The sequence below is a fragment of the Blautia sp. OF03-13 genome (genome assembly GCF_003460685.1).
Taxonomy (GTDB): domain Bacteria; phylum Bacillota; class Clostridia; order Lachnospirales; family Lachnospiraceae; genus Fusicatenibacter; species Fusicatenibacter saccharivorans.
Genome location: NZ_QTVR01000004.1, coordinates 115,344 through 220,703, shown reverse-complemented (window position 1 = coordinate 220,703; position 105,360 = coordinate 115,344). Strand labels below are relative to the sequence as shown.

Genomic DNA, 105,360 nt, shown 5'->3' with positions numbered 1-105,360 from the left:
CGGGAAGGGATAAACGCTGAAGGCATCTAAGCGTGAAGCCCCCCTCAAGATGAGATATCCCATTCGAAAGAAGTAAGACCCCTTGAAGACGACGAGGTAGATAGGGCAGGGGTGGAAGTGCCGTAAGGCATGGAGCTGACTGTTACTAATCGGTCGAGGGCTTGACCTGAAATGCAAAACAAAAGTTTTGCAGAAAATGGTTGTGTTCGGAAAGAAAGTATGGTATGATGTATAGGTGTTAAGTGTATGCGGTTTTGAAGGTATATCAAATATCTTCAAAATAGTTATTGTGGCCCGGTGGCTCAGCTGGTTAGAGCGCCGCCCTGTCACGGCGGAGGTCGTCGGTTCGATCCCGATCCGGGTCGCTTTTCATAACTAAATATCTGAAAAATGGGATCTTAGCTCAGCTGGGAGAGCATCTGCCTTACAAGCAGAGGGTCACAGGTTCGAGCCCTGTAGGTCCCATTCTTTTATGGGTGGTTTCCCGAGTGCCAAAGGGGACAGACTGTAAATCTGCTGCAAATTGCTTCGGTGGTTCGAATCCACCACCACCCACTTGCCAATCAGGCAATCGGCCGATGTGGCTCAATTGGCAGAGCAGCTGATTTGTAATCAGCAGGTTATCGGTTCGAGTCCGATCATCGGCTTTACTTGAGAAATCAAGTACAAAAATAGGATATCGCGGGATGGAGCAGTCTGGAAGCTCGTCGGGCTCATAACCGAAGGTCGTAGGTTCAAATCCTACTCCCGCAATTTTATGCCTAGTTAGCTCAGTTGGTAGAGCAGAGGACTGAAAATCCTCGTGTCTCTGGTTCGATTCCGGAACTAGGCATATTTTACGGAGCATTAGCTCAGTCGGTAGAGCACTTGACTTTTAATCAAGTTGTCCGGGGTTCGAATCCCCGATGCTTCACTATGTGGAACCCTTTCGAGGGTTCTTTTTTTGTTCTGCATATCCCAAATTGGTCCGGTGGACCAATTTTGATTATGTTTATCTTAAGGTTACGGCGAAAATCTTGCAAAAGAGCAGGAAATGTACTATGCTTTGAAAGAATAAAAAAGAACGGAGGAATCTGTTTATGGCACAAAAAAAGAAAAACAAAAGACGAAGACGCCAGTTTCAGCAGAAAGTGATTTTAAGTGTTCTGCTTGTTATCATTATCGGATTGATTGGCGTGCTTGGATATCAGATGCAGAAGAACGAGAAAAAACAGATGGATGGAAACGCAAGCGCATCCTCTTCGGTTTCGTCATCCTCTCTTGCTGGGGACAGTTCAGCGCCGATATCGGATTCCAGCCCGGAGGAGGAGATTACACCGACGCCTGAGCCGGTACAGCAGATTTCGTCAGATGGTCTGAACAGTCAGCATGCCCTGCTGGTGCGGGAAAGCGATCTGGCTGAGATGATGAATCTGGGCGGAGATGAGAGAATTTATCCGGCGTCGATGACAAAGATTATGACAGCGCTGCTTACCATTGAAAATCTTCCGGATCTGAACGAGACGATTACGGTTCCGGAGGACATCTTCGAGGAACTGACGGCACAGGATGCGTCGGTAGCGGGATTTAATCCGTACGAACAGCCGACAGTTCGTGATCTTCTCTATGGTGTGCTGCTTCCATCCGGCGCAGATGCCTGTGAGACATTGGCGAGAGCAGTCGGCGGATCGGAAGAAGGTTTTGTGGCCATGATGAACCAGAAAGCAGAAGAACTGGGACTTACCAATACGCATTTTGAGAACTGCACGGGACTGCATAACGACAACCATTATTCTACCTGCCGTGATATTGCGGTGCTGATGAGCGAGTGTCTGAAGAGTGATACGTTTCGCGAGATCGTGACGAGGGAGGTTTACACAACGGAAGCTACCGCATCACACCCGGAGGGAATTACGCTGTATGACACGATGCTCCACCGGTTTACCAGCTATGAGATGAGTACGACACTGGAGAACGGGGCAGTCATTGAAGGCGGAAAGACCGGATTTACCGATGAGGCGGGTCAGTGCCTGGTCAGCTTTGCAGAATATGGAGGAGAAGAGTACATACTTGTTACGGCAGAGGCCATGACGGATTCGGGATCTGCGGTGGACAGCATCGCGGATGCGAGTACGGTGTATGGAAGATTACAGTAAATACAGGTGAAAGCGAGAGCTGGAAACGGGAGAAAATTCCCGGTTCCGGCTCTTTTTTTTACGTGAAGCAAGTCGAGAAAATAAGGTGTGGATAACATTGGGGATGTTTTGCACGGAATGCGCAGAAAAGAATTATGTTTTCCACAAAAGAAAGAAGCGCAGGGGAAAAATTGTGGATAACGGAAAGGAAAAATCCAGTTTTTGTGTATAGATCGCGCCGGATGGGAAATACTGCTTACTGTAGAAAAGCAGGAGGAGAGCGAGAAATCGAAAAACGCCTCTGAAATGCTTAAAAAGATATCAGCAGAGGTGGTAAGAACATGAAAAGAGACAAGTTGAGAATCGGCGTGATCACAGCGGCACTGGCAATGATGATTGCAGGCGGAGTGCTGACCTGGCAGCAGGATGCGAGAAACGGTAAGGCAGATCAGGCGAAACAGGGAGAGACGGCACAGCTTACAGAGGACGAAAGCACCGGAACTACAGAACAGCAGACGGAGGAGACGGCGGGAGATGCAGACGGAACGCGTGCCGTACAGGATCAGGCAGATGATGTGGAAAACAGTCTGGAACAGGTGCCGGAAATGGAAGCGGCGTGTGAAGAAGAGGCGGCGGGAAATCCAGAAGCAGATGCAGAGACGGCTCAGAATGCACCGGAAGAATCAGATGGGAATACAGAAAGACAGGACGCGCAGGCGGTAAACGGAACAGCGGCGGATCAGAACGGAGAAACAGGATCAGGAGAAACAGCGGCGAATGAAGAAACGAGTGCAGCATCCGGAACTGTGGATTCTGCAGAAAATCAGGAAACGGCAGTTGAGACAGCAGGGGCTGCACAGGATCTGATGTTCAGCGAAGCGACAATCATGGAACTGCCGGTTACTGGAACAGTTCTGATTCCGTATAACATGGAAAATACCGTTTATTTCCCGACACTGGATCTTTACCAGTGCAATCCAGGCGTTGTTTTCTCGGCGGCAGAAGGAACTCCGGTTCTGGCGGCAGCGGACGGAGAAGTTGTGAGTGTGGAAAATGATGCAAGAACCGGCCTCACCGTCACCATGAATCTTGGAAATGGATACGAAGCCATCTACGGACAGCTCACAGACGTTTCCCTCGAAGCAGGCCAGAAAGTTCAGAAAGCAGCACGGATCGGAGCAGTTGCAGCACCGACGAAATATTATGTAAAAGAGGGAAGCAATCTTTTCTTTGAGATGAAAAAAGATGGAAAAGCCATTGATCCTATGGTATATCTCCCGGCAATTTCGGAATAAAAAAGAGGACCTGCACGAAATGGGATGCGGGAAAGTATTATAAAGTGTAGGATTCGCAATCGAATCTTTTTTACAGGTTTTGAATACAAAAAAGGCGGCGCAGACCGCGGATGGTAAAATACCGTTTTTCGATTGCTTTTTATAAAAAAGGCTGGCTGAAAACAGTCAGCTTTACATATAACAAACAGGATTGTTTTGATATAGAAAAAAGGCGGAATAAAAGGAAAGTAACCGGTTACAGAAAATGTGAAAGTTTGTCATTTTAGGGGTTTCGTTTTTGAATGTTATCGGTTAAAATAGATGTAGTGGACAGATCCTGAAAACAAGGAGGATTAGAAAAATATGGAGCTTTTATTTATGGACCGGTGTTCAAAGAAGCAATCTGGGGTGGAACAAAGTTAAGAGACGTATTTGATTACGAAATTCCGAGCGATACAACCGGCGAGTGCTGGGCGATCAGCGGACATGCCAACGGAATGAGCCGTGTGGCAGGCGGAAGATTTGATGGAAAAACATTAGGTGAGCTCTGGAACGAGGAGCCGGAAATTTTCGGAAATTACCCGGGAAGCCAGGTTCCGCTGCTGATCAAGATCATTGATGCAAAAAATGATCTGAGCATCCAGGTTCATCCAGATGATGCTTATGCAGGAGAGCATGAGAATGGATCTCTTGGAAAGACCGAGTGCTGGTACGTGCTGGACTGCGAACCGGGTACAGAAATTGTTATCGGACACAATGCAAAAGACAAGGCAGAAGTGGAGAAAATGATCCGCAATCATGAGTGGAGCGATTTCATCCGCAAAGTGCCGGTACATAAGGGAGATTTCTTCCAGATCAATCCGGGATGCGTACATGCCATCAAAGGCGGCACACTGATTCTGGAGACACAGCAGAGCAGCGATATCACCTATCGTGTATACGATTATGACAGACTGCAGAACGGCAAACCGAGACAGCTTCATGTAGAGCAGAGTATCGATGTTATCGAGGCTCCGTTTAAACCGGCAGATATCGATACCTTTACAGAGGAAATCCCGGGCGCGGTACATACCCATTTTGTAACATGCAAGTTCTACTCTGTAGATAAATACGACATCGACGGTGTATTCACCTTAGATGCGAAAAAATATTATACTAATGTAAGTGTAATCGCCGGAGAGGGTACTGTAAACGGTATTCCGGTTAAGAAAGGTACTCACTTTATTATACCGGCTAATTTTAATGGATGCAGATTTGAAGGAAAACTTTCTGTAATCTGCTCAAATCCAGAAGCATAAGAGAGGAGAAAAACACAATGAGACTTGGAGCATTAGAAGCAGGCGGAACAAAGATGGTCTGCGCAATTGGAAACGCAAATGGAGAAATTTATGAGAGAATTTCTATCCCGACCGAGACACCGGAAATTACCGTTCCGAAAATGATTGAGTATTTCAAAGAGAAGGACATTCAGGCACTGGGAATCGGTTGCTTTGGACCGATCGACCTGAACAGAAAATCCGAAACATATGGTTACATTACCACAACTCCCAAATTAGCATGGAAGAACTACAACATCGTAGGCGCTTTCGCAGATGCACTGGACATCCCGGTTGGATTTGATACCGATGTAAACGGTTCTGCACTGGGTGAGGCTACCTGGGGAATCACAAAAGGTCTGGACAACAGCATTTACATCACCATCGGAACGGGCGTTGGAATGGGAATTATTTCCAATGGCAAGCTGTTGCACGGCATGCTTCATCCGGAAGGCGGACACGTTCTGCTGACCAGACATCCGAAAGATACTTACGGCGGAAAATGCCCGTATCACAGCAACTGCCTGGAAGGCCTTGCTGCAGGTCCTGCCATTGAAGCACGCTGGGGCAAAAAAGGTATTGAGCTGGCAGACAAAAAAGAGGTATGGGAGCTTGAGGCTTACTATATCGGACAGGCACTTGTAGACTGCATCATGCTGCTCTCCCCGCAGAGAATCGTTTTGGGCGGAGGCGTTATGCATCAGGAGCATATGATGCCGCTCGTAAGAGAAGAAGTAAAGAAACAGCTGAACGGATATCTTGTAACAAAAGAACTTGAGGATCTCGACAGCTACATTGTACTTCCAAGCCTGAACGACAACCAGGGTATCATGGGCGCATTGAAACTGGCGGTAGATGAGCTGGCAATGCAGTAAAAATAAAAATGAGAAAACCGTTCGGAGAAATCCGGACGGTTTTTTGCTTACAGGAAACTTCGTTGAATTTTCCTGCGAAGCAGGACTCTTTCTTATTTTTTTGATTGCGCCTAAAAGAACCGAGTGTTAAAGTTACATAGAATACAGATGAACAGAAGGAACGGAATTTGAAATGGAACAGGGGAATTTTACATATATTCTGGAATGCAGCGATGGATCTTTTTATACAGGCTGGACCAATAATTTGGAACGCAGAGTAAAGGCACACAATGCTGGAAAAGGAGCGAAATATACAAAGAGCCGCAAACCGGTAAAACTGGTGTATTTTGAAACCTTTTTAACAAAACAGGAGGCTATGCGGAGAGAATGGGAAATTAAGCAGCTTTCGCGGGTAGAAAAATGGAAGCTGATTCAAGCGAAGAAGCAATAAAAATACAAAAACAGACGGCTCAAACAGGCACAATGGTATGCGTAAGCGAGCAGTCTGTTTTTTTGTGTCAAAGCAGGTCGAACATTTTCAAAAGAAAATAGATATTTTGACTTGAAAAATAATTTTATCCTGCTATAATAAAAGAAACAATGATAAGTAGTAATGAAAACTACATAAAGTAGTAATTAAAATACACAGCGTTTCTGACAGGAAAGGAGTGAGTAGAATGAAGTATATCAGAAAAAATGGAATCAAGGATCCTGGCAGTGCGATTACACATGGGATTGCGCTGATCCTGGCGGTGGTGGGAACGCTGCCATTGCTTTTGAAGGCGGCGCGGGAGCCGGATCATCTGCATGTGGTTGCGATGGCGGTGTTTATGCTGAGTATGATTTTGCTGTATCTGGCGAGCACCGTGTATCACACGTTTGATGTAAATGGGAAGGTAAACCGTCGACTGAAGAAGTTTGATCATATGATGATTTCCGTGCTGATTGCGGGAAGTTATACGCCGATCTGTCTGATTGCGCTGCATGGACGGACGGGAATTGTACTTTGTGCATTGGTGTGGGCAGCTGCAATTGGCGGAATTCTTGTCAAGGCATTCTGGATCAATTGTCCGAAGTGGTTTTCCTCAGTGTTGTATATCGCAATGGGATGGCTGTGTGTACTGGCATTTCATCCGCTGTTTCTGGCTCTTTCACGGCCGGCATTTGGATGGTTGCTGGCGGGTGGCATCATTTACACGGTCGGCGGGGTGATTTACTCCTTAAAAATGCCGATGTTTAACGCGAAGCATAAAAAGTTCGGAACACATGAAATTTTCCATCTGTTTGTGATGGGTGGCAGCTTCTGTCATTTTGTTGTGATGTATTATTTTGTGGCGGCGATGCCGGTATAAAAACTTGTTTGAAGATAAAACAGTAATGCAAAAATAAAATACTGCGGAACGTATTTTCGTTATACCCGGGTATTAACATTTATTTGGGAAAACTTTACGCTCCGCAGTACTATTTTTGCATTATTTTTTCTTTTGACGGTATTCACTCGGAGAAATTCCGTAGACTTTTTTGAATACCTGTGTAAAATAAGAAAAATTCGTGTAGCCGATATTCGTTGCAATTACACTGACCGGGAGATTGGTTCCCTCAAGCAGGGAAATCGCAATTTTCAGTTTTTCCTGCACGATATAGTCAGAAAGTGAAATTCCTTTTACCTTTTTGAAAAGCCGGGAGAGGTATTCCGGGTTCATGTATACCTGATGTGCGATTTCGGTGCGGGTAACATTCTGGTGAATATTTTTCTGAATAAAATTTACCACCTGGTCGATCTGTGAAACACCTGGTTCTGCGCTAATTTGAAGGCTTTTTAGATAATCAACGGAAAAATCAAGCAGTTTATGCATCTCTTCTATAGAATGACAGGAGTTGTTCAGAGCGTGAATATCGTATTCTTTTTCAAAAACACCGTGTGCACCGATGTGGTGATGGTTCAGAATCTGATAGAAGAGCTGAAGAAAATCCTGTAAAAAGAGACTGAGCATTTTCTGGTTTACATGACCGGATTCTTTTTGGCGGAGCAGATAATCATGCATGTCTGCACGGACGGCATCGTAATAACCAGAGGAGAGCATGACATTCCAGTGGACAAAATCCGGAGGGGTGTAGGGAACCTGGGAAATACTGGATTTCTGATAAAAAATACCGCTATAGTTTGCCACATTTTCACTGCGCTGTTCCAAAAGCTGCTGTATTTTATCTGGTAGCAGAAGAAAATTTGCAGAATGAGCACAGTAGCATGCTATTTTAAAGTGGAGATACTGTGAAGCGGCTTCCACAAAAGTATGCAAATAAATTTGCACCTGATCTTTTGTAAAATTATCGGTTTCGTATAAAATAAGGGCAAAAACCTGTTCGTGGACATGGCAGAAAAGCAGTTTTTTAGTGAACGGCTTAAACAGCTCGGAAATGACATTCTGCAGGATAGAGCGGAGGAGAGAAAGGTCACGAACTGGATGTGGCGTGTCATGTTCGAGAATATCAATCAAAGTCAGAACACAGGAACGGCCGGGATCGAGTTTTATGGAGATCGTGTCCAGAAAACTCAGGATATTCTGCGGTTCTGCAGGCTGTTTCTGCAAAAATTCATTTAAAAGCACATCAAGAAGATCCATTTCGCGTTTGCTGAAATAGTTTCCATATTCACTGTAAAATTTTTCCTTTTTTTCCTTTTGAATTTGCAGGACTGCTTTCTGAATGGAAACCTCAATTGCACTGTAGGGAGCGGGCTGAATCAGATAATCGAATCCGCCGAGTTGCAGTGCTTTTTGTGCATAGGAAAAATCTTCATGTGAGGTGAGAAAAATACATTTGATTTCTGGAAAATGCTCCGCAACCCATTCATAAAGTTCAAGACCGCTGCCGAGCGGCATTTCGATATCGCAGAGCATGATATCCACGGAATTGTTTGAAAGAATTTCACGCGCACGGATAATGTCGTTAGCATAGAAAACCTGTCGGATGGAAAGCGCATCCCAGTTGATGCCGGAATGAATACCGGCGACAACATCGGGTTGGTCATCAATAATCAATACATTCATTCGGGATTCCTCCTCTTTCTAGGATAATGAAAACAAATTTTCGTTTGAGAGTAAGCTACTTTTAGTTTCTGAACTGGTATTTGGTTCTTCCTGGATGGGCAGGATAATTTCTGTCAGGGCGCCGGAGGAATTGTTCATACAGATCAGTCCGGCCTGATCACCGTAAAGTAAGGTAAGTCGTTGACGGAGATTGTGTATACCGATGTGCTGTCCGGTTACTGCATCTTCTGTATGTTGCAGAAAGGACTGCAGAAATTCGTCCGGAAATCCGGTTCCGTTATCCTGAATACTGATATTTAAATAATTTCCTTCTTCAGTCTCTGTCAGCTGTACGGAAATGTGTACATTGAGCGGCTGGCTGGAGATTCGCCCATGCTTAAAAGAATTTTCGACGAATGTTTGAATGCAGAGCATGGGAACCGGAAACTTTGAAACAGCGGGATCGGCAGAAATGGTCAGCTCAGAAGAATCTCTTGTGTTTAGCTTCTGAAGTTTATAATAATTCTGTACCTGATTCAGTTCCGTCTGCAGTGGCACAAGACTGCTGTTGTCGCGGAAGGTATAGCGGATATACTGGGAAACATATAAAATCATTTGCTGTGCATCGTTTCCTTTATTCTGTTGAATCATACCGTAAAGAGTTTTCAGGCAGTTCAGATAAAAATGAGGCTTCAACTGAATTTGAAAATATTGCAGCTGAGATTTTTGAATGATCAGCTTATTTTCATAAGTGCGGATTTTCAGATTGTGAATTTCATCCATCATTCGGTTAAAAGTGGAATTAAAGACGGAAAATTCACGGATAAACTGTGTTTCCTGCAGTTTTGAGTTCAATTTACCGTTTCGAATATTCTCCATGGTAGCGATTGCATCTCTTAATGGAGAAAAGTAAATTTTGATGGCCAAAAAACACATGAACGGAATCAAAAGCAGTGCCAGCACAGAGGCAATGATGGCAAACATCTGTGTCGCATTTAAATAAAACTGGCTTCCCTGGTAAGGGGAAAGGTAAAGCATGGTAATATCAGCATATTTTAAGCGATCCTGTACAACAAAAAAGTTTTCTTTTTGTCCTTTTTTGATGTGGTTATTGTCTTCAGGCGAAAAGGTCAGTTTATTTTCTGTAATGGTTTTAGAAGGATTTAATACGGTTCCGTCGTTGGAAAGATAGACGAGTGAACTAGTTTTATGCGTCTGTGTGGCGAGGCGAGATGGAGCCATGACCAGATCAAAATCTACGAGAGAAACACTGTAGGCATTGGAAAAACCGATAAGGCGAACCAAAAAGTATTTATCACCGACTTTATCGTAAAACCAGGATTTGGGAGTTGATTCAAAATCAAGGGATTTTACGTAATTCTGCATTGTTATTAATTCTTTATAGGAATAGCAGTCCTGATAGGCACAGCGGCAGACATCATTGGGAGCAGAATAAATATAGACAGCACCGAGACATTCTGTCAGAGCAAGCTGTTCCCGTGCTTTATTCACAATGGAGAGTGTATTTAAATGAACATCGAGCGGATCAAGTTTATATTTTAGTTTCTGATAATTCCAGTTCGTAGCCCAGTTCTGTGCCATTGAGGTTTCTATCTGGGAAAGATCTGCTTCTAACTGTTCCTGATAGAGAAACAGAGCATTTCGATTTGCAGAAGCGATTTCGCGGTTCAGCAGGCGAAGTGAGTAGAAATCAAAAAATATCGTCAGAAATGTAAGCGGAATAAGCATGATAAGGCTTATAAAGGTGAAAAAAATTTTTGATGAGATGTAAAAATTTTTACGAGATAACATAAGAACCTCCCAAAATATAACAATATAAGAAAAATCGTGTGAGCGTTTCAACTGTTGGAACATGCCATTTATTCTAATATAGATGTCGTGTGTTTTCAAGAAATAAGTATACAGATTCGTTAAAATAACGAAAGTTACAGTGGTATGTCACAATATATAAAGAGAAAGTCACAGATTTTATAGAGAAAGAGATATTTCTTTGATAGGATATAGCTATTCGTAAAACAAAGAAAAGAACAAAGGAGAGAAATGTAATGAATAAGAAAAAAGCAATGGCATTTTTACTTGTTTCTGTTATGGCGGGAAGTATGCTGGCAGGTTGCGGAAGCGATAACGCGTCCAGCTCAAATGACGGATCTTCCAAGAGCGCAGACAGCAGCAATCAGGACAGCTATACGGTAAAAATTCTGGCACCTGGCGATGCCAGCACAGATGACTGCGCAAAAATTTCTGAGGCAGCAAGCAAAATCACCGAGGAAAAATTCAATACTAAAGTTGAGCTGACTCGTGTTGGATTTGGAAGTTATGATCAGCAGGTCAACCTGACACTGGCATCTTCTGAAAAATTGGATCTGATGTATGAGTACTGTGGAAATGTAACATCTGCAATCAGCAGCGGACAGATCCTTCCGATTACGGATTATCTGGACAGCTATGGCAGCGATATGAAATCTGAAATCAGTGAATCCGACTGGAAATGTGTAACCTTTAACGGCAATATTTATGGTGTTCCGTCCAATAAAGAGAAAGCAACGGGATGGGGATTTGCTATGAATAAAGAGATGGCAGATGCAACCGGAATTGACTATAGTTCTATTAAAACAGAAGAGGAGTTGGAGCCGCTCCTTGAAAAAGTAAAAGAAATGTATCCAGATGTATATCCCATTGTTTCTCATGTGGGTTCCATGAGCCTTATGACAAACCCAGATGACCTTGGTGGAGATATCGGATCTTTAGAGAGTGTATCTTCTGACAGCACAGAAGTTATTAATTACTACGCAACAGATAAATATATGAACGAAATGAAACTTCGCTATGACTGGGCGCAGAAAGGTCTGATCATGCCGGATGCTTCCACTTCTACTGAAATGGCAAATAGTCTGATTGGTTCTGGTAAAGGTTTTGGACGTTTTACAAATACAAAACCAGGTATCGAGCAGGAGATCGAAAAAGAGTCCGGAAAAGAAATCGTTGTTTTGAATCTGGTAGAACCATATACTACCACAACACGTGTTGACATTGTATGGTATGTTCCGCATAACAGTGATAAACCGGAAAGAGCTGTACAGGTATTAAACGAGATCTACACAAACCCGGATCTGGCAAATATTCTTATCAATGGTCTGGAAGGAACTCATTATGAGTTTACAGACAAAGACAACGGTGTCATCAACTACCCAGACGGTGTAACAGCAAGTAACACAGGTTATACCAGTCTTCCATGGGCTTGGCCGAATGAGGCAATTTCCTATGTATGGGAAGGAAATGATCCGGATATCTGGGATCAGACCCAGGAGTTCAACAACAATGCGGTTGTTTCTCCGGCCAAAGGTTTTGCATGGGACAACACAAATGTACAGAACGAAGTAACTGCATGCGCAAACGTAACTGCCAAATATGGTCCTGCACTGCAGTGCGGTTCCTTGGATCCAGAAACTACCATTCCGAAATTCCTGGATGAGTTGAAAGCAGCAGGAGCAGATACCATCATCGCTGAGAAACAGAGACAGTTAGATGATTGGCTGGAAGCCAACAAATAATGGAGGCTGGGAAGATGAAAAGAAATTGGGGTAAAATCCGCAGATTTATTCCCATGTATCTGATGCTGCTTCCGGGGCTTGTATACTTATTTATCAATAACTATATGCCTATGGCTGGAATTATCATTGCATTCAAGAAATATAATTACAGTCTGGGAATCCTGAAAAGCCCGTTTACAGGTCTTAAAAACTTTGAGTTTTTGTTTAAGACAAAAGATGCCTGGACAATTACAAGAAACACACTGGGATACAACGTAATCTTTATCGTAGTCGGAACCGTACTTGCAATTGCAGTGGCAATTCTGCTGAATGAAATCCGTTCCACGATGGGAAAGAAAATATACCAGACGTTAATTCTGGTACCGTTCCTGATTTCTATCGTCGTTGTCAGCTACCTGGTATATGGATTCCTCAGCACAGATGCCGGATTCATTAATAACAGTATTCTGAAACCAATGGGAAAACAGGGCATCGGATGGTATTCTGATCCGAAGTACTGGCCATTCATTTTGATCTTTGTCAATGTATGGAAAAACCTGGGATATAACTGCATTATCTATTATGCAACGGTAGTAGGATTGGATGCCAGTCTTTACGAGTCTGCATCTATCGACGGTGCAAACCGCTGGCAGAGAATTGTACATATCACACTACCGGGATTGAAAACAACCATTATCACCTTGACGCTGATGAGTGTAGGACGTATTTTCTATTCCGATTTCGGACTGTTCTATCAGGTACCAATGAACAGCGGACCGCTGATCGACGTGACAAACACCATCGATACTTACGTATATCGTGGATTGATGGAGCTGAACAACATCGGTATGGCATCTGCAGCAGGTCTTTATCAGTCACTGGTAGGATTTGCACTGGTACTGATTGCAAACCTGATTGTTCGAAGACTGGACGAAAACAGTGCATTATTCTAAGCGAAGGGAGAGTATGAAAAATGGTTGAAAGAAATAAAAGCTTTCAGATTGCAGCTAATGTGATTATGATCTTACTGTCCGCTATGTGTATCGTCCCGTTTATTCTGCTGATTATGTCATCAATCACCAAAGAGAACATTCTATTAAAATATGGATATTCTTTCTGGCCGCGTGAAATCAGTTTTGATGCATACAAAACACTGCTGGTAGATTCAGGCAGTATTGTAAGAGGTTATATCATTTCCGCACTGGTAACGGTAGTCGGAACCGTGGCAAACCTGACTCTGACAACATTGTTTGCCTATCCACTGTCAAGAAAAGAGCTTCCGGGAAAAGCATTTTTCTCCTTTGTGATTTTCTTTACGATGTTGTTCAACGGTGGCTTGGTACCGTCCTATATGATGTGGACTGGAATCTTTCATATTAAAAATACCATCTGGGCACTGATTGTTCCAAATCTTCTGATGGGAGCTTTCTATGTCATCATGATGAGAACGTATTTCACCACCAACATTCCTGATGCGGTCATCGAGGCTGCAAGAATTGACGGAGCAGGTGAGTGGAGAATTCTGGCAAAAATTGTTCTTCCGATGTCTACGCCGATTATTGCTACACTGGCACTTCTGGTCGGCCTCGGATATTGGAATGACTGGTTGAATGGTCTGTACTATATCAATAACGATAAACTGTACAGTATTCAGGTTCTGCTGAATAAGATGCTTCTGGATGTGCAGTATCTGATGAGCGGTGCTTCAGGAGGAGCATTGACACAAAGCATTACACTTCCAGCGACTGGTATCAAAATGGCCGTTGCAGTTATGGGAGCACTTCCAATTCTGGTTGTGTATCCGTTCTTCCAGAAATATTTTGTGAAAGGTATTGTGATTGGAGCTGTAAAGGGCTAATAGAATTCTTATAATAGAAAGCAGACTTTCCAGATACACGCAGGAATGCGTGAGAATGGAAAGTCTGTTTTTTTGATGCAACTTTAGTTCAGCTTAATATTTTTAAACAGCGATCCCAGTGTCGTTGTCACTTCCTCTGTCTCCGGGAGTTCGATGGTTTCTTCCTGAATTTCTTCGGCGGCAACGTCGTCGAGTGCCTTCATGGAGAGACTGAGTTTGCCGTCTTTGATGGCAATGACTTTTACTTTGACTTTATCGCCGACTGCCAGAACTGCGGATGGATGTTTGATTCGTTTGGCGCAGATCTGGGAGATGTGGACGAGGCCGGAGAGGCCGTTTCCGAGGCTGATGAAGGCGCCGTATGGCTGCAGGCTCTCAACGGTTCCTTCGGTGACGAGGCCGACTTCTACGTTGGAGATTTTCTCTTTGCGCTCTTCGTCTGCTTTCTCGCGGAGAATTTCGCGGGCGGAGAGGATCAGGCGGTCTTTTTCTTTGTCGAGGTCAAAAACCTGTACCTGAATGTCTTTGTTTAAGTATTCATTCAGATCTTCCACGTAGTTCAGGGAGAGTTTGGAAGCCGGGATGAAGCCGCGGATTCCTTCGACGTAAGCGATAACACCGGCGTTTACGATTCCTTTGACTTTTACATCCAGTACGGTTTTCTCTTCTTTGTACTGTGCGAGTTTTTCCCATGCGAGGATATCGTTTGCCTCTGCGCGGGAGAGAAGAATGTTGCCGTGGCCGTCGTCTTTGCGGATCACGGTTGCGGTGATTTCGTCACCGACCTGAACAGCGTCTTTTAAGGAGAAGCCAGGCTCGTTGCTGAAGTCCTCGGCGCGGATGACGCCCTCTGCGTAGTATTTCAGATCGAGAATCACCTCTTTTTCATCTACGGAGATGACGGTTCCGGTGAGCATGTCGCCTTCCTCAATTTTTTTGAAGGAAGCTTCCAGCTCTGCGGAGAAGTCATCCATGGTTAATTTTTCTTCTGACATAATGAAACACCCCTTTTTCGTAAGAATAACAGGAAAACGAGAGGAAAATTGTGGATTTATGAAAAAATCGGGTTCAATTTTGCACGTTTTTCTATCTGCGTTTATCTTAACATAAAAGATTTTCTTTGACCAGATGAAAAAAGGATGGTAATATGTGTGTAGCCGTTACCAAAATTACTGAGACGCGCACTTGCTGCGCGGCTGCAGGAGAAAGTGATTCAGGTGGCCGCCCGGAACTTCGCGGAGCGAATTTGCATGTGCAGGGCGGCGGTTACTGGTCACGAAGTGAGCAGTAACTGTAGTCGTTACAAAAAAAGAAGTAAAACTACCGGGACGAACTTACTGTATACCACAAACATACAGAAGGGAGGAGTACTATTATGAAATCAAATTCAAGAGTTTATGTAATTGGACATAAAAATCCGGATACGGATTCCATTTGTTCGGCGATTGCCTATGCGGATATCAAGAACAGGACAGATAAAACCAAAACCTACATGGCGCGGCGTGCCGGTCAGATCAATGAGGAGACCGAGTATGTACTGAAGCGCTTTGGCGTGCGCGCACCGGGGTATCTGCCGAATGCGGGAACGCAGGTAAAGGAAATTGAAATCCATGAGGTGCCGAGCGTACCGGGCACGATTTCCGTGAAGAAAGCGTATTCCATGATGAAAAACAACAACGTGGTCACACTGCCGATTACTTCGCCGGACAATGATCTGCAGGGCGTGATTACGGTCAGTGATATCGCAGAATCCTATATGGATTCTTATGACAGCCATGTCATGTCACTGGCAAGGACGCAATACCGCAGTATCGCGGATACGTTGGATGGTTCGGTTATTGTCGGAAATGAACATGGTTATTTTATCCGCGGAAAAGTCGTTGTCGGCGCATTCCATCCGGATACGATGGAGAACTACATCGAAAAAGATGACCTTGTCATTCTCGGAAACCGTGCGGAGGACCAGCTCTGTGCAATCGAGATGGATGCAAGCTGCATTATCGTCGGACTTGGCGCAAAGGTGACGAAAACGATTCAGAAATTTGCAGAGGAAAAATGCTGTGTGATCATCAGCAGTCCGCATGACACGTATACGATTGCGCGTCTGATTAACCAGAGTATTCCGGTCAAATATCTGATGCGCAGAAGCAATCTGATCACGTTCAACACCGAAGATTTCCTCGATGATATCAAAGAAGTTATGAAAAATCAGAGACACCGCGATTTCCCGATTTTGAACAAGAAAGGAAAATATGTGGGAACGATTTCCCGTCGGAACCTGATCGGAAATGCAGGAAAGAAACTGATTCTCGTCGATCACAATGAGGAATCACAGGCGGTCGATAACGTCAAAGAGGCGGAGATTCTCGAGATCATCGACCATCATCGTCTGGGATCACTTGAGACGATGGCGCCGGTTATGTTCCGCAATGAGCCGGTGGGCTGCACGGGAACGATTATGTATGAAATTTATAAGGAAAAAGAGCTGGAGATCGCGCCGAACATCGCAGGACTGCTCTGCGCAGCCATCATTTCCGATACGCTGATGTTCCGGTCGCCGACGTGTACGTTTCTTGACAAAGCGGCAGCAGAGGCACTGGCGGACATTGCAGGCATCAGCATTCCGGAGTTTGCATCCGAAATGTTCCGTGCAGGAAGCAACCTGAAAGATAAATCACCGGAAGAAATTTTCTACCAGGATTTCAAAAAATTCATCATGGGCGATGTTACGTTTGGTGTCGGCCAGATTACATCCCTCGATGCGGGCGAGCTGGAATCCATCAAGGAACAGCTTCTGCCGCAGATGGAAAGCGAGTGCGGAAAACACGGCATCGAGATGGTATTCTTTATGCTGACCAATATTATAGAAGAATCTACAGAGCTTCTGTATTATGGAAGCGGGGCAAAGGAAGTCATCGAAAAAGCTTTTGAAGATCTTCCGGTCAACGAGGTCAGCTGCGAGCTGAAGGGTGTTGTGTCGAGAAAGAAACAGCTGATTCCGGCATTTATGATGGCGCTGCAGAATCAGTAAAAACAGAAAAAATAAAAAAGCGTGGTTCCGGGCCTGAAAATAGATCCGGGGCACGCTTTTTTCGGTCATAAAAGGGTGAAAAAGAGGAAAGGAAAGAAATAAGAATGGGAAAACAGACATGGAAAGCGGGAAATATGCTGTATCCGCTGCCGGCGGTCATGGTGTCGGTGCGCGGAAAGAACGGGGAGGACAACATCATCACCGTTGCCTGGGCCGGCACGGTGTGTACGAATCCTCCGATGGTATCGATCTCGGTGCGGCCGGAACGCTACAGCTATCAGATGATCAAAGAGAGCGGTGCGTTCGTCATCAACCTGACGACGGAGGACCTCTGCTATGCGACCGACTACTGCGGCGTGCGCTCGGGAAGAGATGTGGATAAGTTCAAAGAGATGAAACTGACGAAAGTCGAGGCGGAGGAGATTTCCGCACCGATGATCGGGGAGTCGCCGGTTAATATCGAGTGTAAAGTGGAGCAGGTGCTCGAACTGGGCTCGCATCACATGTTTCTTGCAAAAGTTGTGGCTGTCCATGCGGATGAGGCATACATGGATGAGCGCGGCCGCTTCGATCTGAACCGCGCGAAACCGATTGTGTATTCCCACGGAGAGTACTTCGGAATCGGGAAAAAGCAGGGAACCTTTGGCTGGAGCGTGAAGAAAAAATCGAAAACACCTAATATAAAAACAAAAAACCGCAGCTAATCTTTATTTTCTAAAGAATCAGCACGCGAAATTTTATAGTACTTTCGGTAAAAATATACAAAATCGACAAAAATACTGGGTAAATATTAGAAAACGCTACAAAATCATGATTTATTAGGAATTTTTTGCGTGAAATATTGCAAAAACCGGATATTTTATGCTATAATATCAACCAATCGTTGACCTTATAAAATTAAGTGATCCGGAGGACGGGAGAATCCACCGGAGACGCGAGAGAGTGCGGAAATGATTTTCTCCACGCTTTAAGGCTGATGAGAACCGCAGATGGATCTTTTAAAGAAATCTTTCTGCACTACATTAAGGGAGAAATTTCAAGGAGGAAACTAACATGTCATACGTAGATGAGGTTATTGAGTCCGTAGTTGCAAAAAACCCAGCTGAGCCGGAATTCCATCAGGCAGTCAAAGAGGTTCTGGAATCTCTTCGCCCTGTTATTGAAGCAAACGAGGAAAAATACAGAAAAGTCGCTCTTCTGGAGAGAATGGTAGAGCCAGAGCGTCAGATCAAATTCCGTGTGCCGTGGGTAGACGATAAAGGACAGGCTCATGTAAACACCGGATATCGTGTACAGTTTAACAGTGCAATCGGACCTTACAAAGGAGGAATCCGTCTGCATCCTTCTGTAAATATTGGTATTATCAAATTCCTGGGATTCGAGCAGGTATTCAAAAACTCACTGACCAGCCTTCCGATCGGCGGAGGTAAAGGTGGTTCTGACTTCGATCCGAAAGGAAAATCTGACAGAGAGATCATGGCATTCTGCCAGAGCTTTATGACAGAGCTTTGCAAATATATCGGCGCAGACACCGACGTACCGGCTGGTGACATCGGAACAGGCGCAAGAGAGATCGGCTTCATGTTCGGACAGTACAAGAGAATCCGCGGCGTATACGAAGGCGTTCTGACTGGTAAAGGTTTAAGCTACGGCGGATCTTTAGCAAGAACAGAGGCTACCGGATACGGACTGCTGTACCTGACCCAGGAGCTGCTGAAACTGAACGGCATCGACATCGCAGGCAAGACCGCTTGTGTATCCGGTTCCGGAAACGTTGCAATCTATGCAATCGAGAAAGCTACTCAGCTTGGTGTGAAAGTTCTCACCTGCTCTGACTCCAACGGATGGGTTTACGATCCAGACGGAATCGATGTAGCTGCATTAAAAGAGATCAAAGAAGTAAATCGTGCCCGTCTGACCGAGTACAAGAAATATCGTCCAAACTCTGAGTACCACGAAGGACGCGGCGTATGGGTTGTAAAAGCAGACCTTGCTCTTCCTTGCGCAACTCAGAACGAGCTGCTGCTTGAGGATGCAAAAGCACTTGTTGAGAACGGATGCACTGCAGTATGCGAGGGCGCTAACATGCCTACTACTCTGGAAGCAACCAAATATCTGCAGGAGCACGGCGTAATCTTCGCACCTGGAAAAGCTGCAAATGCAGGTGGTGTTGCAACATCCGCACTCGAGATGTCCCAGAACTCCGAGCGTCTGTCCTGGACCTTCGATGAAGTTGATGCAAAACTGAAAAATATCATGATCAACATCACACACAACATGGTTGATGCTGCAAAACGTTACGGCCATGAGGGCGACTATGTTATGGGCGCTAACATCGCAGGCTTTGAGAAAGTAGCTGACGCTATGATGGCTCAGGGAATCTGCTAATCTGATTTTGAGAAATCCAAAGGGATCTCCGGTTAAGACCGGGGGTCCCTTTTTGCATAAAAGATAGAAGAAACACAGAAAAATAACGAAAATTACAGTGTACAAAAAACATTACATTTTGCAACGAGACTAGACAGAAGAAATAGACTTTCACGCGGTACCGTGTGAATAAAACGACAGAATATGCGAGTAAGTTGTATTATTATGCATGAATGCAATATACAGGTAAGATAAAAACGTAAGAAAAACGTAAGAAAAAAGATGTTTTATGTTCAGAAATAGAGCGTATAGTAAACAAAAATAATGCAAAAATAATGAAAAGCAGAAGTTGACAAGAGCTTGCGTGAGAAATATAATTATTTATGTATTGATAAAGAACTTGTTTGCATTAATATGTAATGAATTTGCATACAGGGAAGAGGAAGAGAAGATGACATTAAAAGATTGCTACATGCAGATGGGAGCAGATTACGAGGAAACCGTTCAGCGGCTTCGCAGTGAATCTCTAATTCAGCGGATCATTTTAAAATTTCCGCAGGATCCGAGCTATCAGGAGCTTTGCCAGGCACTGGCGGACGGAAATATTGAGGTTGCATTCCGTGCAGCTCATACATTAAAAGGCGTGTGCCAGAATCTTGGTTTTAAAAATCTGTACGAGCCAAGCGCCGAGCTGACCGAGCGGTTAAGACCGCTGCAGGAGACCGAGACGGATGATCTGATGCAGAAGGTGACGGAAGAATATAACCGCACCGTAAAAGCGATTGAGGATTTCCAGAACGCTTAAATTGAAGGAAGAAAACAAGGAGGCATTGATCTGTGAGATGAGGAACACAGACCGGTGTCTCCTTTTTATGGAATTCTGTACAAGATGCGGGTTGACGGGAAAAAAGAAACATGATAATCTTTTTACATAAAAGCACAGCTTATGAAGAAGACTTGTTTAAAAAGAAAAACTTATAAGTATCTATAAGAAAAAACAAGGACGCTTTGCCGGAAAAATTCCGGCTGTGCAGGGCATATTCCATACCGAAAGGCAAGGCAGCCCAAATCTACAAAAGCAGGAGAAAAGCAATGAAAAAAGAAAAAAGTTCAGCTATGGGAACCCCGTACACCTTTGAAGGACGGATTCCGCTGAAGCAGGCGATTCCGCTTGGATTGCAGCATGTAATGGCGATGTTCGTAGGAAACCTCACCCCGCTTCTGATCATCATGGGAGCGTGCGGTCTGACGGCGGATGCGGGCTACGGTGCACTTCGTACGGCTCTTTTGCAGAATGCAATGACAGTAGCCGGTATTGTAACACTGGTACAGATGTTTTCGATTGGACCGATCGGCGGTAAAGTGCCGATTGTTATGGGTACATCTTCTGGATTCCTCGGCGTATTCAAGAGCGTGACAGCCGTGCTGGGACAGGGCGCGCTGACGTACGGCGCTATCCTTGGTGCGACAATTGTCGGCGGTCTGTTTGAGGGCGTGCTTGGCGTCTGTTTAAAGCCGCTTCGTAAATTTTTCCCGTCGGTTGTTACCGGCTGCGTCGTTATGGCGATCGGTCTTTCGTTGATTCCGGTTGGAATCAATTATCTCTGCGGCGGTTCCGGAACGAACGATTACGGTTCCATACAGAACCTGTTCCTTGGCATGGTCGTTCTGATTGTAACGCTGGCACTGAAGCACTTTACAAATCCGAAGGGAATCTTAAGCACGGCTTCAATTCTGATCGGTATTTTAGTCGGCTACGTGGTAGCTATTATTATGACCATGGTTCTGCCGCATACCGGAACGGCGGTTCTTGAGGATGGAAGCACTGTTTCCTATACATATTCCTGGGTTGTCAATTTCCAGCAGGTAAAAGATGCGTCCTGGTTCGCACTCCCTGGTATTGCAGGCTTTGGAAAACTGGCTGAGGTAAAACCAGTCTTCCGTGTGGAGGCAATTCTCCCGGTAGCGATCATGTTCATCGTAACAACCGTTGAGACGGTCGGCGATATCTGCGCCTGCGTAGAGAGCGGTATGGACCGCGAGGCAACCGATTCCGAGCTTTCCGGCGGTATCATCTGCGACGGTCTCGGATCCAGCTTTGCAGCAGCACTCGGCGTTCTCCCGAATACTTCTTTTGCACAGAACGTCGGCATTATTTCGATGACAAAAATCGTAAACCGTATGGCACTTTCCTGCGGAGCCATTTTCCTGATCCTCTGCGGACTCTGTCCGAAGATTGCAGCATTTGTATCCATTATGCCGCAGTCCGTACTCGGCGGTGCAGCCGTTATGATGTTTGCGTCAATTCTGGTTTCCGGTATCCAGCTCATCACAAAAGAGCCGATTACGAGCCGTGAGATCACGATCGTTTCTGTTGCACTGGGTCTTGGCTACGGCCTTGGTTCCACAGCGGGAGCAACTTCTGAGCTTCCTTATTATATCCAGCTGATTTTCGGCGGCTCCGGTATTGTTCCGGCAGCTGTTGCGGCGATTGTACTGAATATCATTATTCCAAAAGAGAAGAAAAAAGCAGAATAAAGAACAAAAAAAGAAAAAGAACCTCTTATGTTTCCGGAAAGAAGTATTCCCGGGGAGAGATAAGAGGTTCTTTTTTATTGTGCTGCCCGGCATTCGGAGGGAACTGCCGGTAGAAGGCTCTGCAGGTAAAATGTCTGAAAATACGAGGAATATACAAAGTGACGGAAAAAGCACAAAAAATCCGTCAATAGATAAAAGAATAACGAAAAAGAAAAAGTCAAGATTGACTATAAATTTTAAAATAGTGTACAAAATCGACAATATGAATTAAAAAAACGAAATAAATTGTGAAAAATACATAAAAAATGCTTGTCAAAACGGGTGGAAGAGAGGTGTAATCATTGCATAAAAAGTGTGACGAAAATGTGAAAGTTTTAGGCAAAACGTATGATTAAAAACAATGGATTCTTCGTAAGCCTGGACAAAAGCAACAACGGAGCACGCAAAAAGAACGTAAATCACAAGGAGGACACCAAATGAAAAAGAAAGTAATTTCTGCATTACTGGCAAGCACCATGATCGTAAGCCTGGTAGCATGTGGCAGCACTGGAGGAGACAGTTCTGACGCAAACAGCAAGAGCAGCGGCACAACAGCATCAAGTACGGCAGGCGGCGATGAAGCAAAGGATACCTCATCGGACAGCGGCTCCGGCGATGCAGCAGGTTCTGGTGACTGGGTTGCAGCAGCTGATGAAGCAGACGATGCAGTACCGGGTGAAAATGACGATCGTGCGTTTGCAAAATTTGATCATGTCGTAGAAGTACATTATGGATATCAGATCGACCCGAAGGATACCACACTTCCGGACGGCGATTCCGTAGATAACAACCAGTACACCAGATACCTTCTGGATAACTACAACATCAAAGTTGTCTGCGACTGGACTGCAGGTAATGCATCTGACTTCCAGCAGAAAGTCTCTCTGGCAATCGCATCTGCTTCCCTTCCGGATGCAGTCATCGCACCGACCCGTAACTACCTGGTACAGGCCGCAAGAGCAGATCTTCTTGCAGACCTCTGGCCGGAGTTCAACCAGTACGCATCCAAACAGGTAAAAGAGATCATCGAGACCACCGAAGGACGTGCAATCAACAACGCAACGGTTGATGGAACCTTCTGTGCACTGCCGAACGTATCCGTAGATACCGACGGTGTTTACCTGTATTTCATCCGTCAGGACTGGCTGGACAAGTTAGGACTGGAAGTTCCGAAGACAGTTGACGAACTTGGCGAAGTAGCTCAGAAATTTAAAGATGCAGGTCTCAGCCCGGATTACTCTATTGCAGGTATCGACAACGGCGGAAGAACCTACTCCAACTTCCTGAACTCCTCCAACAATGGATACGGTTTCGATGCTGTATATCAGGCATTCAACGCAACACCGGGATACTTCCTGAAAGACGATTCCGGCGAGCTGTATTGGGGAACTACAACAGATGAGATGAAAGAAGCCCTTACCACTCTGCATGACTGGTATGAAAAAGGCCTCATCAACCCGGAGGTTGGTACCACAACCAACGGTGACAATGCAAACAACGTTAAGAACGGAACCTGCGGTATCTTCATGGGACCATGGTGGAGCCTTGGATACGGCAACCCGGATTCCTTCCGTAACGACAACAACGCAAACTGGCAGGCATATCCGCTGTACACCAACGATGGTGAGTGGAATGTCCATATGAAAGACGTTGGAACCACTTACACAATGGTAAACAAAAACGCATCTGATGATGTGAAGAAAGCCATTGTTATCATGAACAACGTACTCGTTCGTGATGAGTCTACCTTCGATACTTCTGTAGCAATCGGCTGGTATCCGCTGCGTAACACCATGGCAGCTACCGACGAGTGCGAGTATGAGTATGATGCACTGATGGGCATCCTCAAAGGCGAATCGTCTGCAGATGATTATCAGCAGGGCGGAAGCAAATTCAACGGTCTGTACAAGAACCTTGCAAACGATGCTGCAACCTTAAGCGAAGTTATTTCTTCTGATTATGATGGATCCAGAGACCTGGCTGTAACCGATATGGATGTTAATACCAACAACGGACAGTTCAACAGATTCTATGCACTGCTGATCGGTGACCGTCCATATGCAACACTTGAGCCGGATCACAAGATCTACTCTGAGCTGTACTACACCATCGATGGAATGGATACCTACTGGACCCAGATTTCTGACCTGGAAGACAAGAGCGTCCTTCAGTTCATCACAGGTGCTAAGAGCCTTGACGAGTGGGATCAGTTCTGCACTGACTGGCATGTACAGGGCGGTGATCAGATCCTTGAACTGGTAAAAGATTACCTGGCTGAGTAACTTATGTAAATATATGATGTGGAGGGTGGGGTACAGGAAAACCTGTACCCCATCACTTTAAAAAAATGACATCAAAGGAGGATCTTGCCGTGAAGAAGAAAAAAGGCCATCTTGGGCTGTCAAATTCCTTTCACTATACGTTAATGGTTCTGCCGGGTTATATCTGGCTGTTCATGTTTTCCATCGTCCCGATGGTCGGTATTGTAATGGCATTCCAGGATTACAATCCGAGTAAAGGATGGTTCGGCTCTCCGTGGGTAGGCATGAAATGGTTTAAATACCTGACGGTTATCCCGGATGCAAAACGGGCACTTGTCAACACACTGATCATTGCAATTGCAAAGGTTATCCTGAATATCATCATTCCGCTGGTGTTCGCACTGCTGCTGAATGAGGTAAAGAATATGAAGTTCAAAAAGACGGTTCAGACGATCGTATATCTGCCGCACTTCGTATCCTGGGTTATCCTGGCAAACATCATTACCAATATCCTTGGTGCAAACGGAATTTTCAATACCGTCCGCAGTGCATTCGGTGCAACGGATACGGTTCTTCCAATGACGATTCCTGGCATCTTCCGTCAGTTACTGATCGGAACCGATGTATGGAAAGAGTTCGGTTACAACGCAGTTATTTATCTGGCAGCCCTGACCGGCATCAGCCCGAGTCTTTATGAGGCAGCTGCTATCGACGGTGCAAGCCGCTGGAAACGAGTATGGCACATCACCATCCCGGGTCTGGTTCCGACCATCGTCCTTCTGACCACACTGGCAATGGGCAACGTTCTGAATGCTGGTTTCGACCAGGTATTCAACATGTACAACCAGCTGGTTATTGAAACTGGTGATATCATTGATACATATGTATACCGTGTTGGTATTACAAACATGCAGTTCTCGCTGGCTACTGCAGCAGGTCTCTTCAAATCTGTTGTCAGCTTCGTGCTGGTTGTTACTTCTTATGTTTGTGCTTACAAGTTTGCTGATTACAAGATTTTCTAAGGAGGGCAGAAATTATGATAGAAAGCAAGAGTTTTGGCAGTAAAGCGTTTAAAGTCATAAATGCCATCATCCTGATTCTCCTGGCATTCAGCTGTTTTTATCCGTTATGGTATACGTTCTGCGTATCCATTTCTTCGAAGGCAGCCGCTGAGGGCGGTCTTGTAACTGTTTACCCGATCGGACCGAACGTAAAATCCTACAGCCTGATCATGGGTGATTCCGCATTCTGGAATTCCTTCTGGATTTCCATCAAACGAGTTGTCATCGGAACCGTATGGACCATGGTTGTCCTGATCATGATGTCCTATCCGCTGGCAAAGAGCAAAACAGAGTACAAACCGAGAAACGTCCTGATGTGGATCCTGGTATTCTGTATGCTGTTCAATGGTGGTACCATTCCGTGGTTCATCACCGTTAAAAACTATGGTATGATCGATACCATGGCAGCGCTGGTTCTGGCTGGTTCTGTTCCGGTATTCAACGTACTCCTTATGATGAACTTCTTCCGCGGTATCCCAGGAGACCTTGAGGAGGCAGCCCGTGTAGACGGTGCCGGCCCGTGGCGTATCCTGTGGCAGATCGTAGTTCCGTGTTCCAAACCGGTTATTGCAACCATCGTCCTCTTCACATCTGTTGGTTACTGGAACGAGTATTTCCAGGGCCTGGTATTAATGAACAAGGAGACGAACTATCCGTTACAGACCTACATCCGTCAGATCTCCGTTCAGATCCCGGTAGGCGTAACCCTGACCGCAGAGCAGTATCAGCAGTTAGCACAGAACTCCAACAAATCTCTGGAGGCAGCAAAGGTATTCATCGCCCTTGTTCCTATGCTGATTGTATATCCGTTCCTGCAGAAATACTTTGTAACCGGTATTACACTGGGAGCAGTAAAAGAATAATGAAATACACGAAAAGAGGCTTTCTGAAGAGAAACAGAAAGCCTCTTTTTTGTGCTTTTCTGCGATGGAAAACGGGGGTGGTTTCCGCAGGTTTTTCTTGCGTCCGTGGGGAAAACAGCGTAAGATAAAGAAGTATTGAGACAAAAAAGCAAATTGCTTTTGGAGGGGATTTTAGTATGAAGGTACTTACTTTTGGAGAAGTGATGCTGCGTCTGAAAACACCGGAGCATCTGAAAATTTTACAGGCAGATACATTTGAAGCCAATTACGGCGGCGCGGAGGCGAATGTTGCGGTTTCCCTGGCGACACTCGGGGACGATGTTTCGTACGTGACAAAAGTGCCGGAGCACCAGGTGGGACAGGCAGCCGTCAATGAGATCCGCCGGTTCGGCGTCGATACATCCCGTGTGCTGCGGGGCGGCGGACGCGTTGGTATTTACTATTTTGAAAAGGGAACGAATATCCGCCCGACGAGCGTGGTTTATGACCGCGCTTACAGCGCAATTGCAATGGCAAAGGCAGAGGAATTTGACTGGGAAAAACTGCTTGATGGCGTAGATCTCTTTTATTTTTCCGGTATCACGCCTGCCATCAGCACAGAGATTGAAAAAGCGCTGGAGAACGCTCTGGCGCTCTGCAGAGAGAAAAAAATCCAGGTGGTATGTGATCTGAACTACCGCGGAAAAATGTGGTCCACGAAGGACGCACAGCGCGTTATGCGCCGTCTGATGGCGTATGTGGATGTCTGCATTGCAAACGATGAGGATTTTGAATCATCACTTGGCATTCCGGCGTACGACGGAGATATGTCGCGCGGCATTGAGCAGATCGAGTCTTACAAAGAGGGCATGCTGGAAATCCAGAAGCAGTTCCCGAACTGCAAAGCGGTTGCGAGTGTGCTGCGCAATCTCTACACCGTGGAGGACGGCGACTGGATGGGAATTTACCTGAAAGACGGAAAATTCTACGAGAGCCCGGTTCGTAAAGTACACAGCTTTGAGGCAGTCGGAGCCGGTGATGCATTTGGCGCGGGACTGATCCATGCGATGCTTCATGATTTTGAGCCGCAGAAAGCCATCGACTTTGCGATTTCCGCAAGTGTTTTAAAGCTGATGATCCAGCACGATGCCAATGTGGCGAGCGAAACAGAGATCGAGCAGATCATGAAGCAGGGCGGAACGAATCTGCAGAGATAGGATAGAGAAAAATTTACGAGACAGCAGGAGGAATAAATCTTGAATAAACGGAATATTATCTTAATAGGAATGCCGGGAGCCGGCAAAAGCAGCGTTGGTGTTATTCTTGCAAAGGTGTTGGGATATGAGTTTATTGATACGGATCTTGTGATCCAGCATCGGGAGAAGCGTCTTCTGCGCGAGATCATTGCGGATGAAGGAAATGAAGGCTTTCTTGCGATTGAGAATGAAGTCAATGCGACATTGGAAGCCGACAAAAGCGTCATCGCGCCGGGCGGCAGTGCCATTTACGGAAAAGAGGCGATGGAGCATTTTAAAGAAATTGGAACCATCGTTTACCTGAAGCTGTCGTATGAGGATCTGGCGAAACGTCTCGGAAACCTGAAGGGACGCGGCGTCGTGCTGAAAGAGGGCCAGACGCTGAAGGATCTCTACGATGAGAGAAGTAAATTATATGAGCAGTATGCCGAGATTACGGTTGACGAGAGCGGAAGGGATATCCAGGGCACGATCCTGGCGCTCCGCGAGCAGATCGGCATGTAAAGCAGAATTGGTGGAATATTCAGGGAAATTTTGAAAACATACGATTATATCATAATAAGGGAAATGTTCTGACAGTTAGAAATTACATATAACGTTTCTCTGAATATTCCTGACCGGAAACGATGGAAAAAGACGGAAATAGCACAGAATGTATTAAAATTGATTTACAAAGTATTAGATTTGAGTTAAGATAAGGGGAGACTGAAAAATAACTGCGGGGAGCAGTGCGTTTCAGCGTATCTGGAGTGTGTAAAAAACAGGAAAAAGACTTTGATTCGTTAGATATTGGATAAAACACACTCGTTAAGTATGAGAAAGAAAATTTGAGGTGAATATATGGAACAGTATGTCATCAGAGGTGGAAATCCTCTTGTGGGCGAAGTGGAAATCGGGGGAGCAAAAAACGCGGCGCTTGCAATTCTTACGGCAGCAACGATGACCGATGAGACGGTCCTGATCGAAAACCTGCCGGATGTCAGTGATATTAATGTACTTCTGGAAGCAATCGCAGAGATCGGAGCCACCGTGGACCGCATCGACCGCCATACCGTGCGGATCAATGCAGCAACCATCGGAGATCTGAGCGTTGATTATGAATATATCAAAAAAATCCGTGCGTCTTATTATCTTTTAGGCGCGCTGCTTGGAAAATACAAAAGAGCGGAAGTTCCGCTTCCGGGCGGATGTAACATTGGAAGCCGTCCGATCGACCAGCATTTAAAGGGATTCCGCGCACTCGGTGCTGAGGTAAGCATCCGTCATGGCGCAATCGTGGCAAGTGCGGCAGATCTGCATGGAAGCCACATTTTCCTGGATATGGTTTCTGTTGGAGCCACCATCAACATCATGATGGCAGCTTCGATGGCAAGAGGAAATACAACGATTGAGAACGCAGCAAAAGAGCCGCACGTTGTCGATGTGGCGAACTTCCTGAACAGCATGGGAGCAAACATCAAAGGAGCAGGAACCGACGTGATCCGGATCAAGGGTGTCGATACCCTGCACGGAACCAGCTATGCGGTCGTACCGGATATGATCGAGGCAGGTACGTATATGTTTGCAGCAGCAGCCACAAAGGGCGATGTGCTGATTAAAAACGTGATTCCAAAGCATCTGGAAGCAACAACCGCAAAGCTCGAGGAGATTGGCTGCGACGTAGAAGAGTTTGACGATTCCATCCGTGTGAGCGCAAGCAAACGTCTGGGCAGAACACACGTAAAGACACAGCCGTATCCGGGCTATCCAACCGATATGCAGCCGCAGATCGCGGTTACACTGGCGCTGGCAAACGGTACGAGTATTGTAACAGAGAGTATTTTTGAAAATCGCTTTAAGTATGCGGATGAGCTGGCACGTATGGGCGCCTGTATTAAAGTAGAAGGCAACACGGCGATCATCGACGGCGTAGAGAAATTTACCGGAGCAGAGGTTTCCGCACCGGATCTTCGCGCAGGTGCAGCACTTGTGATCGCAGGACTTGCAGCAGAGGGAATTACTGTGGTAGATGATATCGTATATATTCTGCGCGGATACGAGGATTTCGATGGAAAGCTCCGAGGACTCGGCGCTGAAATTGAGCGCGTGAATAATGCAAAGGATATCCAGAAATTCCGATTAAGAGCGTAAAAACAGCATAAAACAGATGTTGACAAAAAGGACGGTCCAATAAAAGGTACCGTTCTTTTATTTTACATTATTGCGAAAAAAATTGGCTTAAATTTTACTACTATTATTGTGAATTATTTTTTAACTTTCAAAGCTGAGGCGGTCAGTGTTGGTAAAAAAAGATATTTAAAAAGGTACAAATTTATGATATATTGAAATAATAAGAACTGACTTGACAAAAGAGATTTATCTGTGCTATATTCAACTACAGTTGTAGTGTGTAACTCGATTTTTGGAGGCATTAACTATACATAACAGGAATTGTTTATGTGGGTTAGTGTCTCTTTTTGTGCTCTGTTTCAGAAAAAAGAGTACAGACCGGCTAAAAAGATGCAAAACCGCAGAAACTCTTCTTGTAAAAAGTATAAACTACACAAGGAGTAAAAAAATGAAGGACAAAATTTTTAGTGTTCTGCAGCGAGTGGGAAGAAGCTTTATGCTCCCGATCGCAATCCTTCCGGTAGCCGGACTTTTACTGGGAATCGGAAGCTCATTTACCAATGCAACCACGATTGAAACGTACGGTCTGACAAGCTTGCTCGGCAACGGCACAATTCTTCATGCACTGCTGGTGATCATGAACAAAGTAGGAAGTGCAGTGTTTGATAACCTGCCTCTGATTTTTGCGGTAGGTGTTGCAATTGGTATGGCAAAGAAGGAAAAAGAGGTTTCTGCCCTGTCAGCCGTTATTGCGTATTTTGTTATGAATACAGCGATTAACGCAATGCTGACCATTACGGGTCAGATTCTGGAAAACGGAGAAATTGCAGAATCCGTTCTGGAAGGAACCATCACTTCTGTCTGCGGTATTCAGTCGCTGCAGATGGGTGTGTTTGGCGGTATTATTGTCGGTCTTGGAGTTGCTGCACTTCATAATCGTTTTTACCGGATCCAGCTTCCGAATGCACTTTCTTTCTTTGGAGGTACTCGTTTTGTACCGATTATTTCTACGATCGTCTATATGTTTGTGGGAATTTTAATGTATTTTGTATGGCCGGTTGTACAGAACGGCATTTATGCGCTGGGTGGCCTGGTAACCGGCTCCGGTTATGTCGGAACGCTGATTTTCGGTCTGATTAAACGGGCACTGATTCCATTTGGTCTGCATCACGTATTTTATATGCCGTTCTGGCAGACGGCAGTCGGAGGTACCATGGAAGTGGCAGGACAGATGGTGCAGGGCGGACAGAATATTTTCTTCGCACAGCTTGCGGATTCTGCGAATATCGCACATTTCAGTGCAGATGCAACGAGATATTTCTCCGGAGAATTTATTTTTATGATTTTCGGACTTCCGGGAGCGGCACTTGCAATGTACCATTGTGCGAAACCGGAGAAGAAAAAAGCAGCAGGCGGTCTGCTTCTTTCCGCAGCACTTGCGTGTATGGCAACCGGTATCACAGAACCGCTGGAATTCTCGTTCCTGTTTGTTGCACCGGCGTTGTTTGTCGTGCAGGTTATTCTTGCGGGAACAGCTTATATGATCGCACACATCCTGAATATCGCAGTAGGTCTTACCTTTTCCGGCGGACTTCTGGACTTCTTCCTGTTCGGTATTCTGCAGGGAAATGAAAAGACAAGCTGGATGAGGGTGATTCCGGTCGGCATTCTTTATTTCTTCCTGTATTATTTTATCTTCAAATTCATGATTAAAAAGTTTGATTTTAAGACACCGGGTCGCGAGGATGATGATGTGGAAACCAAGCTTTATACGAAAGCAGATGTAAATGCAAGAAAAGAGGCGCAGAGCGATGGGGTGGCATCGGAAGATGCCATGAGTGAAGCGATCACAAAAGGTCTTGGCGGAAAGAAAAATATTTCGGATGTGGACTGCTGTGCGACAAGACTGCGCTGTACTGTTCATGATGCAGCGAGAGTCAGCGATGGTATTTTAAAGGCGACAGGGGCATCTGGCGTTGTGCATAAAGGAAATGGTGTACAGGTTATTTACGGACCCAATGTAACTGTGATAAAATCAAATTTAGAGGATTATCTGGAAAAAGCTCCGAATACGTATGCGGAAGCAGAAAATGCAGAAGCAGAAAATGCACCAGCCCAAAAAGAGGCGGAGCCAGCGCAGGAAACAAAAGAACAGAAGGTTGTGGATACCATTACTGTCTGCAGTCCAATGAGCGGACTGGCAGCTGATCTTTCTACTGCGCCGGACGAAGCGTTTGCGGAAAAGATGATGGGAGACGGCGCTGTTGTAACACCGGAAGATCCTTATGTGCGTGCTCCGGAGGACGGAGAAGTTGCGTTTGTTTTTGACACAAAACATGCGATTGGATTTGTAACCGATTCCGGGGTCAGCCTTCTGATTCATGTCGGAATTGATACAGTAAAACTGAACGGAGAGGGATTTGAGGCACTGGTAGAAAGCGGTCAGACCGTGAAAAAAGGTGATCCGATGCTGAAGCTGGATCTGGAATATCTGAAAACACATGCGCCGTCGGTTACATCACCGGTTCTTTGCACAGAGCTGGAGGAGAACCAGAGAATCCGTCTTTTGACAGACGGACCGGTAAAAGCAGGAGATCCTTTATTTGCGATTGAGATTCTCGCGTAAGCTGAGCCTTAAAAACGGGTGAGAAGAATGTACAGGATAGCAAAAACACTGAACCACAATTCATTTATTGGAGTGGAAGAAGAAAATAACCGGGAATATCTGGTCATGGGGAAAGGAATTGCATTTGGGAAAAAAACGGGGCAGCGTGTACAGCCGGGAGACGATGCCCGCATTTATTCCCTGACAGAGATGACGGAGCGAGGAAATGCCAGAACCATTGTACAGGGCGTTTCTCCGCTCAGCCTGGAGCTGGCGAGTGCCGTGCTTGACGAGGCAGAAAAGGAATTTGGAAAAATTGACCGTTCCATCGTCTTTCCAATGGCAGATCATCTGGATTTTGCTGTCCGGCGGATTCAGAACGGTGAGCAGATCAGCAATCCGCTCACCGACGATATCCGTGTGATGTTTTACAAAGAGTATAAAGTTGCTTCCTGTATCAGGGAGCTTTTAAAAGAACGGCTTCAGATCGAAATTGATGAACATGAAATCGGCTATCTTGCACTTCATGTTCATTCGGCAATTGTGGAGGAAAATGTTTCACAGGCCATGGAAGTAGCAAGAGCAGTCCGGGAGAGCATTTCTTTGGTGGAGCATATCACCGGGCATACCATCGATGTGATGTCGTTGTCGTATAACCGTATGATGAACCATATCCGCTATATGGTTGCAAGAGCGGTCAGTGGGGAAAAACTGAAAGTAAATATGAATGACTACATGTCCGTAAAGTTTCCGAAAGCCTTTCAGGCGGCGAAACGAATCTGTGAGGAGATGGAAAAGAGGCTGAAACTTCCGATGGAGGAGATCGAAATTGGATATCTCGCTATGCACATAGAACGGATTATGGATAGAGAAGAAGGAGAATAAAAGCATGAAATCATTTGAATATACCATTAAAGATGAACTGGGAATCCACGCAAGACCGGCAGGAATGCTGGTAAAGGAGGCAAAAAATTTTGCATCGGAATGCACCATCACAAAAGATGGAAAAACGAAAAAACTGACTCAGCTGATGATGCTGATGTCACTTGGTGTAAAGCAGGGAGATACCGTAACCGTTGCAGCAAACGGAGAGGACGAAGATGCAGCGATTGAGACGCTGAAAGCGTTTTTCGAAGCAAATCTGTAAAAAGTACGCTCGGAGGATAAAAAATGCAGTATTTTCAGGGGAAATCCGTATATAAAGGAATTGTTATGGGACCGGTTGCGGTTCTGAAGAAAAATGATTACCAGGTTAAAAGAACCCGGATTGAAGATCCGGAAGCAGAAGTAAAACGTGTGAAAGAAGCCGTGGAGGTTTCGAAAAAACAGCTTGGCAGACTGTATGACAAGGCAGTCCGGGAAGTTGGAGAGGCAAGTGCGGCGATCTTTGAAGTCCATCAGATGATGCTGGAGGATGAGGACTATCTGGAATCAATGGAGAACATGATCCGGACAGAACTGGTAAATGCAGAATATGCAGCGGCAGCAACCGGCGATAATTTTGCAGAGATGTTTGCAGCTATGGATGATGAATATATGAAGGCTCGTTCCGCAGATGTAAAAGATATTTCCGAACGTCTGGTCCGCAATTTAAGCGGTGAGGGAGATAACGACCTGAGTTCTATGGAACCATCTGTTATAGTGGCAGACGATTTAAGTCCGAGTGAAACTGTACAGATGGACAAAGAAAAAATACTTGCGTTTGTGACTGTGCATGGATCTACCAATTCTCATACTGCGATTCTTGCGCGAATGATGAATATTCCGGCATTAATCGGCGTCCCGATGGATTTAAACGGTCTGAAAACAGGCATGACGGCCGTTGTAGACGGTTTTTCAGGTCAGGTTATCTTTGAGCCGGAGGAGGATGTGCGGAAGGAAACCGAAAAAAGAATGCAGGAAGAAGCAGAAAAACAGAAGCTTCTTGAGGAGTTGAAAGGAAAAGAAAATATTACGCCGGATGGCCGTAAGATCAACATCTATGCAAATATCGGCAGTGTTGGTGACCTTGGCTATGTGATGGAAAATGATGCCGGTGGAATTGGACTTTTCCGAAGCGAATTCCTCTATCTTGGAAGAAATGATTTCCCAACGGAGGAAGAACAGTTTCAGGCATATAAACAGGCCGTGCAGACCATGGCAGGCAAAAAAGTGATTATCCGTACGCTGGATATCGGGGCAGATAAGCAGGTAGAATACTTTAATCTTGGAAAAGAAGAAAATCCGGCGCTTGGGTACCGTGCAATCCGGATTTGTCTGAAACAGCCGGAAATTTTTAAAGCGCAGCTTCGCGCATTGTTCCGCGCAGCCGTTTACGGAAACCTTTCTGTCATGTATCCGATGATCACATCAACAGAAGAGGTAGAAAAAATCTACGCAATTGTTGCAGAGGTAGAGGAAGAGCTGAAAGCACAGGAAGTGCAGTATAAAATTCCGGAGCAGGGCATTATGATCGAGACACCGGCAGCCGTGATGATCAGCGACCGTCTGGCGGAAATGGTGGATTTCTTCAGCATCGGAACGAATGACCTGACGCAGTATACCCTGGCGATTGATCGTCAGAATGAGCAGCTGGATGATTTCTACAATCCACACCATGAAGCCGTTCTTCGGATGATTCGCATGGTGGTGGAAAATGCACACAAATGCGGAAAATGGGCAGGAATCTGCGGGGAGCTCGGTGCAGATCTGACATTGACGGAGCAGTTTGTACGAATGGGAGTGGATGAGCTTTCTGTTGCTCCGTCCATGATTCTGAAGCTGCGGAAGATTGTCCGCGAGATGAAAGCAGAAGAGTAGAAAAAACGATACAGCAGATAAGAAAACTCTCTGTTTTGGAGAGTTTTCTTATCTGTTCACAAATAACAGAAGATACAGCCGAAAAATCAGAAAAAAAGAAAGGATGTTTGGGACAACAGTAAGAAAATGTCTCAAATCCTTTTATTTCCTCTTGACGAATGGCGTATTTTGCGATAGTGTATCAGAGTAACAAAAAACAAAATCAAAAATTGAGTTGCTTTTCTCTTATTCAGAGTGGTGGAGATACATAGGATCTGTGAAACCACGGCAACCCCCGGCAGATTGGTCTGCATGGGAAGGTGCCAGCCTGAGCGAAATTTTCGAACAATAAGGGGATTTGAACATTACTATTCAGGTCCGCTAAAAATTGCGGATCTTTTTTTACGAAAAAATGTTCAGGGAAAGCCAAAGCCCACGAACGAAAAGCAAAAGAGAAGAGAAGAAAAAAAAGGAGAAAAAGAATGGAAAAAAGACTGTTTACTTCTGAGTCTGTAACCGAAGGACATCCGGACAAAATCTGTGATGCCATTTCTGACGCGATTCTGGATGCGCTGCTTGAGCAGGATCCGATGAGCCGTGTAGCTTGCGAAACCTGTACTACAACAGGATACGTGATGGTAATGGGTGAGATTACATCCAACGCACACATTGATTTCCAGCAGGTCGTACGTGATACCGTTCGCGAAATCGGCTATGACCGTGCAAAATACGGATTTGACGCAGATACCTGCGCTGTTGTAACTGCAATTGACAAACAGTCCACCGATATCGCTATGGGTGTAGACAAAGCGCTCGAAGCAAAAGAGAACAATATGAGCGATGAGGAGATCGATGCCATTGGAGCAGGAGATCAGGGAATGATGTTCGGATTCGCAACCAACGAGACCGAAGAGTACATGCCATACCCGATCTACATGGCACACAAACTGGCTCGCCAGCTGACCAAAGTCCGCAAAGACGGTACTTTAACATACCTGCGTCCGGACGGAAAAACACAGGTAACCGTAGAGTACGATGAGAACGGCAAACCGTTCCGTCTTGATGCGGTTGTTCTTTCCACTCAGCATGATCCGGAAGTATCCCAGGAGCAGATTCATGAGGATATCAAAAAATACGTATTCGACGAAATCATTCCGGCAGACATGGTAGATGAGCACACCAAGTTCTTCATCAACCCGACCGGCCGTTTTGTAATCGGCGGACCTCACGGAGATTCCGGCCTCACCGGACGTAAGATCATCGTAGACACCTACGGCGGATACGCTCGTCATGGCGGCGGAGCTTTCTCTGGAAAAGACTGCACAAAAGTAGACCGTTCTGCAGCTTATGCAGCACGTTACGTAGCAAAGAATATCGTAGCAGCAGGTCTTGCCGACAAATGCGAGGTCCAGCTTTCCTACGCAATCGGTGTTGCTCATCCGACTTCCATCATGATCGACAGCTACGGCACAGGAAAACTCTCCGACAACAAACTGACCGACATCGTTCGTGAGAACTTCGACCTTCGTCCGGCTGGAATCATCAAAATGCTGGATCTGCGCCGCCCGATCTACAAACAGACTTCCGCTTACGGCCACTTCGGAAGAAACGATCTGGATCTGCCGTGGGAGAAACTGGACAAAGTAGAAGACCTGAAGAAATACCTCTAATTTCAGGCTTTTCTGTTTATAGAAAGTTTAGAAAGATTCATCTAAGTTAATGAAAAATCCTCAGGCGTTGTGCTATAATAAATTTAGACTGCGTACTGGGGATTTTTTGTGCGCAAAAGTACGAAATATGTGTTGGAAAACAGGTGGATCTTATATGGAAAAAAAGAAGAAAAGCATGAAATTAAGGACGAGAGTAATCATTTCTTTTTTCATCATCATACTGGTTCCGATCGTGATGTGTGCCTTGACGTTTTACTTTTTTGTAGGGTATAAAGCAAAGATTATCGGTGAAAAATACGGTCTTGCGAACGCAACATACCGGACGATTTCGAACAACACCCTGCTGCTGAATGCGATGACATCAGAAGAGTACGACGAAGTAGAGGATACCGCGAAATCGGATACGGCAAAGCTGGAAGAAACGAATTATCTCTCTGTTCTGAATGCAAGACTGCAGAAAAAACAGTCGTTTATCGCGGTGCGCGAGGATGGTGTTATCATTTACAATGGCTCGGAGGAGCTGTCGTCGGAGGAGCTGGAAAATGAGCTGCCGAAATACGGTGACCCGGGGGCCAATTTGAAGGGCGGCGTTTATTTCCGCAATGAAAAACAGTGGATGGTCAAACAGGCGGACTATGAGAACTCGGACGGAAAAGAATGCAGTGCGTTTATCGTCACCAAGACAGACCAGATTGCGCCGCAGATTACGGGCATGGTAAAAGAGCTAGGCATCGTGATTGTGCTGATTTTGGTGCTCACCAGTCTGGGTCTGAGCTTCTGGATTTACCGCGGTGTGATCGGACCGCTCGAGCAGCTGAAAAAGGCGACACAGAATATCAAAGACGGAAATCTGGATTTCACTGTTGAACCGTGCGGCGTGGCGGAGATTAATGACCTCTGCGAGGACTTTGAGGAGATGCGTATCCGGCTGAAAGAGACGGCGGAGGAAAAAGTCGAGTTTGACAAAGAGAATAAAGAGCTGATCAGCAACATTTCGCATGATCTGAAAACACCGATTACCGCGGTCAAGGGTTATGTCGAGGGAATCATGGACGGTGTGGCAAATACGCCGGAGAAGATGGACCGCTACATCCGCACCATTTACAACAAAGCGAATGAGATGGACCGTCTGATCAATGAGCTGACGTTTTATTCCAAGATTGACACGAACCGCATTCCGTATACGTTTTCCAAGATTCACATTGCGGATTATTTTGATGACTGCGTGGAGGAACTGAATCTGGAGCTTGACGCGCAGCATGTGGATCTGACATACTTTAATTATCTCGAGGACGACCCGATCGTCATCGCGGATGCGGAGCAGATCAAGCGTGTCATCAATAACATTGTAAGCAATTCCATCAAATATATGGACAAGAGCCATAAGGTCATCAACATCCGTCTGCGTGATGTCGGAGATTTTGTGCAGGTGGAGATTGAGGATAACGGAAAGGGAATTGCGACGAAGGATCTGACGAAGATTTTCGATCGCTTTTATCGTACCGACGCGTCCCGCAACAGCACGAGAGGCGGCAGCGGAATTGGTCTTTCCATCGTGAAGAAGATTCTTGAAGACCACGGCGGAAAAGTGTGGGCCACCAGCAAAGAAGGGGTGGGAACCACGATGTACTTTGTATTAAGAAAATATCAGGAGGTACCTGTTTCATGAGTAAAATACTGATTGTTGAGGATGAGGAATCCATTGCAGATCTGGAGAAAGATTATCTCGAGCTTTCGGGCTTTGAGGTGGAGATTGAAAACCAGGGAGACACCGGTCTTGTACGGGCGGTCAAGGAGGATTTCGATCTGCTGATCCTGGATCTGATGCTGCCGGAGGTGGATGGCTTTGAGATCTGCCGTGAGGTGCGTGAGAAGAAAGATATTCCGATTATCATGGTTTCGGCAAAGAAGGATGATATCGACAAAATCCGCGGACTCGGTCTTGGTGCGGATGATTATATGACGAAGCCATTTTCTCCGAGTGAGCTGGTTGCGCGCGTGAAAGCGCATCTGGCACGGTACGACCGTCTGGTCGGAAACGGCAAGAAAGAGAATGATGTTGTGGAGATCCGCGGCATCAAGATTGACAAGACGGCACGCCGCGTGTGGGTGAACGGAGAGGAGAAGCAGTTTACAACGAAAGAGTTCGATCTGCTGACCTTCCTTGCGGAGAATCCGAACCGCGTTTTCACGAAAGAAGAGCTGTTCCGTGAGATCTGGGATATGGAGTCCATCGGAGATATTGCGACGGTTACGGTGCATATCAAGAAGATTCGTGAAAAAATAGAGTTTAATACGGCAAAGCCGCAGTATATCGAGACGATCTGGGGCGTTGGATATCGGTTTAAGGCATAAAGAATCTGTGTTTCGGGGAGAGATAAAATGGGAAAAATTTACTATCTGATGGGAAAAAGTGCGTCAGGGAAAGATCATATTTATGAGAATCTGATCCAGGAGACGGCGCTGGATTTAAAACCGTTTGTCCTGTATACAACACGGCCGATCCGGAGCGGGGAGCAGGACGGAAGAGAGTATTTTTTTGTGGATGAAAAACGGCTTTCGGAACTGCGGGAGGCCGGAAAGATTATCGAGGAGCGCATGTATTCGACGGTGCAGGGGCCGTGGTATTATTTTACGGCGGATGACGGGCAGATTGATCTTGCGAAGCATGATTATCTCGGAATCGGGACACTGGAATCGTATCTGAAATTAAAGGCATACTTCGGGGAGCAGGCGATGGTTCCGCTGTATGTCGAGGTGGACGACGGGCTGCGGCTTTCGCGGGCACTGGAACGGGAAAGAAAACAGACAGAGCCGAAATACGCGGAGATGTGCCGGAGATTCCTGGCGGACTGTGAGGATTTTACGGAGGAGAAAATTGCGGAAGCCGGAATTGTCCGCAGATTTTCCAATAATTCTACGCCGGAAGACTGTTTTTCCGAAATTCAGAATTTTGTGGAACAACAGAAAAAGTTGTGATATACTTAATGCAGTATTAGTAAGAAATACAAAAGAACTCCAGGGGGTGATTTTATGCAGGGTTTTCAGAAGGTTGTAGGACATCAGGAAATCATAACGCATTTACAGAATGCCATTTCGATGAATAAAGTATCTCATGCTTATCTTTTTGGCGGAGAGAGTGGATCGGGAAAGAAAATGATGGCTTCACTGTTTGCGATGACGCTTCAGTGCGAGAAGCACGGGGTCGAGCCCTGTATGGAATGCCCGTCCTGTAAAAAGGCACAGAGCCAGAATCATCCGGATATCATTTATGTGAAGCATGAAAAGCCGAACACCATCAGCATCGATGAAATCCGCGAGCAGCTCATTAACGATGTGATGATCAAGCCGTACAGCAGTCCGTACAAGATTTATATCATCGACGAGGCGCAGAAGCTGACACTTCAGGCGCAGAACGCGCTGCTGAAGACGATCGAGGAGCCGCCGGCCTACGCAGTTGTCATGCTTCTGGCAGACAACCCGGATGCGCTGCTTCCGACGATTTCGTCACGCTGCGTGCAGTTAAATTTAAAACCAGTGGGAGACCAGCTTGTGAAAGATTATCTGATGAACGAAATGCATGTGCCGGATTACCAGGCAGAGGTTGATGCATCCCTGGCGCAGGGAAATATCGGAAAAGCAGAGCGGATTGCCCGTTCTCCGGAGTACGAGGAGACGCTGGAAAGTGCACTCCGCATGGCAAAGTACGCCGACAGTATGCCGCTGTATGAAATCGTGGAGACGATCAAAAAACTGACGGCCGAAAAAGACAATATTGATGATTACTTCGATATCTTTTCTTTATGGTTCCGCGATGTTCTGCTCTTTAAGGCGACAAAAGAGGTCGATTCCCTTGTGTTCAAGCAGGAGCTGAATGGAATCCGTGAGAGAGCAAATAAGAGCTCATACGAAGGCCTGGAGAAGATTATAGAGGCGATTCAGAAGGCGAGAGCCCGCCTGAACGCGAATGTTAATTTTGATTTAACCATGGAGCTTATGTTCCTGACAATGAAGGAAAACTGATAGCATGATAACAATTATAGGAGTACGTTTTCGAAACGTAGGAAAAGTATATTATTTCTCGCCGAGAGAGCTGGACATCTGCGTGGGCGACCACGTTATCGTTGAGACGGCGCGCGGCGTAGAGTATGGTTTCGTTGTGCTGGGGCCAAAAGAAGTTGACGATTCCAAGGTGATCCAGCCGTTGAAAGAAGTCATCCGTATTGCAACGCCGAAGGATGATGCGCGGGAGGAGAGCAACCGCAAGAAAGAAAAAGAAGCGTTTGAAATCTGCCAGAAGAAGATCCGGGCGCACAACCTGGAGATGAAGCTGATCGATGCAGAGTATACGTTTGACAATAACAAGATGCTGTTTTACTTTACCGCCGACGGAAGAATTGATTTCCGTGAGCTGGTAAAGGATCTGGCGGCTGTCTTTAAGACGAGAATCGAGCTTCGCCAGATCGGTGTCCGCGATGAGACAAAGATCCTCGGCGGAATCGGCATCTGCGGCAGACCGCTTTGCTGCCATACGTATCTGTCCGAGTTTGCACCGGTTTCGATCAAGATGGCAAAAGAGCAGAACCTGTCCCTGAACCCGACGAAGATTTCGGGTGTCTGCGGACGACTGATGTGTTGCCTGAAAAACGAGCAGGAAACCTATGAATACCTGAACCGCAAGCTGCCGGGTGTCGGCGATATCGTAACGCTGCCGGACGGCATGAAAGGTGAGGTTTCCGGTGTGAATGTGCTTCGTCAGCTCGTAAAAGTGCTGGTGGATGTGAACGATGAGAAGGAAATGCGGGAGTGCCCGGTGGAAGAGCTCAAGTTCAAGCCGAAGCATAAGAAGGAAAAAGGCAAAGAGAAGAAAAAAGACAGAAACAGCTCCGGGGAGCAGGCTTCTTCGGAAGAGGCAAAACAGCCGGAATAAGATTGATTTGGAATGCATTTTGAAAAAAGTAAGCGCCGGGTAAAACTGACGCTTCTTTTTGTGTGATGCGGCGCTGGGCGGTCAGCAGGAGGAGGGATTTTCATTGGATAGAAAAGAAGAATTTTTGAAGCCGGGTGAGCGGCTCGATGATCTGCAGAACGGTTACTGGATGATACAGAATCCATCCCTTTTCTGCTATGGCATTGACGCGGTGCTGCTGGCATCCTACGCGAAGGTGAAGCGCGGGGAGCGGGCGATGGATTTCTGCACGGGATCGGGAATTGTGCCGATTCTGCTGAAGGCGAAGACAAACGGAGAGCATTTTTCCGGGCTGGAAATTCAGGAGTACAGTGCCGAGATGGCACAGCGGAGTGTGCGGTACAATCATCTGGAAAATGATGTTGAGATTTTCCAGGGAGATGTGAAGACGGCATCGCAGCAGTTTGGAAAAGAAGTGTTTGATGTGGTAACGTGCAATCCGCCGTACATGACGGGGCAGCACGGGCTGACGAATGCGCTTGAGGCGAAGACGATTGCGCGGCATGAGGTGCTGTGCTCGTTTGATGATATTGCGAAAGAGGCATCAGCGGTTTTAAAGACGAAAGGACGGTTCTATCTGGTGCACCGGCCGTTCCGGCTGGCGGAGATTTTTTCGACGCTGAAAAAATATCATCTGGAACCAAAAAGGATGCAGCTCGTTTATCCGTTTGTGGACAAGGAGCCGAACATGGTGCTGATCGAGGCGATGAAAGGCGGGAATCCGAGAATTACCGTGGAGAAACCGCTGATTGTGTATGAGACGCCGGGCGTGTATACAAAGGACATCCGGGAATTATATGGAGACGGGAGATAAGAACATGGCAGGAAAATTATATTTGTGTGCAACACCAATTGGAAATCTGGAGGACATGACCTTCCGTGCAATCCGCATTCTGCAGGAGGTCGATCTGATCGCGGCGGAGGATACGAGAAACAGCATTAAGCTGCTGAACCATTTTGAGATTCATACGCCGATGACGAGTTATCACGAATACAACAAATACGACAAGGGCCGCGAGCTGGTGCAGAAGCTGCTGGCGGGAACAAATATCGCGCTGATCACGGATGCCGGAACACCGGGAATTTCTGATCCGGGTGAGGAGCTGGTGAAGATGGCGTACGAGGCAGGCATCGAAGTGACAAGCCTGCCGGGCGCATGCGCGTGTGTGACGGCACTGACACTGTCGGGACTTTCGACGAGAAGATTTGTCTTCGAAGCATTTCTTCCGCCGGATAAAAAGGAGCATAAACTGGCGCTGGAGCGTTTGAAAAACGAAACCAGAACCATGATCGTATACGAGGCGCCCCATCATCTTTTAAAGACACTGCGGGAACTTCTGGAAACGATGGGAAACCGTCGTCTGACGCTCTGCCGGGAACTGACGAAAAAGCATGAAACCGCATGGCAGACGACACTGGAAGATGCCATTGCCCGTTATGAGCAGGAAGACCCAAAAGGAGAATGTGTGCTGGTCATCGAAGGCAGAAGCCAGAAGGAAATCGAGGACGAGGCAAAGGCTGCATTTGAAGAAATTTCGATTGAAGAGCATATGAAACGATATGAAGACCAGGGAATTGCGCGGAAAGAAGCCATGAAACTCGTCGCAAAGGACCGCGGGGTGACGAAGAGAGATATTTATCAGTATTTACTGGGACAAGAATAACGGAAAAGGAAAATCGCTGCTGTATTTTTATATTTTTTTGTACAGAAATTCCTTTCATCTGATATAATGGATGTAATGCATTATTTTAGAGGGAGGAATTTTCTTTATGTCACAGACACAAACCAGGCGGAGTTCTCAGGTGGATCTGCTTCATGGCCCGATCCTGAAATCTCTGCTGCTTTTTGCCCTGCCGATTATGGCGTCCCGCGTGTTTCAGCAGATTTACAACACGATGGATACGCTGATCGTCGGCTATACACTTGGCGACTCATCGATTGCGGCGATGGGTGCCTGCTCATCCATCTATGAGATGATGACCGGATTTACGTTCGGCGTCGGAAACGGTCTTGCGATCGTCACGGCGCGCTGCTTTGGACGGCAGGAGACGGACCGGATGAAAAAATCGGTCGCATCCTGTATCGTCATCGGCGTTGCCGTGACACTGGTAGTTACCATTCTGGCGACGATCTTCATGCATCCGCTGCTGCGCCTGCTGAAAACACCGGCGGAGATTCTTGAGGAATCCTACAGCTATATTTCGATTCTCTCGATTTTCCTGTTCGTCATGTTCGCCTACAACCTGTGCTCCGGCCTGCTGCGGGCGATCGGCAACAGCTTCATGCCGCTTGTGTTCCTGATCTTTTCATCGCTGGTGAACATCGTGCTCGATCTGCTGTTTATCCGCACCTTCGGCATGGGTGTCCGGGGTGCCGCGATTGCAACCGTCATTGCACAGGGCATTTCCGTTGTGCTCTGCCTGATTTATATTGTTACGAAAGCGAAAATCCTGCTTCCGGAAAAACGCCACTTCGCGCTGGACCGCGGACTGTACGCAGATCTGCTGGCGCAGGGATTTTCGATGGGATTTATGAGCAGTATCATTTATGTCGGTTCGATCGTTCTGCAGCCGGGCATCAACAGCCTCGGATATGAAACTATCGCCGGACATACCGCTGCGAGAAAGCTGTTTTCGTTCTCCATGATGCCGCTTTCCTCCATGGCGCAGGCCGTCAACACCTACGTTGCACAGAACCGCGGCGCAGACAACTGGGAGCGCGTGCGGAAAGGCATCCGTTACGCTTACATTTTCTGCTTCGGCGTAACCGCGTGCCTGATTGTAATCGTCACCCCGCTTGCACCAACCATGGTACACCTGATCTCTGGTTCATCTGACCCGACCGTCCTCGGAAACGGAGCCCGCTACCTCCGCGTAGCCATCCCGTTTTTCTTCGCCCTTGGTCTTGTCAACTGCAGCCGTCTGGCACTGCAGGCACTCGGAGAGAAAATTCTGCCGTTGCTGTCGAGCTTTATTGAGCTGTTTGGAAAGATTATCTTTGCCATGGTATTCATTCCACGCTACCACTACAGCGCCGTAATCTGGTGCGAACCGATCATTTGGTGCTTCATGGCTGTGGAGCTTGTGATTTCGCTGTATCGAAATCCTTATATGAGAAAAGGGAAGTCTGGAAACTGATTTTTTTCAAAAACAGAACCCGGGGCAGTCTACAAAAAACGGTAGATTGCCCCGGGTCTGTTTTTTTGACTAAATAAAGGAAGTCCCCTGCTTCTATTGCGAAAAACAGCAGATTTACTCTGCCCAGGTACCATTTACAAAAATATCGGTTTCGCTTCCATCTTCGCGGATACCTACGATGTGCAGGTCATCCGATCCAACCATAAAGTCAACGTGGATCAGAGAATCATTCACACCTTTTTCCAGAATTTCCTCGTTGCTCATCTCCAGAAATCCATCGAGCACCTCAGGGAAACCGGCGCCAGCTGCAACGTGACAGCATGCGTTTTCATCGAAAAGGGTATTAAAGAACATCAGCCCGGACTGGTTAATCGGAGATTCTTTCGGAACGAGTGCAACCTCGCCGAGCATTGCAGCACCGGCGTCCATGGCGAACATTTTTTTCAAAACCTCTTCGCCCTGCTCTGCGTGGCAGTCAACGACTTTTCCATCCTTGAAATCGACGGTAAAGTTGTTGATGATCTGTCCCGACCAGCTTAAAGGTTTTGTGGAAACGAGACGGCCTTCACATTTTCCTCTCATCGGGCTGGTGAAGACTTCTTCGGTCGGCATGTTTGGAACATAGAAGGTGTTGTTCGTATGGTTGATATCACCGGCACCGCTCCATTTTGCGCCCGGAATCAGCTCAACGGTGAAATCCGTACCGTTTTTGCTGGTGTAATGCAGCTTGTGGAATGCCTGCTCATTCAGCCAGCTGGCTTTCTGGGTCATGAGGTCGCAGTGTGCCTGCCAGATCTTTTCTGCATCTTCGCCGTCTTTTAAGTAAACACAGTCGAAAATAGCATCCCACAGTTTTTCAACAGCAATATCCTCCGGCTCGCCCGGGAATACTTTTTCTGCCCATTTTGGAGAAGCGGCGGCAACGATCAGCCACTGATGCTTTCCATCAAGTTGGTCACGGTATTTTTTAATGACCTTTCCACGCATCTGACGAACGGTGGAGAGCAGGTCCGCAGGAATGCCAGCGAGCTCGTCCGGATCGGAGGAGTCGATGAAAATGCGAACCGGCAGATCAACCGTCATCTGTTTGAAACGCTCTTCTTCCCAGTGCGGAACCGCGCCAAGTGTTTCTGCGGTGGCATACTGATAATGCATTTTGTTGATCTCACCGCATTCCCAGATCACTTCCACATAGCTTGCGCCCGCCTGATAGCACTCCTCTGTCACCATCTGGGTAAGCAGAACCTGATCGACGCCGGCCTGGAGGCGGACACGCTGTCCTTTCTGTACATTTGCGCCGATTTTTACGATCAGCTTTGCATATTCTCTTAATTTTGCCTGAAATTTTGCTTCATTCATGATAAAAGACTCCTTTTTGTGATTTTTAAAACTGAAATGGATCATTAAAGGCTCCATAGTACGAAACCGGTTCGCCCGCGGAAAGCAGATGATGGACATCGCCGACGGTCTGGCAGCGGAAGTATACTTCGCCCAGCTTGCGTTCCTCGCTTCCGACGATTGTGACGGAAGTCGGTGCCAGGAACATGCCCTGCCAGAGCTGTACCGGCGTCATATTCAGCAGATGCGACAGTGCCACACAGGTGACGCCGAGATGGCAGAAGCAGACGATGACGGCTTCGCGGTTTGTTTCATCCGAAGCGTGATAGCGGTAACCGTCGCGTACATAGCCGTAGCGCGCAAGCAGTGCATCGAGTCCGTCGGTCACAAAATGGTAATTCTCGTCCATGTTTCCGGTCTGCATAATCGGATTTTTCGTCCAGAGATCCTGGTCATAGAGATCCCGGTTTGCATCGAGCACATCCGGCAGAAAATCCCATGGAATCCGGCGTTTTCCCGTTTCCGGGTCAATGACAGGTGCATCAAATTCCCGCAGCCATGGAAGAATTTCGGCTTCGCGGCCTGCATTTTTCAGTGTAAAAGAAGCCGTATCTTTCGCACGGCCAAGCGGAGAACAGTAAAAATCGGTGACATTCCATTTTGCTGTGCGTTTCGAAAGCAGCTCGGCCTCGCGCCAGCCTTTTTCGGTCAGAGAATCAATTTCATAATTTGGTTCGCCGTGGCGGATAAAAATAATTTTCATAACGTTCCTTTCTTCGTATGTCGAAAAAATGGTGGATTTCGACATAGAAAGTAAAATTTCGTCCCGAAAGATCTGTGCCGGAGCATAAAAGAATTCAGAACTAAGAGCATTTCATTCAGTATATCATAAATAGTCAGATTTGTGTGAATTTCTTATCGGCCTCTCCCCCAGTTCAGCTCCCCGTTGGTAAACTCAGCCCAGTTGTACTGCGCCATGTATTCACCATGGTACTGGTTGATCGCGGAAAGTTTTCCCTCGCACCAGTCAAAATAGTCACAGGAGACTTCTTCCGGGCAGATCCACAGGCTTCCTCTGGCGGACGCAACGAGCGTTTCACAATGATACACTTTTAACGAATAAAAATTTGTGAAGCGGAAGCTCCCTTTTTGATACGCTGCATCTTGAGAGAGTAGCTAGTAGCAGTCCTGTAGGTAGGTGCAAACAGGAGAAAAATATGCTATAGTAAAAACAGCGTAAGGGGAAACAAAAAGTAATGCAGCAAGAGGAAAGAGGATGATAAACTGTCGGTCATCATGGTCTGTCTGAACGCTCAAAAAGAAACCCATGATGTATTTCTTCAGATGATGAAGACACTACTTGGTGTTGAAATGCCGGAGAATGAATTTTTGAAATTGATGCATACGTAAAAAAACAGGCACGATTCCCGAAAAAGGTGATTCGTGCCTGCTTTTTTTACTTTTCTACTTCTTCATACTGGTTGCCTTCCGGGTCACGCAGGTTATCATCTACATAAATTTTTCTTCCTTTGGTATCCAGTCTTTCTTTGTAGTCCATAGAGAAGGCACCCAGTGAAGCGGCCAGAAAGCTAAAAACAATCGTCGCTTTAGAAAGGTTCTGTAAAAATTTGAGGGCGCCATAAATAATCAGGTTTTTGTAATACTCCAGCCGCAGTCCTTTTTCAACACCCCGTGCAGTGAGGCGGCAGATAAGCAGAACAACGGCCAGCATAAATGCACCGATAACCAGAAGAAAAATTCCGGCTTCATGATATTTTCCAGGTAAATAGCAGGCACCGATTACGATCATGATCGGGGCAATTAAGGACATAGTAAAAACCATTTCGGCACGAAAGGTAAAAAATCGATACATCAAAAAGATTAAGATTAGGATAGCGATGAAAAGCATATTAGTTTTCTCCTTCGTAATGTTATAAATGATATAAAGCTTTTTTGCAGAAAAAGCAGATGAATTTGTGTGAAAAAATTTTTGCGTATTTTGGCTTTTTCCTGTATAATTAGATCAATGTCGACAGGAAAACAGCATTCTGCCCAAGCCATCGGATATTTGCTGTTGTCCGGAAAGGAACTTTGATACTACATGAGCGATTTTTCACAAAGGCTTGAAAAGGAAATAAAAAATACAGGAAAAACTTTATATTATCTGTCTGAGGCCAGTGGTATGCAGCTGGATTACATTTCTAAAATGAGTAAAGGAAAACGTATTCCAAAAGAAGAAGAGCGCCTGACCTGTCTTCTTGATGCGATGGAATGCACCAGAAATACAAGAGCAGATCTCCTGTTCCTTTATCGCCAGGAAAAAATGGGAAAGAGCCAGTGGCAATGTATGGAAGAACTGATCCGTATTATCCAGCAGGATGTGGTTGAATTTCCTCAAGTCTCTGTTTCTCCAAGTGTTTCAGGAATTCCGGATACGGATATGACGCTGGACAATATCTTTGCAATTTATGCGTGTATTCGAAAAGCAATGATAAATGCTTCCGATTCCACGATTTGCTTATGTACTCCGGAAATTTCACTGGAACATTTACGATATCTTGTTCAGATTATTCATGAAGTGCCCTATCGCAGATTAGAGCATCTTTTTCCTTTGCTGCAGAATCAGACAACGGAAAATACACTGGATAACCTTCGGAAAATATGCAGTCTGAAACCGGCAATGAACTATGAAAACTACAAACCATTTTATTATTACGTTTCTTCTGCTGAGTCCGAGGCGAAAAAAGCAGGCTTACTTCCCAACTGGCTGATCACAGACCATATTGCAATTGGAATCAATTTTCATACGGCGAAAGGAATCATTCTCAGAGATGCGCAACAAATACAATTACTGAAGAATTCCTTTATTCAGGAAAGAAAAATAGCAAAGGAAATGTTGTTTTGCTCTGATTTAAATGCTTATGTAAAAGATGTCAATGTTATGATGAATGAAGGTTATGTAACGCATAACTATTATATTGAATATTCACCATGTCTTCTGCATCTGATTCCGTTAAATGTACTGAAACAGCAGATCATCCTGGATGGAGTGGAAAAAGAACAGCTCTTATCTTCTCTCTTTCAGCGGATCCGGCACATGGAAACGGAAAGTATGGTACATATTTTCTGCATATCTGGCTTACGACAATTAATGGAGCAGGGACGTATTGCGGGCTATCCGGATATGCTTTATAAGCCTCTTGATCCTGCGATGCGCCTGTGGCTGTTGAAAAGTTATTATCAATATATGCTGCACACACCTCATTCCTGCATTTGTGTAAAAGAAAATTTCGTCCAGCTGCCGAAACACATCTCCATTGTATGTAGCTCTAATGTTCATAATGGAATTGCATTTTGGAACAATACAAGTCATGGATTGCAATATTACATTTTAAAAGAATCCGGCTTCTCACAAAAACTATATGAATTTTGCCAGTTTCTGGAGAATGGAAACATGGCATGGTCACAGGAGGAGACGCTGGATATTATTCGAAACATGATTGTGGAATATGGAGGCACCTTATAAACCGCGCTTCCAGGAAAATAAAGGATTCTTTCGGGACAGCTTTTCTCCTGCTATCTCTGGAAGAGCCGGGAGAAAAGCCCCTTCTTTTTTGCCGGGCGGGATGCAGCAGGTACATTTTGATTGATATATTGCTGAAACATGTTTTTTGAATCCTGAATGAGACCATTTAATTGCGCATTCTGACCAGCAGAAAACAGATCACACAATACAACTCCTTTTTGGGCATAGTACAATGCATTTTCCTTTCGCTCCAGTCTCATATTTGCAATTTGGAGCGTTTGATAGATAGGGATTTGATAGACCGGCATTTCTTCCGGAAGCAAAAGATCGCTGTAATGATACAGAAGTAATGAGATTTCTTCCGCTGCTTCCTGGATCTGCTCGGGATTTATATGTTCTTCCTGTACATTCTGAAGATACATAGATCCACATCCGATACAAATGCGGATGAATGCTTTGGACACAGTTTCTCTGATTTGTGGATTTAGAATTTCTGCATTCCATATATATTCGATACTTTCTGCCAGACGCCAGCTCTTCTCGGCCAATTCGGTGCATTTGTGTCCCTGTATTTTTTCTGCTGTTACGACGGAAATGCATGCCAGCATACATTTCAGTTCATTCATCAATAAAATTTCAGCAGTTTTTTCTTTTGGGATTTTTAACTGCATTTCCTGTTCCAGCTTTTCTTGCTGGTGTTCTGTAAAATCCTGTAATTCTTTGATGCTCTCCGGATCGCTGAACTGAGATTCCTCCAAAGTTATTTTGCAGATCATTACCCGGAGCAGATTCTGATAGGTTTCTTTCCAGATTCCCGGTTCTTCTGATTGATTACTGATGGCCATGCATCTTCTGAAAAGATCTGTTTTATCAAAGGCCGACAGATATGGATTGTTGGAAAATTGCAGAATCTGAAAGGCTGTACAATGAAAATTTTCTTTTGCAGCTGCCTGCATCAGGAGCTCGGGATATTTTCGGGCATTCATAGACGCAACAGAAAATTCCTCTGCCTGTTTTTGAGCAGAAAGCAGCATTTTCTTTGGGGCTTTCTGTAGCAAAAATCCATTTTCCGGAAAGAGATTTCCAAAGATATTTTTAAAAATAGCTTGTTGTACTGCTGCTTTCAGTGTCATTGCATGAGAATGCATCTGCGGGCAATCCAGATTTCCGGCGACTGCTGTAATTTCATATTTTTCTTTGAGTGAAAGCAGCGCCGGAACAAGCAGATATTCTGTATCTGTCAGAATTTCCAGACGATGATAGACATCATGGTACGGCGCACCCGCGAGATCTCCCTTGGAAAACAGGAGCTTCGGGAAAAAATTCCAGCAGATACCTTCTAAGGTATGGTCTGTTACCTTTGCCTGCGCCAGCTCATAGATAGAATCATATCCTTCCTGATTGCTTTTTACTGTAACATGGGTATCGGATTGCACAGAATATAATTGACGTTCATAATAATTGGACAGAAAAATTCTGTCGCCCAAGTGATCCCAGGAATACATATAGTCCATATAGGATTCATACACATGGTTTCCAAACATACTTGTCGTTGGTCCGACAAACAGAGAGTTCCACGCTTCGTAAGTATCAAGTTTTTGATTAAAAGCATTTACCATTTTTGCCTGTTCTTCTTTTGTATATTTGGAAGTTTCCGTTCGTTCATTTGTCTTTTGCACAGAAGTTCCGCCTTTGCGGCGTCCGTGCTCAACCAGGAGAAGAAAGATGATTTCTTCTTTTTCCAGAAATTCTATTTCAAAAGAAATATCCCATGATTTTTCATCACAATAGGTTCTGTAATTACTACCTGAATTTATCGCTTTTTGTAATATTTCGGGATCAAGAGTTTCCCATGGAATCGAAACAGGAAAGTCCATATTTTATTTCCTCCAGGTGTCTGCTGATAAAATGATGTTGGAGGCAAAAAATATTTTGCCTCCCTTGTCATCCGATTGCTTTGCATGATATGCTTTGGCAATTCTTATTTTAATACTTTGATAGATACTTTTCCGCCAATTCCAGCCTGACACTGAACTTTTAAGATATCTCCGTCTTTTAAATCCAGATCCAGGTAACCATCACCAGTTTTAAACATGGCACCGGCTAAGGATTTTCCTATTTCGCCGACGGATATTTGTTCTGCGAGGCCGCTGCCTGCAGAAAATCCAATGATGGACCCCATCAGATTGACATTCCCTTTTTTGCTGTCTTTTGCCGGATCTATCATAGAAATACGATGAACGCCAGGAGTTAAGCTGATTTCATATGGAGTCTTAGATGCCTCATATAAAGTTCCTTCTTTTTCGTCATCAATAAAGATGCCTATTTTTGCTTTGGAATTCATCATTTTATTGTACTTGAGTGGATGAAACATTTTGTCCATGACGCTCATGGAAAGATCTTTTGCCATTCGATTGGAATCTTTTACTGTTAATACTAATTTTGCACTCATATTTTCCCTCCTGAAGTCAAGCGTTTCAAGTAATGCGCTCTTGTATTTTGGGCATCGGATTGTTGTTTTGGTATGGAATAGAATGATCCGATTCCAGCTAAAATTTGTGTTTATTATACTATTATTTGAAAAACTATATGAAATAGGCATAAAAATTAGACAAAAAATCAGATGAAAACATAAATTAAACTTTTAATGATTCCTATGATACGATTTTTTAAAAAGAAAATTGATTTTATGGGAAAACAAAACTTATTTTAGAATGGAGAGAAGCGCAGGAGGCTGTGAACGACAGAACAAAAGAAAGAAATGACAGAAAACAGATACCGCGGTGGCAAAGCTGTTCACAAAGCTGGCGGGCGTGACAACGGCGTCTTATCTGTGGGTTGAAACAAAATATCATGAAAAACAGAAAAGAAGCATATCGTATAAAGATAACGGATGAACGCAGGTGAATCCATGAACAGACTCTGGAGCGGTATGCTTCTTCTTGGCATTGCCTACGGTGCTTTTTGCGGAAAACTGCCGGAGGTGACAGACGGTGCGCTGCGCGCTTCAAAAGAGGCAGTTGTGCTGGCAATTTCTCTTCTGGGTGTGACGGGCCTTTGGAGCGGGCTGATGGAGATTGCAAGGAAAGCGGGAATGATCGACAGCCTGGTAAAAAAGATGGGACCGGTCATGCGCTTTTTGTTTCCAAAGGTACCATCGGATCACCCGGCCATCCAATCGGCTGCCACAAATATGATCTGTAATGTATTCGGTCTTGGCGCAGCGGCAACGCCGCCGGGCCTTCTTGCCATGGAACAGTTCGAAGAGCTGGAAGAGGAACGGCGGAAAAACAAAAATCCGGCCGCTGTTCCGAAAGGAACTGCAAACCGGGAAATGTGCACCTTTCTGATTTTAAATATTTCTTCCCTGCAGCTGATACCGGTCAACGTGATTGCATACCGCAGCCAGTATGGCAGCGTGCATCCAACGGCCATTGTCGGACCGGCACTGGCGGCAACGGCAGCAAGCACGGTAGCGGCTGTTTTATTCTGCAAATGTATGGAAAAATGCAAAAGCTGAGAATGCGGTCTGCCCAGGAATATTTATAAAAAAACAGTAAATTCGCCTTCTTAGGACTAGCCGCCGCGGCAACGGCTTGGTACAATAAAGGAAATGAGGGATATTGAATTTTACATAGGAGGAACACAAGAGCATGGCAGGATATGTGAGTCTTCAGGATGTAACCAAGACATACAAAATGGGTGAAGTCACCATCAAGGCCGCGGATGGAATCAGTTTTGATGTGGAAAAGGGTGAGTTTGTGATTGTTGTTGGACCGAGCGGTGCGGGTAAGACGACGGTGCTGAATATTTTAGGCGGAATGGACACAGCGACTTCCGGAAAGGTGCTGGTGGACGGCGCGGAAATCAGCAAATACCGCGGCAAGAAGCTGATCCAGTACCGGCGGGAGGATATTGGATTTGTTTTTCAGTTTTATAATCTGATGCAGAACCTGACGGCGCTCGAGAATGTGGAGCTGGCGATGCAGATTTGTAAGCATCCGCTGGATGCGTCGGAGGTGCTTGAGGAGGTTGGGCTGGAAGAGAGAATGAATAACTTCCCGGCGCAGCTTTCGGGCGGAGAGCAGCAGCGTGTGGCGATTGCGCGTGCGCTGGCGAAGAATCCGAAACTGCTGCTCTGCGATGAGCCGACCGGCGCGCTCGATTATGTGACGGGAAAAGCGATCTTAAAGCTGCTGCAGGATACCTGCCGGGAGAAGGGGATGACGGTCATTGTCATCACTCACAACTCGGCGCTGACACCGATGGCGGACCGCGTGATTAAAATCCGAAACGGAAAAGTGGCGGGAATGAAAACAAATGAGAACCCGACGCCGGTGGAAGAGATAGAATGGTAGGTGGACGATGAGAGCATTTCGAAAAGACTTTATCCGGGAAATCACAAAGAACAAGGGGCGGTTTCTGTCAGTCTTTTTCATCGTGCTTCTTGGCGCGGCGTTTTTCTCGGGCATCCGGTCGGCGGAAGGAGATATGAAGGTTTCGGCGGACCGGTATTATGATGAAGTAAATTATATGGATTTGAAAGTTCTTGGAACGCTGGGGCTGACAGACGATGATCTGGCGGATATCGCGAAGACGGATGGCGTGAAAGCGGTCTACGGCGGAAAAACGGTGGAAGTGCTGCATGACATCGGCGAGAGCGAGCAGGTTGTGAAGCTGATTGCGCTGACGGATGGTGTGAATGAGCCGCGCGTGGTCGAGGGACGGATGCCGGAGAAAGAGGATGAAATTCTTGTTGATACGCAGTTTCTGAAAAGTTCCGGCTGTGAGATCGGAGATCAGGTAACGTTCACTTCCGGAACGGAGGATCCGCTCTCAGATTCGCTGACCGGGGACACGTTTACGATTGTTGGTTCGGCGACACTCCCTTATTATATGGATCTGAACCGGGGAACGGGCTCGATTGGAAACGGAAGCATCAACAGTTTTGCACTGCTGCTTCCGGAGACATTTACCTCGGATCTCTATACAGAGATTTACGTCCAGGCGGACGGCGCACAGGAAGAGGCGAGCTACAGCGATGCGTATGATGAGACGGTGAAGGCTGTACAGACGAAGATTGAAGCGCTCGAGGATGCGGCGTGCGACCGGCGGTATACGGCAGTCAAAACCGAAGGACAGGAAAAGATTGATGATGCAAAACAGCAGGTCGCTGATGCAGAGCAGAAATTAGCGGACGCAAAAACAGAGCTGGATGACGGTGCACAGCAGCTTGCCGACGCGAAAGTGACGATTGCGGACAAAGAGCAGGAACTTCTCGACGGCGAACAGACGTTAAAGGACAAAGAACAGGAGCTTCTTGACGGAAAGCAGACGATTGCTGAGAAAGAACAGGAACTCCTTGACGGAAAACAGACCATTGCAGACAAAGAGCAGGAACTTCTCAGTGCGAAAGCAACCATCGCCGATAAAGAGCAGGAACTGGCATCCGGCAAGGCAACGCTGAAAGATAAAGAGGCGGAACTTGCGAGCGGAAAAGCGACGCTGGAAGCAAAGGCGGCAGAGCTGGAAAGCGGAAAAGCGGAGCTGAATCAGAAAGCCGATGAACTTGCAAGTGGAAAAACCACACTTGAGGCAAAAGCGAAAGAACTTTCCGACGGAAAAGCACAGCTTGCAGAGAAAGAAACAGAACTGGCATCCGGCAAAAAAGAGTTAGAGGAAAAAATGACGCAGCTTTCGGCGGCAAAAACCGAACTGACTCGGAAGCAGACGGAGCTGAATACTGCAAAAGAGCAGCTTTCCGAAAAAGAAACGGAATTGAATATTGCAAAGGAGCAGCTTTCCGCTGCACGCGAGGAACTGGACAACAAGAAAGCAGAAACCGCTGCAGGACGCACACAGTATGAAGCGCAGAAGGCAGCGTATGAAGAACAGAAGAGTCAGTATGAGACAGCCAAGGATCAGTTAGCCCAGATTTCCAGGCAGCTTCCGATGGTGGAGGCTGCGCAGACAGAAGTGACTGGTCAGATCGAGGTGATTGAGGCTCAGCTTGACGGACTGACGGAGGAAGATGAAGCATATGTATCCCTGTTGGAACAGAAAACTGCGCTGGAAGCAAAGCAGACAGAGTTAGCACAGCAGCTTTTCACGATGCAGGAGCAGAAAACATTTCTGGAACAAAACATCGCAGCGTTTGAAGCAGCAAGCGCTGATGCGGAAGCCCGGCTTGCGGCTGCAGAAGCTCAGATTACCGACGCAGAAAGTCAGCTTGCCGCTGCAGATGCACAATTAACAGAAAAAGAGCAGGAATGCGCCGCAGGCGAGGCACAGATTGCTTCTGCAAAAGAAGAACTGGAAAGCGGCGAAGCTCAGATTACAGAGGCTCTTGCCCAGCTTCAGGATGGAGAAGCACAAGCAGAAGCTTATCAGAAACAGATTGAGGATGGCGAAGCCCAGCTTGCATCCGCCAAAGCAGCGATTGCCGACGGAGAAGCTCAGATTGAGACGAATCGCAGTAAATTAAAAGACGGAGAAACTCAGCTTGCGGCTGCCAGAGCCCAGCTTGCTGATGGGGAACAGCAGATTGCATCGTACCGACAGACGATTCAGTCGGGTGAGGCCCAGCTTGCCGCTGCAAAGCAGACAATTTCCAGTGGAGAAAGTCAGCTCGCCGACGCGAAACAGACGATCGCCGATGGCGAAACCCAGTTAGCAGAAGCAAAGCAGACGATCGCCGATGGAGAAAGTCAGCTCGCCGAAGCCAAGCAGACGATTGCCGACGGAGAAACCCAGCTTGCCGACGCGAAACAGGAAATCGCCGACGGAAAAATCTCCCTTGCGGATGTGAAACAGGAAATTGCCGATAAAGAAAAGGAACTTGAGGACAGCAAAGCCGAATATGAAAAAGCAAAAGCCGACGCCGAACCAGAAATCGCGGATGCGAAGCAGGAAATTGCGGACGGTGAGAAAACACTCGCAGACCTGAAAAAACCAACGTGGTACGTCTGGGGACGGAATAAGGTAACGTCAACTGAGAGCTTCGGTCAGGATGCCGGCCGTATCTCGAATATCGGAAAATTCTTCCCGGTTATCTTCTTCCTCGTGGCTGCTCTCGTCAGCCTGACGACGATGACACGAATGATCGAGGAACAGCGTCAGCAGATCGGAACGTTAAAAGCCCTCGGCTATTCCGACGGCGTGATCGCCTTTAAATATTTCGCATACGCGATGCTCTCCACCGTATCCGGCGCTCTCGCGGGCGTGGTGGTTGGAGAAAAAATCCTGCCCTGGGTTATTATGAATGCCTACGGCATGCTGTATACCGGACTTCCGTATTACATGACCCCGCTGAACTGGGAGCAGGGAGGCCTTGCGATTCTGGCGAGTGCAGCCTGCACCGGCGTGGCGACGATCGCGGCATGCTACAAAGAACTCGCCGCAGGTCCGGCAGAGCTGATGCGGCCGGAAGCACCGAAAAACGGCAAACGGATTTTCCTAGAACGCATCGGCGTACTCTGGAAACATCTGAACTTTACGCAGAAATCAACCGTGCGGAATCTGGTGCGGTATAAAAAACGATTCTTCATGACCGTTATCGGAATCGGCGGATGCATGGGTCTGATCCTCGTCGGTTTCGGCCTTCAGGATTCCATCACCGCGATTGCGAAAAACCAGTTCGTCAGCCTCTTCACCTATCAGGCGAATGCTGTGCTGAATTCAGATGTGGATGAATCCGAAAAAGAAGCATTGCAGACCGATCTGGAAAACTACAGCGGCATCGATGAGCTGCTGGAAATGTACTGCCAGAACATCGAACTGCAGACCGACAAAAAGACCGTGGATGCAGTGCTTGAAGTGCCGAAAGAACTGACGAATTTCAATGACTTCTATGCCTTCCGAGACCGGAAAAGCGGAGAAGTTTACGAATTCCCGACCGACGGCGGCGCAGCCATCAGCGAAAAGACAGCAACGATGCTCGGCGTAAAAGCAGGCGACACGGTTCAGCTGAAAAAAGGCGACGATATTGTGGACGTAAAGATTTCGATCATCGTCGAAAACTACGTGCGCCATTACCTGTATCTGGCCCCGGATCTCTACGAGGAGCTGTTCGGCGGAGCGCCGGACTACAACCAGCTTCTGATGAAATACCAGGACACGTCGAGCAATTATGAGACAGCACTCGGAGAAAAAATCATGACGTACGACGGTGTAGCGGCAATCTCGTTCACATCCGACCTGATTGATCAGATTGACAACATGCTTCGTTCCCTCGACATCGTCATCGTGGTGCTGATCGTATCGGCGGGCCTGCTGGCGTTTGTGGTGCTGTACAACCTGAACAACATCAACATCACCGAACGACAGAGAGAGCTGGCAACGCTGAAAGTGCTCGGCTTCTTCGACGGCGAGGTGGCATCGTACGTGTACCGGGAAAACATGGTGCTGACACTGTTCGGCGTTATCGCGGGCATGGGAATTGGAACGTTTTTACATCATTGCGTAATTCAGACCGTCGAGGTCGATCTGATGATGTTCGGACGAAACGTGTTCCCGCGGAGCTACGGCTGGAGCGCCTGATTACCCTGGCGTTTGCCCTGTTCGTCAACTTTATGATGTTCTACCGGTTAAGAAAAATTGATATGATTGAATCGCTGAAAAGCGTGGAGTAAACAACAGAAAAAGGCCGTCCGCGGTGATGCAGAGAATCTGCAGAAACCGTGGGCGGTTTTTTCATTTTGAAAGTGAAATATGAGCCGGAATGCTTGTTTTTTCAGACATTTCGTTGTATAAAAAAGATAAGGGTTTTTATCAGAACAGAATCAAAAAACAAAGAGTAAAGGGGATTTTTACAAATGGGAACAACAGAAACGAAAAAAATGAGAGTCGGCGTTGTCGGCTGCGGAGCGATCAGTGATATTTATCTGACGAACATGATTCATAACTTTGAGAATCTTGAGGTAGCAGCATGCTGCGCAGGCCATCTTGAACATGCGAAAAAGAAAGCAGAGCAGTATGGCATCAAGGGCTGTACCTACGAGGAAATTCTGGCAGACCCGTCGATTGAAATGGTAGTCATTCTGACACCGGCACCGACCCACGAGGGGCTGATCCGTCAGGCACTGGAAGCCGGAAAACACGTTTACACTGAAAAAACAATGACCCTCGCACCGGAAACGGCAGCGAAACTGATCGAGCTGGCAGAGGAGAAACATCTCTATCTCGGTTCCGCACCGGACACCTTCCTTGGATCGGCACTGCAGACCGCAAGAAAAGCGATCGACGACGGGCTGATCGGCGAGGTGACATCTTTCGAAGCATGCGCAAACCGCGATCTTGATTTACTGGCGAGCATCTTCCGTTTTCTGCGGATGCCGGGCGGCGGTATCTGCTACGATTTCGGTGTTTATTATCTGACCGCAATTGTGAGTCTTTTTGGTCCGGTGGATCGCGTTGTATCGTCCGTGCGAAACCTTGCGGCGAAGCGTGTGAACATCATTCCGGGCAGCCCGGAATACGGACAGGAATTTGACTATACAAACGAAAGTCAGGTCTTTACCATTCTGGAAATGAAAAACGGTGTGACCGGTACATTCTGCGTCAATGGTGACAGCGTCATCAATGATCAGGCGGTATTCACCATTTACGGTAAAAAAGGTATCTTAAAGCTTGTTGATCCGAACAATTTCGGCGGCGATGTTGTCTATATTCCGGGTGTAAAAGACTGGACACAGCAGGCTGTTCCGGAAGTTTTACATTATGGCTTTGATTACAGCGAAAACAGCCGTGGTCTTGGCCCGTCTGAGATGGCAGAAGCAATTGCCGAGGGCAGACCAAACCGTGCGAGTGCCAAAATGGCATATCACGTACTCGATACGATCGATCAGATTATGAAGAGTGCGGAAACGGGTGCATTTGAGAAGGTTCCATCCACCTGCGAAAGACCGGAGGCCATGCCGAATTCATAGTCTATTTCTGATAGGATTGCAGGTACATCTGACGGAAGTCGGTAGGGCTTACATTTTTTGATTTCAAAAAGACTCTGTTAAACGTAGAAATACTGTTAAAACCGGATTCGAGCGACACTTCGGTGATCGTGAGATCCGGTTTTTTTAACAGGTTTTCGGCGATATGGAGCCGTTCCCTGGTGACGAAATCCGTGAAGGAGAGGCCGGTGTATGCGCGGAACAGCTTGGAAAAATGGCAGCGGGAGAATCCGGCGACTTTTGATGCTTCTTCCAGGGAAACCGGTTCGGTGCAGTGACTTGAGATCCAGGTACATGCAGCAACCATCTGGCGGTGTACCTGTGCGGAATGGCCTGTTTTTTGCGGTGCGGCAGTTTCGGTCGGCACGGAGAGATTTTCGCCGAGCAGAATAAAAAACTGATATAGCAGAACGCATCCGCGCAGTTCGGAAAAACTGATACCGGAGAGGGAGAGCCTGCGAAGCTCTGTCAGAAATCCGCGAAGCTTTTCGATTTCCGGGAAGTTGTTCGCATTCAGAAGACGGATCTGATAAAAAAGATAAGCAACAGACTGGAAATCCACGCGTTTTTCCAGAAAATCTGCATCGAGCTGAAGCATGATCAGACGATGTTCTCTGTTGGTTGTGGAAACAGCGTGCAGCTCGCCAGGCCAGATAAAGAGAAGATCACCGGGCTTCAGCGGAAAGGCTTCTCCGTTTACTTCATAGATAATGCCGTCATCCTGTGCAAGCACAATTTCAATATAGTGATGCCAGTGCAGACCGAAATAGGCGGGGACATGCGAAATAGAGATATCGTAAACATAGCTGTTAGCAAAATGATTGTTTTCGAAAAAAGAAGTCGAATCGTTTTTCATGGCAAAAGAATCCTCCGTATCTGATAAATGGTATTATACAACAGAAGAGAGAAAAAATATAGAAAAAATCGAAACATCTGGGCAATGATCGGCAATATATAAGTAGTGTTTTACGAGGATCTGTATTATGGTTAAGATATGAAAATTGTGAAGAACGGCAGAAATCGGAAAAAGAGTAATGTGATTTTGGCGAAAATTCACAATAAAAGTTTATGAAAAGTGAAGAAGTGAGAGGTAAGCGAAAAATGCAGATTTATGTAGATGGAAATGCTGTACGAAGCGGAAATGGGCAGAAGGAATATCCATTTCAGACGATTTCCGAGGCGGCAAAAATTGCAAGGCCCGGCGACGAGGTGCTTGTAGCGCCTGGCGTATATCGGGAATATGTAGATCCGGCGAATGCGGGATGTGAGGATGCAAGAATTGTGTACCGTTCTGTGGAACCGGGAAAAGCTGTGATTACCGGTGCGGAAATTGTGGATAACTGGGAGCATTTGGAAGGTGATGTGTGGACAGCGCGCGTTTCGAACGGATTGTTTGGGGATTACAATCCATATACGACACTGGTCAGCGGTGACTGGTTTATCGCATCCTACACGGCGCACACCGGAGAAGTGTATCTGAATGGAAAATCCATGTATGAGGTGACGAGCCTAGACAAGGTGAAAAAGCCGGAGATCTATAAAAAATCCTGGGATCAGGCATTCACGGTTTACACCTGGTATGTGGAGCAGGACGAAGAAAAAAATGAGACCGTTTTCTATGTGAATTTTCAGGGAAAAAATCCGAACGAAGAAACCGTAGAAATCAATGTGCGTGAGAATTGCTTTTATCCATCGAAGGAGGGCATCGGCTACATCACACTGTCCGGCTTTGTTGTAAAACAGGCGGCAACCCAGTGGGCTCCGCCGACGGCATATCAGGAAGGTATGGTTGGCCCGCACTGGTCAAAGGGATGGATCATTGAGGATTGTGAAATTTCAGATTCGAAGTGCTCGGGTATTTCCCTTGGAAAATACAGACAGCCGAACAATGATAATAAATGGCTCAAATGGAAATTCAAAGACGGCACACAGACGGAGCGTGACTGTATCTGCCAGGCGCAGCGGGAGGGATGGACGAAGGAAAATATCGGAAGTCATATCATCCGCCGGTGCAACATCCATGACTGTGGACAGACGGGTATTGTAGGCCACTTAGGTGGTGTGTTCTCGATTATTGAGGATAACCACATTCACCATATCAATAATAAACAGAACCTTGCGGGTGCGGAGATCGGCGGCATCAAGATGCATGCAGCAATCGATGTGATCATTCGAAGAAACCATTTCCATCACTGTACGAGAGGCCTCTGGCTCGACTGGCAGGCACAGGGCACACGTGTTACGCAGAACCTGTTCCATGACAATACGCTGCCGAACGAGGAAAATGCAAATCCAGAGGGGATGGACGGTATCGGCGAGGATATCTTTATTGAAATTTCCCACGGACCGACACTGGTGGACAATAACGTACTGCTTTCGGACCGCGCGATGAAGCTGGCAACACAGGGTGTTGCGGTAGTACATAACCTGATCGCGGGATCGTTTACTGCTGTCGGCCGCGGTGTCAACAATGGCTCCGACAAGCTGCCGTCGCCACGCTACACACCGTACCATGTGCCGCATCGCACAGAGATCAACGGATTTATGACGGTTCTTCACGGTGACTGCCGGTTCTACAATAATATCTTCATCCAGAAGCCGGTTCGTGCGGGAATGGAAGAAATCCGTAAACTGACCGGAGATAATGAGTGGGATGACGGAAATCTGACAGCAGGAACCGTGCCGTACAGCGGATATCCGACGCTGGAGGAGTACGTGGCAAGATTTGAGGGCTACTGCGGAATGGGCTCCGGAAAGTCGCCGGATCTGTATTACGAGAAGCTGCCGGTATGGCTTGGCGGCAACGTTTACTTCAATGGGGCGAAGCCGGCAGAGCAGGAACAGGACGCTGTAGTGGATACCGAGCATGAAATCACCATCGGTGTAAAAGAAGAGAACGGAAAATGGAAACTGGAGACCAATGTTTACGATTATCTGCCGCAGAATGCCTGTGCAGTGATCTCAACGGAGACGCTTGGCATGGCATTTGAGCCGGAACAGAAATATGAGAATCCGGATGGAACGCCGATCGTGTTCCGATATGACTACTTCGGAAACCGTCAGGGCATTCATCCGCTGCCGGGCCCGTTTGCATCAAAAGAGGCTGCGGAAGAAGCATTAGCATAAAGAAATTCTATAGACCCGCAAAAAAATAGCGTAAAAAATTCAGCGCCGCAGAGAGTGAATGATTGCGTCACAGCCTTTTTTGCAGTGTTTTCGGGTTTTACTATAACAAAAAGGAGTATAGAGAAATGATTTACTATGTCAATAATTCCGCTCCGAAGAATGGAAACGGAACAAAAGAGATGCCGTTCAAGTTCATCAACGATGCGGCAAAAATTGCAAAGGCAGGAGATGAAGTTCTGGTTGCACCTGGTATTTACCACGAATATGTTGATCCGGTCAACGGCGGAACCGAGAATGCAAGAATCGTCTATAAGAGTGAGAAGCCGCTCGGCGCAAAGATCACCGGTGCGGAAACGATGAATGACTGGGAGCATTACAAAGATAATGTGTGGGTATGCCGTGTAGACAACGGAGTTTTTGGCAATTATAACCCATACACGACAATGGTCGGCGGTGACTGGTATTTTGCACCGGTGGTACGCCATACCGGCGCGGTTTATCTGAATGACCGCCAGTTATACGAGGCAGAGACGCTCGAGGAGTGTATCAAGGGCGAGGTTTATGCGCCGTCCTGGGAGCCGGAGTGGTCGGTTTACAAATGGTATACCGAGCAGGACAAAGAGAAAAATCAGACGGTCATCTACGCAAACTTCCAGGGTAAAAACCCGACGGAGGAAAAAGTAGAAATCAACGTGCGCCGGAACTGCTTTATGCCGTCGAAAACAGGCGTAAATTACATTACGTTCAGTGGATTTGATGTCAGCAAGGCAGCAACGACATGGGCGCCGCCGGCTGCTTATCAGGACGGTATGATCGGTCCGCACTGGTCGAAGGGATGGATTATTGAGGACTGTGAGGTCAGCAACAGCAAGTGCTGCGGTATTTCGCTCGGAAAATATTACGATCCGGAGAACGACCATTACTTTACCAGAAAACACGTAAAAAGCCCGACCCAGATGGAGCGTGATGCTGTGTGCCGCGGCCAGTATCACGGCTGGACGAAGGAGAACATCGGAAGCCATATCATCCGCCGCTGCCACATCCATCACTGTGAGCAGACCGGTATTGTCGGACGGATGGGCGGTGTGTTCAGTATCATTGAGGACAACCACATTCACAACATCAACAATATGCAGCAGCTTGGCGGAGCCGAGATTTCCGGTATCAAGATGCATGCAGCGATCGATGTTGTGATGAGAAGAAATCACATTCATCATTGTACGATGGGCATCTGGTGCGACTGGGAGGCACAGGGAACACGCCTGACCCAGAACCTGCTGCACGACAACTGCCCGCCGGAGGGAACACCAAAAGCAGAGGGCGCAATGATGAGTCAGGATATTTTCATCGAGGTTGGCCATGGTCCGACACTGATCGATAACAACATTATGCTCTCACCGGTCAGCGTTCGTATGGCGACCGATGGTATTGCCTGCGTACACAATCTGATGCTTGGCTCATTAACTGCAGTTGGCGGCGGAACAGGAGACCGTTACACGCCGTATCACATCCGTCACCGTACCGAGGTTGCCGGATTCATGACATTCCTGCATGGCGATGACCGGTTCTACAACAACATCTTTATCCAGAATTACCCGGTTGAGGAAACAGAAACGGTTGAGGACATGGGCTTCAAGATGGAGGATAACCAGGAGGTCGGAACGCATGTGTTCGACGAGTATCCGACCTATGACGAGTGGATCAGCCACTTTGAGCTGGATAAACCGGCCGACATGAGCAAGCTGGAGCCGTATCACAATAAATGCCATCTGCCGGTTTGGGTAAACGGAAACGCTTACTTTAACGGAGCAAAGGCGTGTGTGAATGAAAAAGAGAATCTTATGGATAACGAGAACCAGGTTAAGGTGGAACTTGTGGAAAAAGACGGCCACTATTCCATCAAGACGAACGTGTATGAGTTCCTGAAGGATTTCCGGACGGGAATTATCAACAGTGATATTTTAGGATACGCCTTCGAGCCGGAGCAGAGATTCGAAGATCCGGACGGAAGCACGATTATCTTCGATCAGGATTATCTCGGCGAGCACCGCGGCGTGGCAGCAATGCCGGGACCGTTTGCGGATGGAGCTGAGGCAGAGAAGATTCTGTGGTAGAAGAAATCAGAACTTACCGGTTGATACGAAAAAAACAGGGCGCTGTGCAGGAAATGGCACAGCGCCCTGTTTTGGTAAAAGGAAAGTCAGGATGCCTTTGCAGAATCTTTTGCCGTCGGCATTTTCGCGTATAAGATTTTCAGTATAATCGGTGTTGCAACACTCGAGAAGAGAATCAGCAGAATCACGGCACTGAAGAAATCGCCGGATAAAAAGCCTGCATTCAGACCCTTTTGCGCGACGATCAGACAGACTTCACCGCGGGTCATCATACCGACACCGATTTTCAGGCTGTCGCCCCAGGTAAAGCCGCATCCCTTTGACATCAGGCCACAGCCGATGATTTTTGCGACAAGGCCGACGATGACGAAACAGATGGCAAAGAGTACGAATTTCTCGTTCATGCCGCTGAGCGTTGTTTTGAGTCCGATACTTGCAAAGAAAATCGGTCCGAAAATCATATAGGAGCTGATATCCATTTTTTCTTCGATGTAATCGGAAGAATCGAGGGAACACAGGATAACGCCCGCAACGTATGCACCGGTAATATCGGCGATGCCGAAATATTTTTCGGAAATGTAGGACAGTCCGAAGCAGAGTGCAAGACCCAGAATCGGGAGACGGCGGGTGTGCGGAAATACGGAGTTCATGCGGTTGAACAGCTTAAAGCAGAGAAAACCGAGCACAATCGCAAGGGCAAAAAACAGAATGGTGGAGGCTGCTACTTTCAGCGGATTGGATGTCGGATCTTTAAAACCGATGACAACAGTCAGCACAATGATACCAATGACATCGTCGATGATGGCTGCATTTAAGATGGTTGTTCCAACCTCTGTTTTCAGCTTGCCGAGTTCTTTCAAGGCCTGTACGGTGATGCTGACCGATGTTGCAGTCAGAATAACACCGATAAAAACAGCGTGGTAAAATTCTTCCGTTCCGACAGCAGAGAAGCCATAAAAGCTCATGTATAAGATGGCTCCAAGAACGAGAGGAACAAAAACACCGGCACAGGCGATCAGCAGGGATTTCACTCCGGTGCGGAGCAGATCCTTCAGGCTGGTGCCAAGACCTGCGGAGAACATCAGCAAAATGACACCGATCTCCGCCATCTGTGCGAGAAAGTCAGACTGCTGAACGAGTCCCAGCACACTGGGTCCAAGGACAATACCGGCAATCAGCTCGCCCACAACCTGCGGAGCCTTGCATTTTCTGGCAAGAATACCAAACAATTTTGCGAATACGATAATGATTGCCAGGTCTTTTAAAATGACATACGTATCCATGAAAAAGATACCCCCTTTTATGAAGTTTATGTATGTGTCGGCAGCTTGAAAGAGCAATGCCGGAGTTTGATACGCATACATTTTCAGTATAGCAAAAATTGAGAAAAAATACTATCGGCAAGAAAGAAAAAATAAAGTAAAACGGAAAAAGAGATATAGAAAAGAGCATGTAGATATAGTATGATCAAAGCAGCAAATAAATTTTACATGGAGTTCAAAAAGCGGGATCAAAGAAAAAACGAAAGGGGAAATAAAAAATGAGAGTTGGGAACGTGAAAGAAATTGTATTTTCCAAAGATCCAAAACAGATGAACTGGCTGCGGGAGGATTTCCCATACGCCGAGGTAAAATGCCCGCCGGAGTTTTCGGCTGAGGTGCAGAATGAGAAAAACGGAGATGTGCTGACAACGAAGATTGTGGTTTCTTACAACGGTGCGCATCCGTATTTTACAAATGCCGGAAGTATTGGGGTTTCATTTCCGTTGCAGGACCGCTACACGGACAGTGTGACCTGCCGTGACTATCGGTGCCATGCACATGTTTTCTGTGGGGAGAATACCAGTTATATTATGGCGCTCCGCATGGGCGGTGCGGCTCCGCATATGGGAATGGTGCTCACAAAAGGCAGTCTTTCCGCTTACAGCGTGGAGCGCGATCTGAAACTGCAGAGCAATGACAGAGGCTGCTTCTGGCTGCACCCGTCCGCACAGGAATTTGCGCCGGGAGATACAATGAAGCTGGAGTGGAAAGTATTTCCGCATCAGGGACGCGAAGATTTCCGGGAGAAATTAAGAGCATTTTCCCAGGTGATTCTGGTGGATGCGGAGCAGTATGTGATTTATCCGGGAGAGACGAGTAAGGTAACCATTGAACCGGTATTTCAGGCAGAAAATGTAACGGTAAACGGAACATCGCTGGAAAAGACGGAAAATGGTGTTTATGAATATCTGTTTGAAAATGAAAAAACAGGGGAGTATGTACTTTCGATCTGTGCCGACGAGGTGAAAACCACCTGCCGTCTTCTCGTGCAGGAGCGGCCGGAAACACTGGCTGCAAAACGGTGTGCGTTTATTGTTGATCACCAGCAGTATCATGGAAAGATCAAAGAACTGCAGGGCGCATATCTGCCGTATGATAACGAAGAAAAAATTCTCGTCTGCACGCCGGAAAACGATTTCAATGCCGGACGGGAGCGTACCGGTATGGGTGTGCTGATTGCACGGGCACTGCAGCAGAATCTTTTAAAAGACCGGGAAAAAGCGGAGCAGAGTCTTCGTGAGTACCATGCATTCTATCTTCGCGAGCTGGTAAATGCAGCAACAGGTCTTGTTTGCAACTGTTCCGGAAAGGACAACAGCTATTTCCGGCTTTACAACTACCCATGGGCAGTGACATTCTTTCTTGAATGCTGGAAGCTGTGGGGAGAAAAAGAAAATCTGAAGACAGCAGTTCGTATCACAGAAAAATTTTATGAACAGGATGGATTCCGTTTTTATCCGATTGAAATGCCGATTGTGATGCTCTGTCAAGAGCTGGAAAAAGCAGGAGAACAGGAGGATCTGAAAACAGTAAGAGATCTGTTCCGACGTCATGCTGATCAACTGATTGAGATTGGAACGGCTTATCCGGCTTCGGAAGTAAATTACGAGCAATCGATCGTACAGCCGGCGGCCGAAGTTATTCTTCAGGTTTACGAAGTGACCGGGGAAGAAAAATACCTGCGCGGAGCCGAGCAGCAGATCGCCGTTCTCGAACTTTTCGACGGACAGCAGCCGGACTACCATCTGCATGAAACCGCAATCCGCCACTGGGACGGCTACTGGTTCGGAAAACGCAGAGTCTTCGGCGACACCTTCCCACACTATTGGAGCGCAGAAAACGGTCGAACCTTCAAGCGCTACGCCCGCCTGACCGGAAACGAAGAATATAATATTCGCGGTGAGCATTCCCTGCGCGGCGTGCTGTCCATGTTCTTTGAGGATGGAACAGCGACCTGTGCGTACCTGTATCCGTATTCCGTCAACGGTCAGAAAGCCGATTTTGCCGATCCGTATGCCAATGACCAGGACTGGGGATTGTGCATGAACCTGGAATAAAGAATGACCAGAACCTTCAAACTGAAATCATACAGAGTGATTCAGTTTGGAGGTTTTTTGGATTTGCAGAAGATGGATTCCGGCATGGTGTAAGAATAATGATATGATTTTCCTCAATGATGATGTAATAAAACCAGAATCAGACAAAGGATTTGTGAAAATCAAAAGGGTATGGAAACAATCCATACTCTATTTTTTCTTTTAAAAAGAGAAATAAAAAACGTTGACGAAAAAAAAGAAATTTGATAAACTGGAAAAATAAAAGGGAGTAGCTAGCCAACCGTGTTCACTTCTTCGTCAGTACAGCTATTGATATTCAATAACTCGGAAAGTGATTAAATAGCGAGACTTTTACTGTAGATGCAGTAGGAGTCTCTTTTTTATGCCTATAACACCTGCTGCAAAGAATGCAAAAGAAAGAGAGGAAGATATGTATGATGTTACAGGCAGGGATTTTGATAGTGGGTTTCCTTTTTCTGGTAAAAGGAGCAGACTGGTTTGTGGAAGGGTCTGCAAGCATAGCAAGAAAGTTTGGAATTCCCCAGCTGATTATCGGACTTACCATTGTTGCAATGGGAACGAGTATGCCGGAGGCTGCTGTGAGTATTACTGCAGCGATGCAGCAGAACGCAGGAATTACGATAGGAAATGTGGTTGGAAGTAATATCTTGAATATTTTTATTATTCTCGGACTTACGGCATTGATAACAAATGTGGCAATACAAAGGTCTACCTTGTTTTATGAAATACCGTTTATGATGTTTGTTACGGTAGTTTTAATGATATGCGGAATGACAGGAGGAAAAGTAACGTTTGCCGAGGGCATAGTCTTATGGGTACTGTTTCTTGTATATCTTGGATATTTGTTTGTAATGTCAAAAAAAGGGGAAAATCCGGAAGAGGAGGAAGCGAAAAATTATCCTGTCTGGAAATGTCTTCTTTTGATGGTGGCAGGCGGCGTCCTGGTTGTAAAAGGAAGTGATTTTGCCGTCAGCGGGGCAACCGAGATTGCACGATACTTTGGAATGAGTGAGCGTTTTATCGGACTGACGATTGTTGCTCTCGGAACATCTCTTCCAGAGCTGGTAACATCTGTGACAGCGGCAAAAAGAGGAAATGCAGGGATTGCAATCGGAAATATTGTCGGAAGCAATATTTTTAACATTTTATTTGTAATTGGAACAGCCGCACTGATCTGTCCTGTGCCATTTGAAACTAAATTTATTGTAGACACAGGAATCGCAATTCTGGCAGGTCTGGTTTTATGGATTGGGACGTACAAGAACAGGGAATTACGGAAAACGTGTGGTGTCGTTATGCTTTTATGCTATGCAGGATATTTTGCATATTTATGTGTGGTATAGGATGAACCATTTTTGATGAAACCATTATTTAAGCACCGACCATTTGGCCGGTGCTTTTGAAGTGCATTCAAAGCTATGCGAAACGGAAGAAAAAATCAAGAATCATGCTAGAATCTAGTACATCGTTTTGTAAATAACTATACCAATCACGCAGGATGCAGATTCGAGTGTGCAGGTATAAAAATGTAGGCGTAGCGGGCTACGCCGAGGCTTTTATGCCTGTGCAATCAGATTTGCAGACAAGTGAGTGGTATAGTTATTTCGAAAACGATGTACTAGCTTCGGAAGGCGGAAAACAGTCCCAAAAAGTGCAACAATTTTCTGGAAAATATGCTATAATCTGATCAAAGTAGAGAAAAGCGGAGAGTAGAAATGAAAAAATTACCAGAATCAGAACAGGAAATTATGATGATTATATGGGAATATGAGGAACCTGTCAGTCGATTTCAAGTTGAAGAAAAGTTGAATGTAGAGAAAAATGTTGCACCGAGTACCATTTTAACATTGCTTACTCGTTTGGAAAAAAAAGGATTTATTCAAAAAGTGAGGAACGGGAAATCAAATCTTTATGTACCATTAGTAGAAAAAGAAAATTATATAGGCACGGTTGGAAAAAACATGTTAGATAAAATGTTTCAAGGGTCATTAGCAAAATTCGCATCGGCACTGTATGATGGAGAAAAACTTAGCTCAAAAGAGGTTAAGCAATTGCAGGAATTTATTGACAGACAAAAATAGAAAAAGTGGTGTAGAGGATATAGTTACAGATGGCATTTATCATAAAGTGGAATCTTTCAATAGGCATAGTCGCATTTATGGCATATGTTGTACAAAAAATAATGGGGAAAAGGCTCGGTCATTACTGGAGAAAGATAGTCTGGATACTTCTGACACTTAAAATGTGCTTTCCATTTTGGAGTGTGACAGAGAAATTTCGGCAACATCCTTTTATGATTTCTATGCCGGCATATTATATCGGGGAACAAAATCAAAAGACCGCGATCATGACGAAAATGGGAAACGTTTCAATTCGAAGGTGGATGTCAGGCGAAAAATTTTTGCTGTATATATGGATTGCAGGGATGATTTTATGTCTTTTGTTTCACGCAATACAATATAGAATATGGAAAAAAAGAATATTTGCAGAATGTAAAAAGATGCAAAAAAATTCCGTATTAGAAGCTCTAAAAAAAGCAAGCGAAGTTTGTAAAATAAAAAAAACAGAAATATGGGTCTGTGAAAATCAAGATTTTTATTCTCCTATGTTGTTTGGTGTACGAAATACAAAAGTATTGATTCCACAAGAAATGCTGGAAATGGAAAATTACTCCTATGAAGAATGGTATTTGATTTTTTTACATGAATTGACACATCAGAAAAAACACGATTTATGGTATAAAAGGTTTCTTCAAATTATAAGGGATGTTTATTGGTTTTGTATCCCAATGCTGTGGGTGCAAAAAATGGCAAATATAGATATCGAATGTGTCTGTGATGAGACTGTTACAAAACATATGAATCTGACGCAACGGAAAGATTATTGCAATGTTATTTTAAAAGTGGCTTCAAAACAAACGAAAAAAGAATTGTCTGGAGTTGTTTCAATGGTATCAGAAACAGAGATACTGAAAGAACGATTTTACAATGTGTTTTTAGCAAGAAAAAAACTTCGAATATACGTCACTGTTTTTCTTTTTGGAATAATTATTTTGAGTTTTTCGGAAATGCAAATAGCGCGACAAATATGGTCATCATCGCATATAGAAAATTGTCCCAAATGCAAAGCTGCGGTACAAGGAGAAGTGGTTTGGAATGCATGGGAAAATGAAAAAAATGTAGTATGTACACATCAATATGCATGGGGAGATGACTTACAGAAAGCCAGATATGGAGTAGAAAAAATCAGGTGTAATGAATGTGGAAATTTTTTTGAGATAAAGATCAGGCAAGAAAAAATAGTCTGCCATGGGTATAATGATTAATTAGACAAATGTAGAAAAAAGATTGACAAAAAGTAGGAAGTATGGTATTTTTTGTTATACAAATGTAGAACGTACGTTGACAGGTATAATAAATTTTTAAGGAGAAAAGTATGAAAGCGGTAAAGAAAAAAATTTCCATTTTTCTAATGACCTTAATGTTGGCCAGTACATTTTCTGCCAATGTAACAAAAGCGGATGTTATCGAAAGTAAGAATATTTTTGCGTATGAAGAAATTATGCCGTATGCTGCAGTTTGCCCGAGATGTGGAGGAAGAATAACATCGTCAACCGTATGGGGAAGCTGGATAAGCAGTGGTACAGTTACATGTACTCATGGTCACGCATGGGGAACTGATTTGAAGCAGTATAGAACAGGAATAAAAACTACAAAATGTTTAAATTGTAACGCAGGAAATACTGCTAATGTGAAAGAAACAAGAACAATTTGTCACGGATATGATAATTAATGGTTAAAACACAAGGCTGTTGTATGATATGTAAAAAAACAGAAGTCATGCAATAGCCTTGTGCTATATAGAAACATAGGGGGTAGCATAATGATGGGAAAAAGGTTGAAAGAAATTTTTGGTTTGATTCTGATTAACATCACATTAGTCAGTGGGAGCTTAAATGCAGAAACGGTATATGCAGATACACAAGCCAAGATTGAAATTGAGAAAACGGAAATGCCATTAAAAATTTGTGTTGATGAAGAAAATAAAAAAACGGTACTTCAAATAGTGGCAGCCTGGAAGAAAATATATAAAAATAATGGAGTGGAACTAATGGTAATCCCATCAGGGCAACAGGCTTCGGAAGAAAAAGTACAGGAGATCCAGAATGAAATTACGACGGGAGAAGGGCCGGATGTATTTTTGGCAGAAGGGCCGAATCCGACCTGGAGTGAGCAAAGAGTAGTTGTTTTTGAGGACCCCCAAAAAGAAATGTATCAGGGAACCTTTCTTTCGTTGAAACCATACATGAAATATTTTGATATAGATATTTTAGAAGAGAAGATTTTGTCTGCAGGTATGGCTAATGAGGAACAAATACTGCTTCCTATGACATACGATTATTTTCTATATGCATTTACAACACAGGATTTACCGGAAAATACAGAAATATCAAGAAATTGGCTGGAATTAGCCAGACAAAAAGAAAAAGCAATTCAACAGATTGTAGGGCAAAGAAGTGGGGTTCAATTTTTTGATACATTTAGTGAGGTAGTTGATTATAAGAAAAAAACACTTCTATATTCGGAAGAGCAGATAAAAAAAGTTTTGGATGAAACAGTAGCATTAAAAACAAGATCATTAGCTTTAAATTGGAAAATAAAAGATACAGGAGTAGTAAGTCTAAATGATTTGGAAGAACTTGGAGGTGAAAAAACAGTTCATACGGTATTTGCAATGCCGAATCAGGAAGGCGGATTCACTGCAAATGTTACACTTTATGCAGGAATTAATAAGAATACAAAGCAACCTTTAAAAGCAGTCTCCTTTTTACAAATGCTATACAGTGAAGAAGTTTTATCGGGAAAAGGAATAGAGTTAGAAGATAGAAGAGAGGCAAGCAATATAAGATTTCCGCAAGGGGTTTCTATTTACAAAAAGGAACTAGAAAAACGAATGCGGAGTCTTTCGAGACAAGATCAAAAACAAATCAAAACGATACAGGAAGAAGTAAAAACCGTTCGATTTTATTCGGTATGGGATAGGGAACTTAATTCCTTATTATCTAAGTATGAGGCACAGGAAGATGAAAAGCAAAAAGAGCATGTCTTCATAAAAACAATACAGAAATGGAAGGAAAAAATACAGAAATGACATAAAAAATCAGTCCTGTGGAGTGAGAGTTGCAAGAAACAGATTTTCCGGGGTACTGTGGAACAGTCTGTAAAGCCAAAGCGGATATTCGCAATCCGCTTCGTTACTTGCTCATAACTGAATAGCTGCTTCACAGCTTATCAGAACTTGGTTGATTCGGTTAAATTCTTTTAGGGTTTGTCAAGGGTAATGAGGAGCTTTAAAAACAGGCTCCTCTTCACCCTTAATTTATATATCGGTTAATGATCTGTGCGTTTGAGAAATTGATTCGTATATATCAAGACACACATGGCAGAGTATTATTTTTGACAGGGATTTTGAGAAACAATAACTTTTGTCGGTCGATACAGTTTTTCACCGAAGAAGTAGCCTTTCTGTATTTCCCCGACAACTCTGTCTTCTTCCACCTGGTCTGTCTCTTCGATGTGTACTGCATCATGGATATGAGGATCAAATATTGCACCATTTGCTTCAATCGGCAAGACATTCAGCTGGTATAAATTCTGTGCCAAAGCTGTACGGAAATCCATCATAAGAAGCTTTTCATCCATATAGGCCCAGCGATTTGTCGTTCTTTCCGAACTGACAATTCCATATTCAAGATTGTCTTTTACAGCCAGCAGCTTTTCAATCCATGTGCTGACCCGGATGTTTGTATCTCCGTCATGACAGTCTGCAAATACTTCTTGTGTCTGTCTGGCGATCATCTGGATTCCCTTTCCAATTGCAGAATCCTTCGTTGTGGGGTTCAGATTTTTTGCACCCAGGCAAAACTCTTTTCCGGCCTGAAGTACATTTGCGAGAAGCTGTTTCGGTACGAAAACGGTGTTTATCGGGAAAGGTTCCGGTTTTTCTTCTGTGAATTGACTCAAATCTATCTTTGCACGTTTCTCTCCTGATTGCAGTATCAGGGTAAAATCGCCGCATTCCATTCCAACCTCGATCCATGCTGAAAACTCGGCTTGCAGATCTTGTTTTCTGCAATTTGAAATTACACGAATTATAAATCCAACACAGGAATTTGTCCAATACCTGAGACAAAAAAACAGTCCAAAAAGTGCAACAAAAAAGTCAAATCAGAACATTTTCTTTCTTTGCGGGATATGCTAAACTTTTTCTATCATAAGAAAAAAGGATGTACGAACAGGGGTTTTTACGTACCGTCCGGAAAGAGGAAGTTTGATGAAAAAACAGTATTTCTGCAATCCGTTAAATATGGATTACCGTTACCAGTTCATTCAGGATATGAGAAGCGGCGAGGACAAGATTTCCCGCGAGGCCGCCGATCCGTCGATGATTTTATTTCAGGGAAAATATTATATTTTTGCGTCCATGACGTTGAGTGTCTGGGTTTCGGAGGATATGGTGCACTGGGAGAGCCACCGGCTGCCGGACAGCCTGCCGCTGTATGACTATGCGCCGGATGTGCGCGTGGTCGGCGATTACGTGTATTTCAGCGCATCCCGTCGTGGCACGATCTGCGATTTTTACCGCACGAAAGATATCTTAAACGGTCCGTTTGAGCGGATCCCGGGAACCTTCGATTTCTGGGATCCGAACCTGTTTCTTGATGATGACGGAAAGCTCTATTTTTACTGGGGATGCAATAACGTGACTCCGATCTGGGGCGTGGAGCTTGACCCGGAGACGATGGTTCCAAAGACCGAGAGAAAAGAACTGATCTACGGTCAGCCGGAAAAAATCGGATACGAGCGCGTCGGAGAAAATCATTCCAAAATGCCGCTGAGTGAAGAAGAAGCTATTGAAAAATTCAAAGAATTTCTGAAAGCACAGGGAAAAGATACGGATCATCTGACGGAGGAGCAGATCGGATTTGCCAAAATTATGTTCAGTCAGAGACCGTTTATCGAGGGCGCATGGATGACGAAGCATGACGGAACCTATTACCTCCAGTATGCCGGCCCGGGAACGGAATACAACGTTTACGGTGACGGTGTTTACGAGAGTGATTCCCCGCTTGGCCCGTTCCGTCTGGCAAAGAACAATCCATATTCCTATAAACCGGGCGGATTCCTGCGCGGTGCAGGCCACGGTTCGACGATGGAAGACCGCTATGGAAACTGGTGGCATACCGCGACAATGCAGATCAGCAAAAACCACGATATGGAGCGTCGCGTCGGCATCTGGCGGGCAGGCTTCGACAAAGATGGTGTCCTGTTCTGCAATCAGCAGTTCGGTGACTGGCCGATGGCGGTGGAGCAGGCAAAAGAAGAACCGTGGGCAGAACCGGAGTGGTATCTCTTAAGCTATCAGAAAGCAATGACGGCATCGTCCTCGGAAGAAGGCAGAGAACCGTCGTTTGCGACAGATGAAAATATCCAGACCTGGTGGCGCGCAGCCGGAAATCAGCCGGGTGAGTGGATTTCGATGGATCTTGGTGAGGTAAAAGATGTCCGCGCCGTACAGATCAATTTTGCAGATGACAAAATCGATGCACCTCTGCCGGGCGAGCGTCAGGGGGAACGATATATTGACCCGAGCCAGCATAAGACCAGATGGCTGCTTGAGGCATCCGCCGATGGAACAAACTATTTTGTTCTGGCAGATAAATCAGACGCAGAAACCAATTTGCCGCATGATTTCGTCGTAAAAGAAGAGGGTGTACAGATCCGTTATCTGAAACTCACCGTTTTTGAAGTGCCGTACAATCAGAATCCATGCATCTCCGGTCTTCGCGTCTTCGGATTCGGTAACGGCGAAAAACCGTCTGCACCGCAGTACCAGGCAGAGCGGATCGGAACTATGGATATGCGTATCACCATCGAGCCACAGACAGACGCTGTCGGATACAACGTCCTCTGGGGTTTTGCACCGGACAAGCTGTATCACAGCTGCATGACCTTTATGCCGGAGCAAAATATTGGAGCGCTGGTAGAAGGCGAAACGGTGTATGTGAGAGTCGATGCGTTTAATGAGAATGGAATTACGGAAGGAACCGTAAGGCCGCTTGCATGATACAATTATATTGAAAAAGCAGAAAAACAGCTTAGGTGCTCTTTGGAGAAATGAACATTAGAAATAAACGGATTGAACATAAGGAGTATTTATGGAAATACATGAATTACAGCAATTGCTGTCAGAAATGTCATTACAGGAAAAAATAGGACAGATGGTGCAGCTCACCGGTGTATACTTTGATAAAGAGGCAGTACTCACCGGTGTTGTTGGCGAACAGTTACCACCGGAATGGATCATTCAATATGCCGGTTCAGTGCTTGGAGTGATCGGTAAAGATAAAATTTATGATATTCAGAGCAGATATATGGAACAGCATCCCCATCATATTCCGCTTCTTTTTATGGCAGATGTTATCCATGGATGTCGGACGATTTTTCCGATTCCGTTGGGGCAGGCGTGTTCATTTCATCCGGAACTGGTGTCTGAGGCGGCTTCTATAGCTGCCTCAGAGGCATCTTCAGAAGGGCTCAGAGCAACATTTTCTCCTATGATTGATGTTTCAAGAGATCCCAGATGGGGAAGGATGATGGAATCCTTTGGAGAAGATCCATATGTAAATGGGATCATGGGAAAAGCAATGGTAGATGGCTATCAGCAGAAAGATGATGCCGGAATAGCGGCATGCCTGAAGCATTTTGCGGGTTATGGGGCAGTGAATGCAGGAAGGGAATATAATGATGTTGAAATATCCAAGCGGACATTTCTGGAACAGTATGTAAAACCTTTCCGTATGGCATTAAAAGCAAAGCCTGCTATGGTCATGACAGCTTTTAATGCTATTGATCGTAAACCGATAAGCGGAAATAAGGAACTTCTTAAAGGGCTTCTGCGGGATAAGGAAGGATTTGAGGGAACTGTAATTTCAGATTGGGGCTCCATAGGTCAGCTGGAAGAACAGGGAGTGGCAGCTGATATGGAAGAAGCAGCAATCCAGGCTTCAGAAGCCGGTGTAGACATTGATATGATGAGTCCTGCTTATATGCTGTGTCTGGAAAAACTGGTAGAAAGCGGAAAAATCCCGAAAGCGTTTGTTGATGAAAGTGCATTCCGGGTCCTGATGATGAAAAATCAGCTGGGGCTTTTTGAAAATCCGTTTGCCGGTCTTGGAAAGAGTGGAAAACTGACTTTGCATAACCGGGAAAAGGCATATCAGCTGGCGGGCGAAAGCTGTGTCCTTTTGAAAAATGAAAAGCTGCTGCCATTAAGCAGGAAGAAGAAAGTTATCTGGGCAGGTCCTTATACAGCGTCAAGAGAACTATTAAGCCGCTGGTCAATTTTTGGAGAACATGAGGCAGTTGAAACAATAGAAGATGTTTTGCAAAAAAAGCAGATAGAAGCAGAATGTATTACAGGATGCAATATTCTTTCTGATGAAGAGTGTAAGGTATGGCAGGTGGAACAGGAATTGTCTGACAAGCCAAGGGATGAGCAGTGGCTGGAAACGATAACCCATGAAGATACGGTTGTATGTGTACTGGGTGAACATGAGTCCCAGTCAGGAGAGGCTGCCAGCAGGGCATTTCTGACTTTGCCGGAGGAACAGCAGGTGTTATTTGAAAAAATAGCAGAACGTACAAGTAATATTGTGACTGTGGTAATTACAGGAAGACCATTGGACCTGCGGAGGATATCGGAAAGATCCAAGGCTGTCATTATGGCATGGAGACCCGGCACTATGGGAGCTGAAGCAATCATAGATATTGTGTATGGCAGATTAAACCCTTCCGGCAAATTATCTGTGAGTATCCCATGGTGTGTGGGGCAGGTGCCCATAAGCTACTGGGATGTAAAAACCGGGCATGTGCTTACTGCAGATAACCTGGAGAACCGTTTCACCAGCAGATATATGGATATTCCCAATACACCATTATATCCATTTGGTTTTGGATTATCCTATACAGAGTTTGATGTTTCGGATGTTGAAGTTCGGATGGAACAGGACAAAAGAGTGCATGTACATTGTAAGGTAAGTAATACAGGCAATATTGCGGGGGCAGAGGTCGTTCAGTGTTATTACGAAACATTACATGCATCTGTGGTGCGTCCGATGAAAGAGCTTGTCCGTTTTCAGAAAGTCTTTCTGGATCCGGGAGAAAAGAAGGATGTAGATTTCTTTATTGACCAGGAAGAATTCTCATATTATGGCAAAAACATGGAAACCGTCAGCAGCGGAATGAAACTGCGTATCAGTATTGGAAACAGTAGTGACCACCTTGTTTCTGAGAACATTATACAAGCATAGGAGAAAAGAGACATGAAAGATTTTGAAAAGGATTTGATTTATGGCGAAACGGTGTATGTGAGAGTCGATGCGTTTAATGAGAATGGAATTACGGAAGGAAGCGTAAGGCCGCTTGCATGATGCAATTATAGTTGAAAAAGCAGAAAAACAGCTCAGGTGCAGAAATGCACTTGAGCTGTTTTGATGTTAGGCATATCAACGTCTAGCGTAAAAGCCTTTTTCAGACACGCTCTAGGATACGGAGAAACGTCGGTGCAGTATTAGAAGAACCACATGCCTGCACGTCAGAAGAAAAAAATCAGTCATTGGAGTGATGCACTTTTTTGTGCTCGTTGCATTGGTCCCTGTATTGTTTTGGCGTGAGTTCGTTTACTTTTTTAAACATTTCAATAAAAGCGCGGGAACTGGAAAAACCACTTTCTTCTGAAATATCAGGAATAGAAGAAGTCGTAGTTTCAAGGAGGTGGGTCGCATGGTCTAATCGGAGCGAAGAAAGATAGACATTAAAATTGCGACCTGTTTTTTTGGCAAATATTCTGGAAAAATAGGTCGGATTGAAGCCAAAATGTTCGGAAACACTTTCTAGAGTGATATGTTCTCTATAATGTGCTGCCAGATATTCGGTAAAAGAAATCGAATCCTCTAATTTGGATCGGGGGGGGGGTAGTACAAGTCGGAGCAGCCATGCTTTCAGAGAGAAGGATATGAAAAATTTGGAGAACACAGGCATTCATCCCAAGGAGATCAACCGGTTTTTCGGATCGTGAATATCGGTAGATATCCATAAGAAGTTCTATGATTTCTTTCCGATGTCTGTTCACAACATCCTGTTCTATAATAGGGTAGTTTTTACTATCTGGGTTAAAAAAAAGCTGTATGATAGAGACAGGAACAAGCACTGCAAATCCTAGAAAGGAGGCAGAAACTTCAAGTGACTTATGAATAACATTTGGGTTCACAAAAAGAAAATCATTATCTTTTGCATAAGTCATAGTAGAGCCGATTTCACAGCGCAGTGTTCCCGAAATAGAACAGTTAAATTCAAAACTGTTATGCCAGTGAAAATGCGGTGCTGAATTTACATCTTTAGGTTTTTCTAACTGAATCCAGTCAGAATGAAATACCTTGCAAAAGCGTCCGTCATACAAATTGATTGGTTCATATTCGATAATTTCCATATGCTTTGCCCTCTTTTGAATTGTAGATTAACCATGAATAAAAAAGGAAAAATGATCACATACCATAAAGATTGCACAATAACATATTAATCGAAATTCGTTAAAAAGTCTATAAAAAAGTGATATAAAGTAAAAATACTGTATAGATTAGATAAGAAAGCGTCTTGAGAAAAGATAAAAAAAAGTATAAAAATAGATTATAACAAAAACGAACTTTTCTAAAGGAGGAAAAGAGATGAAAAGAAAAACATTAGCAGTTTCACTATCAGCAATCCTTGCAGCATCCATGCTTTTTGGATGCGGAAGCAATTCCAAAAGTGGGGATACAAAGAGTTCTTCTGACAATGGCAGTGCCAGCGCCAGCGCATCTGAAGCATCCAACGCAGGCTCAGATGCTTCTGGTTCAGGTATCCAGTACGATGGAGACGATGTAACGATTACCTATTGGCATACACATGGTGATTCAGAGGAAGAGGTTCTTGTAGATACCATTATTCCTGAGTTTGAAAAACAGTATCCAAATATTCATGTTGATGCTGTAAGAATGCCATACGATGGATTGATGCAACAGATTATTACCAGCCTTTCCAGTGGAACAGGCCCGGATCTGATGCGAATGGATATTATCTGGGTTCCAGAACTTGCTGAGATGGGAGCACTTGCAGCAGTTGATGATCTGGAAGGATTTGCAGATCTGAAAGATAATCTGTACGAAGGACCGCTGAGTACTAATTATTACAATGGAAAATATTATGGATTGCCATTGAACACAAACTGTCTGTCAGGCGTTTACAGTAAGACCATGATGGAGGAACTGAATATTGACAGTATTCCGACAACTTACGATGAAGTTGTTGCATTGAAGGACAAGCTTGGCTCAGATCAGTATCTGATCGCATGCGAGGGGGCAAACTCTTGGGCTATGGCTCCATTGTTTCATTCTCTGGGCGGCGTTTATACCAATGAGGACTATACGAAAGCATCTGGTTATGTCAACAGTGAAGATAGTGTAAAGGCACTGGAGACTATCGTTGAGTGGTATGATGAAGGAATTATTGGACCTTGCTTCACAGGTGGAAAGCCGGATGCAGCAAATGGTCTTTACGATGGAAATTATCTGTTTAGTTATCAGGGTCCATGGTTCTTCACAAATGATGATGAAGAAAATCTGGCAAAAGTAGAAGTAGGACTTCTGCCGGCTGGTAAAGCCGGATCTCTTACCGTTAACGGTGGCGAGGATCTGGTTATGTTTGAGAGTAGCGATAAGAAAGAAGCATCCTGGGTATTTGCAATGTTCTTAATGAGTGAATTCTCTCAGACAGCACAGGCTGTAGGCGGTGGACATCTGATCCCGACTGTAAAAACAATTGCCGAATCTGAAGAAGTACAAGCAGTACCGAATATGAGTACGTATATTGAACAGCTTGAGGGAGCTGTATCCCGTACCCCATCTCCGGCATGGGAGAAAATTTCAGATAAACTCTCTGTAGCATTCCAGAGCGCAGTTCTTCATGAGGATACGGCACAGTCCGCACTCGATAAGATTGCTCCGGAACTGGATGCATTGCTTGCAGGTGAGGCATCATAATTCAAGAAAGATGAAACAAATTTCCACAGGCTTTCTTGCCTGTGGAAATTGTTTATAGGGCGATAAAAAGCAGCCCAGAAAGGTATCTGTTATGAAAAAACCTTTATCAGAAAGATTTTCCAAAGGTCTGAAACAATGGTTGGCCGTTTTGCCCTTCCTTGCAGTGGGAATGACCTTATTTATTGTCTTTGTATTATATCCACAAATTAAGAATATTTATATTGCACTAACAAATTATAGCATTATGCCAGGTTCGGAAAATACATTTGTTGGAATAAGTAATTTTGCTAAAATGTTCAAAGATATTTCAACAAAAGGATCTGATGCCTATTTTTTCTGGATTGCATTTCGAAATAATATTTTAGCAGTTCTGGTTACTGTGCCAGGACAGTTGGTTCTTGGCCTGATCGTTGCCGTTTTGATTCATAACCTGAAAACAGGAAAAAATGTATATAAAGTACTCTTATATATTGCAGTTATTTGTGACTGGGTTGTTTTCTGTAATATCATTGATTATATTTTCCAACCGGATGAAGGAAGTCTTGTAAACTACTGTCTGACTACCATCGGAATCTTAAAAGAGCCGGTAGCATGGTTGAAGAATACATGGACAGGAAACTTTGTTATCTGGATCTGCTCAATCTGGAAGGGCTATGGCTGGGTTATGATCATTTACACCGCCGGTCTTCTTGGAATCCCATCAGATCAGTATGAAGCTGCAACGATGGATGGAGCCAATGCGGTTCAGAAATTCTTCCACGTTACACTTCCTGGATTAAGAGGAACTACGCTTTATCTACTGATTAATCTGATTAACGGTGCAATGAATATCTTTATTCAGGTATTCCTGTTGACAAAAGGAGATCCGCTCGGAACAACAGATGTTGTTATGGATTATATTTACCGGAGGGCGTTCAATTATTTCGATTTTGGGTATGCGGCCGCTTGTGGTATTGTCATGGGTATTGTTGTATTTGTTATTTCCATGGGACTGAAGAAATTCCTTCGCTATGGTGAAAATCTTTAAGGAGGAGAGCAGCAATGAAGAAAAAGAAAATAATTAGTCAGATCTGTATTCATGTGATTTTAGTAGCGTTGACAGCAATATGCCTTCTTCCTTTTTTGTCAATGATTTCGACTTCATTTATGAAGGTAAAAGGTGTTTTGCCGAACGAGCCAATTTTATTTCCGAATTTTCCACTTTATCTGGAAAACTATGTAAAAGCGTGGACTGCAAACCATTTTCAGACGTACTTTTTCAACACACTATACGTGTCTGTAGTGGGCCTTATCGTAAATCTGTTAATTTCGATCACGATGGCATATTCTTTCTCACGATTCCAGTTTCCAGGAAAGGAGCCTATTTTTAACTTGCTGTTGCTCACAATGATGATTCCGGCACAGCTGGCTATGATCTCCCAGTACACTGTTTTAAACGGATTGAAACTGATTGATACCTATAAAGGAATTTGGCTGCTGTGGGGAGGCACTTGTGTGGCAGGAAACACCTTCTTCTATAGAGGTTTTTTTGAAGCAGTGCCGAAAGAGCTGGAAGAGTCCATGTACCTTGATGGTGCAACCAGGTTTCAGACCTTGTTACATTGCATTATTCCGTTAAGTAAACCGGCAATTGCAACACAGGCAGTATTGGCGTTTAATGGATACTGGTCGAACCTATTTGATATTCTTACCTTTACAAAATCGACAAACAAGAGAACACTTTCCGTTGCACTGCAACTGTTCCGTGGACAGTATACGACGAACTATGGCCTGATGTTTGCTGCCAGTGTTATTGTTATTATTCCGATTATTGTATTGTTTGTTATTTTTCAGAAACAGTTTATGCAGCAGGGCATTACGGACGGTTCCATAAAAGGATAATATCGGATTCTCTGCAAAATTTCAGCCGGGAGGTGAAGTATGATTACAACTAGAAAAAAACAGTCGTTTGGTATTGCAGCAGTTGAACTTGGTGCACCGGTTTCGGCAGTACCTTCCATTCCTGTGAATTTAAATGAATGGGAACATGCGGTGTTAATGGACACATTTTACAGTGCAGGCGGAAGAGAGACCGTTTCAAGTACAAATCTACGGATGATGTGGGATCAGAAAAATCTGTATCTGTATCTGATTTGCTATGAAAAAGAGGCAAGGGTTTCCCGTCCGTCTGATGAAAATGTGCTGAAAACAGAATGGATGCTTCGCAAAGATAAGATAGAAATTGCATTGAGCAGCGGAAATTTTGGAGAGCGAGACTACGCAGTATTTTGTGCAGACACAGAGAAACAGGCGGGAGCCAGGACGGAAAAGGGAATGACCTATTTCGGTGGCGATAAAGCAATTTTAAATGATTACTTTACCGAAAAAAATGATGCGGTAAAAACAGAAATCCCATCATGGAAATATACATGCAAAATCGCTGTAGAAAAAAACTGTTGGCGTGTCATGTTTGGAATCCCATGGGAGCTGTTCGGTGGATTTCCGGAAAAATATTTTAAGTTTCAGGTTTACCGGAAAAAGAATCAGACCAGTGAAGTGTTGGCTTTGAATCCGTTGGATTTAAATGCAAATTACGAGTCCAGATTTGATTTTGATCCGGAAAGCTTTATTGAGTGCACACCTGGAGGAACACCGCAGGTTATCTATTCCAACAGTGCTTGCGTGATCCTACCGGATGGAACGATGCATTGGCAGCGGCCGGCGACACTGGAATGGCCATCTATAAATGAGCGGGCTGAGATTATGCATTTGCAGAAATCGCTGACACCGACAACACCGGATGAATTGCCAGATCGGATTATAACCGTACAAAGATGGCAGGATGTGTTAATGTTGGAAGGAATGGATTTCTTCCCAAATGCAAGATGTGAAAACTCTTTTGATAAAGTGGATCCTTGGGTACAGAGACGTCTCTGCAACGAAGCACTTCGAAAAGGAGATACTGCGACAGCCTGCAGAGAACTGGATGTCTTGATTGGCTATTTCCGAACGCTCACGGCATGGTGGTATGCAGATCACACACTTGGAGATGCAGACGAAGACAACTGGATTGGATTCACACATCTGAAATCTGTTTCAGATCAGGGGAATAAGATCGTATTAAAGTACGAATATGGTTTGAACACCTGCGATGCCGTATTGATTCCACAGAATCGTGGTTTTCGCTTTTATACAAGAGAAAAAGGAGATTTTGACAGCGAAGCAGTTTCGTATACATTTTCAGAAATAGAGGGAGAATATCAGATCAAAACAGCACATTCTGTGATTGTGATTACAGCGGGAGATGATTGGAAAATCTGTGCAGATGAAAAATTTGTATTGGATGCAGATAACTTCAAGCTCTATGATTATGCAGGAAGCAAAGGTTTCGATGTGTGCCAACCACTTCAGGAAAGAGAAATGGTGTATGGATTCGGCGAACGATTTGATGCTGTAAACCAGAGAGGTCGGGTACTTTCTTTGTGGCACAGAGATGCATTTGAAGGTTGTAATTGTTCTATTGGAAATCAGTCCTACAAAAATGTATCATTTTTACACTCTACAAAAGGTTACTCTTTGTTTATTAACAGTTTTTACAGAATTAGAGCAGATATTGGAAGAGTCAGTAAAGGGCTTCGAATCACAACAGCAGGACCCAAAGCAGATATTTATGTTTTTACGGGAAGCGTCTTAGAAAACATGGAGGAATATACAGCCTTAACCGGAAAACCGCTGCTTCCGCCTGCGTGGGTGTTTGAACCGTGGGCCGGCGGTGGGGTAGGCAGATGGATGGACGGACCGACGCACGATGTAATCCAGGAGATGGAAGGTGTTGTACGGAAGTTTAAAAATCTTGATATCCCACATTCTGGCCTGTATGCAGAGGGTGCTGGTTGGAAATGGGAAGACCATTACAACAAAGAAGAAATTTATAAGATTGCTGCGTTTACAAAACAACAGAAGATGCGGGTTTTTTCGTGGCAGTTTTCACATCTGGATATGGAGCAGGCAAAGGAACTTCTGCCGAACTGTGCGGAAGAAGATCTGCCAATTACAAGAACGCCGGGTTATCATGGAGAAAAAGTTCTTCCATGTGCTATTGATTTTTCACATCCAAGAGCAGAGGAACTTCTGGAAAACCAATGGCATGATCGAATGGATGCAGGTTTTGATGGAACTATGGTGGATTTTGGAGAAATTATTCCAGATGAAGCAGTGTTTTACGATGGTCGTACGGGAGATGAAATGCACAACGCATACGCGCTGGATTATACAAAAGCGTATCGAAAACTCTTTGAAAAATATAAAGGAGAGGATCACGTGCTGTTTTCAAGATCTGCGGCAGCGGGTGTTCAAAAGTATTCCTGCCAGTTTGGTGGGGACCAGCTTTCAAGTTTTAGAGGTCTGACTTATGCAATGAATGGAGGCCTGACACTGGCGGCTTCCGGTTTTCCATTCTGGGGTGTTGATGCAGGAGGTTATTCAGGATTTGCAGATGAAGAAACGTATCTCCGTTGGACGGAATTTGCAGCTTTCTCACCGATTATGCGTTTCCATGGAGTGACCCCAAGAGAGCCGTGGGTTTACAGTCGATATGCAGTATCTGTTTATAAATTTTATGCATGGCTAAGAGAAAATCTTCTGAAATATTCGGTTCATACAGCGGAAGAGGCACATAAAACAGGCATACCAATGATGAGACCGTTGCCAATGGTATTTCCTAAGGATAAAGAGGCTGTCTATTGGGAAGATGAATATTTTTATGGTTCAGATCTGTTAGCTGCTCCGGTTCATCAAGAAGGGGAACAGAGAAGAATTTACTTCCCAGCAGGAAGATGGATCAATTTGTTGGATTTCAGAAAGATGGTTGGTGGAAACCGAATTCTTCAGGTGGATGTTCCAATTGACAAAATTCCTGTTTATATTCGGGAAGGAGCGTGCATTCTGTCTGTTATGAATGGAGAATTGCAGCTTGGACAAAGCATGACATATGAAAAAAAGAATACAGTTCTTATGAGCCGAGCTTTAAATGAAACCTCAGGCAAACGGTATGCGGATGGAAAAGAAATTGAATACAATATTTTGGGCCAAACGGGTGAAGATTTCTTTATGCTTCGCCATGCATCCGAGACAGAATTTATTGTTCTTCTTGGTTTTGACAGAAAGCCAGAAAGTCTGGAGTTGAATGGAATTTCTCTTTCAGAAGGTGCGTCCTTGAATGCGTTGAATTATGGTTCCGGTTGGTATTGGAGAGAGGATACAGCAGTTATTGTCAGTGTTCCGAAATTGGAAAAAACAGAAATTCATGTAGTTCACAAAGAACAATAGTATCAAAATGACGAAGTGATCCTCGCGAAGATTCTTGAGAGAAAGTCCCGTCTTCGGTTTAATTTCGAAGAGGGGACTTTTTCAAAAACAAACGAAACATTTCATGGAAAGAGAGGGTGGAAGATGGAAAATACAGGGTTTTATGTAATACCTAATAAAACGCAGTATGAAATTGGGGAAAGAGTCTATCTGGAAATAAGAAAAACAGGGCCGACGAAAGCAAATCACGTGAAAGTTTCGTTGTTTACGTATCAGGGAGAAAATCTGAAAATGGAATGTACCCTAGAACAAGGAGTGTATATTCCACTTGCGGAAAGCATTTCAGAAAAAACGGGTGGATATCTGGTAAAAATAGAATTTTTTCAAAAGACTGAAAAACTAGGGAGCTGTTACACGGCATTTGATGTTGTGAATTGCTGGACAGAAGCTCCAAGATATGGATTTCTTAGCAGTTTTTCTGAGGAAGATAAACAAAAAGAAGAGTATCAGGAATTTTTCAGGGAAATGCACTTGAATGTGATTCAGTTTTATGACTGGATGTACCACCATGATGAGTTTTATCCGGAGAGTGATATTTATACAGATATCATGGGAAGAAAAGGTTCGATGACTGCTGTTGCGAAAAAAATCGAAGGAGTGCACGCTTGCGGTGCCAAGGCAATAGCATATGGCGCTGTTTATGGTGCAGAATCATTTCAGGAAGAACATCCGGAATGCAGCTATCGGTACGATAATGGAAAACCAATGATTTTCATTGACAAAATATGGTTGATGGATATTCACAGGGGAACGGCGTGGAGAAAATGGATTTTACAGGAATATGGAAAAGCGCTGGAAAAAGGTTTTGATGGCGTACATATGGATCAATACGGAGATCCGAAAGAGGCATTAATTTTGGAAAATGGAAAATATGTCATTCGAGATCTGGCGGATGATTTTGGCGATTTAATCAATGAAACAAAAGAAAAATACCCGGAAAAACAGTTCATTTTTAATGCAGTAAATAACTGGCCGGTAGATTCGGTAAAAAAGAGTCGCGAAGATTGTGTTTATATAGAAGTCTGGTCGCCAAATGATACTTATAGAGATCTATATCGTTTGATTGCGCATGCTCGGGGAACAAAGGATGAAAAGAGGGTGATTCTGGCAGCATATTTGAATCCGTTTAAAACAGAACCAGAAAGGAATTTGAATGGATCTACAGCGCAGCTTGCAATGGCAACAATTTTCGCTTCTGGCGGATACCATCTTCTATTGGGCGAGGAAGGAAGTGTTCTGACAGAGGCATATTATCCAGACAACTGCAGAATCGGGGAACATTCGTTCCGAAAAGCATTGAAAAAATATTATGATTTTATTACCGCGTACGGCGGACTTTTATTTCCGGAAAGTTGGACGGATCTGACGATGCAGTATGCAGGAGGAATCAACTCAGAATTTATATTCGGAAATGTTGATTGGTCACCGTATCCGGAAGCAGGAAAGGTATGGATTCAAATTTATAAGAGAGGACGAGAATTTTCAATACGATGTGTGAATTTTACGGGAATTTCGGACATGAACTGGAATAGAACACATGAGGAATTCCCACAGCGTGTAGAAAAGATAAAAGTGAAGGCAAAACTTCCGGGAGAAAAGAAACAAATATACGTTGTGACACCGGACGGTGAAATTCAGGAGCCAGAAGAAGTGTATTATAAAGTAAAACTAGGGGATGATCAAAGACAGGAAATTATATTTGAATTGGACAAATTATTGGTGTTTTCTGTTATATATCTGCGTTTGGAATAGGATTCTGAGCGTAGGTAAAAACACAGGAGGGTTTTTACATGAGATTGAAATTAGATAAAAGAACAGGACCCCTTTACTGGTGTACCTATGAGAAACAGTTTACTGAAAATACTTTTATGCCAGAAGAACGGTTCAAAGAAAATATTGATTGGGTAGCAAAGGAATTTGTTCCATATGGATACGAGATGGTATGCACAGATGGATGGATCGAGGATTCTTTCTGCATCAATGAAAATGGATATCTAACTCGTCATCATGATTCATGGAAGCATGATTGGAAATATTGGGCAGACTATCTGAATGAGAGAGGAATGGCTCTCGGCGTTTACTACAATCCGACCTGGATCAGCCCGGCAGCGGTAAAGAACAAAGAAATTTTGGTCAAAGGAACAAATATTCCGGTGCGGGAAATTACAGATTTGTCGTATGTTTATAATGGAGAAAATGAGAAAAAAATAACGGGGGATCGTTTTTCTTATCCAAATGGAGAAGATCGAGCATTGTATTGGGTGGATGTAGATCGTTCTGGAGCAAAAGAGTATGTGCAAGGATATGTAAAGTATTTTATTGACTGCCATGTAGCTTTTTTACGAATTGATTTTCTTTCCTGGTACGAAGATGGAATGGATAAAGGAAAGCAGATTGGCAGAAATCATGGATCAGCAAATTACCGAAAAGTTCTCGAATGGATCAAGGAAGCAGCAGGGGATCAGATAATGATCAGTCTTGTTATGCCGCATTTGAAAAACAATGGTGAGAATGAGTTTGGCATGGGACAGATGGCGCGTATTAACGAAGACTCCGGTACGGGAGGCTGGGATACTTTTAGTGATCGAAACAGAGGACTGCATTTTGATTATTGGTCTCAGTGCACGACAGCATTTGAAGGCCTGATTTACTGGTCAAAAATTTTTGCTGACCACAACATGATCATGGATGCGGATATGCTTCGCCTGAATACCTTTGCAAATGATGAGGAGTGCAAATCGGCTGTATCGCTGGAACTGATTGCGGGAGCGCCGCTGGATATCGCAGATCAGTATGATACGATCAAAGATCGGGCATGGATTTATCAGAATGAGGAACTTCTTGCGTTGAATAAAAAAGAAATTTTATCCTTCCCATTGTCAACGGATACCAACAATCCGGACAGTACCATCTGGATTGGAAAAGAAGCAACAGGAGAGATCATTCTTTCCGTATTTAATAGAGATGCAGAAGAAAAAGAAGTAGAGATTGATTTTAAACAAGTGTTGTTGTGCAGAGCTGCCAGTGTCAGGGATCTTTGGATGCATGAAGATCTCGGAGAAATGAAGAGCTTTCATACCATGCTTCCGCCACATGGATGCCGGGTACTGAAACTTTCGGAAAGGAGTTAGTATGAATCTGGCTGCTTTTTATCACAGCGGGATGTACCCGGAAATTTATGCACCGGATCGGTTTCATCTGAGATTTTCTTTCCGGGCAGCGAGTGGGGACATAGAAACGTGTACGTTGGTTTATTTTCATAAGAATCACAGAGAAGAAACAACGAAAGAAGAAAGGATGTCAGAGCAGTACCACTTAGGAAAATCGGTTGTATATACGGCAGTGGTTTCTTTTCAAAAGCCGGCGAGATATCTTCAATATTATTTTCGAGTGACGGGAAAAAACGGGGATACGCGTTGGTATAATGCGTGGGGCACAGTCGAAAAATGTCCGGATTCTGGTTTTTTCGAATATGCATATGCCAATAAGTGTTTTGTGGAGTATATGCCACCCAAATGGAGTCAGGGAACGATTTACTATCAGATATTTCCAGAGCGCTTCCGCAAAGGAAATCCGTCGTATGCGCCGGAGAACTGTGTGGCGTGGGGAAGTAAACCGACAGCTTCCAACTTTATGGGCGGAAATCTGGATGGAATCCGAAAATCGCTTAGCTATCTGGCAGAGCTTGGAGTGGAATGTATTTATTTGAACCCGGTGTTTACGTCTCCTTCAAATCATAAATACGATACGACGGATTACTATAAAGTAGATCCTCATTTTGGAATCAATGAAGATCTGCGAGTTCTGGTCAAAGAAGCACATGAAAAAAACATAAGGGTTATTTTAGATGCTGTGTTTAATCATACTGGAACAGATTTTTTTGCATTTGCTGATCTTTTAAAAAATCAGGAAAAATCAGAGTATCAGAGCTGGTATCATATTACTCGTTTTCCGGTACGGGAAGAGGCAGACTGTTATGAATGTTTTTTTGGATTTGCTGGCATGCCAAAACTGAATACAGGAAACGAGAAGGTACAGGAGTATCTTTTGAATGTACTGGAATACTGGGTACGGGAAGTACAAGTGGATGGATATCGCTTTGATGTGATTGATGAAATGGATGAGAATTTTGTTCTCAAAATCAGAGACCGACTCAAACGTCTGAACCCGGAACTTGTTCTGATTGGTGAGACATGGGCAGAGGGAAAACGACTGCTGAATGGATGTGAAATGGACAGTATTATGAATTATTCTTTCCGCCAGGCAATGCTGGACTTTTTTGCAGAACGGAGTATTAACGCCGAAACATTTGGTCATAGGTTGGAAACTGCATTGTCACGACATCCTGATGAAACGAATATGGCTATGTTTAATGCATTGGACACACATGATACCAAGCGTTTTATCAACAGTTGTAGTCATCGGTTAGATTCCTTTAAACTTGGTGTTGTTGTGCAGATGATGTTTCCGGGTTCGCCGTCCATTTATTATGGGGACGAAGCAGGAATTGACGGAGAAAATGATCCGGACTGTCGAAAGTGTATGACGTGGCAAGAAAATCCGGAAGAAAAAGAGAGTTTTCGTTTTTATCAGAAACTGATTCAGTTTCGAAAAAAACATTCTGCCATACGAAACGGTTCGTTTACAACAGTTTTGGCAGATGGACGCGTATATGGTTTTGCGCGTGAAAATGAAACGGAGATAATAGAAATTTTTGTAAATGACAGTGATGACACAGTAGAGATTACAGTCGAAAACGCTAGATCAATTTTGATTTCAAAGGGAAATTTTTACATTGTGTGCAGAAAAAATGGAGAAATAATAGAAGAAATCTGCAGTTGAAAAAACTGCGGGAAAGGAGTTCTTTATGGGAAAACTGAAATTTGGGGTTTCATCAATTATTCTGGGAAAAGAACAGAAAACGGAGAATCTGAAATATGATTCTGTGGAGTGGGGAGAGGCGACTACGATACGAGATTTTTTCCGCGCGGGAGGAAATCCGTCTCCAGTTACACCAACAAGATGTAAACTTCTGTATACAGCAGAAAAGCTGTTTGTTTTGTTTGAAAACATGGAAGAAAAAAATCATCATATCTTGAAAGAAGAAAATACCGTTACAGAGCTAACAGTAAAACGAAAAGATCAAGTAGAAGTTGCACTTTCAGGAAGAGAGTTTTCAAGAAGGGATTTTGCAGTTTTCACAGCAAAACGGGATGGCAGTAGCAGTGCTTTTGTAGAAAAAGGAATGACATATCTTAGCGGAGATCAGGCATATCTGGGAGAGGGAAAAGACCAGGGAGAAAAAACGGCAATTTCGAAAGAGCAGTATTCTGTAACAGTAGATATTCTGCAGGACAGATGGTACGCTTTATTTGCAATACCGTGGATGCTTTTTGGTGGAAAGCCGGAGAAAGAGGAGGCTTTTGATCTTCAAGTCTATCGAAAAAAACATCAGTCAAGTGAAATTCTCTGCCCAACACCATTAGATCTGAATGTGAATTATTCGGATCGATTTGAATATGATCCAGAGACTTTTCTTGAGGTATCTTTTGGAGAAAAGGGGGAAACAAAAACGGAGAACGGCATTGTATTTGTCATGCCGTCCGGAATTTGCCACTGGCAGAGACCAGGAGTGTTGGAAAAAACTAGTACGGAAGAACGAAAGGAAATTTATCAGCTACAAAAGAGTGCAGAACCAACAACGAGAAAAAATCTGATAGATAGAATCCGAATTGCACAGCGCTGGCAGGACAGTCTGACATTGGAAGGTTTTGACTTTTTCTTTAACCAGGAAGTTGCAAATCCATGGAAGCCGATGGATCCATGGGTAGAAAAGCGTTTAGTGAATGAGCGGTTAAGAGAAAACCGATGGGAGGAAGCAGCTGCTGAGCTGGATCGTTATCTCACGTTTTTAAGAACTTGCAGTGCATGGTGGTATGCGGATCACAGCTTTGGAAACCAGGATCTGGAAAAATGGACATCATGTAGTGAAATTAGACATGTTCTGGAAACGAAAGATCATGTAACGATTTGTGTTGAATCAAAAGAGAGAACATGGGAGCTCATGATTTATCCTGTAGTCGGTGGTTTTCGAATGGTCGCTGGAAAGAAAGGCTTCTTTGATGGAAAGCCGGAAGCATTTTCTATGGAAGAATCCGAGCATGCATATATAATCAGAAGTAAAGAGCATGAGATGATACTCCAGAAAGAAACACTGGAAATTTCTATTGATAGAAAAGCAATCACAAATCTGAAAAATATTTCGTTTATATTTGAAAAGGAAAGTGTTTCGGCTTCGCGAATTCAATTTTCAATTCATGAAAACAGCGCCATTTATGGATTTGGAGAGCGTTTTGACAGCGTAAATCAGTATGGAAAAACCGTTGCGCTGTGGCAGAGAGATGCTTGTGAGGGATGTCTTGCATCCATTGGAAATCAGGCGTATAAAAATATTCCGTTGGTACATACAAGTGACGGTTTCAGCTTTTTTGCAAATACTTCGTATCGGATGCGGATGGATGTGGGAGATGCTGTGCAAGACTATCTTTCGGTGGAAGCACTTGGAGATGTTTTTGATTTTTATATTTGGAGCGGAACACCACGTGAGGCGATGACTGCTTACGGAACGCTCACAGGGCTTCCGATTTTCCCACCGGAATGGGTATTTGAACCATGGGCTGGCGGTGGCGGCGGAAGATGGAGAAACGGTCCGTTACAGGATATTGCGCTGGAGCAGATGGCGGCAATGAAAAAATTCCATGAACTCGATATTCCGCATTCCGGCTTTTATGCAGAAGGAGCAGGAGCTACCTTTTATGGAGAATATAAAAAAGAGGAATTATACAAAGTTGTATCGTTTGGAGAACGTCATGGATTCAAGGTGTTTTCCTGGCAGTTCCCTAATATGACGCAGGAATTGGCGCAGGAATTGTTGCCGGAATGCCCGAAGGAGGAGCTTCCGATTACGAGAAATAAAAATGATGAGGAAGAAAAACTTCCGGTGTATATCGATTTCTCCCATCCGCGTGCGAAAGAGCTTCTGGCAGCACAGTGGAAGGATCGTATGGATGCAGGTATTCGTGGAAGTATGGTTGACTTTGGAGATGTTGTACCGGACGAGGCAGTTTTTTATGATGGAAGACGCGGCGATGAGATGCATAACGCGTATGCCTATCAGTATGCGAAAAATTATAGAGAGTTATTTGAACAAAAATATGGAGATGACCATGTTCTTTATACAAGAGGCGCTGCACCCGGATCTCAACACTTTGCGTGTCAGTTCGGCGGGGATCAGCTGACCAGTTTCCAGGGACTGAAATATGCGATTGCAGGAGGCCTTTCTGCAGCTGCTTCTGGACTTCCATTCTGGGGTGTTGATGCGGGAGGTTATGATGGATTCCCAGATCAGGAAACATATCTCCGGTGGACAGAGTATGCTGCATTTTGTCCATTGATGCGTTTCCATGGAACGGAGCCGAGAGAGCCGTGGGAATACGATGCTTTTACAGTGAAAGTTTATCGTTATTATGCGTGGCTGCGGGAAAATCTTCGTCCATATATTGTAAGTGTAGCAGCAGAAGCTCATAAATTGGGAATACCGATGATGCGTCCGCTTGCGATGATATATCCAGAAGATCAGGAAGCAACAAAGGTGTGGGACGAATATCTTTTCGGAGAAAATCTTCTGGTTGCGCCGGTTTCTGATGAAACAGAAGAGCGGGAAATCTATTTTCCTAAGGGACGGTGGATTAGTCTGTGGAATTTAAATGATGAAATTTCCGGTCCGGTGCAGAGGAGCGTTGAGGTGCCAATTGATAAAATACCGGTGTACGTTCGAGAAGGAAGTTTTCTTCCACTTCGACTGAATGAGAATCTGAAACTTGGAGAAAGCATGAGCGAATCGGAAACAGAAATGATTTTGGCTGTGGTGCCGCAGAATGACAGCATCGTAAAAGAAACACTGTATGAGAGATCAGGTGCCAAAACATGTTGTGACATGAAAAAAAATGGCGAAACTATACAGCTCCAAATTTCAGGAAAAACAGTAGAGCTTTATGTAATGCTGGCGGGAATTCATTGGAAAAATACAGAAGCTATCGTAAACGGAAGAACATTAACAAAAGTGACTGCGAGAGAAGGTCTGTATTTTACGGAAGGTTATCTGGAGTTGGAAGAGGGTATCTTGGTGAAGATTAATCCATCTGCCGAATCGGTGATAAAAATACAAAAAAAATAAGATAAATATTAAGGAAAATCTGATAAACAGTAGAATGAGAACAGAACATATAAGTCGCGATTTGAAATCGCCCCCCTTTTGTTTGGGATACATCGATCTTGGCGTAAAAAAATGTGCGTTGTCATCGTTTGACTGTAAAAGGTGGAGCTCTTCCATATAGCTACCAGAGCTCACGAAAAGCTTTTTTCAGACACGCTCTAATGAAAAGCAAATTTTAAATTGTAAAAAGTAACAGGTTTTTCCAAGGTATCTTAATAATTATGAAAAGGGCTGAACAGTCACACTGTACAGCCCTTTTCGATTATTAAAAATTTACCGCTCTTTCTTCATCTCAAACACCAGCGCAATCGGTGCGGAGCCTCGTCTGTATCCTGCCGGGACGGTCATACAAAGGCCGCCTTCGACTTCTTTGAATGCAACATTTTCTCCGTTTTCCACCATACAGATCTCCGAAATCTTCGTCTCGGTATACGGTACGAAAATTTCTGCCTCTACCGATTCCTGTACCGTCGGATATAACCGGAATACATAGACTGAATCACCTTTCTGTGTGAACGAAAGGGTTCCGCTCTGGTACGGCGCGCAGACGCGGGTTCCGTAGATAGCATCGCCGAAGGTTTTCATCCACTGGCCAAAACCGTTCAGGCTGTCCCAGGCATCGACCGGGATGCGGCCGTCTGGCTGTGGGCTGACGTTCAGTGCCATGTTGCCGCCTTTGGCAACGATGTTGACAAGCATGCCGACAAGCTCACGCGGAGATTTATAATGATCGCCGTATTCGTACGTAAAGTCAACGCCGAGGGTAAGGCAGCTTTCCCACGGAACGTTCAGCGGTTCTTCCGGAATGCAGAGCTCCGGTGTCACGTAGTTTTCGTAAGCGCCGCCGATTGTACGGTCAACGGAGAGAATCCACGGCTGAATCTTACGTGCTTCCTCAACGATCTCTCCAAGCTCAATATCCTGGCCGTTGCTCTCAGAGACCCAGCCCGCGTCGAACCAGAGAATATCCAGCTTACCGTAATTCTCACAGAGCTCCAGAACCTGATTTTTTGTATATTCTTTAAAACGGTTCCACACGTTGGGATATTCCTTCGGATCGTAGGAAGGTCCGCGGGATGTCAGACCATCTTTTCTCAGATCTTCATTCCAGTAGTCCGGGCAGTGCCAGTCGGCTTTGGAAAAATAAGCACCGATGCCGATGCCTTTTGCACGGAATGCATCAAACATGGATTTTACGATATCCGCATTTTTATGTTCATGGAACGGGCAGTCCCCTGCAGTTGTTTTATAATCTGTATATTTGGTGTCCCAGAGGCAGAATCCGTCGTGATGCTTTGTGGTCAGAAGAAGATAACGGAATCCGCAGTCCTCTGCCATCTGCGCCCATTCCTCCGGCTGAAAGCGGACCGGATTAAACGAACGATTCAGGCCGAAATACTGTTTTTTAAAGGTTTCGCCGTCCGTCCAGTTTACCTGGTGGCGGGACCAGTCTGAATCCTTGTCGCTTAATGCCCAGGAGGCAACCATGCCGGGCTGGCAGTACAATCCAAAATGCATCATCAGCGCAAGCTTCTGATCCCGGAACCATTCGAGCTGCTGCAGAACAGCCGGATCGGTCGGACGCACATACGTTTCAGCGGCGCTGTAGTTGTGGACACCCTGGGAAACAATTTCCTGTTCCGGATCAGCGGGCGCTTCATTGCCCAGGATATCGATGATCGGTTCCGTTGTTTTGTTTTGATCTTCGTGTTCTAAGTTCTCTGTGCTCATAAGAGAGTCTCCTTCTCGTCAAGATGAAATTCACACCAATACTCGAAAATACAGCCAGAATACAGCCAGAACCCGTAAAGGGCCGGTTTTGGCACTACAATTAAGAAAGAATCCTGCCCGGAGGGCTTTTTTCTGTAGAAAAAACCGCGGCGACCCGATGACGTGCAGGCGGCCGCGGATCGGACAGGAATCCTGTCCTCGAGATAGTGTGTGTACGGAATCCCGACACCGGGATATCCGTCTGTGTTGTCTATAGAATACCATATAAATGTTAAAAAGTCACCCTTTAAATTTAAACAAAATGTTCATAAAAAATCGGTAAAAGTGAACAAAAAGAATTGTAAAAAATCTGAAAAAATAACCCCCACGGGGGCTTGCGGGACGAACTTTAGCGTAGTAAAGTAAAAAAAGAAAAAAGCGGAAACCTCGAGGAGGTAAACCGCATGACGCAGGCGTACAGTCTGCGTGCACCGAATCACAAAGAATCCGAGGTCGAATCGGGATTCGGATCTCCGTTACAAATTTTTCCGGATCGCTTGTCATTCCGTTGTTAATTAAGGTGATTTCCTGCGATCGTCTGTCATAAAGATATCTCCAAAGAAAATTTATACAGCAGTACGAATCGGTTTCTTCTTTAAGTACCGAAACACCAGCAGGCAGAGGATAATAGAGGTCAGAGATCCACATGCCGTTGTAATGCCCATCGGGAACAGCGTGTCCGGGAACCAGATGGAAGTCAGATACACACCGGGGATTCTAACAAGCAGAATGGCAATGATATTGTGCAGGAAGGAAAATTCCGACCGTCCGCAGGCACAGAAATAGCCGCTGAAGGTGAAGTGGACTCCAGCAAAAATGCAGTCCCAGATATAACCGCGGATATACTGACCGCCGAGGCGTGCAACCTCCGCATCTGTTGTGAAAAGACCGACCACAGGAACGGAAATAAACTGAATCGTAATAGCGACGATCAGTCCGAAAACGACAGCAATCAGTGCAGCACACCACATGGTCTGTTCGGCACGCTTCTGCTTTCCAGCACCGATGTTCTGCGCGCCGAGCGCCGAAACAGTGGAAAGCATGGAAGATGGAATCAGGAACAGGAAGCTGATGATTTTCTCTACAATACCGACTGCAGCCGCTGCTTCCAGACCGCGCCGGTTAGCGATGATGGTAATGATGATAAAGGCGATCTGAATAAAACCATCCTGCAGGGCGATCGGAACACCGATTTTAAGAATCTGTCCCATCACAGCTGTCTGAGGGGAGAGATCCGACCGGGTAAGACGGATGCCAGTATCACGTTTGCGGATCGCAATCAGTGCCAGAATGACGCTGAGTGTCTGGGAAAGCGTGGTTCCAAGCGCGGCACCGGATGGACCAAGATGCAGGGCGCCCATAAAGAGATAGTCGAGTGCGATATTGGCCGCACATGCGACTGCGATGAAGTACATCGGGCTTTTCGAATCACCAAGTCCACGGAAGATGGAACTGATGATATTATACGCGGTGATGAATGGAATACCAATGAAACAGATCGTCAGATAAGCGACGGTGCCGGAAACGGCTTCGGATGGTGTGGACATCACAAGTACGATCGGCTTTACCAGAAGAAGCAGGATTACCATCAGCACGACGGAAACACCGAGAAATAAAGTGATGGTATTTCCTGTGCAGCGTGATGCCTGCTTTTTATCTTTTGCGCCGACGGCCTGCGCGATGCTGACAGTCGTTCCCATGGCAAGTCCCACGATGATAACGGTAATCATATGCATAACCTGACTGCCGATGGAAACGGCTGTTGTACCGGCCGCACCGTCAAACTGACCGATGATGAAAAGATCTGCCATGCCGTAGAGCGTCTGCAGAAAATACGATAAGAGATAAGGCAGCGAAAAATAGAAAATATTTTTCCAGATACTGCCGGTTGTTAAGTTTCGTTCCATGATAGGGAAACCTCCTGTTGTAGAATGTTACGATTATAGTAAACCCTACAATAATTATAGAGTCAAGAATATAATTTTCTGCACTTTATAAAAATACTTTAGATTTATAAGTTCGAACGTTTTCCGTGTACACTCCTTGACAAATGTTCAAAAAAGAACTATTATACAAAAAAGTTCAAAATAGAACAAATAAGAATATCAAGTTAAAAAAGAAGGTGAAAAAGTATGTTTGATGAACAATGGCAATTTGCAGTGGAGGTAGAACGAAAATACAACCAGTACCGAAAAAAGGTCATGGTGCGTTATGATCTGTCAGCTGCGGAAGTGGATGTTCTGCTGTTTCTTGCGAATAACAGCCAGTTTGATCTTGCAGTGGATATTGTGCGTGTGCGGAAAATGCAGAAATCGCATGTTTCACTGGCAGTGAACAAGCTGTGTGAAAAAGGATACATTCAAAAAGAAACAGATGCGGCGGATCGCAAGAAAGTGCATTTGAAGCTAGAAGAAAGTGCATCAGAAATTATCCGCTTTGGACAGGATTGCCAGAGAGCGTTTGGAGAATCGTTGTTTTCCGGAATTTCCAGAGAAGACAGGGAAGAATTTCTCAGATTATGCGAGCTGATTCGGAGGAACGTGACGGAAAAATAAAAACGCTGAAAGCCAGAGAGAAGAACATAATAGAAAAATAAGACAAAACAAAAACAGAAAGAGGAGGAAAACAGTCATCTGCCCCTAAATGGAAAAGTACAGGAAAAGTGCAACGGATCTAAGCGGATGACAGAAAAACTATGACAATAACACAACTTATCGTATGTATTGTGGCTGGTCTTGGCGCCGGCCTTGGCACGGGACTTGCGGGACTCTCCGCAGCGGCCGTTGTTTCACCGATGCTGATTACCTTTTTACACATGCCGGCTTATCAGGCGATTGGCATTGCGCTGGCATCGGATGTGCTGGCATCAGGAGTAAGTGCCTGGACTTATAAAAAGAATAAAAACATTGATATCCGCCATGGCGTGATTATGCTGATATCTGTTCTGATTTTTACACTGGTCGGCAGCTTCGTATCTTCGCTGGTGCCAAATGGAACCATGGGCGGATTTTCGAAAGTGATGACACTGTTTGTCGGACTGAAATTTATCATCCGTCCGATCATGACGACGAAAGAAGTACAGGCAAACAAATCAGAAAAACAGAAAATCCAGCAGTCGATTCTCTGCGGTGTTGTGATTGGATTTATCTGTGGATTTGTCGGAGCAGGCGGTGGCATGATGCTGCTTCTGGTGCTGACCAGCGTGCTCGGATATGAGCTGAAAACAGCAGTTGGAACGAGCGTCTTTATTATGACCTTTACAGCTCTGACCGGTGCAATCTCTCATTTTTATATCGGCGCGCGCCGGACATTCCAATTCTGATTGCCTGTGTCATCAGTACCCTGGTCTTTGCACAGATTGGAGCGAAATGGGCCAACGGGGCAAATGTGAAAATGCTGAACCGCATGACGGGAATTTTGCTCTGTGCGCTGGGAGTGGTGATGCTGTTTTTCTAACTACGTCGACTGACACTTTAGAAGTTTTCAAATATGATTTAACCAAATCAAGGAAGTCCCTTGCTTCCATGGTGAAAAACAATAAGCAGCGAATCGGATTGAGAATATCTGCTGCTATATAGGAAAAAATCCTGTGGGACATGAACTGCCTCCCAATCTTCAAAATGGAAAGCGGAAGATTGAGAGATAGTTTAACGTCTTGCAGGATTTTTTCTATCATAAAACTATAGATTTTACGCAGATAACCTCAAAATCAGAAAATGGTGTACAACTGGATGAAAAATAAATCAGGATCTCATCGCACCATCCACGGAAAGAATTTCTCCGGTTACATACGAAGCCATATCGCTTGCCAGGAAGAGGAATGCGTTTGCAATGTCTTCTGCCTCACCAATTCTTCGAAGAGGAATGCGGTTGATGAGTGGATCGATCATTTCTTTTGGAAGTGCGGCAACCATATCGGTACGGGTGATGCCAGGTGCAACCGCGTTTACACGGATATGGAAAGGACCAAGTTCCCGTGCGAGGGACCAGGTCAGACCGTTGACCGCATATTTACTGGATGGATAGGCAACGCCGCCCGGCTGGCCGCAGATGCTGACCATTGAGCTGGTATTTAAAATACAGCCGCCGCCCTGTTCTTTCATAATAGCAACGGTTGGAAGGATGCCGTTCATCATGGCGTTGACATTTAGATCCATGACACTGGCAAAGCGCTCTGCGGTATACTTGTCAATTGGTGTACTGTCTGAGACACCGGCGTTGTTCACAAGAATATCGATTTTGCCGTATTTTTCTTTGACTTTGTTGATCTCATCTACCATGGCAGCTGCATCGGTTAGCTTTGGCCATGCACCGGAAACTTCCCAGTCCGGGTTTTCTTCTTTTAAAGATGCAACCGCTTTTGCAACGGTCTCTTCCCGGGATCCGAACAGGACGACTTTCGCGCCGTTCTGCAGAAATTTGTGCACAATGGCATAGCCGATTCCTCTGGTTCCGCCGGTAACAATTGCAACTTTATCTTTTAACATCATACCATTCACCCGATCCCGTTTTTTCGTATCAATGAAAACTGATTATGCAGGCTGTAGTTTTTATTTTTTTAACGATTCGGAGAAAAATGAATTTTGCATGAAAAATCATTTGACTCTGAATGACGATTCGTTTTGGAGAATACAAAAAACGGGATATTTCCTTTCTCTTAAATTTTGTTGCAAATCTTTTCCTTTATTATACGGGATATCGTTGGTGGACAGTCAATGCAAATTTTTTCAGAAATAAACAGCATTCTTTTCTCAAAAGCAGAAGATTTCTATGGAAAAAGAGAATTGTTACGTGGCTTTTTGATGGAAAACAGGATATAATAGGAAACAAAAGTATACACCAGGTGTATACTTTTATAAAATCAAAACGAAAAAAGCGGAAAAACAGAAAGAAAAAGAGTGAAAAAAAGAGAAACAGTCAGAATGCGGGGGAATGACTGGACAAAAGGAAAAACGGGGTGCAACGATGAGAATTCAGGAAGTAATCAAAAAAACAGGATTGTCCAGGAGGACGGTTTATTATTATATCGATCAGAAGATGATCTCGCCCGTTGTTGATGAACATAACGGTTACCATGATTTTTCAGAAGCAGATATTCAAAAACTTTTTATCATCCGCAAGCTGCGCGAGGCAGGACTTTCACTGGCGGATATCCGCGCGATTCTTCACAAGCCGCGCACAACACCATTTTATCTGCATAAACAGCTGAATGCACTCCAGTCGCAGATGCTTACCATTCAGCAGACGATCAGCGAAATGGATCGTCTGAGCGGACAGCTCCTGTGTGCCAGTCGCTTGACCAGCTTGCGGGGATGCTTGCAGATACCGATTTTTGCCCGGAAGATCCTACCCGGAATCAGATGGAATCCCGGGATGCCCGGCTGCTGGCACAGTATTTGTGGATGGCATATCTGGATACGCCGGTTACGGAATATCAGCAGTTTTTGTGGCAGAAAATCACACAGCATACGATTGAGCACGCAGGTACGGATTTGAAAATGATGTCCCGTTATTTACAGTACATTTCTCCGGAGCAGATTGATGCGACGAATATCAACCAGTATCTGCGCAATCAGAAAATTATCTCTCTGACGGAGGAAGATTATCCGGGTTTTGTGGAAGAGCTGAAAGTTTCTTTGCTTGCATTTGCGGCAGATCCGGTACAGCAGGAAAAATGGCGTCTTTTTTATCAGCCGGTGATCCATCCAACGGCGTTGTTCTGTGTATCCGTGAGCGGATGGATGCGGGAATTTCATCCGGCATACCGCCGCTATTATGAAAACACGCACACCTGCTGCCGGATGCTGAAAGATTTTATGGACAGTGATGAGGGAGCAGCGCTGAATGCGACACTGCGGGAGGCATTCCAGGGAAATTGTGATGTGCGTACAGGATATTACGGAGAACTGGAAGTGGCGGCAACATTCCATAAAAGTATTTATGCATTGCTGCCGCCAGAGAAGATCCGAAAATTTCTGGAAGAAAATTCAGATGAAAAATGATCTGGTTTTAGGATTCTGTTTTTATCATTCGAAGCGAGGATGCCCGGGGAACAAGTGTCACCGGCAGTACAATTTTTTCCGGTTCCGCCGCAGGGTTTTCCAGTGCGGAAAGGAGAATCCGGCTGGCTTCCCGTCCGATGCTTTCAAAGTCCTGATGAATAGAGGTAATTTCAAGGCTTCGGCTGAGACTCGTGTCATCAAAACCACAGAGGCAGAGATCCTCCGGAATCCTAAGGCCAATGGTACGGCAGGCAAGGAAAATAAGTTCGGCAACCTGGTCATTTTCTGCGAGAAGAGCAGTGATTCCATTTTGATGCAGAGCAAGGAGCTGCTGCTGAAAAGAAGTCAGTTCTGTGGAAAGGGCATCCTCTTCAGAAAGAGAATGGGGCCAGGTGACAAGCTGCTGAGAATCGGGCATGATTCCGGCAGCTTTCATTTCGTGCAAAAATCCGCCGAAACGATCACGGACCGACGAGGTTTCGGAAAGGGGGGCTGTTGTGAAAAAGGCGATGTTGCGATGCCCCTGTTCCAGGAGGTGACGGGTGAGCTGCCGTCCGCCATCGTAATTGTCGCAGACAACATTGTTTAAATACGGACAGTCGGTCTGCTTGTCGATGATGACAACCGGGCGGTTTGCAAACAGGAAATCGTTTAACTGTTCCAGGTGGATATTGTCACGCTTGGGATAGTAGACAAGTCCGGCGATGTTCTGAGAACGGAGCAGTTCCAGTGTCGTACGTTCCTTCGGAGAGGAAGAGCCGGTGATATGAATGCTTAAAAAGTATCCTTTTTCGGCCAGTGCGGCACTTAAGGAACCAATCGTTTCCGAAATGTTTCCCTGTGTTGTGGCAAAGGGAAGCAGCAGGGAAACCATTTTTGATTTGCTGTCGTTTTCTGATGCGGAGGAGGAAACCGGTGGGATTTTCTGCGAGACAAAGCTTCCGACGCCGCGTTTTCGATACAGGATTCCCTGCTGTTCCAGATCTTCAATCGCCCGCTTTGCTGTGATGCGGCTTACCTCATATTGCTCCGAGAGCATTTTTTCCGTGCAGAACACGGCATCGGAAGAAAACTGTCCGGTGCGGATGCGCTCTAAAAGAGCTTCTTTGATGATTTCATATTTGGGTTTCGTTATTCTTTTATTTCTATCCATGTCTGTAAAATTCCTCAAATAGTATGATTGGTGACAACTGTATTTGTAAAAGTGTGATATCGACTTGCTTTGTATTATAATCTCGGGAAAAAGATAAGTCAAACTAAAAATGATATATCAAATAAAAAGAAAATGATATAAAATCATGGAAAAACGTAGAAATACTTGACAGAAGCATTGCGTTTTTTATGATATGATATATCAAATCAACACGGCAATACAGGAACAAGACTTAATATAGAAAGAGTTTTAAGTTTGAAAATCATTTTTATAACAGGAGGAAACACATCATGAAAACAACTGTTCATATTATTTCCCATTCCCACTGGGACAGAGAGTGGTATCAGTCTTTTGAAAAACACAGAATGAAACTGATTGAGCTGGTAGACAATATTTTGGAAAAAGCAGAGAACGATCCGGAATTTGGTGGATTTTTCCTGGATGGACAGACGATTGCCCTGGACGATTACCTGGAAGTGCGCCCGGAAAAACGCGAGCAGGTGGAAAAATGCGTCCGTGAAGGAAAAATCCAGACTGGCCCGTGGTACATTCTGCAGGATGAGTTTCTGACCAGCGGTGAGGCATGTGTCCGCAATCTTCAGGTCGGCATGCAGGAAGCAGAGCGTTACGGAGCGATCGGAAATGTCGGTTATTTCCCGGATGCATTCGGAAATGCGGGACAGATGCCGCAGGTGCTGAAGCAGGCGGGCATGGATGCGGTTGTGTTCGGACGCGGTGTAAAACCGATCGGACCGAATAATGAGGTAACCGGAGGACAGTATGAGTCCACGTATTCCGAAATGATGTGGGCATCCCCGGACGGAACGAAACTGCCGGGTATTCTGTTTGCAAACTGGTATAACAACGGAGTGGAGATTCCGGTGGATGAGGCAGAAGCAAAAGTTTACTGGGACAAAAAACTGGCCGATGCGAGAAAATTTGCGGCAACACATCAGCTTCTGATGATGAACGGATGCGACCATCAGCATTGCAGAAGGACATTACCGAGGCAATCCGTGTCGCACGGAAACTATACCCGGACATTGAATTTATTCATTCGGATTTCAAAACCTATGTAAAGGCAATGGAAAAAGAAATTTCCGAGAATTTCTCTACGGTAAAGGGCGAGCTGACAAGTCAGGAAACAGACGGAAGATGGACTCTGGCAAACACCGCTTCTTCCTGGATGGGACTGAAAGTGGACAACCGTGCCGGCGAAACAGCGCTGGAGCGGAAAGCAGAACCGGCGGCAGCCATGGCAGAGGTGCTTGGCAAAGCATACCCGGAAGACCAGATGATTTACAGCTGGAAAAAGCTGATGCAGAATCATCCGCATGACAGCATCTGCGGCTGCAGCGTCGATGAAGTAAATGAAGAAATGAAAACCCGCTTTGCGAAGAGCAGACAGGTGCGGATGCGATTTACGATGAGAGTGTAGAATACCTGACCGATCAGGTGAATACCGCGGCACTTCCTGGAAACAGTGAAAAGATTCCGTTCGTTGTATGGAATACTTCTGGCACCGCGAAAAAACAGGTCATTGCAAAAGAACTGCATCTGTTCCGCGA

The 105,360-nt window shown here is 45.0% G+C and carries 78 protein-coding genes, 7 tRNA genes, 1 rRNA gene, 3 pseudogenes and 1 riboswitch (1 of these 90 cut by a window edge); of the genes and pseudogenes, 71 read left to right on the top strand and 18 right to left on the bottom strand.

Translation table 11 applies throughout. From position 1 onward, the window contains the following. The 14 genes and pseudogenes from DXA55_RS04740 to trhA all read left to right on the top strand — a co-directional run. Positions 1-169, top strand: a 23S ribosomal RNA gene (locus DXA55_RS04740); the annotation flags it as partial. Between the two features lie 122 nt (positions 170-291). After that, a tRNA-Asp gene (locus DXA55_RS04735) sits at positions 292-365 on the top strand. Between the two features lie 27 nt (positions 366-392). Then, positions 393-465 (top strand) — tRNA-Val (locus tag DXA55_RS04730). 9 nt (positions 466-474) lie between these two features. After that, positions 475-555 (top strand) — tRNA-Tyr (locus DXA55_RS04725). Positions 556-574: 19 nt separating this feature from the next. Beyond that, positions 575-647, top strand: a tRNA-Thr gene (locus tag DXA55_RS04720). A gap of 33 nt (positions 648-680) precedes the next feature. Next, positions 681-753 (top strand) — tRNA-OTHER (locus DXA55_RS04715). 6 nt (positions 754-759) lie between these two features. Then, a tRNA-Phe gene (locus DXA55_RS04710) sits at positions 760-832 on the top strand. Between the two features lie 8 nt (positions 833-840). Beyond that, positions 841-913 (top strand) — tRNA-Lys (locus DXA55_RS04705). Between the two features lie 166 nt (positions 914-1,079). Then, positions 1,080-2,135 carry a D-alanyl-D-alanine carboxypeptidase family protein gene (locus tag DXA55_RS04700; RefSeq protein WP_117813170.1) on the top strand — a complete coding sequence of 352 codons (1,056 nt, stop codon included), beginning with the start codon at positions 1,080-1,082 and terminating at the stop codon, positions 2,133-2,135. 320 nt (positions 2,136-2,455) lie between these two features. Then, the gene (locus tag DXA55_RS04695) at positions 2,456-3,409 is read left to right on the top strand and encodes a peptidoglycan DD-metalloendopeptidase family protein (RefSeq protein ID WP_117813168.1); all 954 of its coding nucleotides are present in this window, start codon (positions 2,456-2,458) and stop codon (positions 3,407-3,409) included. A 342-nt stretch (positions 3,410-3,751) separates the two neighbouring features. Next, positions 3,752-4,686, top strand: a pseudogene (gene manA, locus DXA55_RS04690) (mannose-6-phosphate isomerase, class I). A 17-nt stretch (positions 4,687-4,703) separates the two neighbouring features. Further along, positions 4,704-5,579 carry an ROK family protein gene (locus tag DXA55_RS04685; RefSeq protein ID WP_022461220.1) on the top strand — a complete coding sequence of 292 codons (876 nt, stop codon included), beginning with the start codon at positions 4,704-4,706 and terminating at the stop codon, positions 5,577-5,579. Between the two features lie 172 nt (positions 5,580-5,751). Further along, positions 5,752-6,009, top strand: coding sequence for a GIY-YIG nuclease family protein (locus DXA55_RS04680; protein ID WP_055220299.1), 258 nt, complete (start codon positions 5,752-5,754; stop codon positions 6,007-6,009). 226 nt (positions 6,010-6,235) lie between these two features. After that, positions 6,236-6,910 carry a PAQR family membrane homeostasis protein TrhA gene (gene trhA, locus DXA55_RS04675; protein WP_117762166.1) on the top strand — a complete coding sequence of 225 codons (675 nt, stop codon included), beginning with the start codon at positions 6,236-6,238 and terminating at the stop codon, positions 6,908-6,910. A 120-nt stretch (positions 6,911-7,030) separates the two neighbouring features. On the opposite strand, the gene DXA55_RS04670 is transcribed toward trhA, so the two are convergent. Next, entirely contained in the window at positions 7,031-8,608 is a 1,578-nt protein-coding gene (locus tag DXA55_RS04670) for a response regulator (RefSeq protein ID WP_117813164.1), read from the bottom strand. A gap of 18 nt (positions 8,609-8,626) precedes the next feature. Continuing rightward, entirely contained in the window at positions 8,627-10,336 is a 1,710-nt protein-coding gene (locus DXA55_RS04665) for a sensor histidine kinase (RefSeq protein WP_158565035.1), read from the bottom strand. Positions 10,337-10,653: 317 nt separating this feature from the next. Between DXA55_RS04665 and DXA55_RS04660 the strand changes: the two genes are divergently transcribed. Genes DXA55_RS04660 through DXA55_RS04650 form a run of 3 tightly spaced genes read left to right on the top strand, consistent with a single transcriptional unit; the run spans position 10,654 to position 13,996 of the window. After that, complete coding sequence (locus DXA55_RS04660) at positions 10,654-12,159, top strand: ABC transporter substrate-binding protein (RefSeq protein WP_117762169.1); 1,506 nt, start codon at positions 10,654-10,656, stop codon at positions 12,157-12,159. A gap of 14 nt (positions 12,160-12,173) precedes the next feature. Then, positions 12,174-13,091: an ABC transporter permease gene (locus tag DXA55_RS04655; RefSeq protein WP_117813176.1), complete on the top strand. Its 918-nt coding sequence runs from the start codon at positions 12,174-12,176 to the stop codon at positions 13,089-13,091. 20 nt (positions 13,092-13,111) lie between these two features. Next, complete coding sequence (locus DXA55_RS04650) at positions 13,112-13,996, top strand: carbohydrate ABC transporter permease (protein WP_117762170.1); 885 nt, start codon at positions 13,112-13,114, stop codon at positions 13,994-13,996. An 83-nt stretch (positions 13,997-14,079) separates the two neighbouring features. On the opposite strand, the gene DXA55_RS04645 is transcribed toward DXA55_RS04650, so the two are convergent. Continuing rightward, positions 14,080-14,991 (bottom strand): 30S ribosomal protein S1, encoded by a 912-nt coding sequence (locus DXA55_RS04645; protein ID WP_117813161.1) that lies wholly within the window; start codon positions 14,989-14,991, stop codon positions 14,080-14,082. A 380-nt stretch (positions 14,992-15,371) separates the two neighbouring features. On the opposite strand from DXA55_RS04645, the gene DXA55_RS04640 reads away from it, so the two are divergent. The 24 genes from DXA55_RS04640 to DXA55_RS04520 all read left to right on the top strand — a co-directional run bounded on the left by DXA55_RS04640 (position 15,372) and on the right by DXA55_RS04520 (position 44,660). Continuing rightward, positions 15,372-17,027 (top strand): putative manganese-dependent inorganic diphosphatase, encoded by a 1,656-nt coding sequence (locus tag DXA55_RS04640; RefSeq protein WP_117762172.1) that lies wholly within the window; start codon positions 15,372-15,374, stop codon positions 17,025-17,027. 104 nt (positions 17,028-17,131) lie between these two features. Continuing rightward, the gene (locus DXA55_RS04635) at positions 17,132-17,731 is read left to right on the top strand and encodes a flavin reductase family protein (RefSeq protein WP_117510675.1); all 600 of its coding nucleotides are present in this window, start codon (positions 17,132-17,134) and stop codon (positions 17,729-17,731) included. Between the two features lie 349 nt (positions 17,732-18,080). Further along, positions 18,081-19,415 carry an NADP-specific glutamate dehydrogenase gene (gene gdhA, locus DXA55_RS04630; RefSeq protein ID WP_055220308.1) on the top strand — a complete coding sequence of 445 codons (1,335 nt, stop codon included), beginning with the start codon at positions 18,081-18,083 and terminating at the stop codon, positions 19,413-19,415. Between the two features lie 430 nt (positions 19,416-19,845). After that, a complete protein-coding gene (locus DXA55_RS04625; RefSeq protein WP_055220310.1) occupies positions 19,846-20,199 on the top strand; it encodes an Hpt domain-containing protein in 354 nt (117 codons plus the stop codon). Between the two features lie 287 nt (positions 20,200-20,486). Beyond that, positions 20,487-21,932, top strand: a complete 1,446-nt coding sequence (locus DXA55_RS04620; RefSeq protein ID WP_117762173.1) for a uracil-xanthine permease family protein — start codon at positions 20,487-20,489, stop codon at positions 21,930-21,932. A gap of 476 nt (positions 21,933-22,408) precedes the next feature. Then, the gene (locus DXA55_RS04610) at positions 22,409-24,253 is read left to right on the top strand and encodes an extracellular solute-binding protein (RefSeq protein WP_117813157.1); all 1,845 of its coding nucleotides are present in this window, start codon (positions 22,409-22,411) and stop codon (positions 24,251-24,253) included. An 89-nt stretch (positions 24,254-24,342) separates the two neighbouring features. Further along, positions 24,343-25,254 (top strand): ABC transporter permease, encoded by a 912-nt coding sequence (locus DXA55_RS04605; RefSeq protein WP_022461207.1) that lies wholly within the window; start codon positions 24,343-24,345, stop codon positions 25,252-25,254. 14 nt (positions 25,255-25,268) lie between these two features. Further along, complete coding sequence (locus DXA55_RS04600) at positions 25,269-26,156, top strand: carbohydrate ABC transporter permease (RefSeq protein WP_022461206.1); 888 nt, start codon at positions 25,269-25,271, stop codon at positions 26,154-26,156. Between the two features lie 176 nt (positions 26,157-26,332). After that, positions 26,333-27,352 (top strand): sugar kinase, encoded by a 1,020-nt coding sequence (locus DXA55_RS04595; RefSeq protein ID WP_117813155.1) that lies wholly within the window; start codon positions 26,333-26,335, stop codon positions 27,350-27,352. Between the two features lie 39 nt (positions 27,353-27,391). Next, positions 27,392-27,895, top strand: a complete 504-nt coding sequence (locus DXA55_RS04590; RefSeq protein ID WP_330415108.1) for a shikimate kinase — start codon at positions 27,392-27,394, stop codon at positions 27,893-27,895. Positions 27,896-28,231: 336 nt separating this feature from the next. After that, positions 28,232-29,521, top strand: a complete 1,290-nt coding sequence (locus DXA55_RS04585; protein ID WP_117813153.1) for a UDP-N-acetylglucosamine 1-carboxyvinyltransferase — start codon at positions 28,232-28,234, stop codon at positions 29,519-29,521. Positions 29,522-29,948: 427 nt separating this feature from the next. Next, entirely contained in the window at positions 29,949-32,126 is a 2,178-nt protein-coding gene (locus DXA55_RS04580; protein WP_117813151.1) for a PTS transporter subunit IIABC, read from the top strand. Between the two features lie 27 nt (positions 32,127-32,153). Further along, complete coding sequence (locus DXA55_RS04575; RefSeq protein WP_022461277.1) at positions 32,154-32,990, top strand: PRD domain-containing protein; 837 nt, start codon at positions 32,154-32,156, stop codon at positions 32,988-32,990. A 4-nt stretch (positions 32,991-32,994) separates the two neighbouring features. Continuing rightward, entirely contained in the window at positions 32,995-33,252 is a 258-nt protein-coding gene (locus tag DXA55_RS04570; RefSeq protein WP_117801790.1) for an HPr family phosphocarrier protein, read from the top strand. Positions 33,253-33,275: 23 nt separating this feature from the next. Further along, positions 33,276-34,904, top strand: coding sequence for a phosphoenolpyruvate--protein phosphotransferase (gene ptsP, locus DXA55_RS04565; RefSeq protein ID WP_117813149.1), 1,629 nt, complete (start codon positions 33,276-33,278; stop codon positions 34,902-34,904). 222 nt (positions 34,905-35,126) lie between these two features. Beyond that, a riboswitch (SAM riboswitch) is annotated at positions 35,127-35,238 on the top strand. 127 nt (positions 35,239-35,365) lie between these two features. After that, complete coding sequence (gene metK / locus DXA55_RS04560; RefSeq protein WP_055267252.1) at positions 35,366-36,553, top strand: methionine adenosyltransferase; 1,188 nt, start codon at positions 35,366-35,368, stop codon at positions 36,551-36,553. A gap of 175 nt (positions 36,554-36,728) precedes the next feature. Next, a complete protein-coding gene (locus tag DXA55_RS04555; protein WP_117813174.1) occupies positions 36,729-38,222 on the top strand; it encodes a sensor histidine kinase in 1,494 nt (497 codons plus the stop codon). Then, on the top strand, positions 38,219-38,908 hold the full coding sequence (locus DXA55_RS04550; RefSeq protein ID WP_022461272.1) for a response regulator transcription factor: 690 nt from the start codon (positions 38,219-38,221) through the stop codon (positions 38,906-38,908). The genes DXA55_RS04555 and DXA55_RS04550 overlap by 4 nt, the downstream gene beginning before the upstream one ends. A gap of 27 nt (positions 38,909-38,935) precedes the next feature. After that, positions 38,936-39,532 (top strand): guanylate kinase, encoded by a 597-nt coding sequence (locus DXA55_RS04545; RefSeq protein ID WP_055267250.1) that lies wholly within the window; start codon positions 38,936-38,938, stop codon positions 39,530-39,532. Between the two features lie 54 nt (positions 39,533-39,586). Beyond that, a complete protein-coding gene (gene holB, locus DXA55_RS04540) occupies positions 39,587-40,576 on the top strand; it encodes a DNA polymerase III subunit delta' (protein WP_022461270.1) in 990 nt (329 codons plus the stop codon). 4 nt (positions 40,577-40,580) lie between these two features. Further along, positions 40,581-41,483 carry a PSP1 domain-containing protein gene (locus DXA55_RS04535; protein WP_055226011.1) on the top strand — a complete coding sequence of 301 codons (903 nt, stop codon included), beginning with the start codon at positions 40,581-40,583 and terminating at the stop codon, positions 41,481-41,483. A gap of 169 nt (positions 41,484-41,652) precedes the next feature. Further along, positions 41,653-42,336: a tRNA1(Val) (adenine(37)-N6)-methyltransferase gene (locus DXA55_RS04530; RefSeq protein ID WP_055226320.1), complete on the top strand. Its 684-nt coding sequence runs from the start codon at positions 41,653-41,655 to the stop codon at positions 42,334-42,336. Between the two features lie 4 nt (positions 42,337-42,340). Then, entirely contained in the window at positions 42,341-43,186 is an 846-nt protein-coding gene (gene rsmI / locus DXA55_RS04525; RefSeq protein WP_117813147.1) for a 16S rRNA (cytidine(1402)-2'-O)-methyltransferase, read from the top strand. Positions 43,187-43,292: 106 nt separating this feature from the next. Further along, a complete protein-coding gene (locus tag DXA55_RS04520) occupies positions 43,293-44,660 on the top strand; it encodes an MATE family efflux transporter (protein ID WP_117813145.1) in 1,368 nt (455 codons plus the stop codon). A gap of 114 nt (positions 44,661-44,774) precedes the next feature. On the opposite strand, the gene DXA55_RS04515 is transcribed toward DXA55_RS04520, so the two are convergent. The 4 genes from DXA55_RS04515 to DXA55_RS04500 all read right to left on the bottom strand — a co-directional run bounded on the left by DXA55_RS04515 (position 44,775) and on the right by DXA55_RS04500 (position 47,829). Continuing rightward, entirely contained in the window at positions 44,775-46,019 is a 1,245-nt protein-coding gene (locus tag DXA55_RS04515) for an aminopeptidase (protein WP_117801896.1), read from the bottom strand. Between the two features lie 25 nt (positions 46,020-46,044). Further along, positions 46,045-46,761, bottom strand: a complete 717-nt coding sequence (locus DXA55_RS04510; RefSeq protein WP_055220339.1) for a histidine phosphatase family protein — start codon at positions 46,759-46,761, stop codon at positions 46,045-46,047. Positions 46,762-46,913: 152 nt separating this feature from the next. Beyond that, positions 46,914-47,108, bottom strand: coding sequence for a hypothetical protein (locus DXA55_RS04505; RefSeq protein ID WP_055220341.1), 195 nt, complete (start codon positions 47,106-47,108; stop codon positions 46,914-46,916). 346 nt (positions 47,109-47,454) lie between these two features. Then, positions 47,455-47,829, bottom strand: coding sequence for a hypothetical protein (locus tag DXA55_RS04500; RefSeq protein WP_147341994.1), 375 nt, complete (start codon positions 47,827-47,829; stop codon positions 47,455-47,457). A gap of 351 nt (positions 47,830-48,180) precedes the next feature. Between DXA55_RS04500 and DXA55_RS04495 the strand changes: the two genes are divergently transcribed. After that, positions 48,181-49,524, top strand: a complete 1,344-nt coding sequence (locus tag DXA55_RS04495; protein ID WP_147341993.1) for a hypothetical protein — start codon at positions 48,181-48,183, stop codon at positions 49,522-49,524. A 50-nt stretch (positions 49,525-49,574) separates the two neighbouring features. On the opposite strand, the gene DXA55_RS04490 is transcribed toward DXA55_RS04495, so the two are convergent. After that, on the bottom strand, positions 49,575-51,203 hold the full coding sequence (locus DXA55_RS04490; RefSeq protein WP_147341992.1) for a hypothetical protein: 1,629 nt from the start codon (positions 51,201-51,203) through the stop codon (positions 49,575-49,577). 302 nt (positions 51,204-51,505) lie between these two features. Next, the gene (locus DXA55_RS04485; RefSeq protein ID WP_055267244.1) at positions 51,506-51,976 is read right to left on the bottom strand and encodes a hypothetical protein; all 471 of its coding nucleotides are present in this window, start codon (positions 51,974-51,976) and stop codon (positions 51,506-51,508) included. A 459-nt stretch (positions 51,977-52,435) separates the two neighbouring features. On the opposite strand from DXA55_RS04485, the gene DXA55_RS04480 reads away from it, so the two are divergent. The 4 genes from DXA55_RS04480 (at position 52,436) to DXA55_RS04465 (ending at position 59,450) form a co-directional block, all read left to right on the top strand. Then, a complete protein-coding gene (locus DXA55_RS04480; protein WP_055267272.1) occupies positions 52,436-53,044 on the top strand; it encodes a nucleoside recognition domain-containing protein in 609 nt (202 codons plus the stop codon). 133 nt (positions 53,045-53,177) lie between these two features. Then, positions 53,178-53,882: an ABC transporter ATP-binding protein gene (locus DXA55_RS04475; protein WP_117813141.1), complete on the top strand. Its 705-nt coding sequence runs from the start codon at positions 53,178-53,180 to the stop codon at positions 53,880-53,882. 7 nt (positions 53,883-53,889) lie between these two features. Then, a complete protein-coding gene (locus DXA55_RS04470) occupies positions 53,890-58,062 on the top strand; it encodes an ABC transporter permease (protein ID WP_117813139.1) in 4,173 nt (1,390 codons plus the stop codon). 275 nt (positions 58,063-58,337) lie between these two features. Beyond that, the gene (locus DXA55_RS04465) at positions 58,338-59,450 is read left to right on the top strand and encodes a Gfo/Idh/MocA family protein (RefSeq protein WP_117804487.1); all 1,113 of its coding nucleotides are present in this window, start codon (positions 58,338-58,340) and stop codon (positions 59,448-59,450) included. Between the two features lies 1 nt (position 59,451). Here DXA55_RS04465 and DXA55_RS04460 read toward each other — a convergent pair whose 3' ends face one another. Then, positions 59,452-60,324, bottom strand: coding sequence for an AraC family transcriptional regulator (locus tag DXA55_RS04460; protein ID WP_117801803.1), 873 nt, complete (start codon positions 60,322-60,324; stop codon positions 59,452-59,454). Between the two features lie 245 nt (positions 60,325-60,569). On the opposite strand from DXA55_RS04460, the gene DXA55_RS04455 reads away from it, so the two are divergent. After that, positions 60,570-62,594 (top strand): right-handed parallel beta-helix repeat-containing protein, encoded by a 2,025-nt coding sequence (locus DXA55_RS04455; RefSeq protein ID WP_117813137.1) that lies wholly within the window; start codon positions 60,570-60,572, stop codon positions 62,592-62,594. Positions 62,595-62,719: 125 nt separating this feature from the next. Continuing rightward, complete coding sequence (locus DXA55_RS04450; RefSeq protein ID WP_117813135.1) at positions 62,720-64,708, top strand: right-handed parallel beta-helix repeat-containing protein; 1,989 nt, start codon at positions 62,720-62,722, stop codon at positions 64,706-64,708. Positions 64,709-64,794: 86 nt separating this feature from the next. Here DXA55_RS04450 and DXA55_RS04445 read toward each other — a convergent pair whose 3' ends face one another. After that, a complete protein-coding gene (locus DXA55_RS04445) occupies positions 64,795-65,991 on the bottom strand; it encodes a cation:proton antiporter (RefSeq protein ID WP_055226128.1) in 1,197 nt (398 codons plus the stop codon). A 257-nt stretch (positions 65,992-66,248) separates the two neighbouring features. Here DXA55_RS04445 and DXA55_RS04440 point away from each other — a divergent pair, with 257 nt between their 5' ends. From DXA55_RS04440 to DXA55_RS04410, 6 genes are all read left to right on the top strand, one after another. Further along, complete coding sequence (locus DXA55_RS04440) at positions 66,249-68,087, top strand: hypothetical protein (RefSeq protein WP_055220366.1); 1,839 nt, start codon at positions 66,249-66,251, stop codon at positions 68,085-68,087. Positions 68,088-68,521: 434 nt separating this feature from the next. Continuing rightward, the gene (locus DXA55_RS04435; RefSeq protein ID WP_022461243.1) at positions 68,522-69,451 is read left to right on the top strand and encodes a calcium/sodium antiporter; all 930 of its coding nucleotides are present in this window, start codon (positions 68,522-68,524) and stop codon (positions 69,449-69,451) included. Between the two features lie 372 nt (positions 69,452-69,823). Next, positions 69,824-70,189 carry a BlaI/MecI/CopY family transcriptional regulator gene (locus DXA55_RS04425; RefSeq protein ID WP_022461242.1) on the top strand — a complete coding sequence of 122 codons (366 nt, stop codon included), beginning with the start codon at positions 69,824-69,826 and terminating at the stop codon, positions 70,187-70,189. A gap of 29 nt (positions 70,190-70,218) precedes the next feature. Then, positions 70,219-71,433 (top strand): M56 family metallopeptidase, encoded by a 1,215-nt coding sequence (locus DXA55_RS04420; RefSeq protein WP_117813133.1) that lies wholly within the window; start codon positions 70,219-70,221, stop codon positions 71,431-71,433. Between the two features lie 110 nt (positions 71,434-71,543). Beyond that, a complete protein-coding gene (locus tag DXA55_RS04415) occupies positions 71,544-71,900 on the top strand; it encodes a hypothetical protein (protein WP_022461240.1) in 357 nt (118 codons plus the stop codon). A 90-nt stretch (positions 71,901-71,990) separates the two neighbouring features. Then, positions 71,991-73,259, top strand: coding sequence for an extracellular solute-binding protein (locus DXA55_RS04410; RefSeq protein WP_117813131.1), 1,269 nt, complete (start codon positions 71,991-71,993; stop codon positions 73,257-73,259). Between the two features lie 299 nt (positions 73,260-73,558). Here the strand turns inward: DXA55_RS04410 and DXA55_RS17025 are convergent, their stop codons facing one another. Next, complete coding sequence (locus tag DXA55_RS17025; RefSeq protein WP_158565034.1) at positions 73,559-73,966, bottom strand: nucleotide exchange factor GrpE; 408 nt, start codon at positions 73,964-73,966, stop codon at positions 73,559-73,561. Between the two features lie 475 nt (positions 73,967-74,441). Here DXA55_RS17025 and DXA55_RS04400 point away from each other — a divergent pair, with 475 nt between their 5' ends. Both DXA55_RS04400 and DXA55_RS04395 read left to right on the top strand, forming a co-directional pair. After that, on the top strand, positions 74,442-76,235 hold the full coding sequence (locus tag DXA55_RS04400) for a family 43 glycosylhydrolase (RefSeq protein WP_117813127.1): 1,794 nt from the start codon (positions 74,442-74,444) through the stop codon (positions 76,233-76,235). Between the two features lie 91 nt (positions 76,236-76,326). After that, positions 76,327-78,480, top strand: coding sequence for a glycoside hydrolase family 3 N-terminal domain-containing protein (locus tag DXA55_RS04395; RefSeq protein ID WP_117813125.1), 2,154 nt, complete (start codon positions 76,327-76,329; stop codon positions 78,478-78,480). 298 nt (positions 78,481-78,778) lie between these two features. Here the strand turns inward: DXA55_RS04395 and DXA55_RS19515 are convergent, their stop codons facing one another. Both DXA55_RS19515 and DXA55_RS04385 read right to left on the bottom strand, forming a co-directional pair. After that, on the bottom strand, positions 78,779-79,072 hold the full coding sequence (locus DXA55_RS19515) for a helix-turn-helix transcriptional regulator (protein ID WP_416388228.1): 294 nt from the start codon (positions 79,070-79,072) through the stop codon (positions 78,779-78,781). Between the two features lie 7 nt (positions 79,073-79,079). After that, complete coding sequence (locus DXA55_RS04385) at positions 79,080-79,658, bottom strand: AraC family ligand binding domain-containing protein (protein WP_117813121.1); 579 nt, start codon at positions 79,656-79,658, stop codon at positions 79,080-79,082. A 235-nt stretch (positions 79,659-79,893) separates the two neighbouring features. On the opposite strand from DXA55_RS04385, the gene DXA55_RS04380 reads away from it, so the two are divergent. The 8 genes from DXA55_RS04380 (at position 79,894) to DXA55_RS04345 (ending at position 94,828) form a co-directional block, all read left to right on the top strand. Beyond that, a complete protein-coding gene (locus DXA55_RS04380; protein ID WP_117813118.1) occupies positions 79,894-81,246 on the top strand; it encodes an extracellular solute-binding protein in 1,353 nt (450 codons plus the stop codon). Positions 81,247-81,625: 379 nt separating this feature from the next. Beyond that, a complete protein-coding gene (locus tag DXA55_RS04375; protein WP_238032975.1) occupies positions 81,626-82,273 on the top strand; it encodes a carbohydrate ABC transporter permease in 648 nt (215 codons plus the stop codon). Positions 82,274-82,287: 14 nt separating this feature from the next. After that, positions 82,288-83,127, top strand: a complete 840-nt coding sequence (locus tag DXA55_RS04370) for a carbohydrate ABC transporter permease (protein ID WP_117801812.1) — start codon at positions 82,288-82,290, stop codon at positions 83,125-83,127. Between the two features lie 654 nt (positions 83,128-83,781). After that, positions 83,782-86,553: a TIM-barrel domain-containing protein gene (locus tag DXA55_RS04365; protein WP_442857658.1), complete on the top strand. Its 2,772-nt coding sequence runs from the start codon at positions 83,782-83,784 to the stop codon at positions 86,551-86,553. A 123-nt stretch (positions 86,554-86,676) separates the two neighbouring features. After that, the gene (locus DXA55_RS04360) at positions 86,677-88,344 is read left to right on the top strand and encodes a glycoside hydrolase family 66 protein (RefSeq protein WP_117813114.1); all 1,668 of its coding nucleotides are present in this window, start codon (positions 86,677-86,679) and stop codon (positions 88,342-88,344) included. A 38-nt stretch (positions 88,345-88,382) separates the two neighbouring features. Continuing rightward, positions 88,383-89,723 (top strand): alpha-galactosidase, encoded by a 1,341-nt coding sequence (locus tag DXA55_RS04355; RefSeq protein WP_117813113.1) that lies wholly within the window; start codon positions 88,383-88,385, stop codon positions 89,721-89,723. A gap of 1 nt (position 89,724) precedes the next feature. Beyond that, positions 89,725-91,434: a glycoside hydrolase family 13 protein gene (locus tag DXA55_RS04350; RefSeq protein ID WP_117813111.1), complete on the top strand. Its 1,710-nt coding sequence runs from the start codon at positions 89,725-89,727 to the stop codon at positions 91,432-91,434. A 25-nt stretch (positions 91,435-91,459) separates the two neighbouring features. Then, complete coding sequence (locus tag DXA55_RS04345; RefSeq protein WP_117813109.1) at positions 91,460-94,828, top strand: TIM-barrel domain-containing protein; 3,369 nt, start codon at positions 91,460-91,462, stop codon at positions 94,826-94,828. Positions 94,829-95,140: 312 nt separating this feature from the next. Here DXA55_RS04345 and DXA55_RS04340 read toward each other — a convergent pair whose 3' ends face one another. Continuing rightward, a complete protein-coding gene (locus DXA55_RS04340) occupies positions 95,141-96,598 on the bottom strand; it encodes an alpha-L-fucosidase (protein ID WP_117813107.1) in 1,458 nt (485 codons plus the stop codon). Positions 96,599-97,203: 605 nt separating this feature from the next. Next, complete coding sequence (locus DXA55_RS04335) at positions 97,204-98,544, bottom strand: MATE family efflux transporter (RefSeq protein ID WP_117804471.1); 1,341 nt, start codon at positions 98,542-98,544, stop codon at positions 97,204-97,206. A gap of 225 nt (positions 98,545-98,769) precedes the next feature. Here DXA55_RS04335 and DXA55_RS04330 point away from each other — a divergent pair, with 225 nt between their 5' ends. Together DXA55_RS04330 and DXA55_RS04325 are read left to right on the top strand one after the other, a co-directional pair. After that, complete coding sequence (locus DXA55_RS04330) at positions 98,770-99,192, top strand: MarR family winged helix-turn-helix transcriptional regulator (protein ID WP_055226165.1); 423 nt, start codon at positions 98,770-98,772, stop codon at positions 99,190-99,192. Positions 99,193-99,332: 140 nt separating this feature from the next. Beyond that, positions 99,333-100,093: pseudogene (locus DXA55_RS04325) on the top strand (sulfite exporter TauE/SafE family protein). 287 nt (positions 100,094-100,380) lie between these two features. Here the strand turns inward: DXA55_RS04325 and DXA55_RS04320 are convergent. Next, entirely contained in the window at positions 100,381-101,127 is a 747-nt protein-coding gene (locus DXA55_RS04320; protein WP_199596439.1) for an SDR family NAD(P)-dependent oxidoreductase, read from the bottom strand. Between the two features lie 442 nt (positions 101,128-101,569). Between DXA55_RS04320 and DXA55_RS19510 the strand changes: the two are divergent. Both DXA55_RS19510 and DXA55_RS04305 read left to right on the top strand, forming a co-directional pair. Next, a pseudogene (locus DXA55_RS19510) lies at positions 101,570-101,893 on the top strand (helix-turn-helix domain-containing protein); the annotation flags it as partial. Between the two features lie 26 nt (positions 101,894-101,919). Continuing rightward, entirely contained in the window at positions 101,920-102,639 is a 720-nt protein-coding gene (locus DXA55_RS04305) for a hypothetical protein (protein WP_242998357.1), read from the top strand. A gap of 7 nt (positions 102,640-102,646) precedes the next feature. On the opposite strand, the gene DXA55_RS04300 is transcribed toward DXA55_RS04305, so the two are convergent. Next, complete coding sequence (locus DXA55_RS04300; RefSeq protein ID WP_117813099.1) at positions 102,647-103,792, bottom strand: substrate-binding domain-containing protein; 1,146 nt, start codon at positions 103,790-103,792, stop codon at positions 102,647-102,649. Between the two features lie 290 nt (positions 103,793-104,082). Here DXA55_RS04300 and DXA55_RS17550 point away from each other — a divergent pair, with 290 nt between their 5' ends. The 3 genes in view from DXA55_RS17550 to DXA55_RS17540 are tightly spaced (at most 17 nt apart) and all read left to right on the top strand, a layout consistent with a single transcriptional unit that may run on beyond the window. Further along, positions 104,083-104,871, top strand: coding sequence for a hypothetical protein (locus DXA55_RS17550; RefSeq protein ID WP_242998356.1), 789 nt, complete (start codon positions 104,083-104,085; stop codon positions 104,869-104,871). Between the two features lie 5 nt (positions 104,872-104,876). Then, a complete protein-coding gene (locus tag DXA55_RS17545) occupies positions 104,877-105,230 on the top strand; it encodes a hypothetical protein (protein ID WP_242998355.1) in 354 nt (117 codons plus the stop codon). Between the two features lie 17 nt (positions 105,231-105,247). Then, on the top strand, positions 105,248-105,360 hold the 5' end (the start) of the coding sequence (locus DXA55_RS17540; RefSeq protein WP_242998354.1) for a glycoside hydrolase family 38 C-terminal domain-containing protein. It continues 514 nt past the right edge of the window; the window shows 113 of its 627 coding nt (coding positions 1-113); its start codon is at positions 105,248-105,250; its stop codon lies beyond the right edge, outside the window.

Bases quoted from the DNA above. Each gene is read 5' to 3' on its own strand.
- DXA55_RS04680 (WP_055220299.1), top strand. From the start codon at position 5,752: ATGGAACAGGGGAATTTTACATATATTCTGGAATGCAGCGATGGATCT.
- DXA55_RS04580 (WP_117813151.1), top strand. From the start codon at position 29,949: ATGAAGGACAAAATTTTTAGTGTTCTGCAGCGAGTGGGAAGAAGCTTT.
- DXA55_RS04320 (WP_199596439.1), bottom strand. From the start codon at position 101,127: ATGATGTTAAAAGATAAAGTTGCAATTGTTACCGGCGGAACCAGAGGA.
- DXA55_RS04380 (WP_117813118.1), top strand. From the start codon at position 79,894: ATGAAAAGAAAAACATTAGCAGTTTCACTATCAGCAATCCTTGCAGCA.
- DXA55_RS04360 (WP_117813114.1), top strand. From the start codon at position 86,677: ATGGAAAATACAGGGTTTTATGTAATACCTAATAAAACGCAGTATGAA.
- trhA (WP_117762166.1), top strand. From the start codon at position 6,236: ATGAAGTATATCAGAAAAAATGGAATCAAGGATCCTGGCAGTGCGATT.
- DXA55_RS04415 (WP_022461240.1), top strand. From the start codon at position 71,544: ATGAAAGCGGTAAAGAAAAAAATTTCCATTTTTCTAATGACCTTAATG.
- DXA55_RS04610 (WP_117813157.1), top strand. From the start codon at position 22,409: ATGAAAAAGAAAGTAATTTCTGCATTACTGGCAAGCACCATGATCGTA.
- DXA55_RS04570 (WP_117801790.1), top strand. From the start codon at position 32,995: ATGAAATCATTTGAATATACCATTAAAGATGAACTGGGAATCCACGCA.
- DXA55_RS04665 (WP_158565035.1), bottom strand. From the start codon at position 10,336: ATGCTTATTCCGCTTACATTTCTGACGATATTTTTTGATTTCTACTCA.
- DXA55_RS04585 (WP_117813153.1), top strand. From the start codon at position 28,232: ATGGAACAGTATGTCATCAGAGGTGGAAATCCTCTTGTGGGCGAAGTG.
- DXA55_RS04465 (WP_117804487.1), top strand. From the start codon at position 58,338: ATGGGAACAACAGAAACGAAAAAAATGAGAGTCGGCGTTGTCGGCTGC.
- DXA55_RS04455 (WP_117813137.1), top strand. From the start codon at position 60,570: ATGCAGATTTATGTAGATGGAAATGCTGTACGAAGCGGAAATGGGCAG.
- DXA55_RS04420 (WP_117813133.1), top strand. From the start codon at position 70,219: ATGGCATTTATCATAAAGTGGAATCTTTCAATAGGCATAGTCGCATTT.
- DXA55_RS04330 (WP_055226165.1), top strand. From the start codon at position 98,770: ATGTTTGATGAACAATGGCAATTTGCAGTGGAGGTAGAACGAAAATAC.
- DXA55_RS04650 (WP_117762170.1), top strand. From the start codon at position 13,112: ATGGTTGAAAGAAATAAAAGCTTTCAGATTGCAGCTAATGTGATTATG.
- DXA55_RS04695 (WP_117813168.1), top strand. From the start codon at position 2,456: ATGAAAAGAGACAAGTTGAGAATCGGCGTGATCACAGCGGCACTGGCA.
- DXA55_RS04395 (WP_117813125.1), top strand. From the start codon at position 76,327: ATGGAAATACATGAATTACAGCAATTGCTGTCAGAAATGTCATTACAG.
- DXA55_RS04485 (WP_055267244.1), bottom strand. From the start codon at position 51,976: ATGAGTGCAAAATTAGTATTAACAGTAAAAGATTCCAATCGAATGGCA.
- DXA55_RS04515 (WP_117801896.1), bottom strand. From the start codon at position 46,019: ATGAATGAAGCAAAATTTCAGGCAAAATTAAGAGAATATGCAAAGCTG.
- DXA55_RS04550 (WP_022461272.1), top strand. From the start codon at position 38,219: ATGAGTAAAATACTGATTGTTGAGGATGAGGAATCCATTGCAGATCTG.
- DXA55_RS04370 (WP_117801812.1), top strand. From the start codon at position 82,288: ATGAAGAAAAAGAAAATAATTAGTCAGATCTGTATTCATGTGATTTTA.
- DXA55_RS04460 (WP_117801803.1), bottom strand. From the start codon at position 60,324: ATGAAAAACGATTCGACTTCTTTTTTCGAAAACAATCATTTTGCTAAC.
- DXA55_RS04475 (WP_117813141.1), top strand. From the start codon at position 53,178: ATGGCAGGATATGTGAGTCTTCAGGATGTAACCAAGACATACAAAATG.
- DXA55_RS04335 (WP_117804471.1), bottom strand. From the start codon at position 98,544: ATGGAACGAAACTTAACAACCGGCAGTATCTGGAAAAATATTTTCTAT.
- gdhA (WP_055220308.1), top strand. From the start codon at position 18,081: ATGTCATACGTAGATGAGGTTATTGAGTCCGTAGTTGCAAAAAACCCA.
- DXA55_RS04625 (WP_055220310.1), top strand. From the start codon at position 19,846: ATGACATTAAAAGATTGCTACATGCAGATGGGAGCAGATTACGAGGAA.
- DXA55_RS04495 (WP_147341993.1), top strand. From the start codon at position 48,181: ATGCAGCTGGATTACATTTCTAAAATGAGTAAAGGAAAACGTATTCCA.
- DXA55_RS17545 (WP_242998355.1), top strand. From the start codon at position 104,877: ATGGAAAAAGAAATTTCCGAGAATTTCTCTACGGTAAAGGGCGAGCTG.
- DXA55_RS04595 (WP_117813155.1), top strand. From the start codon at position 26,333: ATGAAGGTACTTACTTTTGGAGAAGTGATGCTGCGTCTGAAAACACCG.
- DXA55_RS04510 (WP_055220339.1), bottom strand. From the start codon at position 46,761: ATGAAAATTATTTTTATCCGCCACGGCGAACCAAATTATGAAATTGAT.
- metK (WP_055267252.1), top strand. From the start codon at position 35,366: ATGGAAAAAAGACTGTTTACTTCTGAGTCTGTAACCGAAGGACATCCG.
- DXA55_RS04555 (WP_117813174.1), top strand. From the start codon at position 36,729: ATGAAATTAAGGACGAGAGTAATCATTTCTTTTTTCATCATCATACTG.
- DXA55_RS04470 (WP_117813139.1), top strand. From the start codon at position 53,890: ATGAGAGCATTTCGAAAAGACTTTATCCGGGAAATCACAAAGAACAAG.
- DXA55_RS04425 (WP_022461242.1), top strand. From the start codon at position 69,824: ATGAAAAAATTACCAGAATCAGAACAGGAAATTATGATGATTATATGG.
- DXA55_RS04500 (WP_147341994.1), bottom strand. From the start codon at position 47,829: ATGTCCTTAATTGCCCCGATCATGATCGTAATCGGTGCCTGCTATTTA.
- DXA55_RS04600 (WP_022461206.1), top strand. From the start codon at position 25,269: ATGATAGAAAGCAAGAGTTTTGGCAGTAAAGCGTTTAAAGTCATAAAT.
- DXA55_RS04445 (WP_055226128.1), bottom strand. From the start codon at position 65,991: ATGGATACGTATGTCATTTTAAAAGACCTGGCAATCATTATCGTATTC.
- DXA55_RS04535 (WP_055226011.1), top strand. From the start codon at position 40,581: ATGATAACAATTATAGGAGTACGTTTTCGAAACGTAGGAAAAGTATAT.
- DXA55_RS04480 (WP_055267272.1), top strand. From the start codon at position 52,436: ATGAACAGACTCTGGAGCGGTATGCTTCTTCTTGGCATTGCCTACGGT.
- DXA55_RS04545 (WP_055267250.1), top strand. From the start codon at position 38,936: ATGGGAAAAATTTACTATCTGATGGGAAAAAGTGCGTCAGGGAAAGAT.
- DXA55_RS04620 (WP_117762173.1), top strand. From the start codon at position 20,487: ATGAAAAAAGAAAAAAGTTCAGCTATGGGAACCCCGTACACCTTTGAA.
- DXA55_RS17550 (WP_242998356.1), top strand. From the start codon at position 104,083: ATGAAAACAACTGTTCATATTATTTCCCATTCCCACTGGGACAGAGAG.
- DXA55_RS04660 (WP_117762169.1), top strand. From the start codon at position 10,654: ATGAATAAGAAAAAAGCAATGGCATTTTTACTTGTTTCTGTTATGGCG.
- holB (WP_022461270.1), top strand. From the start codon at position 39,587: ATGCAGGGTTTTCAGAAGGTTGTAGGACATCAGGAAATCATAACGCAT.
- DXA55_RS04355 (WP_117813113.1), top strand. From the start codon at position 88,383: ATGAGATTGAAATTAGATAAAAGAACAGGACCCCTTTACTGGTGTACC.
- DXA55_RS04670 (WP_117813164.1), bottom strand. From the start codon at position 8,608: ATGAATGTATTGATTATTGATGACCAACCCGATGTTGTCGCCGGTATT.
- DXA55_RS04530 (WP_055226320.1), top strand. From the start codon at position 41,653: ATGATACAGAATCCATCCCTTTTCTGCTATGGCATTGACGCGGTGCTG.
- DXA55_RS04640 (WP_117762172.1), top strand. From the start codon at position 15,372: ATGAAATCAAATTCAAGAGTTTATGTAATTGGACATAAAAATCCGGAT.
- DXA55_RS04385 (WP_117813121.1), bottom strand. From the start codon at position 79,658: ATGGAAATTATCGAATATGAACCAATCAATTTGTATGACGGACGCTTT.
- DXA55_RS04645 (WP_117813161.1), bottom strand. From the start codon at position 14,991: ATGTCAGAAGAAAAATTAACCATGGATGACTTCTCCGCAGAGCTGGAA.
- DXA55_RS04300 (WP_117813099.1), bottom strand. From the start codon at position 103,792: ATGGATAGAAATAAAAGAATAACGAAACCCAAATATGAAATCATCAAA.
- rsmI (WP_117813147.1), top strand. From the start codon at position 42,341: ATGGCAGGAAAATTATATTTGTGTGCAACACCAATTGGAAATCTGGAG.
- DXA55_RS04700 (WP_117813170.1), top strand. From the start codon at position 1,080: ATGGCACAAAAAAAGAAAAACAAAAGACGAAGACGCCAGTTTCAGCAG.
- DXA55_RS04350 (WP_117813111.1), top strand. From the start codon at position 89,725: ATGAATCTGGCTGCTTTTTATCACAGCGGGATGTACCCGGAAATTTAT.
- DXA55_RS04655 (WP_117813176.1), top strand. From the start codon at position 12,174: ATGAAAAGAAATTGGGGTAAAATCCGCAGATTTATTCCCATGTATCTG.
- DXA55_RS04435 (WP_022461243.1), top strand. From the start codon at position 68,522: ATGATGTTACAGGCAGGGATTTTGATAGTGGGTTTCCTTTTTCTGGTA.
- DXA55_RS04345 (WP_117813109.1), top strand. From the start codon at position 91,460: ATGGGAAAACTGAAATTTGGGGTTTCATCAATTATTCTGGGAAAAGAA.
- DXA55_RS04635 (WP_117510675.1), top strand. From the start codon at position 17,132: ATGGGAAAACAGACATGGAAAGCGGGAAATATGCTGTATCCGCTGCCG.
- DXA55_RS04340 (WP_117813107.1), bottom strand. From the start codon at position 96,598: ATGAGCACAGAGAACTTAGAACACGAAGATCAAAACAAAACAACGGAA.
- DXA55_RS04440 (WP_055220366.1), top strand. From the start codon at position 66,249: ATGAGAGTTGGGAACGTGAAAGAAATTGTATTTTCCAAAGATCCAAAA.
- DXA55_RS17025 (WP_158565034.1), bottom strand. From the start codon at position 73,966: ATGATCGCCAGACAGACACAAGAAGTATTTGCAGACTGTCATGACGGA.
- DXA55_RS04450 (WP_117813135.1), top strand. From the start codon at position 62,720: ATGATTTACTATGTCAATAATTCCGCTCCGAAGAATGGAAACGGAACA.
- DXA55_RS04685 (WP_022461220.1), top strand. From the start codon at position 4,704: ATGAGACTTGGAGCATTAGAAGCAGGCGGAACAAAGATGGTCTGCGCA.
- DXA55_RS04575 (WP_022461277.1), top strand. From the start codon at position 32,154: ATGTACAGGATAGCAAAAACACTGAACCACAATTCATTTATTGGAGTG.
- DXA55_RS04400 (WP_117813127.1), top strand. From the start codon at position 74,442: ATGAAAAAACAGTATTTCTGCAATCCGTTAAATATGGATTACCGTTAC.
- DXA55_RS04410 (WP_117813131.1), top strand. From the start codon at position 71,991: ATGATGGGAAAAAGGTTGAAAGAAATTTTTGGTTTGATTCTGATTAAC.
- DXA55_RS04520 (WP_117813145.1), top strand. From the start codon at position 43,293: ATGTCACAGACACAAACCAGGCGGAGTTCTCAGGTGGATCTGCTTCAT.
- ptsP (WP_117813149.1), top strand. From the start codon at position 33,276: ATGCAGTATTTTCAGGGGAAATCCGTATATAAAGGAATTGTTATGGGA.